At 49.2% G+C, this 115,343-nt stretch carries 107 protein-coding genes and 3 riboswitches (1 of these 110 only partly in view); of the genes, 78 read left to right on the top strand and 29 right to left on the bottom strand.

Features of this window, described 5'->3' with window-relative positions; genetic code table 11:
• Positions 1–47 precede the first annotated feature (47 nt).
• The 9 genes from PIL01S_RS20305 (at position 48) to PIL01S_RS20345 (ending at position 10,319) form a co-directional block, all read left to right on the top strand.
• A complete protein-coding gene (locus tag PIL01S_RS20305) occupies positions 48–1,442 on the top strand; it encodes a helix-turn-helix transcriptional regulator (protein ID WP_127539101.1) in 1,395 nt (464 codons plus the stop codon).
• A 468-nt stretch (positions 1,443–1,910) separates the two neighbouring features.
• Positions 1,911–2,102, top strand: coding sequence for an aspartyl-phosphate phosphatase Spo0E family protein (locus PIL01S_RS20310; protein WP_127539102.1), 192 nt, complete (start codon positions 1,911–1,913; stop codon positions 2,100–2,102).
• 298 nt (positions 2,103–2,400) lie between these two features.
• Positions 2,401–4,233: a cache domain-containing sensor histidine kinase gene (locus PIL01S_RS20315; RefSeq protein WP_127539103.1), complete on the top strand. Its 1,833-nt coding sequence runs from the start codon at positions 2,401–2,403 to the stop codon at positions 4,231–4,233.
• Entirely contained in the window at positions 4,226–5,002 is a 777-nt protein-coding gene (locus PIL01S_RS20320) for a response regulator transcription factor (RefSeq protein WP_127539104.1), read from the top strand. Before PIL01S_RS20315 ends, PIL01S_RS20320 begins: the two co-directional genes overlap by 8 nt.
• A 128-nt stretch (positions 5,003–5,130) precedes the next feature.
• Complete coding sequence (locus PIL01S_RS20325; protein ID WP_127539105.1) at positions 5,131–6,423, top strand: ABC transporter substrate-binding protein; 1,293 nt, start codon at positions 5,131–5,133, stop codon at positions 6,421–6,423.
• 32 nt (positions 6,424–6,455) lie between these two features.
• Positions 6,456–7,148 carry a beta/alpha barrel domain-containing protein gene (locus PIL01S_RS20330; protein ID WP_127539106.1) on the top strand — a complete coding sequence of 231 codons (693 nt, stop codon included), beginning with the start codon at positions 6,456–6,458 and terminating at the stop codon, positions 7,146–7,148.
• 32 nt (positions 7,149–7,180) lie between these two features.
• Positions 7,181–8,095, top strand: a complete 915-nt coding sequence (locus PIL01S_RS20335; protein ID WP_127539107.1) for a carbohydrate ABC transporter permease — start codon at positions 7,181–7,183, stop codon at positions 8,093–8,095.
• Complete coding sequence (locus PIL01S_RS20340) at positions 8,079–8,933, top strand: carbohydrate ABC transporter permease (RefSeq protein WP_127539108.1); 855 nt, start codon at positions 8,079–8,081, stop codon at positions 8,931–8,933. Before PIL01S_RS20335 ends, PIL01S_RS20340 begins: the two co-directional genes overlap by 17 nt.
• Before the next feature lie 30 nt (positions 8,934–8,963).
• Positions 8,964–10,319 (top strand): FAD-dependent oxidoreductase, encoded by a 1,356-nt coding sequence (locus PIL01S_RS20345; RefSeq protein ID WP_127539109.1) that lies wholly within the window; start codon positions 8,964–8,966, stop codon positions 10,317–10,319.
• Positions 10,320–10,424: 105 nt separating this feature from the next.
• On the opposite strand, the gene PIL01S_RS20350 is transcribed toward PIL01S_RS20345, so the two are convergent.
• From PIL01S_RS20350 to PIL01S_RS20365, 4 genes are all read right to left on the bottom strand, one after another.
• Complete coding sequence (locus tag PIL01S_RS20350) at positions 10,425–11,075, bottom strand: amino acid ABC transporter permease (RefSeq protein WP_095291616.1); 651 nt, start codon at positions 11,073–11,075, stop codon at positions 10,425–10,427.
• Positions 11,076–11,131: 56 nt separating this feature from the next.
• Complete coding sequence (locus PIL01S_RS20355) at positions 11,132–11,854, bottom strand: amino acid ABC transporter permease (RefSeq protein WP_127539110.1); 723 nt, start codon at positions 11,852–11,854, stop codon at positions 11,132–11,134.
• A 104-nt stretch (positions 11,855–11,958) separates the two neighbouring features.
• Positions 11,959–12,801 carry an ABC transporter substrate-binding protein gene (locus tag PIL01S_RS20360; RefSeq protein ID WP_127539111.1) on the bottom strand — a complete coding sequence of 281 codons (843 nt, stop codon included), beginning with the start codon at positions 12,799–12,801 and terminating at the stop codon, positions 11,959–11,961.
• Between the two features lie 39 nt (positions 12,802–12,840).
• The gene (locus PIL01S_RS20365) at positions 12,841–13,569 is read right to left on the bottom strand and encodes an amino acid ABC transporter ATP-binding protein (protein ID WP_110756680.1); all 729 of its coding nucleotides are present in this window, start codon (positions 13,567–13,569) and stop codon (positions 12,841–12,843) included.
• Between the two features lie 460 nt (positions 13,570–14,029).
• On the opposite strand from PIL01S_RS20365, the gene PIL01S_RS20370 reads away from it, so the two are divergent.
• Positions 14,030–15,643: a glycoside hydrolase family 28 protein gene (locus PIL01S_RS20370; RefSeq protein WP_127539112.1), complete on the top strand. Its 1,614-nt coding sequence runs from the start codon at positions 14,030–14,032 to the stop codon at positions 15,641–15,643.
• A gap of 168 nt (positions 15,644–15,811) precedes the next feature.
• Here the strand turns inward: PIL01S_RS20370 and PIL01S_RS20375 are convergent, their stop codons facing one another.
• Positions 15,812–16,663, bottom strand: a complete 852-nt coding sequence (locus tag PIL01S_RS20375) for a helix-turn-helix transcriptional regulator (protein ID WP_127539113.1) — start codon at positions 16,661–16,663, stop codon at positions 15,812–15,814.
• Positions 16,664–16,875: 212 nt separating this feature from the next.
• Here PIL01S_RS20375 and PIL01S_RS20380 point away from each other — a divergent pair, with 212 nt between their 5' ends.
• Positions 16,876–17,334: a cupin domain-containing protein gene (locus PIL01S_RS20380; protein WP_095361613.1), complete on the top strand. Its 459-nt coding sequence runs from the start codon at positions 16,876–16,878 to the stop codon at positions 17,332–17,334.
• Between the two features lie 107 nt (positions 17,335–17,441).
• On the opposite strand, the gene PIL01S_RS20385 is transcribed toward PIL01S_RS20380, so the two are convergent.
• Entirely contained in the window at positions 17,442–18,269 is an 828-nt protein-coding gene (locus tag PIL01S_RS20385; protein WP_127539114.1) for an aldo/keto reductase, read from the bottom strand.
• Between the two features lie 357 nt (positions 18,270–18,626).
• Here PIL01S_RS20385 and PIL01S_RS20390 point away from each other — a divergent pair, with 357 nt between their 5' ends.
• The 4 genes from PIL01S_RS20390 to PIL01S_RS20405 all read left to right on the top strand — a co-directional run bounded on the left by PIL01S_RS20390 (position 18,627) and on the right by PIL01S_RS20405 (position 22,156).
• Positions 18,627–19,883 carry a DUF445 domain-containing protein gene (locus tag PIL01S_RS20390; RefSeq protein ID WP_127539115.1) on the top strand — a complete coding sequence of 419 codons (1,257 nt, stop codon included), beginning with the start codon at positions 18,627–18,629 and terminating at the stop codon, positions 19,881–19,883.
• A gap of 336 nt (positions 19,884–20,219) precedes the next feature.
• On the top strand, positions 20,220–20,501 hold the full coding sequence (locus PIL01S_RS20395; RefSeq protein ID WP_127539116.1) for a hypothetical protein: 282 nt from the start codon (positions 20,220–20,222) through the stop codon (positions 20,499–20,501).
• 33 nt (positions 20,502–20,534) lie between these two features.
• Entirely contained in the window at positions 20,535–21,827 is a 1,293-nt protein-coding gene (locus PIL01S_RS20400) for a lipase family protein (RefSeq protein WP_174818717.1), read from the top strand.
• A gap of 56 nt (positions 21,828–21,883) precedes the next feature.
• Complete coding sequence (locus tag PIL01S_RS20405; protein WP_095291629.1) at positions 21,884–22,156, top strand: hypothetical protein; 273 nt, start codon at positions 21,884–21,886, stop codon at positions 22,154–22,156.
• 107 nt (positions 22,157–22,263) lie between these two features.
• Here PIL01S_RS20405 and PIL01S_RS20410 read toward each other — a convergent pair whose 3' ends face one another.
• From PIL01S_RS20410 to PIL01S_RS20425, 4 genes are all read right to left on the bottom strand, one after another.
• The gene (locus PIL01S_RS20410) at positions 22,264–23,046 is read right to left on the bottom strand and encodes a YcnI family copper-binding membrane protein (RefSeq protein WP_246058500.1); all 783 of its coding nucleotides are present in this window, start codon (positions 23,044–23,046) and stop codon (positions 22,264–22,266) included.
• A gap of 31 nt (positions 23,047–23,077) precedes the next feature.
• Entirely contained in the window at positions 23,078–24,772 is a 1,695-nt protein-coding gene (locus PIL01S_RS20415) for a copper resistance CopC/CopD family protein (RefSeq protein WP_127539117.1), read from the bottom strand.
• A 179-nt stretch (positions 24,773–24,951) separates the two neighbouring features.
• Positions 24,952–25,608 carry a response regulator gene (locus PIL01S_RS20420; protein WP_095291633.1) on the bottom strand — a complete coding sequence of 219 codons (657 nt, stop codon included), beginning with the start codon at positions 25,606–25,608 and terminating at the stop codon, positions 24,952–24,954.
• A 1-nt stretch (position 25,609) separates the two neighbouring features.
• Complete coding sequence (locus PIL01S_RS20425) at positions 25,610–26,440, bottom strand: sensor histidine kinase (RefSeq protein WP_127539118.1); 831 nt, start codon at positions 26,438–26,440, stop codon at positions 25,610–25,612.
• A 287-nt stretch (positions 26,441–26,727) separates the two neighbouring features.
• On the opposite strand from PIL01S_RS20425, the gene PIL01S_RS29565 reads away from it, so the two are divergent.
• Complete coding sequence (locus tag PIL01S_RS29565) at positions 26,728–26,895, top strand: hypothetical protein (protein WP_164764296.1); 168 nt, start codon at positions 26,728–26,730, stop codon at positions 26,893–26,895.
• A gap of 142 nt (positions 26,896–27,037) precedes the next feature.
• Here PIL01S_RS29565 and PIL01S_RS20430 read toward each other — a convergent pair whose 3' ends face one another.
• The 3 genes from PIL01S_RS20430 to PIL01S_RS20440 all read right to left on the bottom strand — a co-directional run bounded on the left by PIL01S_RS20430 (position 27,038) and on the right by PIL01S_RS20440 (position 31,436).
• On the bottom strand, positions 27,038–28,870 hold the full coding sequence (locus tag PIL01S_RS20430) for a bifunctional diguanylate cyclase/phosphohydrolase (RefSeq protein WP_127539119.1): 1,833 nt from the start codon (positions 28,868–28,870) through the stop codon (positions 27,038–27,040).
• Between the two features lie 251 nt (positions 28,871–29,121).
• A complete protein-coding gene (locus PIL01S_RS20435) occupies positions 29,122–29,754 on the bottom strand; it encodes a DUF5317 domain-containing protein (RefSeq protein ID WP_164764297.1) in 633 nt (210 codons plus the stop codon).
• A 239-nt stretch (positions 29,755–29,993) separates the two neighbouring features.
• A complete protein-coding gene (locus PIL01S_RS20440; RefSeq protein ID WP_127539120.1) occupies positions 29,994–31,436 on the bottom strand; it encodes a hypothetical protein in 1,443 nt (480 codons plus the stop codon).
• A gap of 278 nt (positions 31,437–31,714) precedes the next feature.
• Between PIL01S_RS20440 and PIL01S_RS20445 the strand changes: the two genes are divergently transcribed.
• From PIL01S_RS20445 to PIL01S_RS20470, 6 genes are all read left to right on the top strand, one after another.
• Positions 31,715–32,746: a BMP family lipoprotein gene (locus PIL01S_RS20445; protein ID WP_095291638.1), complete on the top strand. Its 1,032-nt coding sequence runs from the start codon at positions 31,715–31,717 to the stop codon at positions 32,744–32,746.
• A gap of 103 nt (positions 32,747–32,849) precedes the next feature.
• The gene (locus PIL01S_RS20450) at positions 32,850–34,349 is read left to right on the top strand and encodes an ABC transporter ATP-binding protein (protein WP_127539121.1); all 1,500 of its coding nucleotides are present in this window, start codon (positions 32,850–32,852) and stop codon (positions 34,347–34,349) included.
• Positions 34,346–35,413, top strand: coding sequence for an ABC transporter permease (locus PIL01S_RS20455; RefSeq protein WP_127539122.1), 1,068 nt, complete (start codon positions 34,346–34,348; stop codon positions 35,411–35,413). Before PIL01S_RS20450 ends, PIL01S_RS20455 begins: the two co-directional genes overlap by 4 nt.
• Positions 35,397–36,320, top strand: coding sequence for an ABC transporter permease (locus tag PIL01S_RS20460; RefSeq protein WP_095291641.1), 924 nt, complete (start codon positions 35,397–35,399; stop codon positions 36,318–36,320). Before PIL01S_RS20455 ends, PIL01S_RS20460 begins: the two co-directional genes overlap by 17 nt.
• 23 nt (positions 36,321–36,343) lie before the next feature.
• A complete protein-coding gene (locus PIL01S_RS20465; RefSeq protein ID WP_127539123.1) occupies positions 36,344–37,015 on the top strand; it encodes a sulfite oxidase-like oxidoreductase in 672 nt (223 codons plus the stop codon).
• A gap of 2 nt (positions 37,016–37,017) precedes the next feature.
• Positions 37,018–37,779 (top strand): nucleoside phosphorylase, encoded by a 762-nt coding sequence (locus tag PIL01S_RS20470; RefSeq protein WP_127539124.1) that lies wholly within the window; start codon positions 37,018–37,020, stop codon positions 37,777–37,779.
• 103 nt (positions 37,780–37,882) lie between these two features.
• On the opposite strand, the gene PIL01S_RS20475 is transcribed toward PIL01S_RS20470, so the two are convergent.
• On the bottom strand, positions 37,883–38,773 hold the full coding sequence (locus PIL01S_RS20475; protein ID WP_127539125.1) for a LysR family transcriptional regulator: 891 nt from the start codon (positions 38,771–38,773) through the stop codon (positions 37,883–37,885).
• Positions 38,774–38,972: 199 nt separating this feature from the next.
• On the opposite strand from PIL01S_RS20475, the gene PIL01S_RS20480 reads away from it, so the two are divergent.
• The 10 genes from PIL01S_RS20480 (at position 38,973) to nfsA (ending at position 47,974) form a co-directional block, all read left to right on the top strand.
• Positions 38,973–39,863, top strand: a complete 891-nt coding sequence (locus PIL01S_RS20480; RefSeq protein ID WP_127539126.1) for a DMT family transporter — start codon at positions 38,973–38,975, stop codon at positions 39,861–39,863.
• Between the two features lie 196 nt (positions 39,864–40,059).
• Positions 40,060–40,677, top strand: a complete 618-nt coding sequence (locus PIL01S_RS20485) for a hypothetical protein (RefSeq protein ID WP_127539127.1) — start codon at positions 40,060–40,062, stop codon at positions 40,675–40,677.
• Positions 40,678–40,763: 86 nt separating this feature from the next.
• Positions 40,764–40,946 (top strand): hypothetical protein, encoded by a 183-nt coding sequence (locus tag PIL01S_RS20490; RefSeq protein ID WP_127539128.1) that lies wholly within the window; start codon positions 40,764–40,766, stop codon positions 40,944–40,946.
• A 110-nt stretch (positions 40,947–41,056) separates the two neighbouring features.
• Positions 41,057–41,539: a GNAT family N-acetyltransferase gene (locus PIL01S_RS20495; protein ID WP_127539129.1), complete on the top strand. Its 483-nt coding sequence runs from the start codon at positions 41,057–41,059 to the stop codon at positions 41,537–41,539.
• Positions 41,540–41,676: 137 nt separating this feature from the next.
• Entirely contained in the window at positions 41,677–42,072 is a 396-nt protein-coding gene (locus PIL01S_RS30060) for a metal-sensitive transcriptional regulator (RefSeq protein WP_127539246.1), read from the top strand.
• Between the two features lie 51 nt (positions 42,073–42,123).
• Complete coding sequence (locus tag PIL01S_RS20505; protein ID WP_095361595.1) at positions 42,124–42,324, top strand: copper ion binding protein; 201 nt, start codon at positions 42,124–42,126, stop codon at positions 42,322–42,324.
• A gap of 159 nt (positions 42,325–42,483) precedes the next feature.
• Complete coding sequence (locus PIL01S_RS20510; RefSeq protein ID WP_127539130.1) at positions 42,484–45,009, top strand: heavy metal translocating P-type ATPase; 2,526 nt, start codon at positions 42,484–42,486, stop codon at positions 45,007–45,009.
• 255 nt (positions 45,010–45,264) lie between these two features.
• The gene (locus PIL01S_RS20515; RefSeq protein ID WP_127539131.1) at positions 45,265–46,425 is read left to right on the top strand and encodes a YhgE/Pip domain-containing protein; all 1,161 of its coding nucleotides are present in this window, start codon (positions 45,265–45,267) and stop codon (positions 46,423–46,425) included.
• Between the two features lie 216 nt (positions 46,426–46,641).
• Positions 46,642–47,238, top strand: a complete 597-nt coding sequence (locus PIL01S_RS20520; protein WP_095361592.1) for a TetR family transcriptional regulator — start codon at positions 46,642–46,644, stop codon at positions 47,236–47,238.
• On the top strand, positions 47,231–47,974 hold the full coding sequence (nfsA, locus tag PIL01S_RS20525) for an oxygen-insensitive NADPH nitroreductase (protein WP_127539132.1): 744 nt from the start codon (positions 47,231–47,233) through the stop codon (positions 47,972–47,974). Before PIL01S_RS20520 ends, nfsA begins: the two co-directional genes overlap by 8 nt.
• A 68-nt stretch (positions 47,975–48,042) precedes the next feature.
• Here the strand turns inward: nfsA and PIL01S_RS20530 are convergent, their stop codons facing one another.
• The 6 genes from PIL01S_RS20530 to PIL01S_RS20555 form a co-directional block, all read right to left on the bottom strand.
• Positions 48,043–48,849, bottom strand: a complete 807-nt coding sequence (locus PIL01S_RS20530) for a TatD family hydrolase (RefSeq protein ID WP_127539133.1) — start codon at positions 48,847–48,849, stop codon at positions 48,043–48,045.
• Between the two features lie 100 nt (positions 48,850–48,949).
• Positions 48,950–49,858 (bottom strand): ABC transporter ATP-binding protein, encoded by a 909-nt coding sequence (locus tag PIL01S_RS20535; protein ID WP_246058501.1) that lies wholly within the window; start codon positions 49,856–49,858, stop codon positions 48,950–48,952.
• Positions 49,859–49,902: 44 nt separating this feature from the next.
• Positions 49,903–50,661: an ABC transporter permease gene (locus tag PIL01S_RS20540; protein ID WP_127539134.1), complete on the bottom strand. Its 759-nt coding sequence runs from the start codon at positions 50,659–50,661 to the stop codon at positions 49,903–49,905.
• On the bottom strand, positions 50,661–50,951 hold the full coding sequence (locus PIL01S_RS20545; protein ID WP_095291668.1) for an MTH1187 family thiamine-binding protein: 291 nt from the start codon (positions 50,949–50,951) through the stop codon (positions 50,661–50,663). Before PIL01S_RS20545 ends, PIL01S_RS20540 begins: the two co-directional genes overlap by 1 nt.
• 29 nt (positions 50,952–50,980) lie before the next feature.
• On the bottom strand, positions 50,981–52,021 hold the full coding sequence (locus tag PIL01S_RS20550; protein WP_127539247.1) for an ABC transporter substrate-binding protein: 1,041 nt from the start codon (positions 52,019–52,021) through the stop codon (positions 50,981–50,983).
• 209 nt (positions 52,022–52,230) lie between these two features.
• Positions 52,231–52,343: riboswitch (TPP riboswitch) on the bottom strand.
• A gap of 202 nt (positions 52,344–52,545) precedes the next feature.
• Positions 52,546–52,932, bottom strand: a complete 387-nt coding sequence (locus PIL01S_RS20555; protein WP_127539135.1) for a VOC family protein — start codon at positions 52,930–52,932, stop codon at positions 52,546–52,548.
• A gap of 172 nt (positions 52,933–53,104) precedes the next feature.
• Between PIL01S_RS20555 and PIL01S_RS20560 the strand changes: the two genes are divergently transcribed.
• Positions 53,105–53,605 carry a hypothetical protein gene (locus PIL01S_RS20560; protein ID WP_127539136.1) on the top strand — a complete coding sequence of 167 codons (501 nt, stop codon included), beginning with the start codon at positions 53,105–53,107 and terminating at the stop codon, positions 53,603–53,605.
• Between the two features lie 230 nt (positions 53,606–53,835).
• On the opposite strand, the gene PIL01S_RS20565 is transcribed toward PIL01S_RS20560, so the two are convergent.
• Complete coding sequence (locus PIL01S_RS20565) at positions 53,836–55,068, bottom strand: MFS transporter (RefSeq protein ID WP_127539137.1); 1,233 nt, start codon at positions 55,066–55,068, stop codon at positions 53,836–53,838.
• Between the two features lie 376 nt (positions 55,069–55,444).
• Here PIL01S_RS20565 and serS point away from each other — a divergent pair, with 376 nt between their 5' ends.
• The 29 genes from serS (at position 55,445) to sdaAA (ending at position 87,287) form a co-directional block, all read left to right on the top strand.
• Positions 55,445–56,740, top strand: coding sequence for a serine--tRNA ligase (gene serS / locus PIL01S_RS20570; protein WP_127539138.1), 1,296 nt, complete (start codon positions 55,445–55,447; stop codon positions 56,738–56,740).
• Positions 56,741–56,981: 241 nt separating this feature from the next.
• Positions 56,982–58,088, top strand: coding sequence for an Ig-like domain-containing protein (locus PIL01S_RS20575; RefSeq protein WP_127539139.1), 1,107 nt, complete (start codon positions 56,982–56,984; stop codon positions 58,086–58,088).
• Positions 58,089–58,379: 291 nt separating this feature from the next.
• On the top strand, positions 58,380–58,784 hold the full coding sequence (locus tag PIL01S_RS20580) for a ribosomal maturation YjgA family protein (RefSeq protein ID WP_127539140.1): 405 nt from the start codon (positions 58,380–58,382) through the stop codon (positions 58,782–58,784).
• Positions 58,774–59,331, top strand: a complete 558-nt coding sequence (locus PIL01S_RS20585; RefSeq protein ID WP_127539141.1) for a GNAT family N-acetyltransferase — start codon at positions 58,774–58,776, stop codon at positions 59,329–59,331. The genes PIL01S_RS20580 and PIL01S_RS20585 overlap by 11 nt, the downstream gene beginning before the upstream one ends.
• Before the next feature lie 52 nt (positions 59,332–59,383).
• A complete protein-coding gene (locus tag PIL01S_RS20590) occupies positions 59,384–59,713 on the top strand; it encodes a DUF952 domain-containing protein (protein WP_127539142.1) in 330 nt (109 codons plus the stop codon).
• Positions 59,714–59,765: 52 nt separating this feature from the next.
• Positions 59,766–60,353 carry a DUF1572 family protein gene (locus PIL01S_RS20595; protein ID WP_127539248.1) on the top strand — a complete coding sequence of 196 codons (588 nt, stop codon included), beginning with the start codon at positions 59,766–59,768 and terminating at the stop codon, positions 60,351–60,353.
• A gap of 29 nt (positions 60,354–60,382) precedes the next feature.
• Positions 60,383–60,964, top strand: a complete 582-nt coding sequence (locus PIL01S_RS20600) for a histidine phosphatase family protein (protein ID WP_127539143.1) — start codon at positions 60,383–60,385, stop codon at positions 60,962–60,964.
• 73 nt (positions 60,965–61,037) lie between these two features.
• Entirely contained in the window at positions 61,038–61,763 is a 726-nt protein-coding gene (pxpB, locus tag PIL01S_RS20605; RefSeq protein WP_127539249.1) for a 5-oxoprolinase subunit PxpB, read from the top strand.
• Positions 61,760–62,788 carry a 5-oxoprolinase subunit C family protein gene (locus PIL01S_RS20610; RefSeq protein WP_127539144.1) on the top strand — a complete coding sequence of 343 codons (1,029 nt, stop codon included), beginning with the start codon at positions 61,760–61,762 and terminating at the stop codon, positions 62,786–62,788. The genes pxpB and PIL01S_RS20610 overlap by 4 nt, the downstream gene beginning before the upstream one ends.
• On the top strand, positions 62,785–63,549 hold the full coding sequence (locus tag PIL01S_RS20615) for a 5-oxoprolinase subunit PxpA (protein WP_127539145.1): 765 nt from the start codon (positions 62,785–62,787) through the stop codon (positions 63,547–63,549). The genes PIL01S_RS20610 and PIL01S_RS20615 overlap by 4 nt, the downstream gene beginning before the upstream one ends.
• 64 nt (positions 63,550–63,613) lie before the next feature.
• Positions 63,614–64,072, top strand: a complete 459-nt coding sequence (locus tag PIL01S_RS20620) for an NUDIX domain-containing protein (RefSeq protein ID WP_127539146.1) — start codon at positions 63,614–63,616, stop codon at positions 64,070–64,072.
• A 319-nt stretch (positions 64,073–64,391) separates the two neighbouring features.
• Positions 64,392–64,808 (top strand): pyridoxamine 5'-phosphate oxidase family protein, encoded by a 417-nt coding sequence (locus PIL01S_RS20625; RefSeq protein WP_095291705.1) that lies wholly within the window; start codon positions 64,392–64,394, stop codon positions 64,806–64,808.
• 473 nt (positions 64,809–65,281) lie between these two features.
• Positions 65,282–67,534 carry a bifunctional 2',3'-cyclic-nucleotide 2'-phosphodiesterase/3'-nucleotidase gene (locus tag PIL01S_RS20630; protein ID WP_127539147.1) on the top strand — a complete coding sequence of 751 codons (2,253 nt, stop codon included), beginning with the start codon at positions 65,282–65,284 and terminating at the stop codon, positions 67,532–67,534.
• A 211-nt stretch (positions 67,535–67,745) separates the two neighbouring features.
• A complete protein-coding gene (locus PIL01S_RS20635; RefSeq protein ID WP_127539148.1) occupies positions 67,746–68,789 on the top strand; it encodes an EAL domain-containing protein in 1,044 nt (347 codons plus the stop codon).
• Between the two features lie 228 nt (positions 68,790–69,017).
• Positions 69,018–71,111, top strand: a complete 2,094-nt coding sequence (locus PIL01S_RS20640; protein ID WP_127539149.1) for a methyl-accepting chemotaxis protein — start codon at positions 69,018–69,020, stop codon at positions 71,109–71,111.
• 140 nt (positions 71,112–71,251) lie between these two features.
• Entirely contained in the window at positions 71,252–72,544 is a 1,293-nt protein-coding gene (locus tag PIL01S_RS20645) for an arsenic transporter (RefSeq protein WP_127539150.1), read from the top strand.
• Positions 72,545–73,172: 628 nt separating this feature from the next.
• On the top strand, positions 73,173–74,102 hold the full coding sequence (locus tag PIL01S_RS20650) for a phosphate ABC transporter substrate-binding protein PstS family protein (RefSeq protein WP_127539151.1): 930 nt from the start codon (positions 73,173–73,175) through the stop codon (positions 74,100–74,102).
• Between the two features lie 114 nt (positions 74,103–74,216).
• On the top strand, positions 74,217–75,152 hold the full coding sequence (pstC, locus tag PIL01S_RS20655) for a phosphate ABC transporter permease subunit PstC (RefSeq protein WP_236146679.1): 936 nt from the start codon (positions 74,217–74,219) through the stop codon (positions 75,150–75,152).
• Positions 75,153–75,154: 2 nt separating this feature from the next.
• On the top strand, positions 75,155–76,042 hold the full coding sequence (pstA, locus tag PIL01S_RS20660; RefSeq protein ID WP_095291810.1) for a phosphate ABC transporter permease PstA: 888 nt from the start codon (positions 75,155–75,157) through the stop codon (positions 76,040–76,042).
• A gap of 12 nt (positions 76,043–76,054) precedes the next feature.
• Positions 76,055–76,810, top strand: coding sequence for a phosphate ABC transporter ATP-binding protein PstB (gene pstB, locus PIL01S_RS20665; RefSeq protein ID WP_095291715.1), 756 nt, complete (start codon positions 76,055–76,057; stop codon positions 76,808–76,810).
• Between the two features lie 241 nt (positions 76,811–77,051).
• Positions 77,052–78,107 carry a phosphotransferase enzyme family protein gene (locus PIL01S_RS20670; protein WP_164764298.1) on the top strand — a complete coding sequence of 352 codons (1,056 nt, stop codon included), beginning with the start codon at positions 77,052–77,054 and terminating at the stop codon, positions 78,105–78,107.
• 197 nt (positions 78,108–78,304) lie between these two features.
• Positions 78,305–79,015 (top strand): response regulator transcription factor, encoded by a 711-nt coding sequence (locus PIL01S_RS20675; protein ID WP_127539153.1) that lies wholly within the window; start codon positions 78,305–78,307, stop codon positions 79,013–79,015.
• Positions 79,012–80,475: a sensor histidine kinase gene (locus PIL01S_RS20680; RefSeq protein ID WP_127539154.1), complete on the top strand. Its 1,464-nt coding sequence runs from the start codon at positions 79,012–79,014 to the stop codon at positions 80,473–80,475. The genes PIL01S_RS20675 and PIL01S_RS20680 overlap by 4 nt, the downstream gene beginning before the upstream one ends.
• A gap of 33 nt (positions 80,476–80,508) precedes the next feature.
• Positions 80,509–81,600 (top strand): LolA family protein, encoded by a 1,092-nt coding sequence (locus tag PIL01S_RS20685; RefSeq protein ID WP_127539155.1) that lies wholly within the window; start codon positions 80,509–80,511, stop codon positions 81,598–81,600.
• A 31-nt stretch (positions 81,601–81,631) separates the two neighbouring features.
• The gene (locus PIL01S_RS20690) at positions 81,632–82,126 is read left to right on the top strand and encodes a PH domain-containing protein (protein WP_127539156.1); all 495 of its coding nucleotides are present in this window, start codon (positions 81,632–81,634) and stop codon (positions 82,124–82,126) included.
• Positions 82,119–83,639, top strand: a complete 1,521-nt coding sequence (locus PIL01S_RS20695; protein WP_127539157.1) for a PH domain-containing protein — start codon at positions 82,119–82,121, stop codon at positions 83,637–83,639. The genes PIL01S_RS20690 and PIL01S_RS20695 overlap by 8 nt, the downstream gene beginning before the upstream one ends.
• 212 nt (positions 83,640–83,851) lie before the next feature.
• Positions 83,852–85,129, top strand: coding sequence for an MFS transporter (locus PIL01S_RS20700; RefSeq protein ID WP_127539158.1), 1,278 nt, complete (start codon positions 83,852–83,854; stop codon positions 85,127–85,129).
• Positions 85,130–85,322: 193 nt separating this feature from the next.
• A riboswitch (glycine riboswitch) is annotated at positions 85,323–85,448 on the top strand.
• 4 nt (positions 85,449–85,452) lie between these two features.
• A riboswitch (glycine riboswitch) is annotated at positions 85,453–85,554 on the top strand.
• 106 nt (positions 85,555–85,660) lie between these two features.
• Positions 85,661–86,350, top strand: coding sequence for an L-serine ammonia-lyase, iron-sulfur-dependent subunit beta (gene sdaAB, locus PIL01S_RS20705; RefSeq protein ID WP_127539159.1), 690 nt, complete (start codon positions 85,661–85,663; stop codon positions 86,348–86,350).
• Entirely contained in the window at positions 86,340–87,287 is a 948-nt protein-coding gene (gene sdaAA, locus PIL01S_RS20710; RefSeq protein ID WP_127539160.1) for an L-serine ammonia-lyase, iron-sulfur-dependent, subunit alpha, read from the top strand. Before sdaAB ends, sdaAA begins: the two co-directional genes overlap by 11 nt.
• 183 nt (positions 87,288–87,470) lie before the next feature.
• On the opposite strand, the gene PIL01S_RS20715 is transcribed toward sdaAA, so the two are convergent.
• Entirely contained in the window at positions 87,471–89,231 is a 1,761-nt protein-coding gene (locus tag PIL01S_RS20715) for an alpha-glycosidase (RefSeq protein WP_127539161.1), read from the bottom strand.
• A 206-nt stretch (positions 89,232–89,437) separates the two neighbouring features.
• Between PIL01S_RS20715 and PIL01S_RS20720 the strand changes: the two genes are divergently transcribed.
• The 5 genes from PIL01S_RS20720 to PIL01S_RS20740 all read left to right on the top strand — a co-directional run bounded on the left by PIL01S_RS20720 (position 89,438) and on the right by PIL01S_RS20740 (position 94,099).
• On the top strand, positions 89,438–90,121 hold the full coding sequence (locus PIL01S_RS20720) for a response regulator transcription factor (protein WP_095291732.1): 684 nt from the start codon (positions 89,438–89,440) through the stop codon (positions 90,119–90,121).
• Positions 90,118–91,632 (top strand): HAMP domain-containing sensor histidine kinase, encoded by a 1,515-nt coding sequence (locus PIL01S_RS20725; protein WP_127539162.1) that lies wholly within the window; start codon positions 90,118–90,120, stop codon positions 91,630–91,632. The genes PIL01S_RS20720 and PIL01S_RS20725 overlap by 4 nt, the downstream gene beginning before the upstream one ends.
• Before the next feature lie 103 nt (positions 91,633–91,735).
• The gene (locus tag PIL01S_RS20730) at positions 91,736–92,650 is read left to right on the top strand and encodes an ABC transporter ATP-binding protein (RefSeq protein ID WP_127539163.1); all 915 of its coding nucleotides are present in this window, start codon (positions 91,736–91,738) and stop codon (positions 92,648–92,650) included.
• Complete coding sequence (locus PIL01S_RS20735) at positions 92,647–93,363, top strand: ABC transporter permease (RefSeq protein WP_127539164.1); 717 nt, start codon at positions 92,647–92,649, stop codon at positions 93,361–93,363. Before PIL01S_RS20730 ends, PIL01S_RS20735 begins: the two co-directional genes overlap by 4 nt.
• A gap of 1 nt (position 93,364) precedes the next feature.
• The gene (locus PIL01S_RS20740) at positions 93,365–94,099 is read left to right on the top strand and encodes an ABC transporter permease (protein ID WP_127539165.1); all 735 of its coding nucleotides are present in this window, start codon (positions 93,365–93,367) and stop codon (positions 94,097–94,099) included.
• A gap of 96 nt (positions 94,100–94,195) precedes the next feature.
• Here the strand turns inward: PIL01S_RS20740 and PIL01S_RS20745 are convergent, their stop codons facing one another.
• Positions 94,196–94,753: an acyltransferase gene (locus PIL01S_RS20745; RefSeq protein ID WP_127539166.1), complete on the bottom strand. Its 558-nt coding sequence runs from the start codon at positions 94,751–94,753 to the stop codon at positions 94,196–94,198.
• A 409-nt stretch (positions 94,754–95,162) separates the two neighbouring features.
• On the opposite strand from PIL01S_RS20745, the gene PIL01S_RS20750 reads away from it, so the two are divergent.
• Positions 95,163–97,871, top strand: coding sequence for a PAS domain-containing hybrid sensor histidine kinase/response regulator (locus PIL01S_RS20750; RefSeq protein ID WP_127539167.1), 2,709 nt, complete (start codon positions 95,163–95,165; stop codon positions 97,869–97,871).
• A gap of 120 nt (positions 97,872–97,991) precedes the next feature.
• On the opposite strand, the gene PIL01S_RS20755 is transcribed toward PIL01S_RS20750, so the two are convergent.
• Positions 97,992–98,945 (bottom strand): L-lactate dehydrogenase, encoded by a 954-nt coding sequence (locus PIL01S_RS20755; RefSeq protein ID WP_127539168.1) that lies wholly within the window; start codon positions 98,943–98,945, stop codon positions 97,992–97,994.
• Between the two features lie 496 nt (positions 98,946–99,441).
• On the opposite strand from PIL01S_RS20755, the gene PIL01S_RS20760 reads away from it, so the two are divergent.
• From PIL01S_RS20760 to PIL01S_RS20780, 4 genes are all read left to right on the top strand, one after another.
• Positions 99,442–100,095 (top strand): MerR family transcriptional regulator, encoded by a 654-nt coding sequence (locus PIL01S_RS20760; protein ID WP_127539169.1) that lies wholly within the window; start codon positions 99,442–99,444, stop codon positions 100,093–100,095.
• Positions 100,096–100,239: 144 nt separating this feature from the next.
• Entirely contained in the window at positions 100,240–101,058 is an 819-nt protein-coding gene (locus PIL01S_RS20765) for a serine/threonine protein kinase (protein ID WP_246058502.1), read from the top strand.
• A 518-nt stretch (positions 101,059–101,576) separates the two neighbouring features.
• Entirely contained in the window at positions 101,577–102,326 is a 750-nt protein-coding gene (gene map, locus PIL01S_RS20775) for a type I methionyl aminopeptidase (protein ID WP_127539171.1), read from the top strand.
• A 257-nt stretch (positions 102,327–102,583) separates the two neighbouring features.
• Positions 102,584–103,603, top strand: coding sequence for an NADP-dependent oxidoreductase (locus tag PIL01S_RS20780; RefSeq protein WP_127539172.1), 1,020 nt, complete (start codon positions 102,584–102,586; stop codon positions 103,601–103,603).
• Positions 103,604–103,718: 115 nt separating this feature from the next.
• On the opposite strand, the gene PIL01S_RS20785 is transcribed toward PIL01S_RS20780, so the two are convergent.
• Complete coding sequence (locus PIL01S_RS20785) at positions 103,719–104,204, bottom strand: CcdC family protein (protein WP_174818718.1); 486 nt, start codon at positions 104,202–104,204, stop codon at positions 103,719–103,721.
• A gap of 301 nt (positions 104,205–104,505) precedes the next feature.
• Between PIL01S_RS20785 and PIL01S_RS20790 the strand changes: the two genes are divergently transcribed.
• Positions 104,506–105,639, top strand: coding sequence for a hypothetical protein (locus PIL01S_RS20790; RefSeq protein ID WP_127539173.1), 1,134 nt, complete (start codon positions 104,506–104,508; stop codon positions 105,637–105,639).
• Between the two features lie 86 nt (positions 105,640–105,725).
• Here PIL01S_RS20790 and PIL01S_RS20795 read toward each other — a convergent pair whose 3' ends face one another.
• Entirely contained in the window at positions 105,726–106,298 is a 573-nt protein-coding gene (locus tag PIL01S_RS20795; protein WP_127539174.1) for a TetR/AcrR family transcriptional regulator, read from the bottom strand.
• The gene (locus PIL01S_RS20800) at positions 106,295–107,020 is read right to left on the bottom strand and encodes an MBL fold metallo-hydrolase (RefSeq protein WP_127539175.1); all 726 of its coding nucleotides are present in this window, start codon (positions 107,018–107,020) and stop codon (positions 106,295–106,297) included. Before PIL01S_RS20800 ends, PIL01S_RS20795 begins: the two co-directional genes overlap by 4 nt.
• 418 nt (positions 107,021–107,438) lie before the next feature.
• Between PIL01S_RS20800 and PIL01S_RS20805 the strand changes: the two genes are divergently transcribed.
• Together PIL01S_RS20805 and PIL01S_RS20810 are read left to right on the top strand one after the other, a co-directional pair.
• Entirely contained in the window at positions 107,439–107,897 is a 459-nt protein-coding gene (locus PIL01S_RS20805; RefSeq protein ID WP_127539176.1) for an Rrf2 family transcriptional regulator, read from the top strand.
• 214 nt (positions 107,898–108,111) lie between these two features.
• Positions 108,112–108,738 (top strand): nitroreductase family protein, encoded by a 627-nt coding sequence (locus tag PIL01S_RS20810; RefSeq protein ID WP_127539177.1) that lies wholly within the window; start codon positions 108,112–108,114, stop codon positions 108,736–108,738.
• Positions 108,739–108,859: 121 nt separating this feature from the next.
• Here the strand turns inward: PIL01S_RS20810 and PIL01S_RS20815 are convergent, their stop codons facing one another.
• The gene (locus PIL01S_RS20815) at positions 108,860–109,543 is read right to left on the bottom strand and encodes an S-layer homology domain-containing protein (RefSeq protein ID WP_127539178.1); all 684 of its coding nucleotides are present in this window, start codon (positions 109,541–109,543) and stop codon (positions 108,860–108,862) included.
• A 139-nt stretch (positions 109,544–109,682) separates the two neighbouring features.
• Positions 109,683–110,534, bottom strand: coding sequence for an AraC family transcriptional regulator (locus tag PIL01S_RS20820; RefSeq protein WP_164764299.1), 852 nt, complete (start codon positions 110,532–110,534; stop codon positions 109,683–109,685).
• 271 nt (positions 110,535–110,805) lie between these two features.
• Here PIL01S_RS20820 and PIL01S_RS20825 point away from each other — a divergent pair, with 271 nt between their 5' ends.
• The 3 genes from PIL01S_RS20825 to PIL01S_RS20835 all read left to right on the top strand — a co-directional run.
• A complete protein-coding gene (locus PIL01S_RS20825) occupies positions 110,806–111,861 on the top strand; it encodes a lactonase family protein (protein WP_127539180.1) in 1,056 nt (351 codons plus the stop codon).
• A gap of 348 nt (positions 111,862–112,209) precedes the next feature.
• On the top strand, positions 112,210–114,018 hold the full coding sequence (locus PIL01S_RS20830) for a rhamnogalacturonan lyase (RefSeq protein ID WP_218029844.1): 1,809 nt from the start codon (positions 112,210–112,212) through the stop codon (positions 114,016–114,018).
• A gap of 475 nt (positions 114,019–114,493) precedes the next feature.
• A protein-coding gene (locus PIL01S_RS20835) for a sulfate ABC transporter substrate-binding protein (RefSeq protein ID WP_127539182.1) crosses the window boundary here: on the top strand, positions 114,494–115,343 show its 5' portion. Its footprint extends 230 nt past the window's final position; 850 of the gene's 1,080 nt are visible here — the first part of the coding sequence; its start codon is at positions 114,494–114,496; its stop codon lies beyond the right edge, outside the window.

Consider the following 115,343-nt stretch of genomic DNA (forward strand, 5'->3'; position numbering starts at 1 on the left):
ATCATAGAAATTCAAATTTCTGGATTTTCATTGTGGAGGTGGGAGACATGGAACCTACAACTACGATACGCTCAAATATTGAGGATTACATCAGGAAACAGGGGTATACCCTTCAATACTTTGCTGATATATCGGGGGTTAACGCCGGGACGTTAAGTGCAATTATCAAAGGTACACGGCCGATCGCCATGGCTCAATTGGACCTCATCACCCAGGGCATGAAGCTGGAAGAGGGACACTTCTACGAAATATATGGTGCTGAATGTTTTGTGGAGTCCGCACCGCACTGGAGAAGGCTGGAGCCGTTCCTGCAACGCTGCGCTGAGTTGGACAAGCTGGACTGCATACAGAGGGTAATTCAGCAAGTGACGGATGACCGCTCCTATGTGTCCGAATTGTTCGAGCTGGCCGAGTATATGCTTGAACGTGATCAGAAGAAGGCTGCGCGAATGCTGTACGAATGTGTCGCCGAGTGTGAGAAGTACCAGCACTCCGAACGTCTGGCACTATGCCATTATCGCATCTTCACCTTGTCTCTTGGCCAGGACCAGCATGAGAATCTCAGGGCCGCAGTTCACTTCGAGCCGTATATTAACCGGCTGGATGAAGAGCGACAGCTGGACGCAATCAGGGAATTGGCTAATACATATAGTGGATTGCGCCACTGGGATAAGGTATTTCAATTAGCTGGTGAACTAGAGCAGCGAGTTGGATTTATGGAACAATATCAAACGAAGAAAAAAGGTTTAGATAACCATAGAGTTTCCAAGCACCCTCTATTCACCTATAGATCTTATGCGCACTTATTGATGTCTAATGTGTGGGGCGAGCGGGGAAATTACGAAAAGGCTTTGAATCTTACAACGCTGTACTCCAATGTTGTTGTTGATGACCCTACAGCAGAGGATCTTATATTTATTAAAAGATTTAAGGATTGGGCGGAAGTTAATTCCTACCTTTATAAACTGATGTTGGGTGATTACGAAGCCTTAAATTCCTATTTGGATTTTATCGATGAAGACGAAAATGAAACACTTCTTGGGTTGGTTAAGGTTATGGAAGCTGCAAATCTATACAATTTGAATGTAGACCACGCCCTCAGGAGGTTTGATCTATATATTCATCTTTTATTTGAGGAAGGCAATCACGAAACGAGCTATGTTGTTCAAGTCAAAGATGATAGGTACACCAAATTTTGGGCAGAATTAGCGTTCTATCAGCTATCTAAGGAAAGATATGAAGAAGGATTTAGGAGTCTAATGACTTGTTTGGCATCAGCTCATAAAATCAAAGATGACTCTACAATCATTTACTGTGTAGGTTTATTCGAAGAATACAGGCATCAAGCGATTGAATCTGTGAAGCTAAATTATTCAAATCTTATCAAGGAGGTTTATGGTCGATATGCTAAAAAAAGCCACGTTAGTATTAATGCTGTTTAGTTCAATCCTTTTGATTACGGGTATGATTAACCCTATGGATTCCATGAGAAGTTCTGTATCCAGTCACGGTACAGGTGGATATTAAAAAGCCTTTGGTTCGTGTATAGATGTTGTTAAATGTGGACGAGCGTTCTTTCCGAATTTAGGAAATGGACGCTCTTTTGTGAATGTATTCTAATATGAATCAATATAGGAATTGAGAGATGTTAATAGTTATCTTCCGGTAAGAGTCCGTTAATAGAAATCCATAAGTGAAAATAATCGTTTAATTCTATACAAGATGTGGAATGTGAATGCGGTTAAACACCTAATGTTGGTTAGTCTTTAGTCTATATCTTGAATTGTTGCAAAATGCTTGGTAATGAATGAATACCCTCTGCAAATAAACTTTTTGATTTGCAAAGGAATAAAATATGAATTTTTTGGCAAACTATCCTAAAATGGTCTATAAAGAAGGGGGTGCATGCTATGAAAGGACCAAGTCAGGTTGTAGACCAGATTGAACGGAACAGGCAAGAATTAAGTCGTTTGGCGGAGCATCATGGCATGCAAGACAACAAAGTCCTTCAACAATCCATGGTACTGGACGAACTGATCAATGAATATAACCGTTTCAAATATAGAAAACAACAATATATGAACAGACAGCCGATTGCATAATGCAGTCGGTTTTTTAGTCTGAAAAAAAGACGAAAGGCTATACCATCCACTGGACATTTAATGGAAACTGACTGCCCGTCTTATTGAGTGGATTCATTCATAGAAATAGTCGACTGTAGAGCAATACAGTCGGCTTTTTTTGTTTTCTTTAAAGTGAGGATTTCATCTTGAAATTCCATACCAATCCCGATGTTGGCAGGATAGTCAGCCATCGTTGAAACTGGATATGATAAACGCCAATTATATCTAGCAATTTCGAAGATGATTCTCAAATGACAGGAGTGGGAGGGATCCGTGAATGGTCAAAGTACAAGGTTGTTTAAAAAGAAACTTGAACCTGCGCACCAAGCTGCTGGTATTGTTTTTGGTTCTCACTTTGCTTCCGCTGAGTTTGCAGGGGTTGGTCAACTATTACCATTTCTCACAGACAATTGACCGCAAAACGGAGCAGTTCACCATTGATATCATCCGCCAGATTAACACGAATCTGAATCGGCTGTTGAAGGACTTCGAGCGTATATCGCTCCTGCCGCTCTATGATCAGACCGTGCTGGGTATTCTGGGGAAATACAACGCGCCAATGGGAACAGCCACCTGGGCAAGATCCGACGATTACTTGAAGATGAAGCTCTATACATCGGGTCAAGCCTATGATCGCCCGGAGATTCGCGGCATCCACCTGATCTCGAACAGTGGCATCCTGTTCTCCAATCTGGATTCATTGGCGGTGAAGCCGGTATGGGACAGTAGGCAGGATGATTGGTTTGCAGAGCTTGGCGGCTCAGAGGGGGAGTGGCGACTGCTCCCTCCGCATCATCCAAGTTATTACACAGGCAAGAATGAAGAAGCCTATATCTCCGTTGCCCGAGAGATTCGTGATCCAGGCACCCTCAAACGGCTTGGATATATTCTGATTGATATCCGGCTGGATGCCTTCCGCCAGCTGTTATCCAATCTGAATTTTGAGGAAAATGCGAGTCTCATGATTGTGGACAGCAAGCAGCGTCTTGTGTTTGAGCGAACTTCACTTGGTGGACGATCCGCGTACAATCAACTGTTACAGCATGAGCAGCTTCAAGGCTATGCCGGAAATCAAAAGGTGGTAATGGACGGGAGTCCCTATCTGTATGTACGGCACCACTCGAATTATTCCGGGCTATCGGTCATTAGTCTTACACCCATTTCTGTCATTCAAAAGGAATCAGGTGAGATGCTTACGTTCACGTTTGGGTTCGCTGTTCTGTGCATGGCGGGTGTAGCCATTCTGGCGGCTCTTATATCCTATCGTGTAACAAGGCCTTTAATCAGCCTGAAGCAAAATATGATTCGCGTGGAGCAGGGTGACTTTACCCAGCGTGTGGCAAGCTTCGGCAGTGATGAATTCGGGCAGATCAGCCGGGGGTTTAACCGGATGATGGATGAGATTCACCGCTTGTTTAACGAAGTGTTTCTACTCGGTATTCGAGAGCGGGAAGCAGAGCTGTCAGCGCTGCAAAGTCAGATCCATCCTCATTTTATATACAATACGCTGGAGTCCATTAATATGATGGCTATCCGCAGGAAGCATACAGAAGTGTCCAACATGGTGACGGCGCTGGGCAAGCTGCTGCGTTACACAATTGATAAGGTGGATCGGATCGTACTCCTTCAGGAGGAGTTGGCTTTTGTAGAATCTTATGTACGCATTCAACAGGTGCGTTATAACGGAAGGCTGCAGGTGATTTTTGAAGTTGAAGAAGAGGTTCAGGAGTGTTTGATTCCCAAGCTGATTTTGCAACCGCTCGTGGAGAACGCAGTATACCATGGATTGGAAGGGCAGGAGGACGGGGGAATGATTTGGATATCGGCCTTGAAGTTCGATCAAGAGTTACTGCTTACCGTTCGCGATAATGGTAAAGGTCTACGCCAAGAAGAGATTGACGATTGGAACGAGTCATTCTCCCAGCTTCCCTCAAGTGAATTCCTGCGCTGTAACGCTGATGGTCAATTAGGGCTTACCAATATAGCACAGCGACTCCACCTTATTTATGGTCAAGGCGCCAGTCTGACCGTTGACGGAAGCCCCGGGCAGGGACTAGCCGCCACGATTACTATACCGCTGCAGGGGAAAGGGGATAACGTGCATGTATAAAGTTTTGCTTGTGGAAGATGAGAGGGTCATCCTCGAAGGGCTGCGGGAGTTAATTATTCGGACAGCTCCCGAGTTTCGCGTTATGGGTGAAGCTTCTGGAGGAAGAGAGGCTCTTGAATTTTTGAGAAGTGATGTGCCTGATGTGCTAATTACAGATATTCGCATGCGGGAAATGGATGGATTGACTCTGATATCCAAAGCAAGGGAAATGTATCCCGAACTGCTGATGATCATCATTAGCGGCTATGGCGAGTTTGAGTATGCACGCAGAGCAATGGAGTATGGTGTACAGAACTACCTGCTGAAGCCGGTGGAACTCCAAGAGTGGGTGACCGCCATTCAGAAAATTCAGCTGCTGCTGGACCGAAGATACGGCGTTTCGTCAAGCCAAACACTGGATACAACGGGGGAACCCGAGTGCAGCAGTGGAGATACGCGAAAGATCATTCGGGATGTAAAGGAATATATCAGGCTTCACCCTGATGGAGATCTGCGCCTGCAGACCATAGCGGCACTTGTCCATCTGAACCCGACCTATCTAAGCCAGCTCTTCAAAAATGAAACGGGGACAACCTATTCGGAATACATCGCTGAGGCGCGCATGGAGCGGGCCAAATGGCTATTGGTTAACACCCAACTGAAAATCTATGATGTAGCGAGGTTGTCCGGTCATCAGAGTCCCAAACACTTCATGCTGGTATTCAAACAGCAGGTGGGTTGGACGGCAGGGGAATATCGGAACCGATTCGGTACGGATGAGCAGCTGTAGCAGGTGACCTTCATCTAAGTCCTTGAAAAACCGTACCATTTCTATAGCTGGCGTGATTTATGAACCATTGATTCCTTCGCTATACTTTGGTTGCACGTGAACATCACTAAGCGACGAGGGGGATTTCCATGAAAAAAGCAGGACTGATGTTTATGCTCGTATTCATCATTGTTGCATTAATTGGCTGTGCAGGCTCCAATTCCAGCAGTGATCCTGAAAATGCATCCGCAGGAGATGAAGAGATTGAACTGAAGTTCATGATGTGGGGAAATCAGGCGCACATGGACGTGTATAACAAGTTGATTGATAGCTTCACACAGGAAAATCCGGGCATCAAGGTGACAATGGAATCCGTACCCTTTGCGGAATATCAGCAAAAAATCTCTGTACTTGCAGCTGGCGGCTCGCTACCGGATATCGCCTGGGTCTCCGAGCGGATGATTCCACAATTCAAATCCAATCACATTCTCGCAGACGTATCCGAATTCAAGGATGATGCAGAGTTCAAATTGGATGATTATATTCCAAGTACGCTGGATCTGTTTCGGGATGGTGATCAACTGCTTGGCTTGCCGTTCTCAACCCCTCCAGTCGTCATGTTCTACAACAAATCGCTATTCGACAAGGCTGGACTTACAGACCCTAACACGCTCGCCGCTCACGGGCAATGGACGTGGGAACGATTTGAAGAGACAGCCAAAACGATTGCCAGCAAGGATGCGACAAACCGAATCTACGGTGCCAACTTTTTTCGCGATTGGAAGACGTGGGCTGTTCTTTCCTCCTATTCCTGGTCTAATGGCAGCGGGCCATTCGATGAGGGCATGACACAGTTCACCTGGAATGATCCTTATGGTGTGCAAACCTTGGAATTGCTTGAACGGATGATGTTTACCGATGAGTCCCACCCGAAGGCGGGTGAGCAGGTGAGCTTCGATGCCGGGAATGTGGGGATGTTCTTCGACAACTACAGCTATGTGTCCAAAGCAAGAGAGATTATGGACTTCGAATGGAGTATTGCCCCGATGCCTTCAGGATCTCAGGGCAGTGTGCCCATGCTGGGTCAGGCTGGATATGCCATGTTTAATGACAGCAAACATCCCGAAGTAGCAAAGAAACTGCTGAAGTTTTTTGCTAGTGAGCAGGGAATTCAGGCCACGGCAACTTATTTTGTCCCTCCGCGGACCTCTGTACTGAATTCGGATGTTTTCATTAATCAGCCGAATAATCCTAGCAAGGAACATATTGTTCAGGCAGTGATTGATGAAATGCCTAAAGCACGCTTGATACCGGGCCATATTCGCTGGCAGGATATCGACAATGCAGTGCTGCAGGGCTTCGATCGTTTATTCGCCCGCTCAGCCACACCTCAGGATAATCTGAAGCAGATGCAGGAAGAGATTCAAGGCCTGCTGCAATAATAAATAACGGCATATCGACAGGAGGCAGGGGTATGGGCAAATTGGAGGAAGCGCTGAATGGACAACACATGCTGCTTGTGGTCAGCCTGCCCGCTAATGATGCAGTACTGGCCCGGGCAGCAATTGAAGAAGGGGCTGACGCGCTAAAAGTACATTACAATGTCGGACACCGCGCCAGTGGAAATCATTTTGGTCCGCTGGATGAATACATTGAAAACTTCCGTGAAATCCGATCCCAATTTAACGGTCCGCTTGGAGTGGTCCCGTCGGGTACCCTTGATGGGACGCAACAGGAGGATGTGGCGAGGCTTTCCGGATTGGGTTTTGATTTCTATTCCATATATGCTCACCATTTACCATCCTTCATGCTGGGTGAGCTCGGTCTGGATAAAACATTTGCCATCAATGAACACTACGACCCTTCCCTGGTTAAGGAGGCCAAACATTATGGTTTTACCGCGTTGGAGGCATCGATTGTCCCTGGAGAAGAGTATGGGACATCGCTAAGCTTCTCGGATGTCCTCAGGTATCGCCGGTTAGTTATGCAAGCAGAGCTTCCGGTGTTGGTCCCTTCCCAGAGGAGACTGGTGCAGGAAGATGTGCAAGTGCTGCACGATACCGGGGTTAAGGCGATTATGCTCGGAGCAGTCGTAACAGGTAAAACGGAGGAACAGCTGCGAAAAGCCGTAAACGGGTTTCGCAATGCCATGGACAAACTGAAGTAGAAGGAAGACGGGTGAGGAGAGGAGGGCCAGAGTTGACCCATTCACGCAAGCGTTCAGGAAGAGGACCGCTCGCAAGAGAGGCCCAGATTGCAGGATGGCTTTTCGTATCTCCAATGGTTCTTGGTTTTACTCTGCTGCTGCTCTTTCCAATGGGCCTCGCATTATACATGAGTTTGACCGATTGGCCATTGCTTGGAGATCATCACTTTATTGGGCTGGATAACTACCGCGAGATCATGATAGACAAGATGTTCTGGACAGTACTGGGAAACACGGTATATTTCACAGCCGGACTTGTTCCGCTGAATATTGTGCTGGCGCTGCTACTCGCTTTACTGTTATCCAAAAGTCTGCGTGGGATCGGAATATTCCGTACAGCCATCTTCGTTCCGGTCATGACTTCACTTATTGTGTGGGCAATTGTATGGAAGCTTATGTATGCGACAGAGTCGGGATTGATTAATCAGCTTCTGTTGATGATGGGCATCAAAGGACCAGCCTGGCTCTACAATCAGGATTTGGCGATGCCTGCGGTAATTGTCACCAGTGTGCTGAAAAATGTTGGCCTTAATATGGTACTATTCATAGCCGCAATTCAGCAGGTACCGAGATCACTGTACGAAGCAGCCAAACTGGACGGTGCAGGCAGGCAGAAGACTTTTTTTCACGTGACGCTTCCCATGATTACGCCTACTGTTTTTTTGACCGTGGTGATGACGGTCATCGGCTCGCTCAAAGTGTTCGGACAGATTTATGTCATGACACAGGGGGGGCCGAGCAATAGCACCAAGGTGCTGGTCTACTATATATGGGAAAAAGCGTTCAAGCTGTTTCAGTTTGGCTATGCCTCCGCACTGGCATACGTGCTCTTTGCTATCGTACTGATCCTGACGCTGCTGCAATGGCAGCTTCGAAAGAGGTGGGTATTCAATGAAGGCGATGCCTAAACCGTCTGTTCGTACAGCAGGGGGTGCAATCGGTACGTATTTGTTGCTGACCCTGATTTCGCTGATTATGATTGTACCGTTTATCTGGATGATATCCACGTCTTTCAAGGAGCCCCAGAGCATATTCACGTATCCACCGCAGTGGATACCGGAAACGTTCCGATTTCAGAATTATGTCGATGTTTTTCGATTGATTCCGTTTCATCGGTTCTATTTGAATAGTGTGTATATTGCTGTTGTGGTCGTGCTGGGTACGGTGTTCTTTGCATCCCTTGCCGGATATGCATTTGCAAAAATACCATTCAAGGGCCGCAATGTGGTATTTCTCACCCTCCTGAGTGCCATGATGATTCCCCACGAGGTGACGGCAATTCCGATGTTCCTGTTCATGCGGCAGCTGGGCTGGATTGATACACATCTCCCGCTGATTTTGCTTCCGATCTTTGGGGCAGGCGGTGTATTCGGCATCTTTGTCATGCGGCAGTTCTTCATCACGGTCCCTACCGAGCTGGAGGAAGCGGCGATGATTGATGGCTGCAACAGGTTCCGGATATATGCGCGGATTATGCTGCCCATTGCCAAACCCGGCATGGCGACGCTGACGATCTTCACCTTTGTGACCATCTGGAATGAGTTTTTTGATCCGCTGATTTTCATTAACTCGCGCGAGCTAATGACATTGCCGCTAGGGCTGTCCCTGTTCACGGATGAAGTGGGTACGGCCTGGCAATATCTGATGAGCGCCACAGTCATGGCAACCGTACCACTGCTGATTGTCTTTTTCATGGCTCAACGGCGATTCATTGAGGGTGTTGCGATGACAGGACTGAAAGAATAGTCGGCTAATCAATGAAAGGAGGAGTGAAAAATGAGTGAACGGATGAGCATGAAGACAGAACAAGCCGATGTTGTTATTGTAGGGGGTGGCCCTGCGGGCATAGCGGCGGCCATTGCTGCCGGACGACAGGGCGTTCGTACTGTGCTGGTTGAGCGATATGGGTTCGTTGGCGGCATGTCGACTGCCGCTATGGTTTATCCTTGGATGACTTTTCACACGGAGAGCGGTGAACAGGTGATCAGGGGCATTGCTCAGGAGATCGTTGACCGACTGAAAGCGCGAGGGGGCTCTCCAGGGCATCTCCGGGATACAGTTGGTTTCGTGCATACCGTTACACCATACCATCCGGCCATTTATCAAGTGATAGCGGCCGATATGCTGCAGGAGGCAGGTGTTCGGCTGCTGTTGCACAGCTTCGTGGATGAAGTGATTGTTCAGGATAATCGAGTAGAGGCGGTTCGATTGACAAACAAGTCGGGCCGATTGGAGCTTAAGGCCAAGATTTTTGTCGATACCAGTGGGGATGCGGATGCAGCTTATCTTGCCGGTGCTGCTGTCGCGAAGGGACGGGATGAAGATCATCAGTCCCAGCCCATGACCATGAAATTTCGGATGCGCGGCGTAAACCTTGAGCGAGTTAAGCAGTATATTCTGGAGCATCCGGAAGATTTCTATGCCAAGACACCTTTCGCAGAGCTGGATCGTATTCCGCTCACCGGAGTGAGTGGTTTTTATTCGCAATGGCAGAAGTCGGGCATTCCGATTAACCGCGATCAGGTGTTGTTTTTTACCGGGCCGGCCGAAGATGAAGTACTGATTAACTGTACCCGGGTCCAGGGACTGGATGCTACCAATGCAGAGGATCTCACCACTGCTGAGCAGGAAGGCAGAAAGCAGGTACTCATGATTGCCGAATTTTTGCAGCGCGATGTGCCTGGTTTCGAGCGGGCTTCAATATCCGCAGTTGCTCCCCAGATTGGCATACGTGAATCCAGACGGATTATTGGACATTATTCTTTGACGAGGGAAGACGTAATTACGGGGCGAAAGTTTGACGATGTCATTGCCCGAAGTGGTTATCCCATTGATATACATGATCCTTCAGGTCAAGGCGTAGTGGCGGCATTTATTGAAGGAGATGGGGCATACGACATTCCATATCGCTGCCTGATCTCCAGCAATATCCGAAACCTGCTGGCAGCAGGACGCTGCATCTCCACCACACATGAGGCCCATGCTACAACCAGGTTGACTCCCAGCTGCATGGCTACGGGGGAGGCTGCCGGAACATCCGCTGCATTGGCAGTGCAGCTGCAGCTTGATCCGCTGTCACTCCCGGTTGCGTTGCTGCAGAAAGAATTACGGCAAAATGGAGTGGCGATATGAAATCGGAATCAATACGCAAATAATAAAGAGTCCAGTTAGACACAGATATGTGTTTAGCTGGACTCTTATGTGCATACACAATGCCTCTCGATAGATCTAACCGAATCAATTCATTCTTGCCTCAAGGCGCCGGGCCACGATGGAAAGGGCGTAGTTGATGACAAAATACAATACCGCTGCGAGCAGAAGCGCCGGGATAACGTAATCGAAGCTCTGACCACCCAGAATCTGCACGTTGTGCATGAGCTCCGGCAAGGAGATGATAATGGCCAAGGACGTATCCTTTAGCAGGGAGATGAACTGACTGACCATCGGCGGCGACATGCGGCGCAGTGCCTGAGGCATAATGATGCTGCCCAGGGTCTGCATATAGCTGAGACCGGAGGAACGGGCGGCTTCCACCTGTCCGCGCTCAACCGATTTGAGACCGCTACGAACGATTTCGGCGATCATGGCGCCTTCAAACAGGCTAAGCCCAACGACGGTGGACCAGAAGACGGACATCTTAATCCCCAGCTGGGGCAGGACAATATGAATGAAGAAGATGATCAGCAGCAGCGGCAGGTTTCGAATCGTATCCACAATAACGGCGATAATCTGTGACAGGACCGGAATACGGGTATACCGGATGGTACCCAGCACGGTGCCGAGAACAAAGCTGAAGACGATTGACAGTCCTGCAACCTGCAGGGTAATCAAGAATCCATGCAGCAGGAAACGAAGGTTGGGCCAGGCATAAGCCCCGCTAAAGTCCATTGTACATCGACCTCCTTCTGTGAGTGGAGCTTAGGCTGAGTAGTGGTATGGCTAAATCACATGGTAACCTGACCGGCCGGCTTGTTTTTCTTCGGCTTGCCCTTGAGGCCTCGTGCTTCGGCGTCGCTCTGTCCAAACCTGCGCTCCATATAATGAACCAGAAAACTGAGCGGCAGCGTTAGTACGAGGTAGAAGAGTGCAACAATGGTATACACGCTCAGCGGCTGGAACGTATCCGAATTGACCAGATCGGCAAAATACATTAGGTCCATGCCGGCAACAACTGCAAGAATGGAGGAGTTTTTGACCAGGTTGATAAATTGATTGCCGATGGATGGAAGCACGATCTTGATTGCCTGCGGCAAAATGATCAGGTTCATGGCCTGTACGTAGGACAAACCTGAAGATCTAGCGGCCTCCAGCTGTCCCCGGGGGACGGTCTGAATGCCTGCCCGGATGGCTTCTGCAATAAAAGCTGCTGTGTAGATGGTAAGACCTAGCGTACCGGAGACAAACCCGTCCAGTGAAATGCCAAGGGAGGGCAGTCCAAGGTAAAAGAAGAACACGACCAGCAGAAGCGGAATATTTCGAATGAATTCCACAAAAGCCGTACCGATCCAATTGAGTGGCTTGATGGGGGATATCCGGAAGATTGCCATGATTGCTCCAAGGATAAAACTGCCGATCAAAGCCATGATGCTTACTTGAATCGTATTGAGGAATCCCTCCAGGAAACGATCGGAATGCTTGAACAATACATCAAAATCCAATTTGCCCATGTAGGCGAAGCCTCCGTTCTCCAGATGTGAAGCGGCGACTCATGCTGTACGGGTGATTTAGTCCCTACAGATGAAAACCGCCGCTCGTTCATCGTTAATCGAGGTTACTCGGGCTTGCTGCCCAGCCATTTTTCATGTAACGTATCGTATTCACCACTGTCTTTCATGCTCTTGAGCAGGCTGTTTACTTCTTCTACAAAAGCAGAGTCGCCTTTGCGGATGGCCATTCCATATGGCTCACTTGTGAAGTTGCCACCAACCAGCTTGTAGTTGTTGTCCGTTTGCTGCATGCCGATGAGGATGATATTGTCCGTCGTCAGTGCCTCACCTTTGCCCGCTTTGAGCGCAGTGAAGGCATCCTGATAGTTGTCGAATTCCAGTACTTCAGCATCCGGAGCTTTTTCACGAATATTCTGCGCAGAGGTTGAACCTTTAACTGCGAGCACCTTCACGCCTCCAAGGCTCTCCAGTCCAGTGATGGCACTATCATTTTTTACAAGAAGGGACTGCCCTGCCTCGAAGTAAACGTCACTGAAATCCACCTGCTCCTTCCGCTCGTCCGTGATCGTCATAGTAGCGATGATGATATCGATGTCACCGTTCTGGAGCATGGGAATCCGGGTTTTGGATGTGACCTCTTTCAACTCAACCTTGGTTTCGTCTCCAAGGATCTGTTTGGCAAGTGCCTTGGCGATATCGATATCGAATCCTTCGACCTCACCGCTTGCCGGGTCCTTCAAGCCAAAGAGCTTCGTATCATATTTGACCCCGGCAATCAGCTTGCCGCGCTCCTTAATCTGTTCAATGGTTCCTTTGGCTGCAGTATTCTCATCACCGCCACCACCACCGCTGCTGTTGGTAGCTTCCTCTCCCGTACTACAGCCGGCCAATGCCAGCGAGAGAACCAAAACAAGGACGAACGACGGCCACTTCAGCAAATTCTTCATGAGTAAAGACCCCTTTCAAAATGTAATATTCTATAATTCTCAATGATGAATTAGACGACTTAGGAACTGCTGTGCCCGCTCTTCCCGCGGGTTATCGAAAAATTCTGTGGCAGAAGCCTCTTCCACGATCCGGCCTTCGTCCATGAAGATGACACGGTCTGCCACTTCACGAGCAAAGCCCATTTCGTGGGTAACGACAACCATGGTCATGCCGTTATGTGCGAGAGAGCGCATGACATCCAGTACTTCCCCGATCATTTCAGGGTCGAGCGCAGAGGTGGGCTCGTCAAAGAGCATGATTTTGGGCTCCATGGCGAGTCCCCGCGCAATAGCGACCCGCTGCTGCTGTCCACCCGACAACTGGGAGGGATAGCTGTCAGCCTTGTCGGCAATGCCAACACGGGTTAAATATTTCATTGCCGTAGCAGCTGCCTCAGCTTTGGGCTGTTTACGTACCTTTACTGGGGCAAGTGTAATGTTATCGATGACTTTTTTGTGAGGATAGAGATTGAAGTGTTGAAATACCATGCCAATGTCGCGACGGAAGAGGTTGATGTCCACCTTTTTCTGATGTAAAGGGACACCGCTGACGACGAGTTCGCCTTCCGTAATGGTCTCCAGACGGTTGATGCAGCGGAGCAGTGTACTTTTGCCGGAGCCGGAAGGGCCAATAATGACAACGACCTCTCCTTCTTCAATGTGGAGATGGATATCTTTGAGGACATGAAAATGACCAAAGTGCTTCTGCACACCCCTAAATTCAATCAAGAGTAACCCATCCTTTCTGCAACGTTGGTTTGAAAAAGGAATAATAAGGAATAAATTGAAACTAGTTATTTAATCATACATAGTCATCCTTCTTCTGGCAATTGGTTTGTAATAAAACATGACATAAGTATGAGGTTTAATAGGGCTGTAGGCCAAAAATACGTTATATATTTGTTAAGTTGGTGAGTTCTTTGTGACGAATCCTGACAGAAAAATGAATCGAATCTCCTAGAGTTTTTACAACCTTTGGAATAGATGTATAGAGTATACTGGTGTTGATACCTATCCTATGTCCAGGGTAACGGAACAAATAACCTCAAATTCTAACGCTACATGGCAAAAAAACACAACCTTGGTCCAGATCCCGTTGATATGATGGGTGATAATACTCATTCCTGAAAGCTATGCTATGTCGATCACAGTCCAATCCCAATACAGAGAAGAGAGGATGTTCTGAACGATGAATACATACTACTCCCCATTAAGTGCAAGAGAAGGTATCCAAGCGAATACGAAAGCCTATGAGGCTGCTCTACCTGACATTCCCGCTCGGGATTTCTGCATCACGGACTACGGAGCAAAAGGAGACGGCGTGACGGACAATACGGAGGTGTTCAGGCTTGCTATAGCGGCGTGTGCTGAAGCAGGTGGCGGACGAATCGTTATTCCGGCAGGAGTCTGGCTGACAGGTCCGATTGTGCTTCGCAGTCGCATTGAGCTGCACACAGAGGCGGGAGCTTTGGTTACGTTCAGTCGTGAGTTTGATCATTATCCTCTGATTGCTTCGAGCTTCGAGGGGTGGCAGGTGGTGAGATGCCAATCTCCAATTGACGGAGAATCGTTGGAGGATATCGCGATTACAGGTGAGGGAATATGGGATGGCAGCGGAGAAGCGTGGCGTCCAGTCAAACGGTCCAAGATGACCGCTTCACAATGGAGTCGATTGGTTGCTTCCGGTGGTGTTGTAGAGCATTCGGGTGAAAATGAAGAAATCTGGTGGCCTTCGGCCTCGGCCCTCGAAGGTGGCGCCATCGCCAACCGGCTTCATATGGAGCAGGAGCGTGAATTGTCCGCTTATGAGGATGCCAGAGACTTTTTACGTCCGAACATGGTCAGTTTGCGTCGGTGCAAGCGGGTGCTGCTGGATGGTCCAACATTCCAGAACTCACCTGCATGGAACCTGCATCCGTGGGCATCGGAGCATGTTACCATACGTAACGTGAGTGTACGAAACCCGTGGTTTTCTCAGAATGGCGATGGGCTGGATATTGAATCATGCCGTCATGTTGTCGTGGAGCACAGTGTGTTCGATGTGGGGGATGATGCCATCTGCCTGAAATCCGGCAAGGACGCGGAAGGCCGAGAGCTCGGTTTGCCATCTGAATATATTACAATTCGGGACTGTACCGTATATCATGGTCATGGCGGATTCGTTATTGGCAGTGAGATGTCAGGTGGTGTACGGCATGTGCGGGTATCGGATTGTACGTTTATTGGGACGGATATTGGACTAAGGTTCAAAAGCGCCCGCGGGCGCGGTGGAGTCGTTGAAGATATTGAAATTCAGCGTATCTATATGAAAGATATCATCATGGAAGCCATCTCGTTTTCCTTTTTCTATGCGAATATGGAGGGATCAGCCCGCGGAAGCGATCTGTTTCAGGACATTAGTGAAGAGACCCCGGTGTTCCGCGATATTCGCATATCGGATGTTATCTGTGCAGGTGCAGAGATGGCTTTATTCGTAAGCGGGCTGCCCGAAATGCCTCTGGACGGTGTAGTGGTTGAAGGATATGACGTCACTGCTCGGAACGGTATACATTGTGCTCATGCGAAGCATTTGAGAATTGCCAATCTGAGAGCCCGGATTTCCGAAGGATCATTGATCCATTTACACCAGTGCAAGGGAGCTGAAATAGAGGGAATTCAGGGAAAAGGGCCTGACGGCCGGCTTCTGATTGTAACAGGACACGAGTCTGCCGGAATTGTGTGCCGGGAGGACGATGCAGATGAGGAAGGACGCCAGATTTCCATGGGTCCTGAGGTAAGAAGCGGTGTGCTCATCCGCAGATAAGAGTCCTTGATACGAAAGAATAGCAAGTCGTTCGTTAATTCACCTTCAGCCGCAGTGGTGTAGCGTGTGTCTCCAGATATCATCCTGATTTTTGTGATATAGAGACACATTCATCCGGGTAGGGCTACCCACTCGGCTTCTATCTTCAACTTCCCAAGATTCCCCATACTAGCGATGCTCTTTTCGATAGCGCAAAGGGGTGGTTCCGGTCACCTGTTTGAATGTTTTGTTGAAATGAGCCGTGTGCTCAAACCCGACCTTCTCCGCGATCAACTGCACCCGCTCCTGGGTGGACAATAGGCGCCGCTGCGCTTCCCGCACCCGCACGACCCGTAAGTACTCACTGAAGCGAAAACCGGTAAACCGACTGAACATCCGGCTCAGATAGGATGGGCTGATATAGAAACGGGCTGCCGCATCCTCCAAGGTAAGCGGTTCGTTGTAATGTCTGTTCACGTAAGCGGCAATCTCGCCGATTTTATCCTGCATCGGGTGAATTGGGCCGGGTGACATCAGGCGGCTATTTTCTTCTACCCGATAGATATGGATCAGAAGCTGAGCGAGCAGGCTTCTGACAACCATCTCATAGTGAGGGCGGCGCTCCTTGCATTCGCGCAGCATCTGCCATAGCATGCGTTCCATCTCCTGCTGCTCTGATTCTGGGAGGTGAAGAAGCCTTGATCGTTCGAAAGGGAGCAGACCGCACACACCGAGTTCCATCCCGGTGGCAAACGAAGGAGAGAAACCGATAAGAATTCGTTCGAATCCGGGCCTGTTTCCTCTGGACGTTGTATGCACATCATGCGGATTAATGAGGATCAGATCACCTTTTCTCGCGGTCAGGAGCTGGCCGTTCATGGAATACACCCGTTCTCCTTCAAGCAGGTAATACAGCTCGTAAAATGAATGAGCGTGAGGCTGCGGCATGGCATTGCCTTCATGTCTGCGCATGTATTCAATGGTGAATGAATTTTCCCCAATGCGATATTTGGGTCCAATTCGATCCTCAATCATACTCATGATCAGGCTCCCTTCTACTTCGTCTGATTTACGTTTGTATCCATATCATAACGGAAAATCCAGTTTGTTGTAAACGCTATCAAAAGTTTCGTTTAAATGGAATGGACGGGTTCTAAGGGTGACAAACGAACAGCGATGTTTTACAGTAGGGAGAGTGAGGCCAAACTCTGGAAGAGGGTCTCCAATATGATTTGGAAGGAAGGAAACAGGTTATGACAACACATGAATTATCGCCTCTGGTTGCTGCACTGGATATGCAGCCCCACGTTGAAGGCGGTTGGTATAAAGAAGTATGGAAGGCTTCTTATCAAATCCCGCAATCCGTTCTGCCGGAAGCTTATTCGGGCCCAAGATTCTCTGCAAGCTCGACATACTTCCTGCTGCACCCGCATGAAATTTCCGAGTGGCACACCGTACTGTCCGATGAGCTGTGGTTGTGGCACAGCGGAAGTCCAATTGAATTGAAACTGGGCGGCAAAGGGGAAAACCCTGAGAATGAGGAAGTGCTTGTGCTTGGCATGGATCTTGCTGCAGGGCAATCGCCGCAGGTGCTTGTTCCAGCTGGGGTATGGCAAACGGCACGTCCCCTGGGAGATGAGCCTGTGCTCGTAACGTGTGTGGTTGCGCCAGGTTTCCACTATGATGATTTCAAGCTGGTTTCCAAAGGCTGATCGGTTAAAACGTTTGAACGGCAAAATCCCGATTCGGATGCAGTTGCATTCGAATCGGGATTTTTTGGTTTTCCTCTATTTCATGAAGCTTGTCTAACTGACTGAGCTTAAAAGTTAAAGTTATCCGGATCCGAACCGAAGCGTTTATTTTCGTTCAGTCCATTAATCTGTTCAACCTCATCCCCAGTCAGTTCAAAATCATATAGATCAGCATTCTCTCGAATACGCTGTGGCGTAACGGATTTGGGTATGGTCACGATGCCGTTTTGAAGATCCCAGCGCAAAATGACCTGTGCGGGGGATTTGCCGTACTTCGCTGCAATATCCTGAAGAAGCGGGTGCTCCAGCAGATTGCCTTGGCCGAGTGGAGACCAGGCCTCAATCTGGATCTGGTGTTTATTGCAGTAGTCCCGGAGCTCCGATTGAATCAGCAGCGGGTGAAGCTCGACCTGATTCACAGCAGGTTTGATGGTGGCATCCGTCATCAGATCCTCCAGATGGTGAATCTGGAAGTTGCTTACGCCTATAGCGCGGATGCGTCCTTCCCGGTGCAGTTTCTCCAGTGCTCTCCATGTATCCTTGTATTTGCCCTTGACTGGCCAGTGAATCAAATAGAGATCAAGATATTCAAGTTCGAGTCGTTCCATGCTGGCTTCGAAAGCGGCCAATGTCGATTCATAACCTTGGTCGCTGTTCCATACTTTGGTGGTAATGAACAGATCCTCGCGGGCAACTCCGGATTCACGAATACCTTGGGCTACACCGGTCTCGTTATTGTAGGCTTTGGCTGTATCGATGCTGCGATAACCTGCCTGAATGGCCGTTTTGACGGCTTCAACCACTTCTTCTCCATCTTTCACTTTGAATACGCCAAAACCCAGCCAAGGCATTTTGACTCCGTTATAGAGTGTCGTTGTGTCCTGCACGTTTTTCATGATCCGAATTTCCTCCCCTGTTCCTTCAATTATCCCAATATGTAATTACCCTGCTGTAAGGCAGCCAATCGTATATGATAGGCTATCTTTCCTGATTATACTAAAAGCTCTTGGGGAATGGAAAAAGGTAGGCAGCAATTTTACGGAAAATCAATCTCTTTTACTCTTTTTTGGCAGCTGGAGGTTTGGTTTTGGTGCTTGCGGGTGATAAGATGAAGTATACGCGATGTGGAAGCGAGAATAATGAAAAGTGCTGGTTACGGCCTTGGAATACTCACATTCGAAGAAGAACGGAATATGCACGGATGGGTCCTAGTTGCGATCAGACGTGCGATTAATGATAAAGGAGCAAGAATGATGGCAAAACCTAAACAAACTAAAAAGGCAGCAGCCTGGTCACTTGTCGTAATGGGGGCAGGCTTTGCCGCTTCATTGCCGTTTCAGGGCAGTGTTGTAGGCAAGCTGCTGGTGGGTTCATTTGAAGCGGGATTGGTAGGTGGGCTTGCTGACTGGTTCGCTGTAACGGCATTGTTCCGCCATCCGCTCGGCATTCCGATTCCGCATACGGCCTTGCTGCCAAAGAACCGGGATAAGATGACGGAGGGCCTTGTTTCTGCGGTGGAGAACAATCTGCTGAACAAAGACAGCATTACCGAGAAGATTGCCGGTTTCAAGGCAGCGGAAACGGTACTCGACATCATGTCACGTGAACTTCACAATGATGGCGTCAAAACGATGATCGACACGCTGTGCAAACGTATTCTGGCTGGCCTGCCGCTGGAGCAGATTGCGCCGCTGGTTGCAAGCGAGATCAAATCACAAGCCGGGGCTTTCGACCTTGGACCGATCCTGGAACGGGCTTCTATTCAATTGAGTGAACGTGGATATGACACGAAGGCATTGGACTACGGGTTGAAGCAGGCGGAAGAGTGGTTGGTGAAGCCGGAGACCATCACGTTTCTGGGTGAGAGCGGCATGAAGGCGATTAGTGGCATTCAGATGAATGGCCTTATGCAATTTGCCATGAATGCCTTCCTTGGCTATATGAATGAGGAGAAGCTTGGCAGCATCCTGCAGGGATATTTGTTTGACCAGGTAGAGGATATGAAGCGTGAGGGAAGTGCCCTCCGGTATAAGGTGTTAGGTCTGGTTCGAACTCAAGCGGTGCGTCTTGCCTTGAACGAGAGTGTGCGTGGCGGATTGAACGGCTGGAAAGACAGCCTGCTGGACAGCTGGAACGCGGAAGAAACCGTGCTGAACAAGCTTACCGAACTGAGGGACAGAGCACTCGCCGCTATGGAAGATGGAAAGTATGTGGAGACGTATGCGCTCCCTGCCATTGAGCGGGTATTGTCCGATCTGCGCTCAGACAGTGCATTGCTGGATGGCATGAATGCCAAGATTATCGAAGGCGTGACAACACTGCTGGAAAAGAACCATTCCAAGATCGGTAATCTGGTCCGTGAAAATGTTGATAAAATGGATAATGCTTCATTGATCTCGTTGATCGAGGACAAGGTTGGTCAGGATCTTCAATGGATTCGGATCAACGGTGCCGTGACCGGATTCGTTATTGGTATTGCGCTTACTGCCTTAAGGATGGTGCTGGAATAAAAAGATCATATACGTAGCAAGTTGGAGGGCCGCTCTTTCATGAGCAGGCTCTCTTTTGCGTGTCTGCGCAAATGCTGCAAATTTGTTGCAAAAATCAGGAAGTTGGGTAATGTAACCCGAATACTTTAATGGAACCATTTAGGAGGAAAGTTACATAAAAACGATGCGGTGAGCCGATGTAGTCATGTTGATTTTGTACTATGATGCACTTAACAACAATAAATTGAATTATTGAAAATCAAAGAGAAGGTGATCATCGTGCGGTGGATACGCCAATTATCATGGTTATGCTTATTAACCATATTATCTGCTTTTATTTTGGGAGGGTGTCAGAATATGAAGGAAAGTGAAAAACAAGCCTATTTTACTGAGGCGGAGACGGAAGCAATAAAGTATTTTAAAGATAAGTTTGAGTTGAACGTCGTTATTACAAATAAGGAACTGCTACCTGAGATGGCGCTGGATTCCATCGCGCTGGAGGGACATGTGGCCGAGCATGAGGATCAGGAATTTACAATTTCATATGACTATAACGAGAAAAAGATGAAAAATTTTGGCATGAGTCCTGCCATCAAGGAAGCAATTATAGCTAAAGGCTATGATCCTTTTGAAAAATAGAAGTCCAATGATTCTTTTTGGAGGTGAAGCAGCGTGGGGGACGCGCAAAGAATTGATGATGAAACATACCGTTTAATGTCCGAATTGGCTTATGAAAATGCAAAAGCGGGCACGGAGTATGCGAATCTGCCTGGCTGGCAGGTTCTCGAAGATACGCATGGCAATTCTTATTCCGGTTTCGATGCCGTGACCTTTTATAACCCGGAAACCGAACAGGCGGTTATTGCCTATCGGGGCACAGAGGGAAGTGCCGGATGGGATCGAAAAGGCCGTGACTTTTACGCCGATGGACAGATTGCCATTCCTGAGCTGGGAAGAAAGATTGAGCAGAGCACGGACTTCACACCCGACTGGTTATCTAGTGGAATCCAGAAAGTCAGGGATGTGACAGGTATAACCACCGTGGAGAATGCTGTGGGGGAACTGGATAAGAAGCTGGATAAGACATTCAGCATAGGTCCCAACCAAATGTATGAAGCCGAAGACTATGCCAAAGACATGCAGAATAAATATAAAAATTTGGATTTCACATTGACGGGACATTCACTCGGAGGAGGAAATGCACAATATGCTGCTGCATATACGGGGCTTCCGGCAGTTACTTTCAGTGCACCTTCCGTGATCTCAAGCCTCACGCCAGAGATGAAACGAAAGGCGGAAGAAGGTGGATTTGATAATCAGATTATTAACTATGGGCATCCAGGAGATTTTGTAGCGAGTGGTTTTTTCGGAGGGTATGATCGTCATGTTGGGTCCATGTATTACATCAATTCCAACTATAAAGACATGAATGACAGCATGAGTATGATGGATAAGATCAACAATACATTTGGTGGAAAAGAGTACCATGACCTGAAACAATATCAGTTCGAAAATGGTTATATCTCCAATGATTTGTACGACCCGGTCACAGGTGAGAAGATAGGATATTCTCCCCGTCAGCCGTCGAATGCTTTGTTGGATCTCGCTGCCTTCATGCGAAATATGGGGGCGCAAGCAAGTAACTTGGCAAGAAACATGGCTGCAATGGGGGCCGCTTCCGGTCTGATTCAGGTAACGCCGGAAGAACTGAAGAGCGTCGCTTCCCGCTGGAAGCAAAATGCACAGCAGTGCAACGCTGAGCTCAATCAGGTGCGCAGCCGTATGGCTCAATATCTGCATACCAGCCGCAGTCGCAGACTGGAGCCCATTGTAACCCAGCTTGATGCGTCCATTAACGAATTAAGTACATGGCATATGAAGCATACGAGTCAATTCCTCGACTTCATTGATCAGAAGGCAGATGCCTTCCGCCAGGCTGATGAGAGTCCGGTTCATTTTAATTAAACACCGGAGCTGCCAGGAGATCGATAGCGATATGTACATAAGGGGAGGGGATAGGCATGAGCGGACAATTGCTGGTGGAACTGAATGACCTTCGAATTGCGGAGAAGGAGCTTACACGGCTGCTGGCCCGCCTGCAGGCAGATGAGCAGGAAGCCAGAGCCCTGTATGCACGGCTGAATGACTGGAAGGGTCAGTCGGCTGACTACACCAGGCAGCAGATTGAAGGATTCTTCGCCGGGCTGTCCAGTCGAATCCATTCAATTGAACAGCAGAAGCGGAGCTTGCTGCAATATATTGAGATCATGATTCAGACGGATCAGGAGCGCTAATCGTAAATGCTGAAACTACGGATGGGAAATCTCATCTAACAAGAAAGAGCCTTGGCATCTGCCAAGGCTCTTTTGTTACGTTTAACCGGTATTTTGAAGACTGCGTGTTATCTCTTTTTGCGGCGTGTTGCGAGTGCAATGCCCAGGAAGGACATAATCAATGCCAGAATCGATACGATCAGTGTTGCCTGCTGCAGCTTCAATGTACCCGGATCTGAATCCGTATTATTCGGCTCACCTGTAACCGTGTCGTTCAATGCATCGCCGAGCGTGGTATCATCGTCAGCCTTGGTATCGTCTGCAGCATTGTTATCTCCAGCGGCTGCTTCGTCATCGCTTGCATTGCCAGTTGTACCTGCGCTGTCATGGCCACCTGTTGCGGCTTGATTGCCTGCAGTTGCGGGATCTTCGCTAATAGCCGTAATACTGTGAGGTGTGCTGTCACTAGGTTGTCCTGTCCATTCTACGATACTGCCATCGCTATAGTATTGGAACGCGTCCCATGCTACTTCTGTTGCTGTATCCGGATTTTGTGCGACAAAGTTAAATTGCTGGAATTGTCCGGCGAGGATCCCCTCGTTATCTCCATCCACTTCCCAGGTAATCGATGTGACTTCGTTCGAGCTGTTTTTCTCCGTGGTGATTTTCCATCCAGCCAGTGGCTGATATTGCTTGAAGGCTACACCTTCCGGAACCTTCATCGTGATCTTGGTTGTTGGCAGATCCTTCTCGGAAGGGATTTTGATCGTGTACGTCTGCCATGCTCCGGTCTGTGCAGCCGCCGGGCTGACAGTAACGTGAGCACTCGCAAAGCCGGCGAACAGCATGAGCGCTGCAGCACCTGCCGCTATAGTGGATGTAAGTTTGGAAGTCCAGGATGTTCTTTTCAAAATAAATTACCCCTCTCTTTTTCTAGAAAAATTATGGATTCGCTGTGTCGATCTCGAACTCGGTATCCAGTGAATCGAGGGATCGAGTCAACAGGTGAACCTTGATGCTCCATCGTCCAGGCATGGAGATGTATTCTTCCGCTTGGTACACGCCTGTATCATTTTTTGGAATGGTGATTTCATAAATTCCCATATCCATATCCAGGTGGGTCAGCGTTAAGGTGATCTGCTCCAGATCATTTACTACGCTGCCGTCAGGTGCTTTTACACCAACCTCGAACTGATTCTCACCGGTAACATTGGGGCTGACCTGAAGTGTGATCGCTGAGCCATCCTCTGTGGTTTGTACTCCCTTGAATGGACCAGCGGCTTCAGGCTGGCCGGGGGACAGATGGGTGAGTACAGCAGCCAGAGCCAGCACAACGGCACCTATAGCGAGCTCTGCTTTAAGACTGCCTGCCAGTCGGTTACCCTTGCCCTGTCTGGCCGTTCGGGCATGACGCCATGCGAATGCGATCATCACCAGCAGCAAAACGATCTTCGCGAGCAGCACGTAACCATAAGTGGTGGTGAATAGGGATGTCAGTACAGGTTCGGGTAAAATGACCAAACTGCTATAGATCCCTGTAGCAACCAGAGCGGCTACAGCACCAATGCCCCAAGCTGCAAAACGGCGGATAGCTCCCCAATATACCTCTCCTCGTACCTTCGGAGGAAGCTTGTCTGCCAGTGGAGGCAGACAAACCGCCATGGCCGTCAGGGCACCAATCCAGAATGCTGCTGCAATCAGGTGGACATAGTCCATGGTTATGGCAAGTCCACGCTGCTCGGCTGCGGCAGGATGACCTGTCATAGCATGCGTGAGCAGCCATCCCAGTACAAGTACCAGTGAACCGTAAGATGACCAGATGCGGATTTTCAAAGAGCGATCCCGGTCATATCCTGACAGAATTGTGACTGCAAGCAGCATCAGAATGAGCATTTGTGCCATCCAAATGAGGCCAAACGACGTTAGCTTCAAGGCACTGCCCATCAGTGCCCAGCTGAATTCATGGATAGCTACCCCTGACTCGTAAATCGTATTCAGCGGCAAACTGATGATTGCGGCTACAGAAGCTGCCGCATAGCTGATCCATAACAGCTTATAGCTGCCTGGCACCTCCATGGGCTCTCTTGCCATGGATGACGGAGCAATCCGGAAGAGCAGGAAGGCGAGCGTGCCCAGGATGACAGACAATGCAAGATATTGAATCCAATCGGTCAGCGACAGTATCCATTTGATTGGACCGCCCGTTTGACCAGTTCCTGAGGTCAGATCCGCCAGACCCGCAGGGGCACCTGACGGTTCCCCGATATGGAATACATAGGCTCCCTGAATGGGATGGCCATCAGCCGACACGGCTTTCCAGCTGACGGCATATGTACCGTTGCCAAGTCCGCTGCGCAGCCCCGTTTCAAGCACGTGAGGACGCTCGGCGTCTATCTGCACGTTGCCGTCATCCGCTTGTGTACCGTCAGGTGCGGTAATTTTAATAGCATAGAAGGCCGTTTGCAGCGATTCATTGAATTCCAGTGTCAAGCGCTCTGGAGCAGTGGCTACCAGCTCGTCCTCCCCTGGCGAGGCCTGAACAATATAAGCATGGGCTGAAGCCCATTGCGGCATAACCAGACAACACATGAGCAGCAGGGAAAGCATTACGGCCCAGTGCCGTTTATCCCATCTCATCGTAAAACGTCCTAAACTCAAAAAAACATCACCCTCAGGTTATAGAATTGTAGTTATTCTTCGGATGCCGATAACAATCTATACCATTATAACTTTGTCCAAAATAACGGCGTATGACTACATCGGGCTATAAAAAAACGATTATATTCCAAGAATTGTGACAAAAACATGAATGCTAGCTACTTGCGCAGTTTTCGTCCGGCAAGGCCGCTTTCAAGTGCGTAGCGGGTCAGTTGAACACGGTTTTCGAGCTGCAGCTTCTGCAAAATATTTTTGAGATGATTCTTCACCGTTTGATCGGAAATGCCGAGCTGGTCTGCTATTTCGCGGTTCGTATACCCGGCGGATACCCACTGCAGAATCTCGAGCTCCCGTGTGGTAAGCGGGTTGTCCGGCACATCTTCACTTCGGGGCGCAGGGAACTCCTGCAAAATCCGGTACGCCAGCTCCTTGCTGAGCGGTGCATCGTCCGATACGATCGCTCGCAGATATTCCAGCCAGGTGGAGGGGGCCAGGTTTTTGAGCAAGTAACCCTGGGCACCCTGTTTCAGTGCTTCGAACAGATACGTTACATCGTCGGAGACCGTCACCATAACGATGATCACGTAAGGATAGCGGAGCTTGATCAGCCGGGTGGCTTCGAGACCATCCATATCAGGCATCTGTACGTCCATCAGAATAAGATCTGGCATCCACTGTTCGGTAAGTTCCAGTGCTTCCTGTCCATTTGATGCCGTACCAATGACTTCAAATAGGCTGTCTTCCGATAAAATACTGCATATCGCTTCGCGTGCATGGGCGTGGTCATCCACAATCAGTACACGTACATGTTCCATATTAAGTATCCCCCTTACCTATCGTCATTCGTGTTAGGCCCGGTTTGGAATCCAGGGAAAAGGACCAGCCCATCTGAATGGCACGTTCCTTCGTAATCCGCAGTCCATATCGGTCCTTGAGGTGCAGTGGATCGCCGCTGACACCTACGCCGTCATCCTGAATGCGAACAGACCAGGACAGGGGATTTCCCTTTGCTTCCACCTGTACATCGGAGGCCTGAGCGTGTTTGCGTACGTTAATCAGAGCTTCCCGAATGCAGGCGAGGAGCTCAACTTGTTCTTTTGGCGTAAAGAAATGACTGTCCAGTTCCCAATGAACCTGGGCTCCAGGTATCGTTTCCTGCGTTAGGGATTCGACCTGTCCCTGAAGTGAAACTCCTGTAGGCACAGCTGTAGTGCCAGGCACATATCGCAGCTGGGCGATGGCTTGCCGGACATAGGCATTTACTTCGTGTACGGTCTTGCGGATTTCCTGAATTTCATGTTCGTGACCAGTGCCGGCCATACCACGCTCGGCTTTGTCAGTTTTGACAGACAAGAGAAAAAGGGATTGCGCGATCCCGTCATGAAGTTCGCGGGCCAGCTGGTCCCTGGCCTCAAGGGCGGCCTTGGAGGCACGTTCCTGTTCCAGCGCCGCTCTTGCGCCTTCCAGCATCTTGAACAGACGGCTCAGCAAAGTTACGCTGACAAGGTATACGATAACGGGAGTGAGCCAATTCCCAGCATCCATGGAGAGGTAGGGCATTAAAAATTGATGACGTATGTATTCCCAGAGACCAACGGTTAATGTGGGAATCAGCAGGATCATCCACTTGATTTGTTTGTAGGACATGCATCCAGAACTCCTTTAATATCGACTCTTTGTACGAATCTATGCCCCATTATAACCCAACCTGTCTCTGGCACCTAGTCTGTTGGTCTCGGAGGATGTATAGGTGGATACGGGAGTATATAGAAGGATATCTAAGAACGACATGTCGTGACAGAATGTCATGGAGTGTGAGGCTGGATGTATACGGGAGAGGGGAGCTGTGCCTGTTTTCCCTGAGGCGGAAGGTTCTTTATACTTATATAGAACGTGAATTCATGACAAACCATGTTAAGGAGTGACGCAACAACATGAATCAAGAGGTATTGGAACGTCGTAGTGAGTTGCTCAAGAAGAATATTCATCAGATGCTTCTTCAAGACAATCAGCACGGAATCAGTCGCCAGGATAACATGTTTTTGCAGCAGATGATCAAAGAGCTGCATCAAACTTCACATGAGCTGAGCACCACCCGTTAATTGGAATTGGTTCGTTAAGAGCTGTCCTGAATTCCAAGATTGACTCATTGATGAAAATGAAAATGGCGCTATCCCCAATGGACCGGGGGTAGCGCTTTGGCATTATATAGGGATTTTGTGGACAGCTGTACGTTAGCGTGCGTTAGGATAACAGCTGCTGTGCTGTCTTCTTCTGAATGTAACGGATGAAAAGCTCCGCCAACTCAGGATCGAATTGGGAGCCCGCACACGCCCGCAGTTCGTTGATCGCTTCATCCACCGTTTTGGTTTTCTGATACGGTCGTTCGGTGGTCATCGCGTCGAATGAATCAATGACAGTCAGCATTCGGCACAAGCGGGGAATTTCACGGTCTCTTAAACCGTAGGGATATCCTTTGCCGTCAAACCGCTCATGATGCAATTCAATATACGGGATCAGATCGTTGAAACGTTCGTTGGTCATCACCATTTTTTTGCCCCAGGTGACATGTCCTTTAATCGTCTCCCATTCCTCTGCGGTAAGCTTTTCCTTTTTGTTCAGGATGGACCACGGAATCTCCAGTTTACCGATATCATGAATCAAAGCACCCAGTACAAACTGCCGTTTCTCCGCATTGTCGAGTTCCAGCAGCTCACTGAGATCCAGGGCGTATTTATATACTCTTTTGGAGTGTTTGAATGTGTCGATATCCTTGTACCTGAACAGGTTCAGCTGCTGCTCGATATCCCGCACATCCTGTACCAGGTCAATTTCATGTTCCATGCCGTCATTGCTGCCATAACGATGGACATTGTTTTTGCCCTGTTTTTTGGCATAGTAGAGCGCCTTGTCAGCTTGGTCCACAAGCTGTGATTTATTGTACATATCTACCTGGTATCGTGCGACCCCGGCGGAGAAGGAGAGACAGCCGTGCGGAAACACCTCGACTCCTTCAAAAGGAGTATCATTCAGCTGCTTGCGCAGTTTGTTCATAAAGGTATAAGCCTCGTCCAGCTCCATGCCTGGCATGAGCAGCGTGAATTCTTCCCCGCCGTACCGAAAAGCAGTGACCTCGGTACCCTCCGTCTTGCGGTTTAGAAAATCTCCTAGCAAAGCAAGTAGACTGTCACCCTGCAAGTGACCGAAGCGATCATTATACTTTTTGAAGTCATCAATATCGATTAGCCCCAAGGAGAGCGGGGTTCCTGCCGCACGGGCAGATGCCAGCTCATTTTCCAGCATGTTTTCGAAGTGGCTGTGGTTAAAGAGACCGGTTCGTTGATCGGTATTTGCCTTTTCTTCAATGTTCTGGTACATCAGGAACAGCTGTTTGAACGCGTGAGATAACAGAATGCTGAGACTCAAGTAGAGCAGCAAGCCCAAAATGCCATTATGAATGACCAGTATGGTGAGCACGAGCGCCAGAATCAGTGTACATAGATAGACGAGCAGCGACTCGGTCACGAACGCACGTTTCATCTGCTGCAGAGCATCTTTGGTGGAGAAATGAAAGAATAAGCCCAGCGTGATCGTATTAATGATAAAGTATGCGGCAAGTGCTGCAAAGTAAGGAAACAGATTATACCCGTCCAGCGTTCCTGGAACACCGCCTGTCCATGTAAATATGGAAGCTGCTCCCGCAATCATAAGGCTGTAAATGCTGAAATTAACAATGTGTTTCCACCAGGCAAGCTTGCGATCCTTGATTAATAAAATGAGGGAAACGGGCAGGAGCACAGACAGGCTGAACGCACCGCCGAACATGAAGATACAGGCAAGATACACGGAAGAGTCCATGGATTGCTGATTACCCTTGGGTGGGATCTGAAAGGTGAAGTAATCCAGAATCAGCGCGGCACCCAGCATGGTATAGACCATAACCCATTCCTCAGTGGAGAGGTGCAGATAAGACAACTTGTTCATATACAGAAAAATACCGATGCCTGCACAGCACAGCAAAACAACATACATGCTGCTTCGGTCTGCTTTATGGATAAGATTACGAATAAAGTTCATACAAATTCTCCTGCTTGGTTTAGTCGGCTCTTGATGTATAGAAATCGGTTCATACGATATAGATGTATAACATAACAAGTTACCTGGTAAAAATCCAGAAAGAAAAAACAGGCCGCTGGCAGCCTGTTTGTCTTGGTTGGCGAGTAAGTACTAGCCGCCCAGCTTGTATCCCGAAGTCAACGCGACAACGACAGAAGCTACGATGATTGCATTGATAACGATGCGGGAATATTTAATGCCTTCGAATTTTTTCATGGAAAAGACCTCCCTTCCTTGGAGTCTGTCCTAATCTCTTCAGGCCGGATGGATGTCGCTGGCGTTGCAGCCTTGCCGGAACGATTCACCATCATGTACTGGATAAACAGGAATATACCAATGTTCATGACCACATCGCCGATGCTGATCACCTGGGTCCGCGGATAAGGACTGGAGAGCGGGATGATATCACCCAGGAAGGAAAGGTGGGTAGATGCATCCATCATATAGTGTTTCGAGACCGCTCCACCTTCACGAAGCATATCCACATAGTAAGGTCCGAGTACAGCGGAAGCCTCCACCGAGACAGGCATGCGTCCACCATTCACCGCCATAACGATGAAATTGAGGAACACGCCAATCCAGATCAGCGTAAATCCCCGGTGATGCCGGTTCAGCCACAGAAATGCAAGGCCTGTGACGTAAACCGCCGCAAAGAGGTACCCATTAATGGATGCAACCCAATCCAGTCTTCCCTGTAAGAAAAAGATAAGGAACTGGGCAAGCAGCAACAGTGGGAATATCCACCCGCCGCGAAGTTGAAGTGTTGCAAACTGGTGGAGACCATACCGGTACCCGCCCCGGAACAGTCCAACGATCAAACCGAGCAGAATGCCGTCATATACCATGATTAACTCCTGTCATTCAGATATGTGTCATTGCGGTTTCTTTTTGTGTACATATGTTATTCGACCTTTTACTGGTAAATCCTTCAAAGGAGAAATGATTTTGAAGAAGAATTTTGCAAAAAAATAAATGAAAAGCCGTCTTTACGGAACCATGGATTCAATCCATCGCACGGTTCGCGAAAAACGGCTGTTTGTGTGACAAATTACGAGATTAATTCTAACAGGTAACGAATATTTGTTTACTCCGATTCCCCGTTCAGATAATTGAAGAAAGGCTGATCTACCCAGAAGTTGTAGCTTGTAATGTCCGCATCTGGAGCAAGCTTCCGGAATCCTTCCTGAATACCTCTCGCATTCTCCTTCAATGAGAAGGATTGAGCGTAGTAATTGCCGAGTGAAATCTTGTTGTTGGCAATGACAGGATAGTCCTGAACAGCTGTCGGTGAATAATACAGTGGTTGCCACCAGGAAGCATAAATGAGGGCAGAGTCATCATCGCTGTTCTTTTTGGCATATTCCAGAATAATGTCATTGAAGCGGGCCTTGTCCGCCGTGTTGTTGAATTCGAACTGAATATCATATTCCTTGGCATATGCAATATAATTACCATTTTCAATTTGGGTCACTTTGTAATCCGGCGTTTCCTTGGGCTCGCCCCATTCCTTCAAATAGATGAAGGCAGAGGTTTTCGGCTGGAATTGCACATCGGCATCAATGCCCTCGCTGCGAAGCAGGCCAATCAGCTGCACGGCATGTTTGATATCGTCATGTCCATAAGTCAACGTCAGTTCATCGATAAAATTGGAATCGAAGCGGCTATCCTTCAGGTTGTAGCCTGTAACGAGGTCATCCCGTAATGCCTGATCCACAATCTCTCTTAATTCGGGTGCTTCAATCAGATCCGCTGTGCGATACGCGGCATACAGTTTGGAGTAGATGTCGGCATCGCCAGAGCGTCCGATCTCATGCTTGTATTTTCCCTGACTGGTCAATACCCGGCCAAGCAAGATGTTGGCAAAATCAGTACTCGCCGCTCCGCCCTTACGCAGAGCAGGATAGAGGCTTTCCGGAACCAGACCGGTATCGATGGCAGCGGCGAGCTCCTGAGCCGCCTGACCCTGAACGCGATTCGGGCTGATGCCAAGCTTGGTGAGCGCTTGTTTTGTTTTCTCTTCCGGATATGTATACGCAAGTTCCTTGAATCCAGCTGCCTTGACGGCAATGAATACCGCAGCATAAGTGCTAAGGGTGTCACCGGCACGAACTTCTGTACCAGACAGGATGCCATTATTATGTAGGGTGATGGCTGCATCATAAGATGAATCTCCCGAGCTCAGATCGGTAAAAGCAGGAGTCTGGGTCTGACTTCCGTTGGCTTCTTCCGTAGAGTCCGCTGCTGAATCTGCTCCAATAATAGCTGCTATGGCCTGAATGAATTCACCCTTGGTCAGCTGCTGTGGCAGCTGGATGCCGTATTTGGCCTGCAGGAACTGAGCATAATCGGCTGCACTCTCCGTATACACGGATGGAGTCTGGGATGGGGTTGCTTTTGCGGTTTGCGATGCGGATGGCGCGACGGGCGAAGCAGATGCAGCGGAAACCGAAGCGGGCAAGCTGAGGCTGCCGATCGTGACTGGCGCGGCGAGCAGAGCCGCCAGTGTGAACTGGGTGATTTTTTTCATATGAATAGCCTCCTTAAGATATGGTTGGAAAATGAAACAGTTTGCGCTATAATTCTGACAAAACCGATGTGAATTTAATAATTGGATTGACTTTAGCACGGCGAAGCCACCCATGTCAACGGAAAAAAGCCATTCTGGAGCGCTTCCCAAAGTATCTTCTTAGGTGATGAAATAATTATATTTAATTTGAATGTTTATGCACAAAGATTTATTGACAAGGATCGACAGTATCCGCTAGGATTATTAAAAAAAGAATGTGGAAAAGGGGAATCTTCAAAATGAAAAGAGGCTTATCGTTCGTCTTATCGATCATCATGTTGGCAGTTTTGCTCGCGGCTTGTGGAACTTCGGCTTCCAAAGACGAACAATCGGCCCAAGGTGGCGACAGTGAGAAATCACTGCGCATGGCACTCGTACTTCCTGAAAAAATCGGGGTAAACCCGTTCTTTGTACAAATGGATGAAGGTTTCAAAAAAGCAGGCGAAGAGTTTAAAGTGGATACCAAAACGATCGAATCCACAGACCCAGCAGCATTCGAGCAAAATCTGCGTGCTGCGGTTGCGGAGAACTATGATCTGATTATTACGGCGACATTCCAGGCAGAAGATGCACTGAAAAAGGTGGCTGCCGAGAATCCGGACAAGTCGTTTGCCATTGTGGATACAACGGTTGATCTGCCTAACGTACGTAGCGTTGGTTTCCGTGAATACGAAGGAGCATATCTGCTTGGTGCAGCTGCCGGACTATCCACCAAAACGGATAAAGTCGGCATGATCGCAGCAGTGGACGTTCCATTGATCAAGAAATATACCGAAGGTTTCAAAGCGGGTCTGGAATCCGTTAACCCGGATGCGGAATTCCTCGTGAACTACGTTGGTGGCTTCAATGACCCGGCCAAGGCAAAAGAACTGGCATTGGTACAATTCGGCAAAGGCGCTGACTTCATTGCTGGTGCATCTGCAGTAGGTGACCTTGGCGTATTCGAAGCAGCGAAGGAAAAAGGCTTCTATACATCCGGTCAGGATACCGATCGCACGGTTGAAGATCCAGAGCACATCGTATTGTCCCAATTGAAATCCACAGATACGGTTGCTTATGAGACGGTGAAGGATTTCGTAGAAGGAAACTTCAAAGCAGGTGCTGTAAACTATGGCCTGAAAGAGGACGGTGTCGGTCTGACTTTCGTTACACGTGATAGCGAATCCGCACTGAGTGATTTTGTTGGACAGGAAGTTATCGACAAGGTAAAAGCAATTAATGAAGATATCGTATCCGGCAAAATCGTTGTGAAGGATCCATTGCAGCAATAGTTTTGATTGTTTGATGGAATTGTATTGATCAGCCGGCTGCCCGATCAGGCAGCCGGTTTTGCTGCTATTAAATGCCCGAGACCGAAAGGAGCGAACGCGAGATATGCTGTTGGAGATGGATCAGATTACGAAGAAATACGGCGGCTTCACCGCCAATCGGGATATCCGTTTTAATTTGCGTGAGGGAGAGATCCACGCCCTCGTTGGTGAGAATGGAGCGGGCAAAACAACCCTGATGCGCATGCTGTACGGAATGGAGCAGCCCACGTCAGGTACGATCAAAGTCCGGGGGCGCGAGGTAAGCTTCGCCACTCCGTCTCAAGCCATGGCAAGCGGTATTGGCATGGTGCATCAGCATTTTATGCTGTTTCCTTCCTTTACGGTGGCCGAGAACATTGTCATTGGCCGCGAGCCGGCTGCAGCTGGGGTATTTGACCGCAAGCAGGCAGCCGCTCAAGTGAATGACCTGGGCCAAAAATACGGCATGCCTGTTGACCCTTGGAAAAAAGTATCCGAATGTCCTCTCGGCATGCAGCAGCGTGTAGAGATCCTCAAAGTGCTGCATCAGGGGGCGGATATTATCATCCTGGACGAGCCTTCAGCGGTACTGACACCACTGGAAGTCAAGGAATTGCTGGCGAATATGAAATCTCTTGCGGCGCTGGGCAAGACCTTCGTATTGATTACCCACAAACTGCAGGAAGTCATGGACGTGGCTGACCGGATTACAGTTCTTCGCGATGGTCAGGTGACGGGCACATTGGAGGCAAAGGACACCAATGTGGAGGAATTATCCCGGTTAATGGTTGGGCGTGAATTGGTACGTCTCGACAAGCAGCCATCCGTGCCTGCAGAAGCCGTACTCCAGGTGGAGGGCGTGAGCTTGTCCGGAGCGAAGGATCGCTCGGCGCTGAAGGATATCCATATGGAAGTTCGAAAAGGAGAAGTCGTTGGCATCGCAGGCATCTCGGGTAACGGTCAGTCCGAACTGATCCAGGTTATTGCCGGACTGCGCACTGCAGACAGCGGCCGTGTCCTGCTATCGGGGCAGGACACAACGAATTGGCCTGTTCGCCGCATTCGGGAGCATGGACTTGCTCACATTCCCGAGGATCGGTATATGTGGGGAGCAGCCAAGGATGCAAGTGTGCGTGAGAATGGACTCATGGGACATCATCACCGGCTTCAGACACGAGGCGTTATTAAATCCAAAGCTGCACGGGCTATGGTGGAGGGCTGGATCAAACAGTTCAGCATCAAGACCGGTTCGGCAGAGACGAAGGCACAGTTTCTGTCAGGAGGTAATCTGCAGAAGCTGATTGCTGCACGTGAATTTGCGCAGGATGCTCCGTTCCTGATTGCAGCTGAACCGACACGTGGCGTCGATATCGGAGCCATGGAGACGATTCATGCCGAGCTGCTTCGCAAACGCAACGAAGGTGCTGGGGTGCTGCTCGTTTCTTCCGAGCTGTCCGAGATTTTGCAATTATCCGATCGAATTATTGTGATGTATGAAGGCGAGATTGCCGGGGAACTGAAGGCAGATGAAGCCACGGAAGAACAGATTAGCTTATTGATGGCAGGAGGGAAAGAGCGGGTATGAATCGGGTAAAAGAAACACTTCGCGGACTCGTACAGCCGCTGCTTGCCATAGTAATCGGTTTGCTTGCAGGAGCTGTGGCAATTCTGGTTGTTGGCGGGAATGTCTTCGAAACATATGCAGAGATGTGGAAGGGAGCCTTCGGGAACTTCTACTTCTTCACGAACACACTGGCTCGTTCGACACCCATTATCCTAGCTGGACTGGGTGTAGCACTCGCGTTCCGTGCGGGATTCTTCAACATGGGAGCCGAAGGACAGATGATTCTCGGGGGGCTCAGTGCTGCGCTCACGGCGCTCTATCTGCCAGGCCCGGGCTGGCTTGTCTGTATTGCGGCCATTGTGGCAGGAATCCTGGCCGGAGGAATCTGGTCCGTATTTGCCGGCTGGCTGGATGCCAGGTTTGGTATGAACCTGTTGATTACAACACTGCTTCTCAACTATATTGCCATCTATTTTGGCGGGTACATGGTATCTTATCCGTTCAAGGATCGCACCGGGTCCGCAGCGATGGCGCAGACGCCGATGATTGATCAGGGAGTCTGGCTGCCGAAGCTTTTTCAGGGCATGGGACTGCATGCCGGTTTCATCATTGCCATTGTAGCTGCAATCCTGATCTACTGGTTTACGCACAAAACGGTAACCGGTTATGAGATTCGCATGCTCGGAAGCAATCCGTCGTTCGCGACATATGGCGGGGTACGCCGGATTCGGATGATGATGCTGTCCATGGTAATTAGCGGTGGACTGGCAGGTCTGGCGGGGGCAGGCGAAGTGCTGGGAACACAGTACCGTTTTTTGGATGGCTCGCTGTCATCTGCAAGTTACGCATGGAGCGGTATCATGGCGACACTACTCGCCCGCTCGCACCCACTCGGTACGGCTGTAGCGGCCATTTTGCTTGCTGCCCTGCAGACAGGTGCAATGGGGATGGAACGAAATACGGATGTGCCGCTTGAAGTCGGCAGTGTAATCCAGGCCGTGCTTACGTTATTTGTATCAGCCCAGATCGGGTATTCATTCCTGAAGCGGAGAAAGGAGAAAAAATCCAATGCAGCAACTGTTTGATGCAGCCATGTTCGGCTCGACCTTGCGGATTATGACTCCAATCCTGCTTGCAGCGCTCGGCGGGGCATTGTGCTCCCGTGTTGGCCTTTTCAACGTGGGTCTCGAGGGACTCGTGCTGATCGGTGCTTTCTCCGCGATTGTTGGAAACTATTTGTTTGGCAACGTACTTCTGGCCGTTATCTTCTCTATTATTATTGTGATGTTGTTCTCGGCACTGTTTGCCTTTATTAGTATCAATCTCAAGGCGAATGCCATCGTGGTCGGGATATCACTCAATTTCCTGGCGACAGGTCTGACGACATTTGCACTACGGGCGATTTTTGATGTAAAAGGTGCATACTACGACAAGGACATGGTGGGACTTCCCAAATGGGATATTCCACTGATTAAGGACATTCCTTGGGTTGGCAGCGTATTTTCCGGGCACAGCCCGCTCGTGTACCTCGGAATCATACTCGTTATTGCATTACAATTTTATTTGTTCAAAAGTGTATCAGGTTTCCGTCTGCGTTCCGTCGGCGAGAATCCCATTGCAGCGCAAAGCATCGGGATTAAGGTACGCGGCATTCAGTATGGCGCGGTTCTGATGTGTGGTATCCTGTGTGCTCTGGCTGGCGCTCAGTTGTCACTCGGTCAGGTGACGATGTTTACGGAGGGCATGACCGCAGGTCGCGGCTTCATCGCCTTGGTAGCAACCATGCTGGGCCAAGCGAATCCGCTGGGCGTCATGGGTTCCAGTGTACTGTTCGGCTTCATGGAAGCACTCAGCATTCGACTGCAGGGCTTCTCCCTGCCAACGCACTTCACCCTGATGCTTCCATATATTGTGACGCTGGTGGCCATGTTCTTTTTCAAAGACCGCACGTATGCACAAGATGCACTGAAAGCGGGCGGAAGCTCGCGCTAATGTAAAAAGAAGGAGGGTTATCATTGCATAACAAGGCTGAACGTCTGAAGAAAACCAAAACTCCTGCGCCCAAAGTGGGTGCTGAGCATGGAGATCGGCTGCCGCCGGGACAGATGCTAACCGAGAAATTCCCGATTTTGCATGAAGGAGAAGTGCCTGAATACGACCTGTCCACATGGGATCTGAAAGTGTTCGGGGAAGTAGAGGAAGAGAAAGTGTTCTCCTTTGCCGAGCTTCAGGCCATGCCGCAGGTCAATACGGTGAGCGATATTCACTGCGTGACCCGCTGGTCCAAGTTCGATACCCCATGGGAAGGCATTCGCTTCTCGGATTTTATTAAGCTTTTGGGCGTTAAACCTGAAGCCAAATATGTCATGATCCATGCTGATCATGATTATGAGACGAATGTTCCGCTCGAGGAATTGATGCATGACGACGTCTTGCTTGCCTTCAAATATAACGGCGAGCCGCTTACAGCGAAGCATGGCTATCCGCTGCGCCTGGTGGTGCCGCAGCTGTACTTCTGGAAAAGTGCAAAGTGGATACGCGGTCTGGAGTTTATGACCGAAGATCGCAACGGATTCTGGGAGAGCAACGGGTTTCATCACTTTGCCGATCCGTTCAAGGAACAGCGCTTCTCGGGCGAAGATCTGCCGATCCCCGAAGATGAATGGACGAAGAAGGAGTTTGATTGACGATGTTAATGCCTATTTTGCAGATTCATTCAGAGGATATGCCTGCTTATGCGATTGTCTGTGGTGATCCCGCTCGTGCGGAGAAGATCTCCCGGAAGCTGGAGCAGGCGAGAGAACTGGCGTTCAGCCGGGAATATCGTACATTCGTTGGGCTGTATGAAGGGGTGCAGATGGCTGTTGTCAGCCATGGTGTAGGTTCTCCCGGAGCGGCCGTCTGCTTCGAGGAACTGATTCGGGCAGGTGTGACAACCCTGATTCGAGTCGGAACAGCCGGCTCCTATACGGCAGATTATCCTGCGGGCAGTATCATTGTCAGCACGGCAGCAGTCCGTTCGGACGGATTGACCCGTCAGCTCGTGCCGGATGGTTTCCCTGCAGTTGCGGACATTGGAGTCACCCAGGCACTCATTGAAGCTGCACAGGAGAAAGGGAACACTGCTGACCAGGCAATGAATGCAGGTAAAGTCGGTGTAGGCATTACCGTTACACTGGATGCATTCTTCACAGGGGTGGAGGAGATCCCTCACCGCAAGTATAAACAGGCCGGCGCACTAGCGGCCGAGATGGAAATTGCAGCACTGTACATCGTCAGCACGCTGCGAGGTGCGCGTGCCGGTGCGATTGTGGCCATCGACGGCTTCGCCGACAGCGATCTGGCTGCCGAATACGATCCGCATACAGATGCGGTAGCACATGCGGTTGAGCGCGAGATTAACGCGGCTCTGCGTGCACTTGCTGCGCTCGCTCGGCAGGATCAGGCGTAAGCAGCATATACTGGAGTGCAACAATAGGGCAATAACCTGAAATGATATAAAAAGACGTTCACTTGGTCACGGTAAATGTGACTAGTGAACGTCTTTTTTTCGTTTAGTTCTGCTGCCCGAACAATTGCTGCGCCGTCTCGATGAACAAACGGGAGGCCGGGGAAGCTTCTGCCAGGGAAGGGACCGCAATTTCAATATGGCGATAAGCCTTCGGTTCGGTAGGAAGTGCTTTTACACCAGGAGGGAGCCAAGAGAGAGAAATGGCAGGCAGCAAGGCGGTTCCGAGTCCCTGTTCAATCATGTTAAGGCATGTATTAATGTTATGGACGATAAACCCAAAGTTGAGTTCCGTTTCCGCACGTTTAAACAGATCCACGATCGGCACTTCATATCCACCGTTGCATACAATCATGGGATGTTGATTCAGCATCTTCACGGGCAGGATCTCCTGATTGGCAAACGGTTCATCCTCCCGGAATACAGCCAGCATTTCTTCGTTGTAGAGCGGCATTGTTTCATAAGCCTTCTCTACCGGCTCCTGCTCCGTCACAATAATGAGAGCAACATCAATCGCGCGTGAGTTAAGCCATTCCTGAATTTCATGAATGTTTCCCTCATGCAGTTCAAATTCGATGTTAGGGTAGCGATCACGAATGGATCGGATAATCTTGGGCAGCAGATGAGCTGATGACATGGGAAAAGAACCGATGCGAATCGTACCGATTTCAAGTCCCTTCTCGGCTGCAACGACCTGCTGCACTTTATCATATTGCTGTAGAATCCGGCGGAAAATGACAAGTATTCGTTGTCCTACATCGGTAAGCACAATGCCGTTCCGCCGGTCCCGTATGATCAGGGTAACGTCCAATTCGTTTTCCAGCGATGAGATAGCCCGGCTAACTGCGGGCTGCGTCATGTTCAGTTCCTGTCCGGCACGAGTGAAGCTTCCGGTCTCGGCAATTTTGACGAATAACTGTAATTGTGAATTGTTCATAACAAATATGCTATGCTCCTTATGATTAACATGCATTTCAATTATTACGCTCGTTATTGTATCATGGAGAAACAGAACGATCAACGGAAGGACATGGGCCTGTTCGAATCTGAATATAGATGGGCTGAGACAGTGGCATGAATCTGGTGCCTGATTGTGGATCGGCTCTGAAGCTGTGCAAGATAGGAGAGGTTAATTTATGGCTTTATCACGTGCAAAAGCAGGCTGGGTCCTGGCTTTTCTAGTACTCATGTGGGGAGTAAATTGGCCCCTGACCAAATACGCTTTAAACTATGCACCGCCGCTTTTATTTGCAGGCATGCGCCTGTTGATTGGCGGACTGGTGCTCGGTATCTATGCTTTTCCAAGGTACAAAACGCTGCGGCTTCGGGAAACCTGGCATATCTATGCGATCTCGGCGGTGCTGAATATCATTTTCTTCTACGGATTTCAGACTGTAGGTCTGACGGAAGTACCCGCAGGTTTATTTTCCTCCATCGTATTCCTGCAGCCTGTGCTGCTCGGTATTGGGGCTTGGCTGTGGCTGGGCGAGTCGATGTATGGGCTGAAAATTGCCGGACTGGTCCTCGGTTTTGCAGGGGTGGCAACGATCAGTATCGGCGGCATGACTGGCAAAGTATCACCTGAAGGGGTTATGCTCGGACTGTTTAGTGCCATCAGTTGGGCAATCGGAACCGTATATATGAAGAAAACATCGACGAAGGTGGATGGAATCTGGATGACGGCCATTCCTATTCTGATTGGCGGGGTTGTCTTGACATTGACGGGTACAGCGACAGAGAGCTGGGCTGAAGTGCAATGGGTACTTCCATTTATATTGGATATGCTGTTCATTTCGGTCTTCGTCATTGCGCTCGGATGGCTCGCATTCTTCAAACTGGTCAGCTCAGGAGAAGCGAGTAAAGTGGGGTCCTTCACATTTCTGATTCCGCTGATTGCACTGTTCTGCAGTGTATTGTTCCTTGGGGAGTCCGTGACGGTTAATCTGATTGCCGGCTTGGTTATGATTATCGCCAGCATTCTGCTCGTAAACATGAAGATGAAGGGCAGCAAAGTGGCTAAAATATAAAACCATGTGGCGAACCTCTTCGTACCCGGCTATCTTAGCCGGACGAGAGGCTCGTCATTTTTTTGTTTTACAATAGAGTTAATTGCAATCTATGGAGAGGGAGCGAACGTAGAGTAGCGAATAGTTTCTATTAGATTACTTAGCCAATGGATACCTAAGTCAGTGGTGAACTTCGAAATGGGGAGGAGATTAAAATATGAGTTCAGGTTGGAGTGAATTTCGTGCCATCCCTTTTGAGTACAATGATCAGGTACGGCAGATTGATGAACAGCTGCTTCGACTGGTCGCTGAGAGGAAGCAAATAACAGGAGCGGTTCAGTACCATCCACCTCAGGAAGTAATAGATGAATGGACAGCGTCTCTGGATTTGAAGGAGGAAGACATCCGTTATGTCCTGCGCAGTGTACAACCATTGCCTCAGAGGCAGTTTTTCCCGCCTGAAGAGCTCCCATTGATGGGTGTCGTTCCGATTATGAAGAGAACGATCCAGGATTCCTGCGAATATCTCATCACGCATTCGATGCAATATGAGACGGAAAGTATTATTCATTTGGAGATTCATTATAAAGGAAGTGAAACGGACCGTGTACACGTGGTGCCTCATTTGGCGTTAGAAGTGATTAGTGAACAGAACCATATGTCGATGAGACATAGCAGTCGTGGAGGAGGCGGCGAAACACACATAAGTTTTCGGGTTGTGCCCGCGCTGCCTTCCTCTCTCGAACAGGTTCAATTTTCACTGGTTCCTTCAATTCCGGAACTGGAACATAAGATGGAAGAAGTTATTTTGGATAAACAGGTGGATTTCGTATAGCTACATCGCGAATGGGAATGAAATAATTGGGTAAGTTATATAAAGGAACATCATTATGATGATGAAATATAAAGGAGGACTCTAAGATGACACAGAATAATCAACCTCAAGATGAGGCGGAAATTCGCAACAAGCTGGACGAAGACGGGGATTCCTTGATGGAGAAAAAGAAAATCATGAACGGTGTAGATATCGAGCCACAAGCGGACGATTGGGCAGCCAAGCCATCACCGGTTGCATTTAATGAGAGCAAATCCTCCAAAGAATAAGACGAAACGAATGAGTCGTTTCTGACGAAGCAGATACCGCTGAGGTATCTGCTTTTATTATATTTTGTTGTATAATAATGTAAATTAAAGAAAAGGAAGGTGTGATTCAAGTGGATCGAATCCAGATTAGAAAGGCAGCGGCCCCCGACTATCCCGGTGTTTCCCTCCTGATGGATGAGCTGCATCAAATGCATGTTGAGGCTCGGCCTGATGTGTATCGAGCATTGCAACCCAGAATGGAGAAGCAGGAGTTTGTATCATTGCTGGAGACGGATAAGCGTTATCTGTATGTTGCTGAATCGGTAGGCACGGGGGATATTCTGGGGTACGGTAGTGCGCAGCTCAGTTTGATTCAGGGAGTTGAACTGCTGTTGGATCGCAAGATGCTGTATATTAATGAATTGATCGTCGGAAGTGATGGGCGGGGTCAAGGAACGGGTAAGAAATTGATGCATGCTCTAATTGAACTGGGCAGGGAGCTTCAGGCAGATAGCGTAGAATTAACAGTATCCACATTTAACACGGGTGCGCAGGCCTTTTATGAACAAATGGGTCTGTCTGTCCGAAGCAGCAGGATGGAATACATACTGTAATGATGACTTGCGCAATTTATAATATGCAGAATTTTAAAGAGATCTGTATGGCTATAAAGAAGACATTAATTTTATTCTTGAATACCCCCATGGGGTATGTTACACTGTGAAAAGAACGAAGAAAAGAGGTGTTCATGATGGATCATCAGAGCCATCCCAAGGAACCCTTGGAACCATCTGTAACGCCGTCCGATGACAATGCAACCGGTCAACAAGCAGCGGCATGCCATACCGAAGGCAGTGACGGGAAGCATGTGCGCAAGAGCCATCACTCGCAGGAGATGAAGAGCAACCTGATATCTCGTTTGAACCGGGTCGAAGGCCAGATTCGCGGGATCAAGGGATTGATCGAGAAGGACACGTATTGTGATGATGTGCTTACCCAGATTGCAGCTGCGCAGTCTGCACTAAATTCAGTGGGCAAGCTGCTGCTTGAAGGCCACATGAAGAGTTGTATTGTTGAACGGATTCAGGCAGGGGAACATGAGGTAGTGGATGAACTGCTCGTAACGGTAAGAAAGTTGATGAAGTAATTGTTAAAAGAATAAAGCAATCATTTATATATCCCAAGGAGGAATTGAATCATGTCTAACGTTACGCTTAATGTTACTGGAATGTCGTGCAACCACTGTGTAAAATCGGTTGAAGAAGCGGTGAAAAACGTCGGTGCTAAGGGTCAGGTTGATCTGGCAGCGGGAACCGTTGCGGTGGAATATGATGAGCAGCAGGTCAATGTGGAGCAGATCAAGGCTGCCATTGAAGATCAAGGGTACGATGTAGTCTAATCCATGTTGGCTTAAACGGATTTCTTATTGTCTATGCGCTGAACCAAGATGCCGATATACATCAGACAAGAGGGATCGTCGTTTAAGCCTGATTTTTTGCCTAAATTATACCCTATAGGGGTATGTGAATAGAAAGTTCATATGAAAGGAGACGCCATCATGGATAAAGCATCATCAAGGGATCATGTACCTGCAGCCGGATCGCAACCGGATGGAACCCAGACCACGCTGCAGATAACGGGAATGACGTGCGCTGCCTGCTCCACACGAATCGAGAAGGGGCTATCCCGTATGGAGGGCGTTCAGCAGGCCAGCGTTAATCTGGCCATAGAACAAGCGAGTGTAACCTATGATCCGAAGACGGTAAGTGTCAACGCGTTACGGGATAAGGTGGAGGCACTCGGATACGGTACAGTAACGGAGTCGGTTGATTTGGATATTACAGGCATGACGTGTGCTGCGTGCTCTGCCCGGATTGAGAAGGGGCTTTCCCGCCTGCCGGGTGTATCGCGAGCGAATGTAAACCTGGCACTGGAGACGGGACACGTTGAATTTGCAGCGGGAGCACTGAAACCTTCCGATATTACAGCCAAAATCAAACAGCTGGGATATGGTGCCGAGCTGCAGCAGACGCAGGAAGAAACCTCATCCGTACGCGAACGTGAGCTGCAGCGCAAAAAATGGAAATGGATGATCTCCGCCTTATTATCCATACCGCTGCTGTGGGCCATGGTAGGCCACTTCTCATTTACATCATGGATTTGGGTGCCGGATCTGTTCATGGATCCATGGTTCCAGCTGGTACTGGCAGCACCGGTGCAGTTCGTTATTGGGTGGCAATTTTATGTCGGGGCTTACAAGGCGCTGCGTAACGGAAGTGCCAATATGGACGTACTGGTCGCTCTGGGTACAAGCGCGGCATTCTTCTACAGTCTGTATCTGACACTCACGAGTGGAATGGTACCTTCAACGGCTGCTATGGATCATGGCGGGATGGGCACGAGTGCGGGTGCCACGATGCCTTCGGTTGAACTGTATTACGAGACTAGTGCGGTTTTGATTACGTTGATTTTGCTTGGAAAATGGTTTGAAGCCGTAGCGAAAGGTCGCTCGTCCCAGGCGATCAAAAGCCTGATCGAACTGGCCCCTCGTGAAGCCCGGGTCATCCGGGATGGCCAGGAGGTGGTTGTGCCTGCAGCGTATGTAGCCGTAGGTGACATTGTGTTGGTGCGACCGGGGGACAGTATCCCAGTGGATGGTGTTGTGGAAGAAGGGCAATCCTCGGTCGATGAATCCATGCTCAGCGGCGAAAGCTTGCCTGTCGATAAAAGGCCGGGGGATGCCGTTACGGGTGCTACACTGAATAAAAACGGTGCATTAAGGCTGCGCGCAACACGAGTCGGCTCGGATACCGCATTATCTCAGATCATTAAAGTAGTTGAACAGGCACAGGGGTCCAAAGCACCCATTCAGCGGATTGCGGATGTTATTTCGGGGATCTTTGTCCCAATTGTGGTTGGCATTGCTGCACTGACATTCTTGATCTGGTATCTGTTTGCCAGTCCCGGTGACTTCGCAGGATCTTTGGAAAAAGCGATTGCCGTACTGGTCATTGCCTGCCCATGCGCCTTGGGTTTAGCAACACCAACATCTGTCATGGCTGGATCAGGACGGGCGGCTGAGTATGGCATCCTGTTCAAAGGCGGAGAACATCTGGAATCGGCACAGCAGATTCAGACGGTTGTTCTGGACAAAACAGGGACAGTCACTCAAGGTAAACCGGTGCTGACGGATGTGATCATAGCACAAGATTGGACAGAAGCAGAACTGTTGAAATGGGTTGGAGCTGCAGAACAAAGCTCTGAACATCCGCTAGCGGAAGCTATCGTAGCAGGAATCCGCGACAAAGGGATAGTATTGTCCCAATCAGAGCAGTTTGAGAACATACCAGGATATGGCGTTCGGGCCAGAGTACAAGGACAGGAAATTCTGGTTGGAACACGGCGGCTGCTTGCAGATGCTCATGTGGAGATATCGGAGGCAACCGCTCGCCAGATGAATGAACTGGAGGAGCTCGGCCGCACAGCGATGCTGATAGCAGTCGATGGCCGCTGGGCAGGTATTGTTGCTGTGGCAGATACAATTAAGGATACATCACGCGAAGCCATTCAACGGCTGCAGGCGATGAACATTGATGTCATCATGATTACGGGAGACAATGAGCGTACGGCACGTGCCGTGGCGGAGCAAGCAGGTATCCATCATGTCCTGGCAGAAGTCCTGCCTGAGGGTAAAGCAGCCGAAGTGAAGAAGCTGCAGGATAGCGGGCTGAAAGTAGCAATGGTTGGTGACGGCATCAATGACGCACCTGCCCTGGCTACAGCAGATATCGGTATGGCCATCGGGACTGGAACAGACGTAGCGATGGAAGCGGCAGATATCACGCTGATGCGTGGTGATCTGAACAGTATAGCGGATGCGATCGAGATGAGCCGGCGCACCATGGGCAATATCAAGCAAAACTTGTTCTGGGCGCTTGGCTATAACGTCATTGGTATTCCAATCGCTGCAGTAGGTTTCCTGGCCCCTTGGCTGGCTGGTGCGGCCATGGCATTCAGTTCCGTATCGGTGGTATTGAATTCGCTGCGTTTGCAACGTTTGAAGCTGGAACGCAATCCAAAGTAGATTGCAGGCGATATAGGCGTGCTATTACCTTCAGCCTAGCCTGAAATGGAGCGCGGTTCGCTGCGGTGAACCGTGCTTTTTCTTGTCTTTTTATGAAAAAAGGAAATGGACTTTATGAAACGAGAATGATGTTTCTGAACATTTCAGAAATAAGTTGACAATAATGACATATGCCATTAAAATTTAAACAATTGTTTGATTCAAACGATCGTTTAAATCAAATGTGAACTAATCTATATTGGAGGACCTTATTCTATGCTACAGGCATTACGCATTTTATTGAAAAAACCGCCAGTGATTGTGGGGATCGTAACAGCACTTATGTTCCAAGTGATCTTCAGTGTCATCTGGATGACTGCATACTCCGGCGTGAACGACCGCACGACTGAATTGACAGTAGCCATTGTGAACGAAGATGGCGAGATGTCCCAAGGTATTGCGGATAGTTTGACTAAGACGCTGCCTTTCCATACGGTATCGGATCTCAGTTCCGCTGAGGCATTGGATCAGCTGAATCACCACCAAGTTCACATGGTGCTGAACATTCCGGCTGGCTTTAACGAGCTTCTTCAGACTGCAGGTTCCACAGCTGAGATCAAGTACACCATTAACGAAGCTAACCCGGTGACGATCAAAAGCATGATGCAGGGCGTCTCCCAAAGTGTGACGAACACAATCAATAAGCAAGCGACTGCGCAAGGCGTGCAGACCGTACTGACAGCTGCAGGGGCATCTGCGGATCAGGCGGCCGATGCTGCTGCCAATCTGGCTACCCGGGTTGAAGGCACAACAACTTCGATTAATCCGGTGAACGGCATGAATAATCAAATGGTACCGATGATGATGGTACTGGCTTCTTATGTCGGCGCCATGATCATGGGTATGAATCTGCAAACGGCTATGGGAATGCTGTCAGCAACCCACTCCCGCTTGACCCTGTTTGGTGCGAGAATAGTGATTAATATCGCATCTGCTCTGGTCGTATCGCTTCTTGGCTCATCGCTGATTGTTGCGCTCGGAGGACAGATTGCTCAAGGATTCATCGCGTTCTGGTTGTTCCAGGCTCTGTTCCTCTGCACGTTCATGTTCTTCTCGCAGTTCTTCCTGATCTGCTTCGGACCTGCAGGAAGCCTGTTCAACATCATCTCACTGTCCCTGCAATTGGTATCTTCCGGTGCAATGGTACCCCGTGAGCTGCTTAACGGTTTCTACAGCGGTATCGGACAGTACTTGCCTGCAACGTACGCAGTTCAAGGTATTCTGAGCGTTCAGCTTGGTGGACCGGGCGTTCAGTCGGCAGCCGGATCTGTTGCGATTGTTCTGGTCATCGCGGTTGCCCTCTCCCTGGTAGTGACCTTGCTCAAAAAACGGCGCATGCCGGCAGGTGCACCAAGCCCGGCTCAAGTGAACAGCTAATATTACAGATGTAAATGAATCTATAGTATTGGAGCAGGCACCCCGGTGGATCTCAACCGGGGTGCCTGCTGTGTATCAAGGACCAGTTAGAGCTCTGACATGATATGGTCATACCTTGCGCTTTGAAAGTTAAACTTTCATAATAAATAGATGAAACAGCTGGCTGCAGCCCCGGAAGCTGGAGCAAGATAAGAACGGACAAGAGGAGCGAACGGAATGACGGAACCGGAATTGGATATCAAAACGAGGATTTTGCTCGCAGCCAAAAAACTTTTTGCGCAGCAGGGGTATGACGGGACAAGCGTTCGTCAAATCTGTGATGAGGCGGGTGCCAATGTGTCACTGGTCTCGTACCATTTTGGCGGCAAAGAAAAGGTGTTTGAAGCGATATTTGAGCACTTCTTTCCTGATCACATGCTGACTGATTTGGCTGCGGAGTCCATGTCCCCTGTGGAGGGTATCAGCAAAATTGTAGGTGAAGTCGTGAAGTTCACGATGACGGACTGGGAGATGAGCGACATTGTACAGCTTGAAATTACACTGAACACTCATCGCACGGCCACCGTATTTCGGTTCCTGGACCCTGTCTGGACTAAAGTGAATGATTTGCTGCAGGAAGGTAAAGACCAGGGTGTATTCCAAATCGACTCCGTATCTTATGCAATGCTTCAGGTGATGGGTGTGGCTCTGGCACACAAACGTGCCAAAAACTCACGGTTTACGTTTAACTATGAGGATATGGATACAGATAAGCTGGCTGAACAGACGATTGAGTTCGTACTACGAGGATTGGGAGTGAACAGACATGAATGAAACCATTGAATTGATGATGAAACACCGCTCAGTGCGGAAATTCAAGCCGGATCCGGTAAGCGAGGAGCAGCTTGCGACAATCGTGGCTGCCGGGCAGATGGCTTCCTCTTCCAGCAGTGTACAGGCATATAGCGTCGTTGCCGTGACGGAACCAGAACTAAAATCGAAGCTCGCTGCACTCGCAGGCAACCAGGCTTATGTGGAAGAATGCCCTGTTTTCCTCGTGTGGTGTGCAGACCTGTATCGTCTGAGTGATGCGGCGAAGCGCCACCAGCCGGAGAAGGAGTCGTATGCCGATTCCACAGAGAATTTTATGGTAGCAACGATCGATGTGGCTCTTGCCTCCCAGAATGCCGCTCTGGCGGCTGAGTCGCTCGGTTTCGGGATTGTATATATCGGCGGTCTGCGTAACAAGATTGAAGAAGTGACTGAACTGCTGGGACTGCCGGAAGGCGTATACCCTGTATTCGGCATGTGTGTCGGTATAGCCGACCAGGAAACCGGCATCCGTCCGCGTCTGCCGCTGAATGCTGTTCTTCATCGTAATCGCTATGATGCCGAAGAGACGCTCCGAGGCGTGGAAAGTTATGACGAAACCACTACAGCCTATATGAGAGCCCGCACGAATGGTGAACGTACGACGCCGTGGTCCGAATTGATGGCCAAACGCCTTACCGAGCCTGCACGTCTGCAGATGAAATCGTATCTCGAAGGCAGAGGGTTTATGAAACGTTAATTAAGGTCAACGAAAAGGGTCATCCGGGAAGTCCGGCTGACCCTTTTGTCGTCTATCTGTGCTGTACATTAAGGTAAACGGTAGAACCGCTTCGAGTTCTGGTAAAAGAGGCGTGCTGCCCGCTCGGTTCCCATGCCCGTGATCTCGCTCCAGGCCTGAATCACCTGTCTCGTCATGGCGGGATGTGTCATTCTTCCCTGAAACGGCCCTTCGAAAGGCCAGGGCCCGTCCGTCTCTGCCATAACCTGTTCAGATGGATATTGTCTTGCCAGCTCACGAATCTCCTCTTCATACTGAATGTCTGGCGTAAAGGAGATGAAGTACCCGTTATCCGCCATCCGCCGCACGGTTTGACGGGAACCCTTGAACCAGTGGAAATGGGCGCGTCTGACCTGATATTGTTCCAGCAAGTCGCATACGATGTCGGCATCTTCGTAAACGGCATGAAGCACGATGGGTTTGTTATGCCGCTTGGCGAGTTGAATAAAGCGTTCGAGCAGCTCAATATATCCACTCTGCTCAAAAGCAAGTCCTGCCTGTTCTGCTTCCTGGCGATTGTAGTAGGGCAGTCCAACTTCCCCGATGGCTACAGCTTGTTCGATATGCTTTTCAATCCAGTCGAAGAACAGGTTCTGATCCTGCGCTGATGGCAAGGGCTGTTCCGGATGGAAGCCAAAAGCCGGATAGATGAATCGGGGATTCTGTCTCGCCAGCTCCAGATTATCCTGTGCCGAGGTGATATTCATGGAAACGGCGATGACAGCCTCAACCTGTTGATCCGGGAAAGATTGCAGCATATGCTGCTGTTCCTCCACGGTATATTTGTCAAAATGGATATGAGCATCAATCAGTGGTGCAAAAGCTTGGGAATGCATGAAGTAGGCCCTCCTAGTCATCTATTATCTTTTGAAGGTTGATACGTGAATATGATGAATGCGGATCACTGTTTTGGAAAAATATAACGAAAAACCCGTGCTATGGAGTTAGCCGGGCTTTTTTCTGTTCTTCTTTCATCCACTCCGAAATCTGCCGTTTACGTTCGAGGAAAGCCTTCTCTTCCGTTATTTCTTCACGTCTTGGACGATCAAAAGGGACATGTACCTCATGCAGCACGGTCGCAGGTCGGTTGGATAACACATAGATTCGATCCGCAAGCAGCAGTGCCTCTTCGATATTGTGGGTGATAAACAGTACGGATCGGCGGTTTTGTTCCCATATATCGAGCAGCCATCGCTGCATGTCACTGCGTGTCAACGCATCGAGGGCGCTGAAGGGCTCATCCAGCAGCATCAGTTCCTGCGGACTGAGCAGGGCACGTAAAAAGGCTACCCGCTGCTGCATACCGCCCGATAACATGTGCGGATACGCCTGTTCAAACCCGCCCAAACCGACGCTGGAAAGCCACTTCCGTGCTTCCGCAAGCGCTTCTGCCTTGGGTGGCGTATGTGCTGACACTTCCCCGGCAAGCAGCACGTTGTCTTCAATGGTACGCCAAGGAAAGAGAGCGGGCTGCTGCGGCATATAGCTGATTTTGCCCCGCTGCCCGGTAACATTCTGTCCGTTCATGAGAACCTGGCCTGTTTGGGGTTTCAACAACCCGCCAATGATATGGAACAACGTACTCTTGCCGCATCCGGAAGGCCCAACGATCGCTACGAATTCGCCCTGCTCTACGGTCAGGGATAATCCGTTCAGGACTGACAGCTTGTTCCGTCGTTCCCGGAAGGAAGCATGGACGTCCTGTACTTCCAGTGCAGGCAGGCTCTGCTTACCCGAATCGGAGGTAGCGGTAGAAGCAGCAGTGCGGAGTGATTCTTCTCGAGTTGAAATTCCGGCGCTTCCGCCTGGTGCAGGTGGTGCCTGTTCGTTATATTTGAGTGTCATCTCACATTCACTTCCTAACCTTGTATAGTGCTTCTGCCGCGATTTCAGCGCTTCTGTGGTCGCCAGCGAACGAGCAGCTTCTCCAGCAGGGCAATGAACAGGAAGAGCAGCAGGCTGAGCGCGACAATAATCATGATTGCAACGAATAAACGATCTGTCCGGTAAGCGGACTTCTGAAGCATCATGTAATATCCGATCCCTTTGTCGGCTCCGATCCATTCGGCAATAATGGCACCCATGACGCTGTAAGTCGCGGCAATCTTGACGCCGGAGAAGATGGAAGGCAGTGCGTGCGGGAGCTCCAGCTTCCAGAAAATTGGGCCGCGTCTTGCTCCCGCCATGCGCATGTAATTCATCATGGCAGCATCCGTACGTGTCAGGCCGTCCATGGCAGCGACGGCAACGGGGAAGAAGCAGACCAGGATGATGGTAATCAGTTTGGGCAGCAGTCCGAATCCGAACCAGATCAGCAGGAGCGGAGCGAGCGCAATCGTCGGTATATTTTGACTAAGAATAAGTAAAGGATACAGGGCAGATTTCAGAAAAGGAATCAGATGCAGCACCATCGCGATCAGCAGCCCAACCAGCGTGCCGGCGGCGAAGCCAACTAATGTAAGTTGAATGGTCGCCCAGGCATGCATGCCCAGGCGTTCTGCTTGGGAAGCGGCTTCGTGCGCGATGTCCGAAGGTGCGGGCAGCATCCATTTCTCAATATGAAACAGGGACACGGCGCCCTGCCATATGGCTATAAAGAGAATAACCGCCACAATGGGCGGCCATACACTTTTGAAGTACGTATGCATTAGCGATATTTCTCCGTCAGGGTATCCATGCTGAAGCCGTTCGGGCTGTGGGCGATTTTGATCTGGGAGATGATGCTTGGACTGCCAGCCTCCACGAGCACCTCATGCATTTTACGGACAACTTCCAGCAGTTCCTCCAGCTCACCCTCCATTGTAGTGTCGAGCGGATTGACCTGATATTTCAAGCCGGATTGCTGAATCACTTCGATGGCCCGATCTACATAAGGATACGAATTTTCGCCATTCGGCGTTTTGGGAATCACTTGAATGCTAAGCAGTGTACTTGCCATGAGAGATCACGGCTCCTTTCGATTCAACTTTATTGGGGTAGAAATTCGTTCGTATAGGCTTCGGATACATCGATCTGCTCATCAAGCAGTTTTTTGCTGAACATCCAGTCCGTGTAGTTCTGCCACACTTCCTGTTTTTGCTCACCCCAGCGTGGAGCATCATCCTTGTATTTCGGGCTCAGCCATTTCTGACTTGCCACCACAAGGTCCTTATCGAGATCAGGTACAGCCTTGATTAAAATGTCTGCCGCTTCTTCGGGATGATCAATCGCATATTGATACCCTTCGGAAGTAGCCTTCATAAACGACTTTACCAGCTCCGGGTCATTCTGAATGGTCTGCTCGTTCGTCACGAGTACAGGCGTGTAATAGTCCAGCGCATCGGAATAATCCTTCACATACAGCATGTCGAGGGGTTCACCGCGCAGTTCGGCTTCAATGCCGGTCCATGCATAGAAAATCCATGCAAAATCAATGTCCCGTTTCACTGCGGTAAAAAAGTCAGCGTCGCCCATATTGATATTTTTTACTTTGGACACATCGGCGCCTTCGCCTTCCATAATGGATTGCATAACCGCTTCTTCAACGGGTGATCCCCAGCCGCCATAGGATTTGCCTTCGAAATCCTTGGGTGATTTAATGTTTCGATCCACCGGAGCGGCGAATCCAGATGTATTATGCTGAATGACAGCTGCAATGGAGACGAGCGGAACGTCCTGTGTACGGGCCTGCGTTACGCTCTCCTGATAACTTACCCCAAAAGGAACTTCGTTTGAGGCTACCATCGTATCCGCACCGCCGGCTCCCGGCTGCACAATCTCGACATTCAAGCCTTCTGCTTGGTAAAACCCTTGATCCACGGCGGCATAAAGCCCGGTATGATTCGTATTGGGTGTCCAGTCGAGCACGACCTTAACATCCTTCAATGCTGCGCTGTCACCTTCGCTGCTGTTTTCAGTGGTGCTGCTGCCGTTCTGTCCTGCAGGCGCTGCTTCCTTGCTGCCGCATGCAGCGACGGTGACCAGTGTCACACACAAGAGCAGGAGTCCGATCATTTTACGCCATCTCATCTTGTTTTTCTCTCCTTCATATGGTCCGGCCAGTGGCGCGGGGTACTCCTTGGCTTCATATCCAAGCATGGTGCATAAATCCTTTGATTTATACCAGCTATGATCCGGATGACGTACTTTTTGTGTCAAAAAGATACCATCAAAAAAAGCGCCCCGTAATCCGGGACGCGTGCAGGCGTTAGAGAGGTGGCTGCAGCACATGGCTGGGCCAATTCGATATACTCCGATTCCTACGCTGGCATGATCCAGATCAGGTCTAAGGGTTAGTATCTTGATGGGATACACTCTCAGCCGGCCAATTCCGACTCCCCTGGGAAACTATGAAGTTACGGGCATTACTAGGTGTAATTATAGGCCAGAGGCCGGGATGTGTCCAGTCAAGAACTGGTGGAATAGCCAAGGGGGATTGCTTTGGGGAATGTATCGAATATCCGGAAGGATATGCGGATCGGAATCGATCTTTGTTTGAAGGCAGACGGGTACATGTTATTTCTGGTATGGAATATTCCTTAAGCAATATATGTTTAGCGCTGGAAAAACTCAATCCATTCCTTTTCTGGTCCATAGATGAAGAAATATCGATAGCCGTTGGGCAGCGTAATGATCTCCCCGTCGATAAACTCGGCCTCCGTCGCCTGGATACGCTTATATTCCGCATCAAGGTCCTCCACGTGGATAGCGAAATGGTGCACCGTTCCTTCGGAAGGCAGTTTATCGCTGTATCCCTGAATCAATTCAATCTCCGTTTCATCACTACCATGGAAGCCAAGGAAAGCGAGCTGAATAACACCATTCGTGTGGGTTACCCGATCTTTCAATTCCAGTCCTACAATCTCCGTATAGAAACGCAGTGTTGTCTCCAGATCACGTACAGCAATGCCGATGTGGTCAATACGTTTTTGAAAACCCATCATGAAAACCTCCCAAGTTCAGAAAATCGTTTCTTACATATTAAGGGATATGATAGATTCCCAATTCCGAGTTGTCAAATGTGATTTTATTTAAATTCACAGAATGTTCACTTATGTGGAGATATTCGCGATCTTTATAATTGGCAGAGTAAACAGAGAGGATGAGAGATAGTTGCCAACCACGAAGAAAGAACATATTTATTTTGGCTTGATGATGTGTACAGGAATGGTCATCGTGATGATGTCCTTCAACCTGATTTACAACGGATTAATCGGTAGATTATCCCCACTTGAATTACTGTTTCAGTTTGTTTTGTGTTTTGCTATTGCTTTCCTGGTGGAATCCTTTGTTGTCGGTCCGGTAGCCCAGAAAGTTGCTTTTTCACTGCCGTTTGACAAGTCCAACAAGCTTCTCGGTATTGTGGCCATGTCTTGCTGCATGGTTGTTGGCATGGTTTTGATCATGTCCTTGTATGGTATGGTCACGTCTTATTTTGCGAATCAGTTGGTGGGTAAACCGCTCCTCGAAACCTATCTTCACACCATCGCTCGTAACTTTAGCCTGGCCCTTCCGCTGCAGCTTCTCATTATTGGGCCCCTTGTTCGATATGTATTCCGTACATTTATTAAAGGGAAAGAAGTGGTAGCTCCCTTGATCAACAATGAAGCTTAGTAAACCTGCTGAATGTAATTCATAAATTAATGCTAATATTTTTTTACTACAGAAATGAAATAACCTGCCGCATACTATTTCCTGGGCAATCATGATGTAGACCATTGAATGGCACGAGTTTCACTCTACAGTGCGATAATTGAAGCAAAAAGGGCTCCGAAGCATGCGCTGCGGAACCTCTTTACATTATAGCTTAACTGGTGAATTTAATACGATTCGCAAGACGGTAATCAAAGGGAAGCTGCATGTTGTCTGCTCTGCCACTGATAAGCAACCAAGCTGATTACAAGCAGACCTGCAGAAAATAGCGCAAGCATCCATGTGGATTGATTAACGTCCAGATGATCCAGACTCCAACCGGTAAGCAGAGGCAGAATGGCGCCGCCGACTCCGCCAGATGCAATCAGGATACTGGGTGTAGACTCTTCTGTTCCTGGCAGCATTTTGCTGGCAAAAACGAGAGCAATGGAGAAAACCCCTGAAAACGCCAGCCCAAGCAGGAGAATAATTAGAAAAGCAGACCAGATCTGGTTGGTAAACGGAAAAATGGCCATTAGCAGCACAGCTGCCAGACAGCTGTACAAAATGTACACGCGATACTGGAACTTTTCAGCGATATATCCGGCGAAGAGTCTTCCAACAGACATCGCGATCCAAAAGCAGGTAACACTAAGTGCTGCTCCAGCTTCCTTCATGTTCATTTTTTCAATCAGAATGGCAGGCATGAAGTTGGCAAGACTCATCTCCGTGCCGACATAGAGAAAGAAAAATACAACGAATAAGATCATCAGGGCCAGATTACGGCCTCGATAGATTGAACTGGTAGTGTCACGGTCTGAAGGAGACACACCATCAGAAGCTTCCACCGCATGGATGTGTCCAGCAGCGGCATCTGGCTGGCGCCTGCTGAGTGCATGATCCAGCTCCCCGAATGACATTCTGGCCCAGAAGAGGAATGTCAGTGCTGAACAGACGGCAACGACGAGGAAGGACATGCGCCAGTACCCTGCCGAGATCAGACCGCTGGCGATCAGCGGCATGACCATGGCTCCGATTCCGAATAATACTTCAAGCTTGCTCATCGCAACTGCGGTATTTTCTTTGATGGCGGCAATGATGATCGTACCGATTACGGCTTCAATCATGCCGAATCCGAAACCGGCTGCGGGTGCAATGATGAACATGAGACCCCATGGAGGCAGCAGCATATAGGATAACTCTGCAATGCATAGCAGAGCTGCAGCGATAAGTAACCCGCCGCGTTTGCCAAAGCGACGATTTAACGGAGGGGATAACAGTACACCGCCCAGGAATCCGGCAAATTGGGCAAAGATCAGTGTTCCTCCCTGACTGTAATCTTTGCCATAATGTTCTAGTGCGACAGGCAGAATGGAACCGAGGACCACGTGTGCAAGTCCGATAAGAAAATAGGACAGGCAGCCGATCCATAACAATTTTTTCATGGAGAACTCCTTCTATACCTATGTACAATTTAAGGTCAGCTTACTTTGGCTCATACGTCCGAGTGCAAACAAGTCTATCATAACAGCATGTGTAAGGATTTGGTAGGACTTGCAAAGTGGTTCATGGTTCGTATATACTGAGACACAACAATTACAGATCGGAACCATGCCGTTGAAGAGCATCCAACTCGGAGGCGTTATCGCCAGGGGAGCGAATCCATCCCCAAGTTAACCGGAACCGCCCGTTATCGCGGACCAAGAGGCTGGAACAGGTTATCCTGATTCGGCAAGTTGGGTGGCACCGCGAGCAGAGCGCTCCTCGTCCCAAGGGATGAGGGCGCTCTTTGCATTTTTTTAGCCAAAGGAGACGGTGACCATGTTGGACATGAAGTGGATTCGGGCCCATGCAGATGAAGTGCAGGCGGCGGCAGACGGGAAGAAAATCAATATTAGCATTCGTGCATTGCTGGAGCGGGATGAGGAGCGCAGAGCGCTTTTGCAGGAAACAGAAGAAGGACGCAGAATGCGGAACACCTTATCAGCGGATATCGGAAAATTGATGCAATCCGGGGACCGTGAACAGGCCGAAGGATTAAGAACTCAGGTGAAACAGCTGAATGAGAAGCTGGAACAGGTCGAAGCGAAGCTGGCGGACGTGCAGGAGGAAGTGACCCGGCTGCAATGGCTGGTGCCTAATGTCGTTTCACCAGATACGCCGTTTGGAGCATCGGACGAGGATAATGTGGAGCTGCGACGTGTAGGAGAAGCACCAACATTCGCTTACACAGCCAAGGACCATGTGGAACTCGGGGAGCTCCACGATCTGATTGATATTCCGCGCGGGGTGAAGATTGGCGGAACACGAAGCTATGTGCTGAAAGGGGCAGGGCTGCTTCTGCACCGGGCTGTTCAGCAGCTTGCACTTGATTTGCTGCTGGGGCATGGGTTCACCCCTATGGAAGTGCCTCTCATGGTCAGGGAGGATGCACTTGTGAACACGGGATTTTTCCCAACAGGACGTGATCAGGTCTATGAGCTGGCAGGGGAGGACAAGTGGCTGGTCGGAACCTCGGAGGTACCACTCGTATCGTATTATGCCGATGAGATTGTGGATGTACAGAAGCCGATCAAGCTGGCTGGTATATCGACGTGTTTCCGCAGTGAGGTCGGGTCAGGCGGCCGTGATGTGCGAGGACTGTACAGAGTGCATCAGTTTGCCAAAGTCGAACAGGTCATTCTCTGTGCACCGGATGCAGAGGAATCAGAGCGTATGCTGCAGGAAATTACCGGACATGCTGAAGAGCTGCTGCAGTTGCTGGAACTGCCTTATCGTGTGGTGGCGGTGTGTACTGGAGACATGTCGCAGAAAACGTATAAACAATACGATATTGAGACATGGATGCCGAGCCGGGGCGCTTACGGGGAAACCCATTCGTCGTCAAACCTGCAAGATTTTCAGGCTCGCCGTTCGAACATTCGCTGCCGCAATGCCGAAGGTCAGCTAGCGTACTGCCATACGCTCAACAATACGGCCGTGGCATCGCCGCGGATCCTCATTCCACTATTGGAGAATCATCAACAGGAGGATGGAAGCATTCGTATTCCGGCAGCTCTCCAGCCTTATATGGGTGGTGTTGAATATTTGACTTTGCCGCTTCCAGATGAAGAGTAACCGCCTGAACTATAAGTTAAGTTGGCAGCAAGACAGAAACGGAGCCCTTTATGGGTTCTGTTTTTTATTTTCTTGAATGTAAACGGCGTAGAGCTTTAATTCGTAGAAAGGTTGATTGGAAAATTGTCGAATCCCACTTCTTTAGACCATCCTAGCACTGCAAAATTCATTATTATGCATTCAATCTCCGATATAATATAATAGAAGTAAAATATTGGGTTATGGGAGATGGGAGATAGCAATGAAAAGAGTAAAACGAACACTTCGAGGAATGCTTGCACTGATCATGGTATGTGCCATCTTGGCTCCATCACACATTCTGGCGGCTACAGGTGACGTGACCTCCATTGAAATTACCAACAGCAGCCCGCAGAAGTTAAGTGTGTCACAGACGGTTGCGCTGAAGGTGATGGCAGAAGTTGAAGGGTTTGATAACAAGCAGGATGTGACTGCAGGGGTTACGTGGTCTACGAGTAATGCAGCAGTTGCAACCATTGTGAAAGGTAAAGTAAAGGCAGTAGCAGCGGGTGAGGCAACGATTCATGCTGAGGTCGATGGGGCAAAGGCGCAGCTCGTTGTCCAGGTTTCCGAGAAAATCAAAAGCATCAAGGCTTCGCCCAAATCCTATAGTTTTGTCAAAGGCAGTGAAAGTGCACTGCCAAAAGTCAGCATTGTACGTGCGAGCGGCAAGGAAGAAGATGTCACCTCCGAGATCGTGTGGAGCGTTTCGAATGCAGCAGCTGTCGTGGAAAACGGCAAGATCAAGGGCAATACCCCTGGCCGGGTGCTTTTGCAAGGCAAATACGGCTCGGAAACAGTTAAAGTGCCTGTAGCCATTACTGACATTATTACCAAAGTGGAAGTTACCCCTACTGCAATGCAGTTGAACATCAAGAAATCCAAAGCACTGAAGGTCATTGGTACATATGCCAACGGAAAAACAATTAATCTGTCGAAACAGGTGACCTGGACTTCGTCGAATAATGCAGTGGCAACCGTTAAAAATGGGACGGTCAAAACGCTAACCGAAGGAAATGCAACCTTGACAGGAACCTACCAAGATCAGACAATAAAGACAGAAGTTACAGTTGTTCCATTGCTCAAAAAGTTGCTTACAGGTCAGAAGAAGCTGGTGTTATCCCCGCAGGGAAGCACAACGCTAACCGTTATGGCGCAGTATGATACAGGCAAGACAACGGTGGTTACCAACAATGCAGTCTGGAGCAGTACGAAACCGAGCGTAGCTACCGTAACCAATGGCAAAGTGGTGGCTGTAAGTAAAGGCAAAACGAGCATAACCGCCAAGTGGAACAACAAGAAAGTGACGATACCGGTAACGGTAAAATAAAGCTTATTTCAATCCAGCGTGTGACCATAGCTTTTTACATCATAGAGACAGGCAGCAGAGGGGCGTAGAATATACGTCCCTTTTTAGATACAAAAATACAAAGTCACCGCAATAAGAGGCTTACCCGCCCGGGTCCAGAAACAAAAACGGAGAGGACGTGACCCGCATGAAAGCTACAATTATAAGTTCAAATGGGGATCTGAAAGATTGAACTTACTTTAGGCAGAGAATTGCTGTACAAAAAGGCAACTGCGGTTTAGGGCCGATGGATCGTAAGCATTGGAGAAGGTGATGTTGATCAGAGAAAGACGAATTTATTTTATTGCGGTAGTCATTACCATGGCAGCCGGGCTGGCATCCCGTCGTTACGGGGATATGCTGCCTGTTTTCTTACATGACCATGCTGGAGATGCCTTGTGGGCAGGCATGATCTATTTCGGATTTCGTATGGTTTGGATCAGGCGAAGTAAGGCTTGGGCTTTCCTTTTGAGCTTCGTGTTTAGCTGGGTAATAGAATTCTCGCAAATGATTCAGATGCCATGGCTCAATGAGGTGCGTTCAACCATGTTGGGTGCACTGATTTTGGGACACGGTTTTCTTGTCATAGATCTCATCAGATATACGGCTGGGATCCTGTTTGCGTTCGTGATAGACCATTATTTCCTAAGCAATAGGAGGAGTTTGTATGAACGTTGAAAAGTTATTCGCGGAGTCGCCAGAATTTGAAACAGAACGGCTGCTGCTTAGACGTCTTACATTAGACGATACGGAGGATTACTATGCATTTGCCTCCGACCCAAGAGTGAGCGAGCAGAGTCTGTGGAACTGCCATGAGATGGTGGATGACTCCGTTCAATACATTCAACGGGCCTTGGACAATTATGAGAATAAATTGGTGTATCTATGGGGATTTGTTCGCAAAGACACGGGGCGCCTGATTGGCCGCGGGGGGATCTTTCATTTCAATGAACTTATGCAGAGTGCTTCTTTGGGATATGCCATTGCAAGCAAGGAGTGGAATAAAGGGCTTGCTGCTGAAGCGATGCAGCCCATCGTTCATTACTGCTTTCAAGAACTGGACTGCAACCGGCTGGAGGGCAGATGCAATGCTGGCAACATCGGTTCGGCACGGGTCATGGAGAAACTGGGCATGTCGTATGAAGGCCTGCTTCGCAAGCAATTGAAGATCAAAGGCGTGTTCACGGATCAAAAATTGTACTCCCGTATCCGGGATGATCTATAATACTTGCAATGATACACAGGATACATAGAAGAAATAATAAGGAGGCGGAGCAATGATCTACAGCATTATTTCTCAATCAGTATGGGAACAGGTATCCAAGGAGAGCGTGTACGCACCGGATAGTCTGGAAACGGATGGATTCATTCACTGTTCTACCAAAGAGCAGATTCCATGGGTAGCTGCACAATATTACGCAGGGCGGACGGATCTGCTGCTGCTGGGTATTGATGAAAAAACGTTGAAGCCAGAACTCGTATATGAAGACCTGTATGAGTTAAATGAACTTTTTCCTCATATTTATGGAGAGCTTAATCTGGATGCGGTGAAGAAAGTGATTCCTTTTCCGCCGAATGAAGAAGGCGTACTGGTATTTCCCGAATAAAGCAAACCTTGCACTCACTATGGATATAGAAAGGTGTTGGCCTATTGTGGATATGAATATGAATCAGACATTTCTGGAGACAGCCGAGAAGCAATTTCTGTATTATAAGCAGCTTGGAGAGAAGGCCATGGAGCAGCTGGAGACCGAGCAATTATTTCAGGCATGGCATGAGGAAACCAACAGCATTGCCGTCATTGTGAAGCATCTGTGGGGCAATATGTTATCCCGCTGGACGGATGTGCTCACAAGCGATGGAGAAAAGCCTTGGCGAGAACGGGATGCGGAATTCGTCAATGACATTTCCACACGAGATGAACTGCTGGGCAAGTGGGAAGAAGGCTGGAACTGCTTGCTGAGTGCCATTCGTTCCTTTGCACCGGAACAACTCTCACAGATCATATACATTCGCAATGAAGGTCATACCGTCATGGAGGCTATTACACGGCAATTGGCGCATTATCCGTATCATGTGGGACAAATTATTTACGCAGCCAAAATGCTGAAAGAAACACCATGGACCAGCCTTTCCATACCAAGAAATGGGTCAGCAGTATACAACGGCAGCAAGTTTGCCAAACCAAAAGAACGCAGACATTTTACCGCGGATGAGTTAGACACGGATGATCAGCGGCATGATTAACCTTACTATAGAACAAAGAGAGGGACACTATGACACAGTTTGCATTAATACGTCACGGAAGCACAGCTTGGAATAAGGAGAAACGGTCTCAGGGACAGACGGATAATCCGCTGGATCAGGAAGGGAGAGAACAGGCGGTTTTGCTTGCGGAAAGGCTGAGTTCGGAATCGTGGGATGCCATCTATGCCAGCGATCTGGGGCGTGCACATGAGACGGCGAAGATTATCAGTGAACGGCTGGGTATTCGTGAGATTCATCTGGACCCAAGGCTGCGTGAGATGGGCGGCGGTCAGGTGGAAGGAACAACGGAGGCGGAACGTATAGCCAAATGGGGCCCGGACTGGAGCACTCTGGAGCTGGGACGGGAAGCTGCAGAATCCGGGACGATGCGTGGCAGCGCTGCAATTGAGGATATATGCAAAGAGCATCCTGATGGGAAAGTGATTGTGGTCAGTCATGGGGCCATTCTGCGTAATACCCTCCGAGGATTGGTGCCTGCGCTTGATGTCAGCACGAAGTTGTCCAATACCTCGATTACCCGGCTTGAAAAGAAAGCTGGATCCTGGGCGTGCGAATTATACAATTGCAGTGTCCATCTGAATCCGAAATAGAACATGATCAATCCTAAACTTACCAACAGGGGGAGATGGCGTGAGCAAAATCAAGTATGTATGGACAGAAGAGATGCTGTCTCCACTGGGTGAGGCTGGAGTGATGATTCGTTGCGGAGATGTAATATCGGATGAAGTTCACCGCAGAGTGATCTCGGTCTGTGCTTGGCTGGAGGGAAATTCCTTTCGGGGCATGGTGGAGTTGGTTCCATCATTCGCGTCGATTGCACTGTTTTATGATCCAATGGATGTTGCAGAATCCGCTCGATCGGCTTCAGGGAAAGGAGCAAGTGAATCTTCTCCATATCAACAGGTGTGCAGGATGTTATTGTCCCGGTTAGAGATGCTTGAAGAATCCGTACATAATCAATTCAGAACCATTGTGATTCCAGTGTGCTACGGAGGTCCATTCGGGCCTGATCTGGAGTATGTCGCGAGTGAAAACGAACTGACCCCAGATGAGGTTGTTGCGATTCATACATCCGGGGAATACCTGGTCCATATGATTGGATTTGCACCGGGATTCCCCTACCTTGGCGGATTACCCAAGCGGATTGCTACACCCCGAAGAGCAACTCCGAGGCTGAGAGTGGAAGCCGGGACCGTCGGAATCGGCGGCGAGCAAACCGGAATATACCCGGTAGCCACTCCTGGTGGTTGGCACTGCATCGGACGAACACCTCTGAAGCTGTTTCGTCCTGAACATGATCTGCCGAGCCTACTTCAGGCAGGGGATCGGGTCCGGTTTGAAGCGATAACCGAGCAGGAATACATAGAGTGGAAGGAGGGCGAAGGATGAGAATGGAGGTCATTCGCCCAGGCCTGTTGTCCACAGTTCAGGATGAGGGAAGGTACGGATATCGACGGCATGGGGTACATCCGGGTGGAGTCATGGATACATTTGCAGCAGGAACAGCCAATATGCTGGTGCATAATCGCCGTAATGCAGCTGTGATGGAAATAACCATGACGGGCCCTGAGCTTCGATTTCATGAAAATAGCTTCATCGCTCTATGTGGTGCAGATCTGTCGGCAACCGTGGATGATCAGCCCGTTCCCCTGTGGCGTCCGGTCGCGTTAATGGCGGGAAGTGTATTGAAATTTGGGCGATGTCGATCCGGATTGAGAGCATATCTGTCCATTGCTGGTGGGATAGAGGTAAATGAGGTCATGGGGAGCCGAAGTACGGATCTGAAAACAGGCATTGGTGGCTTGGAAGGCAGAGCTTTGCGGGCAGGAGATATTTTATCTGCTGCGGAGGCATCTTGGGAAGCACGAGCCATGCTCCATCAATTGCTGGAACAAGCGAAGTTGGAGAAAACACAAATGAAGGGGCCGATATGGCACCTATCCAGCAGAGAATGGCCTTTCTATCAGAGGGATCCAGTAATCCGTGTGATGGCGGGAACAGATACCTCCAAGTTTACCAGGGAAAGCCTGGAACGATTGTATAATGAACAATATGTGATTGCTCCTCAGTCGGATCGGATGGGATATCGATTGGAGGGTTCAAGGCTGGAGCTTGAACAACCCATGAGCCGGTTATCAGAAGCCGTAACCTATGGCACAGTTCAGGTCCCAGCAGATGGTCAGCCCATCATCCTGATGGCAGATCATCAGACCATTGGAGGATACCCAGTGATTGCACAGGTAGCCAGGGTGGATTTACCGGTATTGGCACAGGCAAGGCCCGGGACACGGGTTGCTTTTCAGCCAATTACACATGAAGAAGCGCAGCAGTTGTTCCTGGAGCAGGAACGGGGATTACAGCTGTGCGCTGCATTCATCCGCAGAAGATTGACCGAAACGGGGGATCGCCAATGAAGACGGTAGATATCAATTGTGATCTGGGCGAAAGTTATGGTATATACCGAATGCCGTGGGATGAAGCGGTTTTGCCGCTGATCACTTCGGCCAACATTGCTTGCGGATTTCATGCAGGGGATCCGGCCACGATGCGATCCACGGTGGAAAAGGCGATGGAGCATCAGATTGCGATTGGAGCACATCCGGGATTGCCGGATATGCAGGGTTTTGGCAGGAGAAGCATGGATATAACTCCGCAAGAAGCCTATGACATGGTCGTTTACCAAATCGGGGCACTGGATGCCTTCGTAAGAGCATCCGGTGGATGCATGCATCATGTGAAACCGCACGGCGCATTATACAATATGGCTGCGGAGAATATGATGCTTGCTGAAGCTATTGCTCAGGCAGTTTACAACGTAAGGCCAGAACTATACCTCTATGGTCTTGCGGGCAGCGCGCTCATTGAGGCGGCGGATCGTACCGGTCTGCGCAGCGTAAGTGAAGTGTTTGCAGATCGGACTTACGGTGCGGACGGTAAATTGACGCCCCGCAGTCATGCAGGAGCAGTCATTGGACAGCCAGAACAAGCACTGGCTCAAGTGCTGCGCATGGTGAATGAAGGTATCGTAGTGTCCACGGAAGGCATAGCGGTTCCCCTCAAAGCGGAGACCATATGCATACATGGTGATGGGGAGCATGCCCTCTCTTTTGTAAGAGAAATCCGCAGAGTACTTGAAGCTGAAGGGGTAATTCTATCGGCTGCAGGTCATGCTTGAGAATGGGTCGGTACCGGAACCCTCCGAGATAGATACATATGAATGAATTGGAGTCGATGAACAAATGAAACCGATACGAAATTCCGCAAAGGCGGTCATTGTACAGAATGGAAGGCTGCTCGTCATCCGTTTGGAGGATCAATATGGTACAGCTTATGTTTTCCCGGGTGGAGGCCAGGAGAAGGGCGAAGAATTGAAGGATGCGGTTGCCCGCGAATGTCTGGAAGAGATTGGACAGGCCGTGAACGTAGGCGAATTGCTTCATATCCGGGAATACATCGGGAAGAATCATGAGTTTGCCGAATGGGATGCAGACATCCACCAGGTTGAATTTTATTTCGAATGCAGCCTGAAGGATACGGATGCCACAGTATTTGAAGGCTCCAACCCGGATGACCATCAGGTTGCGGTGGAATGGATTGCGCTTGAAGATCTGCCTTCCGTCCGTTTGTATCCCCAAACGATTGGCGAATTGCTGCTGAAACGTGAACCATTACGGATTTATCTTGGGGATATCAACTAATAACCTTTCCAATATTGTCACGTTTACGAACGGATTCATGGATTCACCATAGGTGGGGTGGGTACACTATAAGTACAGGCTTTTATGTCACAACAAACTTAATAGAAGTGGAACATAGAATTACACGATAACGGAACGGACAGAAGAAACCTGAAGAAGCGAAGCGGTCGCCTTTATCACTGGATTTTTCCTTTGCGAAAAGGGAATAAAAAAAATCTGGGGATAACAGCGATCGGAAGGTTGTTCTGTCAGTGGAGTGCTTACGTGTAATCACAGTAAGTTCTGCTTATATATCCCCAAACCGGAAGGAGCATGTCCCATGAATAAGACGGAACTAGAACAAAACATTGTAAAGGCATTGGAAAACAACCCTTTTTGCAGCTTCTCAACCGTGGAAAATGGTAAACCGAAATCCCGCTATATGGCGCTTTTCAATGATGGTATGAATATTCACTTGGCGACGAACCGCCGCACACATAAGGTAGAGGAGCTTGAGAACAACCCTAATGTTAGTCTTTTGCTCGGCTATGAGGCGGGTGGCTCCAAAGAAGTGGTTGAGATCGAAGGAACCTGTGAAGTAACCAAAAATGAAAACCTGCGTGAAGAAGTGTGGAATGATGAACTGAAAGCATGGTTTGACGGACCGAACGATCCGAATTATGTCATTTTGGATATTACACCAGTACGCATTGAATATACAGGCAAGGACCATGAGCATCAGGTGTGGGAACAATAAAGCAACCGAATGAAGTGCTCTTTGGGAGCGCTGAATAATCGGATATATCTTGATGGACATATAAACCGTGAGGCCGCAGAGCTTCGCGGTTTTTTGCTGGCTGATGAGCAGGCTGAAATGGATACATATGTAAGTCCTATGTAATATACGTATTTAACACGGTTAGTAAACTATATATTAACAAAAAAAGAGAGAATAATGTCGAAATCCCGCATGATTATGTAAAGTTGGATTCTTATGTGCGGATAATGTAAAAAATAATGCTTTTCAACCACGCCTCATTGCGTTATGATTTGGAATGTAAACGATACGCACAGATATGAATAGATGTTCATGTGAGATAAACTAACCTGAATTCAGCTGGTGAAGACCATGATTTCAGCACGCACAACCCATGAAATCTATGCTATTTCTGCGCCTATTCGTTTGCACACTATGGCATGATTCAATGTACATAACCGGGAGGGGTTATTTTGAAAAAGAACAAAAAAGTATTATCAAGCCTGACTGCCGCTTTAGTTGCATTAAACGTGCTTGCAGTATTTCCGGTACCTGTATCGGCTGCAGATGCTGCCAAAGTAAAATTGCGGATCATGGAAACAACGGACATTCATGACAATCTGCTTAACTACGACTACTACTCCGATAAAGAGACCGATCAATATGGACTCGCCAAAACAGCTACGCTGATCAAAAAAGCCCGTGAAGAAGCGAAAAACAGCCTGTTGTTCGACAATGGTGACCTGATTCAGGGTAACCCGCTCGGAGACTATGTAGCCAAAATCGATCCACTTCAAAAGGGTGAGACTCACCCTGTATATAAAGCAATGAACCTGCTCGATTATGATGCCGGTAACATCGGAAACCACGAGTTTAACTATGGTCTGGATTTCCTGGACATGACGCTGGAGGGCGCCAACTTCCCTTATATTAATGCGAATGTCTATGTAGATGACGGCGATGACGATGAAACGAACGACAAGAATTACTTCACTCCCTATGAAATTCTGGACAAAAAAGTAACGGATGAGAGCGGTAAAGAGCACACGATCAAAGTGGGTGTTATTGGATTCGTACCGCCACAAATTATGCAGTGGGACAGTGCTAATCTGGAAGGCAAAGTCATTGCCAAGGATATTATTGCTACAGCCAAGAAATTCATTCCACAAATGAAGGCTGAAGGTGCAGACATTATCGTTGCCATTCCTCACTCCGGTTTTGAAGATATCCCTCAAACGGATCTGATGGAAAACTCGGTGCTGTACCTGAGCCAGGTAGAGGGGATTAATGCGATTCTGTTTGGACATGCCCACAAGGTATTTCCAAGTGCTGATTTTGAAGGCAAAAAGGGAGTAGATCTTGAAAAAGGCACCATCAATGGCGTTCCAGCGGTGGAGCCAGGCTTCTGGGGTGATCATCTCGGAATCATTGATCTTGATCTGGAGCTGGTGGATGGCAAGTGGAAAGTGGTAGATTCCGCGACAGAAGCACGTCCAATCTATGACACTGCGAACAAAAAGCCATTGGTTGATGCAGATCAGGAGATCATCGATGCGGTTCATGAAGAGCACGAAGGTACGCTTGAGTATGTACGTGGTCCGGTCGGAGAGACAACGGCTCCAATCAACAGCTTCTTCGCTTTGGTACAGGACGATCCATCCATTCAGATCGTGACGAATGCTCAGAAATGGTACGTGGAGAAACACATGCAAGGAACCGAGTATGAAGATATCCCGGTATTGTCTGCAGGAGCTCCATTTAAAGCGGGCGGTCGTTCAGGTGCTTCGTACTATACGAATATCCCTGCAGGCACCATCGCGATCAAAAACGTAGCTGATCTGTACGTATATCCGAATACGGTACATGCCGTTCTGGTTAACGGTGCTGAAATCAAGGAATGGCTGGAATGGTCTGCGGGCCAGTTCAATCAGATCGACCCGGCTAAGGGTGGACAGCAGCAGCTGATCAATATGGATTTCCCGACGTACAACTTTGATGTTATCGATGGTGTAACGTATCAAATCGATGTGACTCAGCCTGCCAAATACGATTCCAAAGCAACCGTGGTGAATGCATCGGCAAGCCGGATCAAGGACCTGAGCTTCAATGGCAAACCGATTGATCCGGAGCAAAAGTTTATCGTGGCAACGAATAACTATCGTGCTTCTTCGTCCAAACTGGCCAATCCGGATGGTAAACGTATCGTTTTGGCAGCTCCGGATGAGAACCGTCAAGTCATCATTGACTACATCCGTGATAACAAAACAATCAATCCGGCAGCGGATGGCAACTGGTCACTGGCACCAATTAAGCCTTCTGCAAGTGTAACTGCAGCAGCGCTGAACGATCTTGAAGTGGTGTTTGCGTCTTCTCCGGATGCCAAAGCGCTGGTTGAAGCTAACCCGGCAATGTCGTTCATTGGTACGGATGACGAAGGTTTTGCCGAGTATGGCTTGAAATTGACTGGAGAAGCCGCGGTGACTCCCGAACCGGGAACGAAGCCTGCTCCAGCACCAACACCTGCTCCAGCACCAACACCAAAACCAGAACCGCAACCTGAGAAACCAGCAAGCGGCAAAGTGGTATATGTGGTGAAAAAAGGGGACAACCTGTACCGCATCGGCTTGAAATATGGTGTGGACTGGCGCAAGCTTGCCACAGCCAACAAAATTTCAAATGTACATCAATTGAAAGTTGGACAGAAAATCGTAATTCCCGCTTCTTAATATAAAGCGGATGATGAAGGCCGACAGTCAACAGACTGGCGGTCTTTTTTTCTGCAAAAATGTTTAAGACTGTAGCAAAAACGTTCATACCGGAAGTCATCAAAACACTAGAGATTAATTTTATGACCCATGCTATAATATTTACAAACTTTGGGTATATACCATTTAACATTAATTGAAATAGAAACATAAACCGGCAAGGGGGTTCTACATGAATTGCAGTGGCTGCAGTCCAATCTATCCAATTGAGGATCAAGGTACTCTGTATCTGCGTCCCGTTTTCCCCGTTTTGCTGGAATTGCTGAGAACGTTGGGTGTGCATGTTGAACATTCGGATGAAGCGATATGGATGACCTATACGAATGCTGAATCTGTACAAAACTGGCTGGAAGCGATACAGAAGCTCGAAGCCATCCGCCCGGAATCGATTACAGTACAGGTAACTTCAATGCATGAACAGGCGGATCAAGCAGGCTGGATTAGTCTTCAGATGATGAAATCTCGATTCAAGCATGCTGATCTGGTATCGATTATTTTGAACAACCAATTCAGCAGTCATATGCAGCCTATTGTTGATGCAAATGAACAGATTGTCGGATTCGAGTTTTTGCTTCGACCTTCCGAAAATGGCACGCCATTTAGCCCGTATAACTTGTTTGAGGTTGCCCGGGACACGGGTTTACATTCCTTTTTGGATCGGACCGCAAGAATCACAGCAATCGAAACAAGTGCAGCCTTTTTGCCTCATGGTGTTAAGCGCTTTGTGAATTTCCTGCCCTCCTCTATATACAATCCTGAGTTTTGCCTGATCCATACGTTTGAAGCGATTGAGCGCTTGGAACTGGACCCCAAGGATTTTGTGTTTGAAGTTGTGGAAACGGAACAGATCCAGCATATGTCCACTCTCCAGCATATTTTTTCGGTGTATCGTTCCCATGGAATGTCGGTTGCACTGGATGATGTCGGGGCAGGGTATTCGACCATTGAATTGATGAATCGGCTGGAGCCTGATTTTGTCAAAATTGATCGTAGTCTGATTGATCAGTGTGATCGTGACCCGGTGAAACAACAGCAAATTATCGATATTGTGGAGATGTCACGCCGATTCGGGGGACGTGTGCTTGCTGAAGGCATCGAACGCATGGAGGAATTTGATTTTTGCCGTTCCATAGGGATCGAGCTGGCTCAGGGATATTACTTTGGCAAACCGTCGGCCAAGCCGCCACAGGGTCCATACCGGCAAACATCTGCCTAGATAAATGCCTTTTTAATGTGTACATATAAACAAGTCACTTCCAATTAGCGGAGTGGCTTGTTTGACATGCCATGTAAATTTTTGTAATCAAATAAATTTGGACTTAAGCCGATATATAAGATAGCCCTATCGATAGGATTTGGTGTGAAGAGAAGGGTTGAGGTAGACATGGAGAGGGTCCTACATACAAACAAAGAAGGATTGAACTTTCTAGAGGGGGAATAGCAGATGGGGGAGAATCTGGACCAAGGGCATGCGAAAAAAGCTGCCAAACCAGTCAAACAGAAAGAAAATAAAGCAAAAAAGAAGAACAAGAAAAAGGGCTTTGTCTGGAGTATACGAAATAAATTGCTGGTATCTTTTCTGGCCGTATTGCTGGTGCCCAGTTTGATCATTGGAATGATCACATTGTTGATTGCCGATCGCACGGTGGAAGGTCAACTGATGGATAGTGCCAAACAAAGTGTAAGCACGACGAATTCAATTATTGAAACCCATATCAATGCGAAGATTCACGATATCAATTATTTTGCCGATTCCATTCGGACGGACATGCTTAGCGGGGATAGTGGCCTTTCTGAATTGGAAGTGAAATTACAGCAGTATGTCGGATTGCATCCTGATGCGTTGAATATATTTGTAGGAACTGAAGATGGGACCATGGTTAGGGGGAAAGAAAAAACCGGCAGTGCACAAGGGTCCAACTATGATCCAAGGGAGCGGGAATGGTACAAGCTGGCGATGGCCAACCCGGGCAATCCCGCTGTGTCAGCCGTGTCCAAGAATACGGATGGAGTAACGGTTGTGTTTATCTCCAAAACACTGGAAGATCAATCTGGTGTAGTAGGTCTGTCTTTGGATCTAACGGAACTTAGCGAACAGGCTTCCATTAAGGTGGGCAAGGAAGGGTACGTTATTATCATGGATCCGGAGAGAAATTATATCTCCTCACCTGTGGTGGAATCTGGCACGCACGAAACGTCAGAGGCTTTGGAGCCCATGTTTGCAGAACAAGAGGGGTCGTTCGATTACACCTACAATGGTGATTCCAGAATGATGATCTTCTCCACTAATGAAGCTACGGGCTGGAAGATTGGCGGAACGATGTTCCAAAGTGAATTGTCCCATGCCAGTAAAGACATTCGTATGGCAACCTTAATCGTCATTCTGGCTGCGACCTTCCTCACGCTAATATTCATTATCTGGTTTACACGCTCCATGCTGCGCCCAATCCGGCGTCTCCAGGAGTCTGCTCGTGCGGTAAGCAAAGGGGATCTGACGGTCAAGATGGAAACCGGACGAAAAGATGAAGTCGGTGATCTCGCCAAGTATTTTGAGCGGATGGTAGATAACCTTCGAATGATGATTCTGGGTGTACAGGAGACGACGGAGCAGGTATCGGCTTCCTCTCAGGAATTGTCGGCGAGTGCGGAGCAAACGACCAAAGCCATTGAGCACTCGACACTTTCCATTCAGGAACTTGCGGAAGGTGCAGAGCAGCAGGTGAAGAGCGTGACCGACGGATCGGGGCAGATGAGTCGTATGGCCGAAGATGTCCGCATGATGTCTGAACGTGTGCAATCCATTACGCAGAACATGCGGAATACATCCGGAGCAGCTTATTCCGGTAATGAAGCTGCGGGACAGGCCATGGATCAGATGAGCAGCATTCAGGAGACGGTGGAACAGCTGGCAGTGGTGGTTCAGTCCTTGAATGCGCGGTCCACAGAAATTGGAAACATGGTTAATGTCATCGCCACCATTTCCAAACAGACCAACCTGCTTGCACTGAACGCATCTATTGAAGCGGCGAGAGCGGGGGATGCTGGTCGAGGATTTGCAGTGGTAGCAGGTGAGGTTCGGAAACTGGCGGAAGAATCCGGCAGCTCTGCGGCACAAATCGGTGAACTTGTTCATAATATCCGTCTGGATATGGATGCCGCCATGGATGCCATGACGGCTGCCCAGACCCGGGTAGAGGATGGCATTCAGGCCGTAAATACTTCAGGACAGTCATTCGCACAGATTCGTGTGGCCGTTGAAGATGCAGCCCATACGCTCGATGATCTGTCTCAAACAACGAAGCAGCTGGAAGAAGGAGCGGCTCGTGTTGCCCAAGCCATGAATGATATTTCTGTCGTAACCCAGGAGAGTGCTGCGAATACGGAATCCGTATCGGCTTCCTCTGAGGAACAGCTGGCATCTGTAGAAGAGATTGCGTCGTCATCAGCACATCTGAATAGTATGGCGGAACAATTACAAGGCCTGCTGGGCATGTTTAAAATGGTGGAAGATACGCCGAAGAACAAGGACCAGGCATAACCTGGTGATAATACTTGTTCATAGAATAAAATAAAGATAGACAATCCTCCTGTTGCCCTGTATAACTATATCGTTGGTTTTTCTCTTAGATTGCGGTGTATTTATAATAGTAGTAATAGGGTGAAGGTACAGGAGGATTTATGACATACGTAGCTATACTAATCTTTGTATTAACCGTTGCGCTGGTGATCTGGCAGCCTCGTGGACTGGGTATTGGCTGGTCTGCTTCAGGTGGAGCCGTGCTCGCCTTGCTATGTGGTGTCGTCAGTCTGAATGATGCCTCCGATGTGGCATCCATCGTATGGAATGCAACACTGGCATTTGTCGGCATCATTATGATTTCACTGATTCTGGATGAGACCGGGTTCTTCGAATGGGCTGCACTTCATATGGCGAGACTCGCTGGAGGGAATGGACGCAGACTATTCATCTATTCCATATTGCTCGGAGCAGCAGTGTCTGCTTTATTTGCCAACGATGGTGCGGCGCTTATTCTGACTCCGATTGTTCTCGCCATGGTGCGTGCGCTGAAATTCGATGAACGCATGGTACTTGCATTTGTCATGGCAAGCGGGTTTATTGCCGATACCACGTCACTGCCGCTGATTGTCAGCAACCTGGTGAATATTGTGTCAGCCGATTATTTTGGAATTACGTTTGTCGAGTATGCTGTGCGGATGATTGTTCCCAATATCTTTTCCATGGTAGCGAGTACAGGAATGCTGTATCTGTTTTATCGTAAAAGTATCCCTCATCGCTACGACATCTCCGCCGCTCGCGATCCCAAGGAAGCCATTCGCGATCCGCGGATGTTCCGTATTGCCTGGTATATGCTTGCGCTGCTTCTGATAGCTTACATCTCCAGTGAGTTTCTGCCGATCCCGGTATCGGTTATCGTGGGCGCCGTCGCTCTGCTATTCGCCATATTGGCACGCAAGAGTGAAGCGGTTGACCTGAAACGTGTTGTCAAGGAAGCGCCTTGGTCCATTGTGGTCTTCTCGGTAGGCATGTACATCGTTGTATACGGACTGCGTAATGCCGGGTTAACAGATTATCTGAGCCGCTGGCTGGATACCATAGCAGAGCATGGCCTGCTGGCTGCATCGGTGGGCATGGGATTGATCGCAGCAGTATTATCATCGGTGATGAACAATCTGCCAACCGTGTTGATTAACGCACTGGCGATCCAGGATGCGCATACAGAAGGCATTGTTCGAGAAGCGTTGATCTATGCCAACGTGATTGGATCTGATCTGGGTCCCAAAATGACGCCGATCGGTTCACTGGCCACATTGTTGTGGCTGCATGTGTTGTCGCGAAAGGGTGTAAAGATTACGTGGGGATATTATTTCAAAGCAGGTGTTATCCTGACGATCCCGACATTGTTGATTACCTTGGCTGGACTGGCCCTGTGGCTGTGGATTTTGAATTAGTAGAAAGGCTGCTTTTGCTCTGGTGCCATGCACTTGAGAGGAGGCAGTTTTTATTTTCTTTCTATATATGAAGTTTAAATATTATTAACAAAAAGTATTTACATTAGACCAGCCTTTTATTGGCTGGTCCTTTTTATTTTCTCACCTCTCCCAGGCGATGGATTGAAACGTCTGGAAGCGACCAAACAACACCGAAGCAGTGGAGGGGACGGAATCGATTCTGAAGAAGCGAAGCATTCGCCTGCTATTACATTGGAACGGAGAGGACAGCAATAATCTGTAGAAGCGAAGCGCTCGCCTTTATCACCGGATTTTTACCAAAGGGAAAAATTAATGAAATCCGGGGATAACAGCGATCGGAAGATTGTTCTGTCAGCGTAGTGGCACTATGTAATTTCCGTGAGGCCGAGCCAATACAGCGTTCGGAAGAACGATCCGGAACCGGAACGGTCGCTTACGGTGTTGTTTTGCCTTCCATTTATTTCAAAACACCGCCCATAATTTTAACATTGCGTTTACAAAACATTGATTTTGAGATGACATACCGAAACTACAATGATAAAAGAGTTGATGGTGAACAAACAAATTCACAAAACGCCATCACTACATTGGGGGAGGAAAACAAAACATGTTTAAAAAGTTGCCGTTTATTTTGATGACCTTAACGTTCGTACTGGTACTCGCAGCATGCGGATCCAAAAATGATGCTGGTACAGAGGGCGCCGCAAGCAATGGTTCAGGATCAGGCGAAGCTGCTGAGCTTAGCGGAAACATCCTGGCTGTTGGTTCAACAGCACTGCAACCTCTGGTAGAGCAAGCTGGACAAAAATTTATGGCAGTTGATGAATATAAAAATGTAACAGTGCAAGTGCAAGGCGGCGGTAGTGGTACGGGTTTGACACAAGTATCCGACGGACAAGCCACAATCGGTAACTCCGACGTATTTGCAGAAGAGAAGCTGGAAGACGAAGCAAAAGCAAAAGAACTGGTTGATCACCAAGTAGCAGTAGTAGCTATTGCACCAGTAAGCAACAAAGATGCAGGTGTTGAAGACCTGACGAAGCAACAACTGATCGATATCTTCTCCGGTAAAATCACGAACTGGAAAGATGTTGGCGGTGCAGATCAAGCCATCGTTATCGTTAACCGTCCTAGCAGCTCCGGTACTCGTGCAACATTCGAGAACTTCGCTCTGGGAACGAAAGTTGAAGATATTCAAGGATCCATCCAAGAAGATTCCTCCGGTACAGTGAAGAAGCTCGTATCCGAGACTCCAGGAGCAATTGGTTACCTGGCCTTGTCTTACCTGGATGACAGCTTGCAAGTACTGAAGTACGAAGGCGTTGAAGCAACAGTTGAGAACGTAGAAGCTGGAACATATCCAGTATGGGCTTACCAGCACATGTACACAAAAGGTGAGCCGGATGCAGCTACAAAAGCATTCCTCGACTACATGCTGAGTGACGAAATTCAACAAACAGACGTAACGGAACTGGGTTACATTCCGGTATCCGGCATGAAAGTAAAACGCGATGCAGCAGGTAACTTGACTCAATAATCTTTGAACTTGCTCATACAGCGAGAGAGGCGGACTAAGGTCCTGCCTCTTTGCGCGGTTTGAACTGAAATAATCCCATATTTTACATTACTCTATTATAGAAGGATGGTTGTTATGGAACAGACCGAAGGGGGAACGGTAATGAACAGCAAGATCAAGTCACGCCGACCCTTGAGAGAGAAACATTTCTGGGAAGAATGGACTGGACGGATCTATACGTCGATTTGTGTCGTATTGTTGATCGTTGTCATGTTTTCCATCGTTTATTTTGTGGCGTCCAAGGGTCTCTCCACCTTTTTTAAGGATGGTGTGAGCCTGAGTGAATTCCTGTTCGGCAAAACGTGGAGTCCATCATCAGAACCAGCAGCCTATGGAGCATTACCGTTCATCACCGGTTCCTTCACAACCACCCTGCTGGCCGCTTTGATTGCAAGCCCGCTCAGTTTGTGTGCAGCACTCTTTATGACGGAGATCGTGCCGGGTAAAGGGAAAAAGATATTGCAGCCTGCCATTGAATTGTTGTCCGGTATTCCGTCTGTCGTTTACGGTTTTATCGGTCTGAGTGTTATAGTGCCTCTATTGCGCAGCATTTTCGGCGGAGCCGGCATCGGGATTGCAGCCGGATGTCTGGTTCTATCCGTAATGATTCTGCCTACCGTAACAAGCATTATGGCGGATGCTCTGTCTGCTCTGCCCAAAGGCTTGCGTGAATCGTCCTATGCTCTGGGCGCTACGCGCTGGCAGACGATCTATCGCGTGATTATTCCAACGGTTCTGCCAGCCTTGCTGACAGGGATCGTTCTGGGTATGGCTCGTGCCTTCGGTGAAGCACTCGCTGTACAAATGGTTATCGGTAATGCACCGCATGTACCGACATCCTTGCTTGAATCAGCTTCTACATTAACAAGTGTAATCACCCTGAGTATGGGTAACACCACAATGGGTTCGGTTCATAATAATGCACTCTGGAGTATGGCGCTTGTCCTGCTTGTGATGACGTTTGTATTCGTCATTCTGGTTCGTTTGCTCGAAAGGAGAAACCGGGTATGAAAATGAAGGCGAAAACGGTCGATAAAATTGCTACATCCGTCATAGTTGTTTTAGCCTTGTTCATCGTGGTATTGCTGCTCGGTTTGCTGGGATTCATCCTGTTCCGGGGAGTAGGGCAAATCAACTGGCACTTCCTGACGAGTGCGCCGCAGCTGCTCAAAGGGGGCGGCGGGATTGGACCGCAGCTCTTTAACTCCATCTTCCTGTTGATCTTAACGCTCATTATCACCATTCCGCTCGGTTGGGGCGGAGGAATCTATATGGCGGAGTATGCGAAGCCAGGCAAGATTACAAGTTTTATCCGATTGGTTGTTGAGGTATTGTCCTCCTTCCCGTCGATCGTTATCGGTTTGTTTGGTCTCTTGTTGATTGTAAATACGTTCGGCCTCGGCTTCTCCCTGATCTCGGGTGCCATGGCGCTCGCGATATTCAACCTGCCGCTCATGGTACGTACAACGGAGCAGGCGTTCCGGGCCGTTCCGAAGGAACAGAAGGAAGCGGGCCTGGCACTGGGTCTGTCCAAATGGAAAATCATCACGTCCATCTTGCTGCCTGTGGCGCTGCCAAGCTTGATTACAGGTACAATCCTGGCTTCCGGCCGGATCTTCGGTGAAGCGGCAGCCCTGATGTTTACTGCAGGGATGAGCAGTCCGCCGCTGGACTTCACGGATTGGAATCCGACAAGCCCAAGATCGCCGCTTAACCCATTCCGTCCGGCAGAGACACTTGCCGTTCATATCTGGAAAGTCAACAGTGAAGGCATTGGGCCAGATTCCAAGGAAGTAGCAGCCGGAGCATCTGCGGTGCTTGTTATCCTTGTACTGGCGTTCAATCTGAGTGCGCGCTGGATCGGCCGGGTTGTATACCGCCGCATGACAGCTTCGAAATAAGGAGGAACCAACATGGCCATACCTTTTGGTACGGAACAGTTAAGCATATATTATGGACATTTCCAGGCAGTCAAGCAGATCAGCCTCGCGTTTCCTGAAGCCAGCGTTACAGCGCTGATCGGACCTTCCGGTTGCGGTAAATCCACGTTTTTGCGGTCCCTCAACCGCATGAACGATGAGATTTCCGGTTCCCGCACAGAGGGGCACATCTGGATGGATGGTAAAGACCTGAACGAGCCAGGCACCGACGTGATCAAATTGCGCCAGAAAATCGGCATGGTGTGGCAGAAGCCAAACCCATTTCATAAGTCCATCTATAACAATATCGCGTTTGGCCCCCGCTACCGCGGTATCAAAGGCAAGAAGGCACTGGATGAAATCGTGGAGAAAAGCTTGCGCCGCGCCGCGCTATGGGATGAAGTGAAGGACCGACTGAATGAATCGGCCCTGTCTCTCTCTGGTGGACAACAACAGCGTCTGTGTATTGCACGTGCCTTGTCGGTTGATCCTCAGATTTTGCTGCTCGATGAGCCGGCATCAGCGCTGGACCCGGTATCGACGGGTAAAGTAGAGGAACTCATTTCCGAGCTTAAGAAGGATCTCCGAATCGTAATCGTAACCCATAATATGCAGCAGGCAGCACGCATCTCGGATTATACAGCGTATTTTTATCTGGGAAGCATGATTGAGCACGGGGATACAGAACATATCTTCACCAACCCCGATAACCGTTTGACACAAGAGTACATTATGGGACGTTTCGGTTAAGGAAATTGCATGACATTGGATGGAGTATAATATAAAGCAATAAACAGAGAAGAAAGCATAACTCCCGAACAACAAAGTTTGGGGGTTATGCTTTTTATATTTTAGTAATGGTAGAGTTTGCCATAACAAAAACAATCATGCTACGATAACCAGAGTTACAAGATAGTTAGTGCACAGATCTATGTTTCTGAAGGTAGAGATGATGACAAGTTGGATATCTAGGACTCTGAAGGAGATGTTGATGATAACAACGGACCGCGAACGATTCATGGACAGCTTGGTAGCGGATGCGATAACACGCTATCCCTTAAGGAGGCCCTCGGCCTGCTTTATCCGTCACAATGAGAATCTGACCTATCATATTATGGACGAAGCAAGTGGACAGAAGTATCTGCTGCGTATACATAAAGCTGCTTATGCAAGCATGACCGGTATTCAACATACACGTCCGGCACTGGAAGCGGAGATGAATCTCCTTCATGAAATAAAATCATCTACCGGATTACGCGTGCAGAATCCTGTTCGTAATCTGTCGGGAGATTGGGTTACTGTCTGCTTCCTGGAAAGTGGGGAGGAAATCTGCTGCACCATGCTGGAATGGATTGAAGGCAGGGACATTCAGCAAGGGGAGCAGCTGACAAGAGAGCAGATTCATGACTTGGGGATACAGATGCAGACACTTCACCACTATGGTCGCATGAAGGATAGACCTGATACAACCAGCACCGGACCAGAAGCGAAGGATGGCTGGATAGGCCAGACTGAAGTCCGTCCATCATATGGCAGTATCAAGGAAAATCTGAACATGCTTGGGCAGCTTGAGGAAGGCGTCAGATTGGACATATTTACACCTGAGGATTTTGCCTTGATACGTGAGACGTTTGGGAATATCAACAACCAGCTGGAAGCATATCCTATTGGCCCAGAGACATGGGGAGTGATTCATGGTGACATTACCCGGGGGAATCTGCTGGTGACGGAACAGGGAATCTCCATGATCGACTTTTGCTTATATGGTTATGGCTATTATCTTTTCGATGCTGCAGGTGCAGCCTTGATCTTCAATGGGGAAGAACGGGATATCTTCCTATCGGGTTATACCAAACAAACAGCTCCGCTCACCAAACAAGAGATCAGGCTGATGGAAGGATTCATGCTTATTTTTACGTTCGGTTACTATGCCTTCCAGATGGCCAACGAGTCCAGACATGAATGGATGAAGGATCGGATGCCGAAGCTCTGCAGCAAATATTGCAGACCCTACGTCGAGAACCACAGTATTTTCTATGAATTATAAGATCGTTATTTAATATAGTAAGCACGACATTACGACCACATGCTTGAGCCAATATAATTGGGGCGTCCTGAACTCAGGGGGCTCTTTTTGTATACTCTTAGCTTTTTTGCTTCAAGAACCATTTATGAAGAAAGTATAAACTCTGCGGAGAAAAAGTTGTATTTCGTTACAATACAGTCATGGGAGGATGAGCAGCGATGAGAGACAACGTGAACATATTGCTGGTGGAGGATGATCCGGAAATTGCCCGCATTTTGATGGACCATCTTCGGCGTGAGGGATATGGGGTGACCTGGGCTTCGAGCGGCCTGGAGAGCTGGGAAGATTTCAGGAAGGGGACCTATCAGCTGGTCCTGCTCGACCTGATGCTGCCGGAGATGGATGGGTTCACGGTATGTAAAAATATTCGGCTGATCAGCGACGTTCCGCTGCTCATGATGAGTGCACGCATCGAAGAGGAGAGCAAGGTGAGAGGTCTTGGTCTGGGCGCTGACGATTATATTACCAAGCCGTTCAGCCTGGCGGAGCTTACAGCACGCATTGAAGCCCACCTGAGCAGATATCGCAGATATCAGGGCATCAAGCCGGAAGCGACCCATCAAGCGTACAACGACGGCTTGTCAATCAACCCATTGAAACAACAGGTGCAGGTTCACGGGGAAGATGTCATGCTGACGAACAAGGAATGGGCCCTGCTCACGCTGCTCGCCTCTCATCCGGGCCGTGCATTCACCAAAGCGGAGCTGTATGAACATGTGTGGAACCAGCCAGTAGCAGGAAGCTCAGGTACGGTTACCGTGCATGTAAAAAGCCTGCGGGCCAAGCTGGGCGACGAACCACATCAACCACGCTGGATTCAGACCGTGTGGGGCAGCGGATACCGATTTATAGGAGATATAGCAGAATGAAGCTGAAGTACTGGCTGATGGTTGCTTTTCTCATTGTGATGCTGCTTCCTGTCGCTGCAGGTTGGGCACTTTTCTCCCTGTACAACTACTATAACGACCAGCGCTCCGTAGCGGAATATGTAGAGTTAGCCGGACGGCTGGCTCCTATTGAAAAGAGGTTGTCCGATCCGGACTTGTACCGTCTGCAATCTTCGGATGCCTATGCTTCGCTCTCCGGGCTGGCTAGTGATCAAGTGAACGTTGACCTCTATCTGCCTTCAGGGATCCGGGTGTATACATCCGGCGGGGATACCTGGGCTGCCGGAGCTTATACAGTCAGGGGTTCGGAGCTATATCGTGATCTGTACGACATGCAGATTCGTCATCGCACGTTTACGCTGAAAAAGCCGGTATGGGAAAAGGGTGAACTGATTGGCATTTACGAGATTACCATGCTTCGCGGAGAGTGGCTGGAGGGCATCTCGGTTCGGACAGCCTGGGTCGTTGGGTTCGCTGGTGTTTTCTTTATCCTGTTATATGGCACCGTGCTCTGGCTTCTATCCAGAAAGCTCTTCCGTCCGATGAGACATCTGATGGGCAGAATGCATGCATTTGCACGGGGGCAGGTTCCCGTGGATAACGTACCGGTACGTCGGGATGAAATGGGCATGCTGCTGGAGCAATTTGATGCAATGCAGGAGAAAGTCAAGCAGACTCAGGCAGAGGTGGAGAAGGAGCAAAAAGAGAAAGAGCTCATGGTTGCTTCGCTGTCTCATGATCTGAAGACGCCATTAATGTCCATCAGTGCCTACGCAGAGGCACTCAGTGTTGATGCTCCGCTGGAACCGTCAGAGAGACGGGACTACCGGAATGTGTTGCTTGGTAATGTGGAACGGATGAAACACATGATTGGTGAACTTGAAATGTATTCGGCGCTGGGTTCCAGTGAATTGGAGATGGCCATGGTTGAGGTGGAAGGAGAAGAGTTTTTCGATATGCTGCTTGGAAGTTACGGGGGACTAACTGAGCGTGGACAGGTTGAGGTAAGAACGGTTGTCCGCACAGACCGCCTTTACCGGCTTCATCCCGAACAACTGATGCGTCTGACAGATAATTTGATCAACAATGCACTGCGTCATACAAGCAAGAACGGTTTGATGGGTCTGGGTGTTATTGCTTCAGATCAGCCGCTGCCGGAATGGGTTATTCCAACACTGGCGTTGGAGCTGGATAAGTACAGAACGGGATCAACATTAATTCTGGTGCAAAATGAAGGGACTGCTATTCCCGAAGAACAGCTGGATCGTATTTTCGAACCCTATGTTCAACATCAGAATCAGGAAGAGAAGGCATATGCGGGCAGTTCAGGTCTCGGATTAAGCATAGCCAAACGGATTGCCATCAAGCATGGAGGTGAGATGCGCATGTGGTCGGCTGAAGGATACGGCACGCTGGCTGTATGTCGATTGCCCGAGTTGTAATGCCCTTAAACGAATGAGAGAGGATGAACGATAATGATGAAAAAAGGATGGATGATGCTCGGTACAGCGCTACTTGCGGGGTCACTGCTCGGAGGCTGCGCTGAGAAGGATCTGGTTGGCCTGTCAGGAGATGAGATGATCGAGAAGGTTGTCACTGCAGAAACGAAACCCGCTTCGTACTATGCTGAAGGTGTAATGAAAGTGTGGTCGGATGACAAATTGAGTCACACCATGCACATTAAGGAATGGGTCGACGGAGAGACCGGGCGTAAGCGCACCGAAACCGAGGAGAATGGCAATATCAGCTACGCGGTCAATAACGGAACAGACATCACCATTTACGAAAAAGAGACCGGAACGGCCTATTCGATGAACGTATCTGACACGGGACAACAGCCAGAACAGACTCAAAAACAGATGCTGGTGGATCAGCTGGAACGGTTGCGGGATTCCCATGATGTGGATATGATGGGACAGGAAGAGCTTCACGGACAGGAAGTCATTCACATCAAGCTGATGCCGAAAGAGGATGGTACCTTATCCCTTTCTTCCGAATATTGGGTTGACCCCAAAACGTGGATGATTGTTAAAGTCATTAGCACATATGGTGATGAAAAGTCAGAAATGATCTATGATCCGATTCAATATGATCCTGAATTTTCGGAGGATACGTTCGTAATCGACATTCCCGAAGAAGTGGAAGTGAAAGATCTGAACGATCTGAGCCAGAGTTCGGAAGTGAGTCTGGAAGAAGCCGAACAAGCGTTGGGCCAACCCTTTTTACAGGATATGAGCGGTGAGCTTGAGCTGTCTCGAATGGAGATGTTTTCATCAAGCGGAGAGTTCGGCAGGGATGAAGTGACCTTGTATTACGTCAACAACGACAAGGTTGAAGTGAGTCTGTCCATATTCAAGGCGCCGGATGAAAATGTGGATGATACACTGCTGCCTGATGAGTCCAAGGTGGAGGTTCGGGATACCGAGGGTTCGTATATGAAGAGCATACGGAACATATCATGGACTGAAAATGGGCTGCGTTACTCCATCATGGGTGAGAACGAGGAATGGACGAAGGAGAAGCTTCAGGCTTGGGCGAAGAATCTGAAGCTTCCTAATCAGCCTTAATTTTGAATGGTAGGAGAGTGTGAGTCACGCAATGGATTACACAGAGGTTAACAACGGAGAACTGCGACGTCTCCACCCCAAAGCCAAACAAGCTACAGCCCTGACGGCCCTTATGGTCAATGGGCTGTTGACTCTTTTGGCTGCTGGATATCTGATGATCGCATGGGTTAGAGACTGGGTGCTGTGGCCGGGCTGGATTGGATTAGGGCTTTTTATCATTTCACTGATCTGGTACACCTGGATTCTGCCGGGATTGCGACACCGACACTTTAGTTTTCGGGTGGCTGAGGATGAAGTGGAGATCCATTCCGGCTGGTTATGGCATACGGATACGATTGTGCCGATGACGCGTGTACAGCAGGTGGAACTGGAGAGCGGTCCGCTGCTGCGAAAGTATGGACTTGCCAAGGTCAGCATCGTTACTGCGGCAGCCACACTCCATATCGCCGGACTGGAAAGAGAGGAAGCAGAGCAATTGAAGCGTAATATCGGACATCTGGCGAAGGTGGAAGATCCCGATGAATGAACCAAAGCATCTACATAAGCTGTACATGTTATTTCCCTTTTTTAGCGTAATGAAGTCCATCATTCCCATCCTCGTTCTACTCGTCATCAAAGGCGTGAACTGGAGCAAGTTTCCCTGGTATGGTTATGCTGCTGCCATTGTTCTATTTACGCTTCCTTTTATTTTGTACGGGTGGTTTAAATGGCGTAAATTCAGCTACACGCTTCAGGATGATCGGATTGTGCTGCGTCAGGGCATATTTGTCAGGGAGGAGAAATCGATCTATTTCAGCCGTATTCACTCCATCCAGACACAGCAGCCTCTGATTCAGCGCTTGCTCCGGCTGGCACAGCTCAAGATTGAGACGCCAGGCGGCAGTAAAGAGGCCGATGGTGTATTACCCGCTCTTGCCGTTGCGGAGGCCGAGCGGGTAGAGCAGTGGTTATATCAGAAGCGGAATGAGGCTGTGAAGAAAGCGGAAGCACCTCTCTCAGCTGAACATGCTGAAGATCTTAACTCAGATGAAGAGGGAGAATCTCCTGAGCAAAAGGAGAAACACATCAAGGCATCGGCTCCGCTTATTCAGCCGGAACGGGAGGTTCTGCTGCGGCTGTCAGCCGGAAGACTGTTTGCCGGAGCGCTGACCACGATGAATCTGCCGCTCGTTGTCGTATTCGGTACTGGGGTTTATTCCTTCGCGGATGACCTGCTCCCTGCGCACTTCTACAGCAGCTTGGTTGAGCGGGCTGGACAGCTGCCAGCGATCTGGTGGCTCGGACTGGTTCCTGTCATGTTTTTGCTGGCTTGGATCTTGTCTGCTGTCCTGTTCACGATAAAGTATGCCGGATTCACGGTGGAGCAGGAAGGCGGTAATATTACGATTGTTTCCGGATTGCTCGACCGAAAGAAGCATGTGTTCTCACCAGGGAAGGTCCAGGCGGTGGAGATCAGGGAGGGACTGCTGCGACAGCCGTTTGGTTATGCCGAGGTGGAGATTTTCGTTTTGACTTCAGAGACGGAGAAAAAAATGATGCTTCATCCGCTGCTGCCGCTCCGCGATGTCAATGAGCTGCTTGCCCGAATTGTACCGCAATTCGTCATGCAGCCACCTGCTAACAGACCCCCGGACCGAGCTCGCTGGTTATTCCTGCGCTGGAAACTGCTTGGTGCAGCCCTGCTGGGAACAGCGGGGACGGTGTTTCTGGGCCCGATGGGTGCATTTCTATTTCTCCTTATTCCCTTATGTGCCGTTTGGGGATACGGGTGCTTCAAGGATGAAGGGCTGAGCATTCAGGGCAAGCTGTTAACCCTTCGCCACCGGGCCATCTCCCGCAGAACAGCGCTGATGCGCCGGCCTCATGTGGTCACAGTGGATACTGTGGCTACCCGAAGACAGCGAAGCAAGTCCTTGTTATCCGTTCGGGCGAGGCTGATGGTGAATCGGGGCGGCTTCAAAGCCATATTCATGGAATATGGCCAGGCTAATGCCGTAAAGGAATGGTTTCGGCAGGCTTCGAATTTGACCCAAAAATGATATAGAAAAGCAACTTGGATTAAACCGACTTGAGACTGCCCGATTAACGGCAGTCTTTTTGGTACGGGAAGCCTTGCGAAACATGATGATCGACGCCGGGCATCGTCCATTTTTTTACTGCGAAAAAGGATCAAATAGGAGATAATACAATTATTGGGTTTTAATTCAGTGCTTCTTAAAATTCATGAATGAACCTGGGAGGGATCTGATGGATGAGCAATGATCGAGATCAGGAGAAAGGGAAGGGCACCCAGTCAGGGGGATGGAAACATGCTGGTTTGCTCCTGGGCGGAGTAGGCATATCCAACCTGGGGGATTTCATCTACATTGTAGCCATTAATTTGATGGTGCTTAACATGACACAGTCCCCGGCGGCAGTTGCAGGCTTGTGGATTATCTCGCCGATTGCCTCGGTATGCACCAAGTTCTGGTCAGGCAGTCTGATTGACCGCTACGACCAGCGGCAGCTGATGATTGGGGCGGATGTGGTGAGAGCTGTGCTCGTGGCATTGCTTCCGCTGATGCCCAGTCTATGGATGATGTACGGCATCATTTTTCTTGTCAGCATGTCCTCATCCATATTCGTACCTTCTTCGCAGGTGTACATCACCCGGCTGGTTCCTGCTGAGCGGCGCAAGCGATTCAATTCCCTGCAGGCAATGATCAGTTCTGGTGCTTTTATTACAGGCCCAGCCATAGCCGGAGTCATGTTGATTTATCTGTCACCTGCAGCGGCGATCTATGCCAATGCAGCTTCCTTTGTGGTGTCGGCGCTCATCCTGATGTTACTGCCAAGGCTGGGCACTGGAGAGCAGAGCAGCGGTAGGACAAGGCTAACCCCTCGCCTGATTGCCCAGGATTGGCGAGCCGTAATGCTATTCAGTCGCCAAGCAGGATATGTGGTGGGCATCTATGCCTTGTTCCAGATTATTCTTGTTATTGGCATGTCGCTGGATGCACAGGAAGTGGTGTTTATCCGTCAAGTCATGAACCTGTCCGAGTCACAGTATGGTGCGTTGATGAGTGTTACTGGAGCTGGATACATGGCGGGTTCTCTGCTGGTTTGGTTGTTCGCCAAACACTTGTCCATCCGTCACATGATGGGCGGAGGCGTGCTCTTGGTTGCGCTTGGTTATTTCTTGTTCGCTCGTTCGTTTTCGTTCGAACTTGCCGCATTCGCCTTTATTCTGCTTGGGTTGTGTTCGGCGCCGGCAAACACGGGACTGGTCACCTTTTATCAGAATAATATACCGGTAGACTTGATGGGGCGAATGAGCAGCGTACTTGGACTCATGCTGAGTGCATTGCAGGTCATTTCGATTTTGGTCATGGGTGTAGTTGCCGAAGTGATCTCTCTTCGAACGGTATATACGGTCGTTTCGGCAGTTCTGATGCTGGGTTCCCTTCTGTTATGGCTTACGAGCTGGCTTCCTTCAAGACAGTCATATTATAAGGATCACAGCTCTTCCTCAAAATCTCTACATAGCTAGTCTATATCCTATTGAAAACTGAACGATTCCGTGGAAAGCTGCATATAATATTAGAGGAATTTTGCCAAGATGATAATGATGCGTTACTTTTGTTGACATTACGTGTGTTGCATATTAATCTGTTATATGAATGATCAATCTCACAAGGACAACGTTTGATATGTGTTCATGCGAATATATACGATACAGCGGATGAGAACGAGCGGGAGAGACCTGGGCAGGCCATTGGTTTCAGTAGGCTGCCAGGCACCGAAGGAGCAAGCCGCTGCGCACCCGGCGCAGGTGGTTAATCTCTCAGGTAAATGTACCATCGTTGGACGCAACTCTGGAGAGTGCGCGAATGCGCCACCCAAGGGGTATATGATGAGAAGGGTACCCCATGGGGCGGCCTCTGATCATGAAACTCTCAGGTAACGAGGACAGAGAGAGGGCCTAAGGCCTTCTACTGTCCTTTTTTGATGTCATCATTCAGTAATGAAGGAACATTATGGTGCGTGTCTGGATGGATATGACGATATGGAGGGGTGCAGGATGCGATTTAAAGATGTTTTTTCAATTATTGGTCCGTCGATGACGGGCCCTTCAAGTTCACATACAGCTGGGGCAGCGAGATTGGGAAGAATTGCAAGGCAGTGGCTGGGGTGTACGCCTGAACGTGCCAGGCTGACACTGTACGGCTCATTTGCCGATACGTATCAAGGTCACGGTACAGATCTGGCGTTAATTGGTGGTTTGCTTGACTATGTCACGGATGATCCGCGGATACCGGACGCCGAGGCGTATGCCGAACAAGCGGGTATGGAGGTTGAGTTCTATACAAGTGGACTGCCTGCTCCGCATCCGAATACGGTCAAGATCGAGCTGTGGCACGGTGAGCGTCAATGTTCACTCGTTGGTGCTTCGATTGGCGGCGGCAGTGTGTCGGTGCATGCGCTCAATGATTTCCGGGTACAGATCAGCGGGGAATTCCCTACACTCGTTCTGCGCCATGCGGACAAGGCAGGGGTGCTTGCTTCCGTGACGTCTACGATCAGCTCCTCAGGGGTTAACATCGGTTATATGCAGGTAGACCGAAAAGCCCGGGATGGCGAAGCACTAACAGCGATGGAAATGGACGGAGCACCAAGTGCCGAGATGTTGGAACGGTTGCGGTCACTGGATCATGTGCTAGATATTCGCGTCATTGATTTGAAGAGAGGGGTTGATCCGGATGCGGTTTAAGCACTTGCATGAGCTGAATACGATCTGTACGGCTGAATCCAAAACCATTGCCCGGCTAATGATCGAGGAGCAGGTCCAGGAGACCAATACGCCGGAAGCGGACGTTGTGCGGCAGATGTCGGAATATTATCAGGTGATGAAAGAGGCTGTACGCAAAGGACTGACGGAGGACACCACTTCGCGCAGTGGCTTGACCGGCGGAGACGGCAAAAAGATGGCCGAATATATTCGCCAGGGCGAAACCTGCTCGGGGGACGCTTCCGCACTGGCAATGGCCTATGCGCTGTGTGTATCTGAAGTCAACGCATCCATGGGCCGGATTGTGGCTACGCCGACAGCGGGTTCTTGCGGGATTATCCCCGGTGTATTCATCAGCTCCCAGGAGCGATTCGGATGGAGTGATGAGCATCTGGTGAACGGCTTATTCTGTGCAGGTGCAATTGGATATGTCATCGCCAATAACTCGTTTATTTCTGGTGCAGAGGGTGGCTGTCAGGCAGAAGTCGGTTCGGCGATCGGCATGGCTGCCGGTGCAATGGTGGAGCTGCGTGGGGGGACGCCGGAGCAGGTCGTTCATGCCGTAGGTCTCGCGTTAAAAAATACACTGGGCCTCATCTGCGATCCGGTCGCAGGGCTTGTTGAAATTCCATGCATCGTCCGCAACGGACTCGGTGCGGTAACGGCACTGGCTGCAGCCGATATGGCGCTGGCCGGGGTAAGAAGTGCTATTCCATCGGATGAAGTCATTGATGTCATGCTGGAAGTGGGAAGTGCGATGCCGAGCAGACACCGCGAGACAGCGCAGGGCGGGTTGGCCCAGACGCCAACGGGCCGGAAAATGATGGAGAAGCTGGCGAAACCCAAAGCGAAGCGTGCGGAACCTGAAGCTGAGTCCGAACCACAGAGCACAACCGATATTTCGAAAGAGCAGGCATAGAACGAAGCCCATAGGACAGGATTAATTATACAGGAGACAAAATGGAGAAAAGCGTCCACTGGCCTTTACAGGTCATGCTGGACGCCTTTTTTTTATTTGATGAGAAAGAGCCTCAGCCTAACTCCGGGCTTTACAGGAGAAAGCTCTTGTAATCTACGACGATGAGAAATAAATATTTACCGTTTATCCCTGACTGATATCTGTACTTAACACAGCATAACCGTATGCTGGCAGTTCAACAGCGAGAACATCGCCGTCCTTAGCTGTGCGGTGGTTACCGTCCAACAATTCGGTCCATTCGCCCGCGCCACCCTCGAATTCAATGATCGCCGTTTCCTCCGAACGATTGAACAGAACGAGAATGCGTTCATCCTCACTCTGCCGTTCGAGAACGAGCTGGCTGCCTTCAGGACGGGCTTGCAGGAATCGAACATGACCTTCTGCACGTAGAGCGGGATGGGCATGGCGAAGGGCGATAAGCTGCTGATAAAAGGTGAACAACTCACGGTCCTGCTTCGCCTCGTCCCATTCCATGCATTTCCGGCAGCCCGGATCATGGTCGCCATCCAGCCCGATCTCGTCTCCGTAATAGATGCACGGCGTGCCCAGATAGGTGAACTGGAACAATGCTGCCAGTTTCATCTTGCGCTGATCGCCTTCACACAGTGTCAGCAGCCTTGGCGTATCATGGCTATCCAGCAGGTTGAATGCCACTTCGCTGGCTTGCAGCGGATAACGTGACAGCTGCCGTCCAATGGAATTCGCGAATGTCTCGGCATTCATTTTATTTTTGACAAAGAAACTATTCACGGCATCGGTAAACGGATAGTTCATGGAAGCATCGAACTGATCACCTTGCAGCCAGGCCGAGGATTCGTTCCAGATTTCTCCGAGAATATACGCCTCTGGATTCGCAGCCTTGACCACCCGGCGGAAATCGCGCCAGAACGCATCATCCACTTCGTCCGCAACGTCCAGCCGCCAGCCGTCCATGCCCACTTCCTTGATCCAATACTCGGCTACCTTCAGCAGGTAGTCCTTCACCTCCGGATTTTCCGTGTTCAGCTTCGGCATGTGAGGCTCAAATCCAAAGGTCTCATACGTAGGTATGCCATCCTTCACATCCAGCGGGAATTCATGAACATGGAACCAATCCTTGTATTTGGACTTCTCCCCGTTTTCCTGTACGTCTACAAATGGGGCAAACGTCTTCCCGGAATGATTGAACACCGCATCGAGAAGCACCCGAATACCGCGTTCATGACACAGTTTGACCAATCGTTTCACGGTGTCTGCATCACCGAAATGCCGATCTACCCGGAGGTAATCCTCGGTATCATATTTATGATTGGTGGTTGCTTCGAAGATGGGGGTAAAATAAATGGCATTAATGCCTAGCTCACTGAGGTAGTCCAGATGATCCATTACACCCTGGAGGTCGCCTCCAAAGAAGTTGGACGGTGTAGGCTCACCGCCCCATGGCTCAACATTCTCTGGATTCAGATCCGGATTGCCGTTGGCAAACCGCTCGGGGAAGATCTGATAGAAAACTGCATCCTTGACCCACTCAGGCGGCGTAAAGACCGCACCCGAATGAATATAGGGGAACTGAAACATCTGCCCCGGATCGTCCGGTTCGTCTTCATGGAAACCCGTTTCCGACATCCAGATCTGCTCGTCTCCGCTTTTGAGCAAAAAGGAGTATTTCAGACGATGGTACGGAGGCTTTATTTCACCCTCATAGTAGTCGAACATGGAGTCTGAGGTGAACTTGGTTAAAGAGATCTGCTTTTTGGTATTTTCCCATGCGTATTTGTCGCCAGTCATGGCGTATACCTCGGTGAGATCATTCTTTTTGGCACGCAGGCGCAGGCGAACAGTATCCTTATCGTAGGCATATGCCCAGTTCCGTTTGGGTTGATGATAGATGGCTTCCAGCAGCATGTTAAAACTCCTCCCGTCTATTCACTTCATATGTACTTCATGGACATCAGGCATGGCATTTCTGTAGCTGAAGATTAAGGTATAATAACTAATGAAAGTAACGGAGTAGTCCCTTTAGATGGTGCTTCGTTCATACATACAGCTTACTCCAATATGTTCAGATATATAATTAACCCAAAGGGTGCAGAAAGGAAACGAATTTACGCATGAAAACAAAACTGCTATACATTGAGGACGATACAGAAATCGCGACATGGGTCAGAGCGGATCTGGAGGAGCGTGGCTATGAGGTCATATGGCTGGGAAGCGGAGAGGGTGCAGCTGAAGCTGCCGGGGGCTGCTCGCTGATTATTTTGGATGTCATGCTGCCGGGACTGGATGGATTTACGGTAGGACAGCGGCTGAAAAAGGAACATCCTTCTGTGCCCATCGTCATGCTCTCGGCCAGAACATCCATCGATGACAAGCTGCATGGGCTTGATTTTGCCGATGATTATGTAACCAAGCCGTTTCACCCCGATGAGCTCGCTGCACGTATTGAAGTACAGCTGCGCAAGGCAGGGACCACCGTTTCCTCCGATGCTGCCTTGAAGCTGGATCACCTGTCCATCTATGAGAAGGACAATCGGATCGTCAATGAGGAGACGGGGGAGGAGATTATTTTATCGGGAAAACAATTTCACATCTTCGCGTACCTGCTCAGGCATATGGGCATGATCCGTACGAAAGAACAGATTTATGAGGCTGTCTGGAATGAGCCTTATCTGGACGGGGATAAGACATTAATGGTACATATTCGCCATCTGCGCGAGAAGCTTGAACGGGATCCGGCCAATCCGTCGGTCATTCAAACCGTACGCGGGGTTGGATACCGTGTGAAGAAACCATGATCAGACGGTTCAGAAAGCAAGAGAAACCGAAAGATCAGAGCGAAGGGGAAAATACCGGGAAACGTAAGTTTCGATTTGGCCAATCACTCATGTCCCGTTATATGATTCTGATCTTGTGTGCCGTTTTATTTGTTCCCGTCGTACTTCCCATCACCTCCATCGTATATGTGGTGATTGTGAATAACATGGGTAAGAGCAGTAATACTGCTCCTTATGGTGACGTTACGCACATAAGCAATCTCTGGTCCAATGAATCGAAGAAGCTGGGTCAGGCAACGCCTGCTATGATAGACAATCGCATGAAGCAGTTGCATGCGCGGTATCCCAAATCTTCAGTGTACAGAGTGGATGAGAATGGGAAAACTGCTTTTATACTTGGAGGTGAAGGCGTAGAAGTAGTTGAAACTCCGGCAAATGGCTCAACCCTGACTACTCTGAAATGGCCGCTGGATGATCAGAAAAAGGTCGAAACCCGCATTCCCGCAGTATGGGATGCATCCTACACGCTGGCATTCATGAAGGAAGCCGTCTATCGTGACCCGTTAACCGTCGTTTCATTTATAGGTGGAGGCAATGAGGACAAGGGAAAAGGCTTCATGGTCATTGAAGTGCCGAGATATCTGCTGCAAAAATCCCAGAGCAACTGGCCGATGGAGCTCCTGTATCTTGGTTTGCTGATGACGATTATTTTTCTGTTCTTCATTGTGATGTCGATTCTGTTCTTCGCGCGGATTCGTAAACGGTTGATCCGTCTGCAGACAGCCATGATTACGCCAGGTAAGGAAGGCATACCGCTTCCAGTTGATATTCGCAGATCGGACGAGATCGGTCAGCTGGAAGACTCCTTCAATCAGATGGTGTATCAGTTGACCGAAAGCCGTCACAGGGAACGTGAGGAGGAACAATTCCGCAAACGTCTCATTGCAGGACTCTCTCATGATTTGCGGACGCCACTAACGGTCATTCGTGGGCATATGCATACTCTTCACAAGGAAGCACTCAGCGATAAGGGCATCAGTTCATTGTCACGCATGGAGTCCAAGATGGATGATCTAAGTGGACTTATTGATAACATGTTATCGTACAATCTGCTTGCGAGTGGTAAGTACACGCTGAAGCTCGAAGAGAAAGATGTTTTCCGGATCGTCAGGGAAACGGCTGCCGCATGGTATCCTGTATGGGAGAAAGAGCAGTTCGACATCGATATTGACCTGCCGGATGAGCCGCTGATCTGGCTCGTAGATGAACAGGGCATGCGACGTATTCTGGATAACCTGTTTCAGAACGTGGTTCGGTATGCAGGAGACGGAAAATACATTGGCATATCCACTGAACGAATTCACGACAGAACAGCTCTGGTTATTCGGGATAAGGGGCCTGGGATGCAGCATGAAATAGGAGCAAAAGGTACAGGTCTCGGGCTGTCCATTGTGGATCTGCTCGTTCGCGAGATGGGTCTGCGCAAGAAGGTGGACAGCTCGCCGGAGGGCGTAAGAATATTTATCTACTGACTTGAATTGGTGGGGTAGAACCCCGATTTAAACTAATCTTAAACTTCAGATCACTTTAGATTTAACCTTGGGCGGTTACGATGATATCCGAGGTGATCAAACAGTGAGTGATAACATTATTCAAACGGCTAACTTATGGAAAACATATCGCAATCGTGCGGCGGTTCGCGAATTGGATCTGCATATTAAGAAAGGGGATATCTACGGTTTCCTGGGGCCTAACGGTGCGGGTAAAACAACAACCATCCGCATGCTGCTGGGCTTGATCAAACCGACAAAAGGCGTCATTCGTGTCTTCGACAAAGACATTCGGAAGGATCGCATGGATATCCTGAGCCGTGTAGGGTCGCTCGTGGAGTACCCATCCTACTACGGCCATCTGAATGCGGTGGAGAATCTGGAGGCATTGCGCCGGATCCTGAACGTGCCCAAATCGAGAATTGCCGAGGTCCTGTCCATTGTCGACCTGACGAGGGATGCGAAACGCTCGGTTAAAGGATATTCGCTTGGAATGAAGCAGAGGCTCGGAATAGCAAGTGCCTTGCTGGGCCAGCCGGAACTGCTGATATTGGATGAACCTACGAATGGGCTGGATCCGGCCGGTATTCAGGAGATCCGGGAGTTAATTAAGCGCATGCCGCTGGAACACGGGATTACGGTATTGGTATCAAGTCACTTGCTCAGTGAAGTGGAGCAGATGGCCAGCCGGGTTGGGATTATTCGCGAAGGCAAAATGGTCCTTCAGGATACCATTGCGAATTTGCACAGCCAGACAGGCAGCTCCATCCGATTGACCGTCTCCGAGCCGGAGGAAGCGATGAAGCTGGCGAGAGAACAAGGTCAATTCGGTCAGCGTCAAGGGTCTGAGCTTACATTCCCATACATGGACAACAGTGCGATTGCGCTGCTGGTGCGCAGACTGGTTGAGCAAGATCACGCCATTTACCGGGTGGAGGAGCACCGTCAGTCGCTCGAAGACCTTTTCATGCGGGTCATTGGTGAGGGGGCAATGGTATGACGGGACGTGCACTATCGTCAGACTGGCTCAAAATTCGTGGCAAAGGGATCTGGTTTCTTGTTTTTCTTGCACCCATTGGACTTACGTTAATGCAGGCGCTGAATTTCGGATTGCGTCTGGATTATCTAAAAGGAGTATTTGGCGATGACATGTGGAACGGGCTTTTGGAAAATGTGGTTGTTTTTGTGCCGCTTGCATTGATGCTGGGTGCAACAATCCTGAGCTCCATGATCGCCAATGTTGAGCATGAGCAAGGTTCCTGGAAGCAGCTTCTGGCCATGCCGATTCCGAGGCCGGCGGTGTATCTGGCCAAATTCCTTTTGGCGTGTGTGCTGCTTATCATCTCTTGTCTGCTCCTAACAGCCGGAATCGTCATTCTGGGTCTGGTGTTCGGCTTTGGCGCGGGAGAAATCCCGTGGGGGCAGGCAATCAAGCTGGGACTGCTTCCACTGGCTGGGGCACTTCCCGTGTTGTCAATTGAGCTGTGGCTCACCATGATCGCCAAAAATCAGGCGCTTCCGGTTACCCTTGGTATTGTGCTTGCCATCACAGGCATGTTCTCCCTTAGTATCTCACCAAGCTTCCCGCTTGCATGGGCGCAGATGGCATGGAATGGACCGAATCCATTCATGTACGCAGGGATGGGATTGGCTGTGGGACTCCTGATTATGCTGCTTGGCATGATGCATTTCAGCAGGAAGGATGTGGCCTAGGATGAACTTTGCTACGACCTATTTCCGGATTCTGTCCGCCGAGCGGCTGAAGATGGGCAAGTCTCCCATATGGCTTCTGATTCTGCTGAGTCCATTGATAGCTCTGCTTATCGGGCTGCTCAGCGAGCCATCCGGTCAGTGGGAAACCCTTATGAGCACGATGGTCTTTTTGCACGGAATGCTGCTCATGCCGATCCTGACAGGGGTATTCACCTCGTTTGTCTGCCGCTTTGAACATGCTGGCGGGGGATGGAAGCAAATGCTGGTGCTGCCGCTTACCCGGACAGGCGTTTATGCAGGCAAGCTGACGATCGTCATTTTACTGCTGCTTTGCACCCAAGTGTTACTGCTGGGATCCATTCTGCTGGCCGGATTTATTCAGGGTCTAACCGAGCCCATACCCTGGGCATGGATTGGGGGCAAATTGCTGCTGGGCCTGTTCGCCTGCCTGCCCCTTGCCGGTTTGCAAATGTTGGTTTCCCTGATCTGGAGCAGCTTCGCAGCACCACTCGCTCTGAATTTCGCCTTGACTGTACCGAACATCTTGATTGTGAACTCGGCGACATTCGGTCCATTCTATCCTTGGGCTCAGCCGATGCTGCTGATGACAGAGGCGGAAGGCGGAGGATTCGGAGCCTACAATGTACCGCTGGGTACGCTCCTTGCAGTAGTTGGAGGGAGTGCAGTGCTGTTTATTTTGATCGGAGTTTTGTATTTTAGAAAAAAAGAAATCTAGGATTGCACGATGTTAAAAACAGATCTTCATTAAAACAAGATCCCCCAAGACCGTCCACTGAGCAAGGATGATGCGCGGACATGGGGGATCTTTTCTTTATCTCAACCAACCTTCGTGTATGGTAAGTTCACGAACCACCTTTGCCGGTGTTCCGGCAACCAATGTATTGTCGGGTACATCCTTGGTGACCGTACTCCCCGCGGCAACGACAGCATTTTTTCCTATAGTTACTCCGGGAAGGACCAATGCGCCGGTTCCGATCCAGGCGTTGTCTTTAATGATGATTTTTTTGGCCATGCTGCTCCCGTCATCAAGAGAGTCAATTCGGTGGTAGGCACTATCGAATATGCTTGTCCTTGGTCCAATCATGACATTATTGCCAATGGAGATCTCGATATTGGCAGCAATCCCCACTCCGGCGTTAATCATGACGTCATCCCCGATGGTTAACCTTGCCCCTTTGACAACAGTCAGCTGTGTCCCCCAAGGCTTTCCAATGATATTGAGTCGTTTGCCCACATGGAGATCACCAAACTTATTCAGATATACCTTGCCTCTTATTCGTGGCAGCAGCTTAAGTGACGGCTGAATTCTTCCAAATAAGGCCATTCCTCTTACCTTCCCATAAGCAACTTTAACTCGATTGGGCAGCATAATCTCCATCCTCTCCAAAAACTAGCCGCGTCCTGTTGCGTCGATCATGAATTAAGTAATGTTGATACAGGACAGGCATGCTCTATGTGTATCGATTATAGCTGAAATGATACATAATGTATCTAAGACATTGTAACTAATATCCAGATTTTCAAAGCCGATTTTGGACTTCCGGAACAATCATTTGATTTTGATTTTGAAATAAAGAATGGAAGGTTCCATCTTTTTCAAGTTGGGATATTACAAATTTAAACGAGATTGCAAGCAAAATCAGACTGGAATCTGGTAAAATAAAAAAAGCTGTTTCTAGGCAGCTTTACATGGTTATTCGAGGGTAGACACTTATTACTAAAAATGGCTTTTTAGAATGTTTAGAAAAAGATACAGGCTGAGAAAAGAGGGGTAAGCCTTGGATACTAATAAAACGGAAACCCTGAAGCGGATTATTTCTGAGGGAAGTTCTTACCAATCATTGTTTTTTAATCACCCGGATGCCATATATGTGATGGACATCCATGGAAATTATATCGATGCCAATCCATCAGTAGAGCGAATATCAGGCTATACTCTTGACGAGCTGATGCGTATGAATCCAGGTCAGGTCTGTCCACCAGACAGTGAACAGTCGAGGCAGGAATATATTAACGAGGTCATTACTGGCCGTTCAGTCAGTAACAGCATAACGTTTTATCATAAAAATGGATCTGTAAGACAAGCTGAAATTACCTACGTGCCCATAACAGCGGGAGAAGAGGTTGTAGGCATCTACGGTATTGCCAAAGATGTGACGGACATTGTTGAAGTGGAACGGAAACTCCAGGAGACACAAGAAAAGTATCAGGTGCTTGCTGAGCACGCCCAGGATCTGATTACGACAAGTGCGCTGGATGGCAAACTGCTTTACGTTTCCCCATCCGTATTTTCTCTGCTAGGATATCGACCGGAAGAAGTGACTGGCAAGTCCTTCAAGGATTATTGCTATCCCGGAGATTTCCCGGATCCGATGGAGTTGTCTGAGATTGGCAACGGCTGCAAAATGCGTGTGCGGCACAAGAAAGGGCACTATATCTGGATGGAAACTCTCGCTAAGCCAGTAGCTGGAGAGAAGGGAAGAGGCATTCAGATCGTAAGCATAAGCCGTGATATTACCCAGCACAAGGATGCGGATAGACGTCTGAGAGAGAGTCGTCAGCGGTATAAATCCTTGTTCGAGCACAATCCGGCTGCGGTGTATTCATTGAATCTTGAAGGTAAGTATAGTGCGGTGAATCGTAATCTGGTCAAAATGCTCAATATTCCTCGCAGCAAGCTGATCGGACAATCGTTTCTGTCCAATCTCGATCCATGTGAGGTAGGGCGCGGCAAATCCTACTTTGAGCTGGTGAAGCAGGGCAAACCGCAGCATTATGAAACGCGTATTGTGAATTCCACGGGGAAGACGTTCGATGCATCCATTATCAATGTGCCCATTATCGTCGATCAGGAACTGGTTGGAGTGTACGGAATATTGTCTGATATTACCGAACGCAAGGAGTATATAGATCGTATTCAGGAACTCAGCAAACAGCATGCGCTGATTCTGAATTCCGTTACAGAAGGCATATATGGTCTGGATGCAGAAGGAACCACCATGTTTATGAACCCGGCGGCGGCTTCCATGTTTGGGTATGAAGTGGAAGAGTTTATCGGCAAAAGCGCCCATCCGATCATCCATCACTCCCGTGCGGATGGAAGTTATTTTCCAAAAGAAGAATGTCCAATTCACATGACCGTCATGGATGGACAAAGACGCTCGGTCAAGGAAGATGTATTCTGGCGCAAGGATGGCAGCAGCTTCCTGGTGGAATACCAGGTTACACCGATTATTGATCAGGAACAGATCCAGGGCGTAGTCATTGTGTTCAATGATGTAACCGGAGAGCGTGAAATTGTGCGCGCCAAGGAGACGGCTGAGCTTGCAGCGCAGGCCAAGTCAGAGTTCCTGTCGATGGTAAGTCATGAGATTCGTACGCCCATGAACGGAATCGTCGGCATGACCGAACTGCTGATTGGAACCGATTTATCGGAAGAGCAGCGGGAATATGCACAGATCATTCAAGAGAGCGGGGATGCGCTGCTGAATATTCTGAATGATATTCTGGATTTCAGCAAACTGGAGTCGGGTAAGATGGCTCTTGCATATGAACCATTCTCTCTACGCAAAATGCTGGAGCAGGTGGCAGAGCTGTTTAAAATTCGGGCAGACGAAAAACAGCTGCAGCTCAGGTATCGTCTGAATCCAAGCATTCCAGAATTCATGGTGGGTGATGCCATGCGTATCCGTCAAATTCTGGTCAATCTGGTCAGTAACGCACTGAAATTCACGGACAAGGGCAGTATTGATGTCAACGTGGATATTGTAAAGGGCAGAAAGCCTGAAGATAGTGTACTTGATTTTGCAGTGAAAGATACCGGAATTGGTATTCCTGCGGACAAGCTGGATCAGCTGTTCCAGTCTTTCTCCCAGCTGCATCCGGTCATTAATCGCAAGTATGGAGGTACAGGCCTAGGCCTTGTCATCTCGAAACGACTTGTGGAGATTATGGGCGGCAGTATCGGTGTGGAGAGTGAGGAAGGAAAAGGATCGACCTTCCGTTTTGCGGTACCTGCCACAAGTGTAGATTATGCGTCAGAAGACACAGCACGTCAATTCAGTCATGATCGTACACGTCAAGGTGACAAGGTAGCGATGCGTATCCTGGTGGCTGAGGATCACCCGGTGAACCGGAAAATTTTGACCGAGTATCTTGAAAAGCTTGGCTATGAAACGGATGTATGTACCAATGGAGTCGAAGCCATTGAGGCCATCTCGCAGAATTCGTATGATATTGTGCTGATGGATATTCACATGCCTGTCATGGACGGGCTCAAGGCAACCGATCTTGTACACCGGTTGATTCCACAGGATCGTATCCCTGCGATTATTGCCGTAACAGGCAATGCGAAACGGGAAGACAAGGAAGCGTGTCTCGAGATTGGCATGCGGGATTTCATCAGTAAACCGGTCATGCTCAGTGAACTGAAACGGGTGCTTCAGCAATGGGGCCCGACAGATCAGCCTCAGCTGGCACCGAATTGAATATAACCCTGAGATGTTAATCCAAACAGGCCAGCGATTTCTCCTAGCAGGAGGTCGCTGGCCTGTTTGATTGTTCCTGCTTTTCAATTCTGGAATGAGTCTGTAAGGCTGATGGAACAATTAGGCCAAGGTCAGGCGATTAATATTGCCCGCTAAAATCTCACAGGAACGCTCGAATTTTTCACGCTCGGATGGGTCCAGATTCAATTCGATGACTTCCTGAATCCCGTTTCCTCCAATAATGGCCGGAACGCCTGCACAGACGCCCTTCTGACCATATTCTCCCTCCAGAATGGCCGATACGGCAATGATTTTGTGTTCATCATTAAGGATGGAACGTGTAATATGAGCCAGTGCATTGCCAATCCCGAATTGGGTGGAACCTTTGCGGGTGAAGATTTCCCAACCGGCATCTTTGGTTTTGCGGGCAATATCATCGAGATCCAGGTGTTTGAAGCGTTCCTTATGCTGTTCCATGATGTGCATGATCGGTTTGCCTCCAATCGTCACGTGGGACCAGGCTACGAATTGGGACTCCCCGTGCTCTCCGAGAGCATATCCGTGCACACTGCGCGGATCGATTGAAAACACTTCGGATAGCAGCGTTTTGAGCCGGGAGGAATCAATGGAAGTCCCTGTACCAATGACATGCTCACGTGGAAGGCCGGACAATTTCCATACCATATAAGTTACTATGTCAACCGGATTGGCTGCGACGACAAAGATACCGTTGAATCCGCTATCCATGATGGGGAGGACGATGTCTTTTGCAATCGATTCGGCCTCCTCCAGAATATCCAGACGTGTCTGGCCTGCTTTTGGATTGGCTCCTGCAGTCAGAACAATGACATCCATGTTTCCACAATCTGCATATGTCCCGGCATATACTTTGGTACGATTATGTGTAAAATCCATACAATGCGAGAAATCCAGCGCCTGGGCAACAGCACGGTCATACGTCCGATCCACCATCATGATTTCCCTGCATATCGACTGATTAATCATGGAATATGCACAACTTGAGCCTACAAGACCCGCCCCGATAACCGCCACTTTACCTGATTTGCCTAACACTGCCGTTCAACCCCCATATCCTAATCATGTAATTGTCCTGACTTTAAGCCATATGTTAAGTATAGTCCTTTAATTTATGCCGAAATCCGTTTCTACGTTACATAAGATAACACATGGAAAAGCAGTGCAGCAATGATATCCTCTGTCGCGGGAGCGTATTGGAGTAGTGGGGTTAACAAAATTGACATGAATATCCTGTTTTCATAAACCGACGGCGTCTGCACCAGCATAATTCGATTGTGACAGCATTCCTCCTCCATGTCGGAATAAGAGAGATTTTTACGAATAACAGACGTGACAAAACTTCTTATGAATCCCCAGAAACAGAACAAAACCGCCAAAGGGATCGAGCCAGACGTTGACGAATACCTATGGCAAGCTAAACAAAAGCCATTTGTTCATGAGACAGGTTGACCCGATCCGATGACAGTTCCAGAAGGGAACGCTGAAGCCACCATTTCGAATTCAAAAGACTTCATTCCGGGAGGGAATAATGATGATTGAAGAAGCAGGAGCAACGACGGAAACGGCCAAGAGCCTGGGCATAGGAGCCAGTACTCTTCGTAAATATGCGGCAGCACTTGAGGAACAGGGATATCGATTCGAGCGTTCCGCCAACAAGTCCAGATTGTTCAGATCGGACGATATTCAGTGCATTGAACGATTAATGACGGAGCTGAGGGAACATAACCTGCCGCTTGCAGATGCCGTGGTGACGGTCCTGTCTCCGAATGTGCCAGAGAGCACAGTAGAGATGACTTCTGAGAAGGAATGTGCAGCAGCCGTGCTGCCTGCTGTATTCTCTGAAGAAACGGAGCCGAATGGCCATCTCCGGTCCTATGAAGGTCTGGGTCAGCTTGTGAATGAAGTGACCTTCGGGATGATCGAGCCACAGGATGATCGTGTGCAAATGCTCCAGCAGCGGGTGGATGAGCTGGAGTTAACGCTGAAGCAGCTTGCTGATACGCATACGGCTCTCCAGGATCAGATGGAGAAGCAGCGTCTATGGATGAATGAGAAGCTGGAAGAAGAACGGGATCGTGAACTGGTCACCAATCTGCGCAGCTTCCAGGGCCGTAAACGCAAACCGAAAGGAACTTCGCTGCGTATGCTCTTTGGCTTGCTGCCCAAGAAACACAAGGAAGCGTGACGGCAGAGGGGCTGCCGTGATTTCGTGCAGGCAGCCTGATATAATAGGCTCCATAGTACAACAGGAAAACTGGCTGTTACGACTGCTCGAATGTGCCTGTGAAGGGTCGCGTGAAGTTCAGAAGTCGCCAGTGTGGGAGGACAAGTGGAGCTGCAACGAAGCTGGCAAAGATTTGTGGGTCTGTGGACAGACCGTCCTCGGCGAGAAGGTTCTCTGATCTCGGGACGTTACCGAATTCAGGAGCTGCTTGGTATGGGGAGTTATGGACTCACCTATTTGTGTATCGACGAACTGAATGGCAAGGAAGTGGCGTTAAAGGAATCGAAGCCCAGCAAAGGCAGACTTTCTGCCCGGTTGCTGGAACGGGAAGCGGACGTGATGAGCCGGATGGATCACCCGGCCATCCCGAGGCTGCTGCATGCATTTATATATAAGAGGAGAAGCTACATTTCCACAGAGTATATCCGGGGAGAGACACTGGAACAGTGTATATTTGAACAGGGCCGAAAGTATACAGAGCAGGAATGCTTGGCACTGGCTTTCCAACTGCTGGAGCCTGTGATCCATGTTCACGAGCGGGGATATATCCATGGGGATGTGCGGATACCCAACGTTATTTTGCGTGATGAGCGCGTACATTTGATTGACTTCGGTCTGGCACGGCGTATGGGGGAGCCGTTGCTGCCTGAGCTGAAGCGAAGAATGCGGGAACTGCCCATGCCGGAGGATGAGCAGGCTGCACCTGATCAGGATCTGCAGGATCTGGGACACTTTCTTCTGTTTATGCTGTACTCGGCATATGAGCCGGAGAAGGGCAAGGCACCTGCAAGCTGGCAGGAAGAGCTGAAGCTTACGCCTGGTTTGCACCACATGCTGGAGAGACTGCTGGGGCTTCGCCCGGGATACACAGAAGGAGCACCTGAATTACAGGCCGAGATAGAACGCCTGCTGGATTCTTATTAAAAGTGAATCGGAAACGCCAATAGGGGATGTTCTGCTACCGTGAGATACGGCTGGCTGAACATCCCCTATTGGCGTATATCATCATTGCAGCACCATATTAGCTGGAGCTGTACTTTCTGCTTTTGTAATAACCGGAGCCATGGCGGTTATCCCTGTATTTCATATCCGACGATGAATATCGTTTATAGCTTCGTTTGCCTGAGGAGCTGCTGTAGCGTTTATAGGAGCGTCTGTCCGAGGAGCTATAGCGCCTTCGGTGTGATGAAGATTTCGAATCAAGGAGTTTGCCAATAATTTTTTTGAACATGCAAGATCATCCTTTCGTCTTCCGTTTTAAGCATATACGCAGCCTTTGGGGGGAGGGTTTCGTGTTTTTTATGGAATGTGGTATTCATTGCACACGAGGTTGGCGTATAATAGGATGTTGGTGCTTTACAGATTGTACGAATTTTTTATTTTGTGCGTTTCGCGTTACAATAGAAGACAGGATAAGATCTTAACGGACAGGAGAAGTTGTAATGATTACGTTAAAAAGCAAAGAGCAAATACAGAATATGAAAAAGGCGGGCGAAATTCTCGCCGCGTGCCATAAAGAAATCGCGAAAATGATTCGTCCAGGGATCACCACCCAGGAGATTGACCAGTTCGCAGAAGCTTTTATGAAGAAAAATGGCGCAACACCGGAGCAAAAAGGGTACAACGGGTACCAATATGCGACATGCGCGTCTGTAAATGACGTGATTTGTCATGGCTTTCCGGGAAAATACGTACTGCAAGAAGGCGATATCGTTACGATTGATATGGTCGTGAATCTGAATGGCTGGCTGGCCGATTCTGCGTGGTCTTATGCAGTGGGTCAAGTGACACCGGAAGCCCAGCATCTGCTGGATGTCACCAAAACGTCCCTCTACAAAGGCATTGAGCTTGCCGTAGTTGGCAACCGGATCGGTGATATCTCCCATGCCATTCAGACGTATGCTGAAGGGGAGGGCTTGTCTGTCGTACGTGAGTTTATCGGTCATGGTATTGGCGAGAAAATGCATGAAGAACCACAGGTGCCTCACTATGGTCCACCGCATCGTGGTCCCCGCCTCAAAGAAGGCATGGTCATTACCATTGAGCCCATGCTGAACATCGGAACGTACCGCAGCAAGCTGGATGCGGATGGCTGGACAGCCCGTACGCAGGACGGAAGCCTGTCTGCTCAATACGAGCACACCATTGCCATCACAGCAGATGGTCCTGTAATTTTGACTGCGCAGGAATAGTGAATCAATTATGGCAATAGAATTAGATTTGATGTTTTCAAGGCGGCCCACGTTTGTGATCCGCCTGTTTCGGTTTAAACTATTAAGAGTCAGTATTTGGCATATGGGATACAGAAAGCATCATGGGGATTCTGAATTGCTAACGGTGGCTTCCAGATCAGCTATGTCCAAATGCTCGAAAAGATAACATATAGTGCTGGTGGTATAACATATACGATGATAAGGGTTATACGCAGGCCACTGGCAACAAGGAGGTCATGAAGTTGTCTCAAAATGAACAGATCGTACTAGCATCCCGTCCGGAAGGTGCACCATCCAGGGATAATTTCAAATTCATTCATACGCCGCTCCCTGAACCGGAAGCAGGACAGGTTCTGGTGCGTACATTATATTTGTCGGTTGACCCTTATATGCGGGGCCGTATGAAGGATACGAAGTCTTACGCACCTCCATACGCGCTGAATGAAGTGATCAAAGGTGGGGCCATCGGACAAGTGGTGGACTCGTCAGAACCCAATTTGCGCAAAGGTGACTTCGTCTCCGGCATGTGGGGCTGGCAGCGGTATGCAGCTGTCAACACGGGAGATCTCTCGCTGATCGATACGGAGGAAGCGCCGCTTACAGCCTATCTTGGTGCCCTCGGCCTTACGGGCCTGACGGCTTATTTTGGCATGGAGGATATCGGCAAACCGAAGGATGGCGAAACGGTGGTGGTATCCGGCGCAGCGGGAGCCGTCGGTATGATCGCCGGTCAGATCGGCAAGATTGTCGGAGCAAGAGTGGTTGGAATCGCAGGTTCTGACGAAAAATGCGCATATCTGAAAGAAAAGCTCGGGTTTGATGTGGTCCTCAACTACAAGCGGGAGAATGACATGTCCGCAGCGATCGAACGGGTATGTCCAGATGGGGTAGACGTCTACTTCGACAATGTTGGCGGTGACATTTCGGATGCGGTACTCAGACATATCAACCGAAATGCACGTATTCCGCTGTGTGGGCAGATTTCGTCATACAATTTGGAGAAGCCGGACATCGGCATGAGACCGCAGACGCTGCTATTGACCAACACGGCGCTGATGAAAGGATTTCTGCTCGGGGACTATGCCAAATCCTTCAAAGAAGGACGCGCCAAATTGGCAAAATGGATGAAGGAAGGTCTCATTCAGTATGAGGAGAACATTGTAGAGGGATTTGAACAAACACCTGAAGCCTTCATGGGGCTGTTCTCGGGAGATAATCTGGGTAAACAGCTGGTGAAAGTTGCAGATCCCGAGTAAGATCGTGCGCTACTCTATGTGCCATGGAATCAAGGCCAGATAAACAACAAAAAGACACGTTCCGCATGCCTACATGCCGAGAACGTGTCTTTTTTGACGTCGTCGCTAATTAGGCTCAAGCCGATGCAGCGACAACTTCTTTGTAGTGTTTGTACATATATACCCGCCAGCGCACAATCATGCCGAAGGCCAGAAGGAAGAATAATCCGCCTGTTTGCGGAATGGTAACGTACTGCTGAATGACTTCATGCAGGATCAGACGTACCGCCAGCAAAGCAAGCAGAATGAAGGCAAAGCTGCGGGAACGGGTCGCGAATATCTCCTCGTTTACCTTTTCAAACCGGGTACTGCGAATGAGAGGATAGGAGAAGATGAACCAGCCAACCAAAAATGCAATGACAGCCCACCATAGTGGAATATGCGTTTCCGGGACAACAAACATCAAAAATCCGGTACTCATGCCCAGCGGGGGAATCAGAATTTTGCGTATGGTCACCGGCCTGTGACTGGCTTTCAACCGAATGAAAATGGCAAGCAATGCCATGATGAGCATACCCAGGGTTGCACCGATCTGAAGGTAAGACGGACTGATTTGAGCCACGAAAATATCCCTCTTTCTGGAATAATATATGTTCCGTACATCCGGATCATCAAACAAATCATAGAATTTAATGTTTCTATATATAGATTCTATTATATCACAAACCAAGAAAGCCGATAGAATGCTTAGTGCATCATTTGCCCGAATACGGTATAACGAGATTAACACAGTTTGGCATTGAAAATTTGTATTATTTTGTCCAATGCAGGTGCATTTATGCGAACAAGGGCAAAACAGGTAATCAAGCACGATATCGATGCACAAAGTGAGCAAGCAAGACACCCTGGGAGGAAGACACAGCATGAAAAGAAACCACAGGCCGCTAACCTTATGGTTGCTGGCTTGTCTGACAGTGATATCGGTCGGTCTGGTTGTCCCCTGGATCTGGTGGCAATCTCAAGCACCAGTGCTGCTGAACATCATGATAATAGACAAAACAAATGCTAATGCACCTTCTCCGGGATATAAGGGCCTGGTTTGGCTGTTAAATCAACAAAAGATTGTACAGAAGACTGGAGAACGATACGTTTATGACGAAAACGAGGATGAGGTTAACCTCCTAGAGCATGCTTCTCCAATAACGAAAAAACTTCCGGACGAAGTCACTGAAACCGATCTGATCTATCTGGCTTTATCGAAAACAAACGCTGCGCCTCCTGTTAGTTTCAGAACGAAGAAAGCCGAAGAGGACGCAGGATTAACGGTTTATGATGTCCTTAAAATTCGCGAAGCAGCCAGCAGAGGGGTCGCAGTCGTTGCAGAGTATAATACACAATCCTTATGGACGTCGGATAACGTCAGGGAGCAGCTGCAACCCATTTTGGGCTTGAAGAGCAGCGGGTGGCGGGGAAAATATATATCCAATCTGCAGAGCCGAATTCAAGTGCCTGAACAGGTACGTATGGATTATGAGCGTATTGCTGGGCAGGCTTGGCCATACTCCGGAAAGGGTATTCTCCTGGTGCATGAAGATGGCCGGGTCATCGTGCTGCGTGGCGGCAAGGATGTCGGGGCAGCGGAGATCAAGCTGTCCTTTACGGAGAAAGGCAGGCAGTGGAGCGGCATTCAGCAGGAGTTCCAATATACCAGCTGGTTCGATGTTGTCGTGCCGGATTCGCCAGAATCGATACTGGCAAGATATAAAACGAGCCTGACTCAAGAAGGACGACAGAAGCTGGTTAATGCCGGTATTCCGGGTGATTTTCCGGCAATCCTTCGTAATGATGGAGATTATCAGTCGTATTATATGACAGGTTCATTCGGAGAGATGGAGCATTACTCATTCTGGCGCAGGATCAAGGGATGGGATGTCATCAGAGACTGGCTTACACCGAATCGAAAAGAAATACCGGATATGTTTTACTGGAAGGTGTACGTGCCTGTCATGAAACAGATTCTGAAGGAAGTTCAAGCCGAAGAGCGTGTGTGGCCATAGGGAAAGACCGTTCGGAGAGAAAAGCCGAAGGTAAAAAGGGATGCAGTGTAGTGCTGCATCCCTTTTCAGATATTTACGGTGTAGAGTCAGTTCTGATGCAAATGCTGCAGCCCGTTAAGGAAGGCCTGGACAGTCAGGTGCAGGCTCTCATTGGAATCGAAATCCATGTTAAACCCGCCCTGGGCTTCAATGGATGCGAAGCCATGGCACAGGCTCCTTAATCCGCGCACCGCATGCAGCGCTTCGGCTTCGGTGAGCGGGTAGGGCTGCAATGCATGCAGCAGAATGTCCAGCGTAGCTGCACTGGCTTCGGCAAGCTCCGGTTCATGGATATCCGGAGCGTGGAACGAGGCTTCGTACAGCCCTGGATGCTGGCGGACAAAGCCGATATAAGCTGCGGCGATGGCCTGAATGGCCTCGTCGCCCGTGCGTTCAGCGGCAGCCGCGGCAAGTGCCTGGCTGAGCTGTAGTACAGACATCAGCGCCAGTTCCTGGCGAAGCCCGGGAAGTCCGCTGATGTGGTTGTACAGCGACGGGGAGCGCACGTCCAGCCGCTGGGCCAGTGCGGCCAGCGTCAGCGCCTGGAAGCCGTCGCTGTCGGCAAGCTGGGCCGCGGCACTTAGCAGTGTGCCGCGATCCAGCCCCTGCCGCGGGCTCACAGGTGCCCCCCGGCAGGGCGCAGCCGCTGCTCCGCATCAGCCGCAGCCGCACGCATGGCGGCCGCTGGCTGGCGCAACATCCGTCCGTGGCCCACCGCCAGCACGGACGGTTCCAGCTCGGCCAGGTGCTTCGCGCTGGCCAGAGCCAGTTCCCGGTTCCACGTCGCAAGCGCGGGGAACGGGAAGAGCGGGCGCACACGGCCGGAGACGGCGAGGCCGCCATGCAGCTGATACGCGTCGCCGGCAATGAGCACGCGGCTGCGCGTGTCCATGAAGGCCATATGCCCTGGCGTATGGCCTGGTGAAGCTATCGCGATCAGGGAGCCAATGCGATCGCCGTCTTCCAGCAGCCGGTCCGGACGGGTGCGGATGCCTTTCGGCACACTGCCGCGTACCGGGGTCTGGGGTTCTCCGGGGAGCAGGGCAGCGTCTCCGGCCAGCAGCCTGGCATCCCGGCTGGAGATAGAGACTTCCGCTGAAGGAACTGCCTCCTTGAGGCCATCCAGAGCACCGACATGGTCGCCATGGGCATGGGTCAGAATAATCCGGGTGATCGGTTTACCAAGGGACTCGGCGGTTGCAAGAATCCCCTTCAGACTAAATGGCATCCCCGCATCAATGACGGTTACACCATCTTCTTCTTCTACAAGATAGACGTTCACAGGGAAAAGACGGGGGAGAAAGGAAATTTGAATAACGTCATGTTCACGAGTTAATCTCATGCAATTGGCCTCCTAAAACTAATGGTATTAGTAATATAACTAATGGCATTAGTTTTTGCAAGATGCCCTGTAAAATAAAAAATTTTGAGGAAAATTTCCTCTTTACAAAAAAAGCGTTTTCAAATTGAGAAATACCGATTATAATGATGACGTAAGCCCTTTCATATGTCTATCTTTTTGGAGCCATTCGCGATGCGATTGGCTCACTTTTTTGTTCATTTTGTATAGAAAAGCGGTTACTTTAGTAAAATGACCTTGTTCTGTTTGAGGACCATAAATGCTGCTATAACAGGGAATCCTAGGCCTGGTTGAACGGGGGAGCAGAAGTTGACAAACATAACTGTTATTCCTATAATAACAGTTGAACTTACCTTGTGTTTTACCACATCGGTGATTGCTGCCGGGAAGGGAGTAAGTGATGAACAGTGAATTTACCATTGCCGTCCATTGTCTGGTTTTTCTGTCCATGAAGGATGAGTGCATGGCGAACAGTGAAGACCTGTCCCATAGCGTCGGTACGCACCCGGCGAGAGTACGCAAGGTTCTTAGTGTGTTGCGGAAGAATGGTTATCTGACCACCAAGGAAGGTGCTCACGGCGGATACCTGCTCAGTCGTCCGAGCGAGGAGATCAAGCTTGGGGAGTTGTACCGTCTGGTTGCCGGCGGCTCACTTGGGCCCAATTGGTGTTCCGGAGAGTCCGGTTCCAATTGCATCGTCTCCTCTAACATGCAGGATGTCATGGGGAGCATCTATGATGGCGGTGAGGATGCGCTAACTTCCTATTTCGACAGCATATCAATTGAGGATGTGAAGCATCGTATCGGAAATGGGGAAGCATGCTCTTCGTCCAAGAATGAATTGTCGTCGAACAGTTAATTGGCATGGACGTTGTCCCGGGGAAATGAGATTCATGGATGTTTCAGGAGAGTCCGGGCATAACGTGAACACAGATGGGTGCGATCCTCTGCGCTGATGTTATTTTCGGAAGGTGGGTATCTCGTAGAGATCACTTGATATGGCCTTGCGAACATAAATGAAACAACAGAAATGATAAGATATAATAAAAAAACAATTTTGGGGAGTGGAATGAATGTCCAGCATTGAAAACAATGAAACACTGCGCGTCATTAACGAACGTCATTCAGTCAAGAAATATGAAGCCGGATTTGTTATGCCAGAGGAGGATCTCACTGCCATCCTGACTGCAGCTTCTGAAGCTCCGTCTGCATGGAACCTGCAGCACTGGAAATTCCTTGTGATTGAATCCGAAGCGGATAAGGCTAAATTGCTGCCGATCGCTTATGGCCAAAGTCAAATCACAGAAAGCTCCGTTACGATCGCTGTACTCGGAGACCTCGAAGCCAATCGCAATGCAGTCATCTATGATCAGGCTGTTGAAGCGGGCTACTTGAAGCCTGAAATTCGCGACGCGTTGGTTGGTCAAATCAACGGTGCTTATCAAAGCCAGCAAACGGCTCGCGACGAAGCGATCCGCAATGCTTCTTTGGCTTCGCAAAACATTATGCTGGCTGCGCGTTCCCTTGGCTATGATACATGCCCAATGGGTGGTTACAACCCGCAGCAACTGATTGAAACATTTAACATTCCTCCTCGTTACATTCCTATCATGCTGATCACAGTAGGTAAAGCGGCACAACCGGCTCGTCCGGCAGGTCGTTTACCATTGTCTGATGTCGTAGTTAGAGGTTCGTTCTAAGATATATTCATATTAAAAATAGCCGCATGCCCTCTCAGGGAGCATGCGGCTATTTGCTGTAAGAGGCAGGAAGGATTGGGTAGCTCAGCCGCCCATCCTTTCCATCTCTTCATTGCAATTCTTATTTCTCAGGTGTTTCCGGGATTTGCGGAGCATGGAAGCTTTCCATGTATTCGATGGCATTGTACATCATAACTGCCGCTTCTGCGCGAGTAATGGTTTCCTTCGGATTGAAGTTGCCATCCGCATCAAGCGTATTGATTTTAAGAACCAGCGAGCGCTGAACGGCACCCTGATACTCTGGAGTAAGCTCCTGTTCATCTGTAATTTCTACCGGTTTGATATTAATCATCGGCAGGCCGCCTTTGGCTTCGATTCCCTTCATCAGGAACAGAGTGAATTGTTCACGTGTCATTTCTGTAGCCGGATCGATGTCCTTGGGCATCTGAATTCCATTATACTGGGCACGAACGAAGGCATCGCTGTACCATACACCGTCTTTGACGTTGCTGAAGGTGTCACTTGGGAGCGGTTGTTTGATAAAACGAATGGCATCCAGGTTCAGATCGAGACCATCGGTAATCAGCTGCACTCCTTGTGCAGTATTTAATTGCTGTTCCGGTTTGAACAAGCTGTCGCTCACTCCCTTGATCAATCCATCCTGATGCAGAGCTTCAATTTTGTCAGCACCTGCAATACCTTGAAGGTCAGTAAAATGGGCTTGAGCAGCGTTAATCGGGCCAGCACTCAGGGAGAGTGTGAGCAGTGCTCCGGCAGTAATAGTGGCTAGTATATTTTTTTTCATGTTGAAATCGCCTCACTTTTCTAGGGAGTCCCTTTGTATAAAAGCTATTTGCCCCTATAGACGACCCTTGTCTAAAAAAGGTTGCTGCATTTTTCCAACAGATGATTCGTATTATTTCAAGTAACAAGGGAATCCATAACTAGCCCTTGGATTTGTTGCGATACTCCGTGGGCGAACGTCCCATCATTTTGCTGAACAGTCGTGAGAAATAATAAGGGTCCTTGAACCCCAGCTCAGAGCTGATCTGTTTGACGGTCCAGTCCGTAAAATCAAGATAACGGCAGGAATGCTGGATTTTGAGTCGCAGGAAATAATCTATGGGTGAATGTCCGGTTGCCTGCTTGAACAGTTGTGAATAATGGGGTGCCGATAACTGGGCCTGTGCGGCGAGCTCCTTTAACGTCAATCCGCGCTCCAGGTGTTCCAGCATATACTGGATCGATTGCTCTGCCGCTCGTTTGCTGCTGATCATGCTGGCACCTGTTCCCTGACCATAGGCCAGCATACCGAGCATATAGCCTGTAATCTGCGAAGCGTATATCATGGCTTGCAGGGAGTACCCGGTTTCCAGTGCATCATAGCATTCATGGAACAGTTCCAGCCATTTGGGGGCTTTGGAAGGAGCGATGGCAGAGATTTTATTGGCCAGGAGCAGTTCAATATAGGTAGAAGCATGTTCGCCGCGCAGATGAATCCAGTAGATGCTCCAGGGTTCGGCCGCATTAGCCCCGTAAACGTGGGCCATATATGCAGGCAAAATGACCAGGTCACCTGCATGTACAACTTGTGGTTTGCTGCCATCTAATTCGTACCATCCTGTTCCTTGTACGCAATACATGAGAATATGGGAGTCACATCCTTGAGGCCGATCCCGGTAATGATGCTCCGCTTCATGGAAATATCCGATATCAGTAACGTACAGCCCTGAAGTAACGGGGTATCGTGCTGCTTCTTCGAGCAGTGGATCAGGCAGTACAACGAGTTTTTGCATAGGGAATCCAGCAGATTTGCGCAGTGTGGTTGTATGGTTGTAAGGTCTCATACTTGTATTATGGTGAGGGAGGATGGGGGAGTCAATGTCGAATATGCAAGCGTTCACAGAAATATCATGATCTTGAGAACGTTGCGTCTGTTCCGATGAAGCAGAAGCCGGTGAATTGGGTAAGTACATTATAGTGGAACCATCAATCAATCTAGAGCATGAACCGACTCATGAAGAGAGATAGACATGGAATTGGAAAAGAGAAGGAGAGATGATAAATATGGAAAGAGCAGCAGCGAATGAAACATTTTTCTATACAGGAACTTATGCATCAGCAGATCAACCAGGGATTGTGCTGTGCGCACTGGATGCAGATACAGGTGAGATGAGAATCGTCAGTCACACAGAGGGTGTGGACAACCCATCCTATCTTGCATTATGCCCAGATGCTAACTGTCTGTACGTTGCGAGTGAAACCGATGAGGGAGAGTTACTGGTATATCGCAGGGATGCGGCAACGAGTGAACTGCATCTGATGGATCGCAAGCTGACCAAAGGGGCTTCTCCTTGCTATGTGTCGGTCACCAAGGATGGCAAATGGGTGTTAACTTCGAACTACAGCAGCGGTAGTGTGAATGTATTCCCGGTAGGGGATCAAGGGACGCTTGAAGAGATGAGTGCACTGGTTGAACATACGGGCAGAGGGAAGAACGATGATCGTCAGGAAGGACCTCATGCTCATTCCATACAGCCGGACCCGTCTGGACAGTATGCGGTCGTATGTGACCTTGGGCTCGACCAGATTATTGTTTACCGTATGGAAGAAGGAAGGCTGGTCACACACCGCGAGACGAATCAGCCTCCTGGTTCAGGTCCAAGACATTTGGTTTTCCATCCGAGTGGGAAATGGGCGTATGTCATTAATGAGCTGAACAACACGGTTACCGCATTCATGTATGATGAGCGGAGAGGTGAGTTCAATACGCTGCAGCATATCTCCACGCTACCTGAAGGGCATTCGGGAGAAGGAACAGCTGCAGATATCCGTGTATCCCCTTGCGGCCGTTTCCTGTATGCTTCCAACCGCGGCGATGACAGCATCGTGCTGTATCATATTGATCAGGAATCCGGAAAATTGGAAGCCGTGGAATGGACGTCGACCATCGGTCAGACCCCTCGTAACTTCAATTTGCTGCCAGGCGGGATTCTGCTCGTGGCCAATCAGGATAGCAACAATATTGTTGCATTTCAAATGGATGGGGAAGATGGTCGTCTGACGCACAATGGATTTAAGCTCGAAGTGTCCCGTCCGGTATGCATTACGCCTGTGGTATAAGCTGCAGTGCTGCAATGAGCAGATTCAAATCTGATTAACTCAAGACCATGCATGGACCTGATCCAGCATGGTCTTTTTATTTTTTATTATTCAACGTATCCCGGGAGTTCAAGGTATTCCGAAGAATACAAAATCAAAGTGCTTACGACACGAAATTACTAATTTAGACCTATAGATGGAATTAAATGTTTAATTTAGAATGGAAATATTAAAGCGCTTACATAAAGATGACGCTAAGAAGACAACGGGCTTACCAATTCCATTTGGGGAGGCTATTATTCTATGTTGAATCGATTGTCTTGGAGAAGGACGCTGCGAATTGCCGGAATAGCCCTGCTAAGTTCAGCCATGCTGACGACTGCGTTAGGACTGGGGAACACAACGGTAACCGAGGCGGCGGGTACGCGTCAGATGGAGTTTCTGGACCGTGGGGTGGTTGCGGTAAAGACAGGTACGGGTGTATTTGTCAGCTGGCGTCTTTTGGGTACGGAAGGATCCAATGTCTCGTTCAATGTATATCGGGATGGAACCAAAGTGAACGCATCCCCCATAACCAATAGCACGAACTTTCAGGACGCCAGCGGGACAAGCAGCTCCAAATATACGGTTCGGGCTGTAGTGGGCGGAACCGAGCAGTCGGCTTCGGCTGCTGCGAGTGTATGGGGAAACACCTACCTGTCTGTGCCCCTCAGCATACCGGCGGGCGGGACAACACCGGATGGGGTGGCTTACACGTATAGTGCCAATGATGCCAGTGCAGGTGATCTTGATGGCGACGGGGAGTATGAACTAATCGTGAAGTGGGACCCGTCCAACTCCAAGGATAACTCTCAGAGTGGATATACCGGTGAAGTATTTATCGATGCCTATAAATTGAACGGGACACGCTTATGGCGAATTAGTCTCGGCAAAAATATCCGCGCAGGTGCTCATTATACCCAGTTCATGGTGTATGACCTGGATGGCGACGGCAAAGCGGAGGTAGCGATGAAAACGGCTGATGGCAGCAAGGATGGCACCGGTACAGTCATTGGCGATGCCAGCAAGGATTACCGCAATTCCAGCGGATACGTTCTATCCGGACCTGAATTCCTGACCATCTTCAATGGGCAGACTGGCAAAGCGCTCTCCACAGTGAACTACGAACCAGTACGGGGCAACGTATCCGATTGGGGAGATAATTATGGCAACCGGGTTGATCGTTTCCTTGCAGCGATTGCCTACCTGGATGGAGAACGCCCAAGTCTGGTGATGGCACGTGGATACTACACGCGTACGGTGCTTGTAGCCTACAACTGGCGGAATGGGCAGCTGACGAAGCAGTGGACATTCGATTCGAATACATCCGGCAATTCGGGGTATGCCGGGCAGGGGAATCATAATCTGAGCGTAGCGGACGTGGATGGAGACGGCAAGGATGAGATTATCTACGGTGCCATGGCGGTAAATGACAACGGAAAAGGATTGTACACAACAGGGCTTCATCATGGCGATGCCATGCATCTAAGTGACCTGGACCCCGACCGTGCCGGGCTTGAGGTATTTCAGGTTCATGAGACCCCGTCCAATGCGGGAGTTGAATTCCGTGATGCACGTACAGGGCAGCTGATCTGGGGCATACCTACAACAAAGGATATCGGACGCGGCATGGCAGCGGATATCGACCCGAGATATAAGGGGGCTGAAGTTTGGGCGGACGGTGGTCTGTATACAGCCAAAGGACAGAAAATTGGAACAACCTTGCCTTCATCCACGAATTTTGGTATCTGGTGGGATGGAGATCTGCTGCGGGAGCTGCTGGACAGCAACCGAATCGATAAGTGGGACTATGCCAACAGTAAAACGGTTAATCTGCTAACAGCTTCAGGTGTTTCCTCCAATAACGGAACGAAATCCACACCGAATCTGCAGGCTGACCTGTTCGGGGATTGGAGGGAAGAGGTGGTATGGCGGACAAGCGATAGCTCTGCGCTGCGGATCTACACCACAACTGCGGTCACGGACAAGCGGATCTATACCCTGATGCATGATCCGGTGTATCGTCTTGGTATCGCATGGCAAAATGTTGCCTATAATCAACCACCCCACACGGGTTTTTATTTGGGTGAAGGCATGAGCACGCCACCGGTACCCAATATTCATTACGCCGGGAAATAAGAGATAAGCATGAGTTGCAGCAACCAGAGCAAGATGCAATGTTAATCTGTTATTTTGCCTGATCGAAGGACAACAGGTAATCCTGTTGTCCGTTTTTCATTCCATGTCAATCGGATTGAAATCCCGAAGAAATCGGAAAAAACGTTTGACAGGCCAGAGGGCTGCCCTTATGATATGCATATAACTTACTAAACAGGTAGGAATAATAAAAATGATTGCTTTAACTATTGCGGCAGCAGTCATGACAGTCAGAGAAGAGTAACTTGAACAGAATAACGTTCTAACCGTATCGACGGAGGAACACTGCAGCACATCATTTCTGGATGAAGCATACACGGCCTTGGGTCGGCATGACTTTGTGAGGGAGAAGTGTGCGGGTGGTTCCTCCGTCTTTTGTTCTTTTTTCGGTGCGTTCCATACTGTTCAGCCTGCCTGAGGTAGTCATTGCAGAACCATTCTGGGGGGAGTGTTGTTTATGAAAAAGAGAATTCATAAGGGTATTCTGGTTGGTCTGGCATTGGTATTAACAGGGGTACTGGCAGCGTGCGGCGCGGAGAGCAGCGGTTCCAGTGCAGCAGGAACATCGGGAGAGCAGGATAGCGGCAAGGAAGCTGCCAAAGCCATCGAGCTGCTGAATGTATCCTATGATCCGACGCGGGAACTGTATGAGCAATATAACAAGGCGTTTGCGGCTTATTGGCAAAAAGAGAAAGGCCAGGAAGTGACGATCAAGCAATCACACGGCGGTTCCGGCAAACAGAGTCGTTCCGTGATCGATGGCTTGGACGCAGATATCGTTACACTGGCATTGGGATATGATATCGATGCGATCGAGGATAAAGGGCTGATTAATGCGGGCTGGCAGGATAAATACGAGCACAACAGCTCCCCATATACCTCAACCATTGTATTTTTGGTACGTAAAGGCAATCCGAAAGGCATCAAGGACTGGGATGATTTGATCAAAGGGGATACCCAGGTGATTACCCCGAACCCCAAAACCTCCGGCGGAGCGCGTTGGAACTATTTAGCAGCATGGGGATATGCGCTGAAAAAGAACAACAATGATGAAGAGAAGGCGAAGGAATTCGTAGGTGAACTCTTCAAGCATGCACCTGTACTTGATTCCGGGGCTCGTGGCTCTACGACAACATTTGTTGAACGTGGTATCGGTGATGTGCTGCTGGCCTGGGAGAACGAAGCGTTCTTATCGGTAAAAGAGCTGGGTCCGGACAAATTCGATATCGTTGTTCCTTCCGTTAGTATCTTGGCTGAACCACCTGTAGCGATCGTGGATAAAAATGCAGACAAAAAAGGCAGCCGCG

This window comes from Paenibacillus illinoisensis NBRC 15959 (assembly GCF_004000925.1).
GTDB classification, from domain to species: domain Bacteria; phylum Bacillota; class Bacilli; order Paenibacillales; family Paenibacillaceae; genus Paenibacillus; species Paenibacillus illinoisensis.

Bases quoted from the DNA above. Each gene is read 5' to 3' on its own strand.
- PIL01S_RS20510 (WP_127539130.1), top strand. From the start codon at position 42,484: ATGGATAAAGCATCATCAAGGGATCATGTACCTGCAGCCGGATCGCAA.
- PIL01S_RS20350 (WP_095291616.1), bottom strand. From the start codon at position 11,075: ATGGACTTTAGCGGGGCTTATGCCTGGCCCAACCTTCGTTTCCTGCTG.
- PIL01S_RS20815 (WP_127539178.1), bottom strand. From the start codon at position 109,543: ATGAAAAAAAATATACTAGCCACTATTACTGCCGGAGCACTGCTCACA.
- PIL01S_RS20330 (WP_127539106.1), top strand. From the start codon at position 6,456: ATGGGCAAATTGGAGGAAGCGCTGAATGGACAACACATGCTGCTTGTG.
- PIL01S_RS20650 (WP_127539151.1), top strand. From the start codon at position 73,173: ATGTTTAAAAAGTTGCCGTTTATTTTGATGACCTTAACGTTCGTACTG.
- nfsA (WP_127539132.1), top strand. From the start codon at position 47,231: ATGAATGAAACCATTGAATTGATGATGAAACACCGCTCAGTGCGGAAA.
- PIL01S_RS20745 (WP_127539166.1), bottom strand. From the start codon at position 94,753: ATGCTGCCCAATCGAGTTAAAGTTGCTTATGGGAAGGTAAGAGGAATG.
- PIL01S_RS20530 (WP_127539133.1), bottom strand. From the start codon at position 48,849: ATGCATTCCCAAGCTTTTGCACCACTGATTGATGCTCATATCCATTTT.
- PIL01S_RS20735 (WP_127539164.1), top strand. From the start codon at position 92,647: ATGACGGGACGTGCACTATCGTCAGACTGGCTCAAAATTCGTGGCAAA.
- PIL01S_RS20380 (WP_095361613.1), top strand. From the start codon at position 16,876: ATGACAACACATGAATTATCGCCTCTGGTTGCTGCACTGGATATGCAG.
- PIL01S_RS20485 (WP_127539127.1), top strand. From the start codon at position 40,060: ATGAGTTCAGGTTGGAGTGAATTTCGTGCCATCCCTTTTGAGTACAAT.
- PIL01S_RS20475 (WP_127539125.1), bottom strand. From the start codon at position 38,773: ATGAACAATTCACAATTACAGTTATTCGTCAAAATTGCCGAGACCGGA.
- serS (WP_127539138.1), top strand. From the start codon at position 55,445: ATGTTGGACATGAAGTGGATTCGGGCCCATGCAGATGAAGTGCAGGCG.
- PIL01S_RS20820 (WP_164764299.1), bottom strand. From the start codon at position 110,534: ATGCAAAAACTCGTTGTACTGCCTGATCCACTGCTCGAAGAAGCAGCA.
- PIL01S_RS20445 (WP_095291638.1), top strand. From the start codon at position 31,715: ATGAAAAGAGGCTTATCGTTCGTCTTATCGATCATCATGTTGGCAGTT.
- PIL01S_RS20675 (WP_127539153.1), top strand. From the start codon at position 78,305: ATGAGAGACAACGTGAACATATTGCTGGTGGAGGATGATCCGGAAATT.
- PIL01S_RS30060 (WP_127539246.1), top strand. From the start codon at position 41,677: ATGGATCATCAGAGCCATCCCAAGGAACCCTTGGAACCATCTGTAACG.
- PIL01S_RS20690 (WP_127539156.1), top strand. From the start codon at position 81,632: ATGGATTACACAGAGGTTAACAACGGAGAACTGCGACGTCTCCACCCC.
- PIL01S_RS20760 (WP_127539169.1), top strand. From the start codon at position 99,442: ATGATTGAAGAAGCAGGAGCAACGACGGAAACGGCCAAGAGCCTGGGC.
- PIL01S_RS20340 (WP_127539108.1), top strand. From the start codon at position 8,079: ATGAAGGCGATGCCTAAACCGTCTGTTCGTACAGCAGGGGGTGCAATC.
- PIL01S_RS20370 (WP_127539112.1), top strand. From the start codon at position 14,030: ATGAATACATACTACTCCCCATTAAGTGCAAGAGAAGGTATCCAAGCG.
- PIL01S_RS20585 (WP_127539141.1), top strand. From the start codon at position 58,774: ATGAACGTTGAAAAGTTATTCGCGGAGTCGCCAGAATTTGAAACAGAA.
- PIL01S_RS20550 (WP_127539247.1), bottom strand. From the start codon at position 52,021: ATGAGATGGCGTAAAATGATCGGACTCCTGCTCTTGTGTGTGACACTG.
- PIL01S_RS20315 (WP_127539103.1), top strand. From the start codon at position 2,401: ATGGTCAAAGTACAAGGTTGTTTAAAAAGAAACTTGAACCTGCGCACC.
- pxpB (WP_127539249.1), top strand. From the start codon at position 61,038: ATGCTGTCTCCACTGGGTGAGGCTGGAGTGATGATTCGTTGCGGAGAT.
- PIL01S_RS20610 (WP_127539144.1), top strand. From the start codon at position 61,760: ATGAGAATGGAGGTCATTCGCCCAGGCCTGTTGTCCACAGTTCAGGAT.
- PIL01S_RS20780 (WP_127539172.1), top strand. From the start codon at position 102,584: ATGAAGTTGTCTCAAAATGAACAGATCGTACTAGCATCCCGTCCGGAA.
- PIL01S_RS20635 (WP_127539148.1), top strand. From the start codon at position 67,746: ATGAATTGCAGTGGCTGCAGTCCAATCTATCCAATTGAGGATCAAGGT.
- PIL01S_RS20565 (WP_127539137.1), bottom strand. From the start codon at position 55,068: ATGAAAAAATTGTTATGGATCGGCTGCCTGTCCTATTTTCTTATCGGA.
- PIL01S_RS20670 (WP_164764298.1), top strand. From the start codon at position 77,052: ATGATAACAACGGACCGCGAACGATTCATGGACAGCTTGGTAGCGGAT.
- PIL01S_RS20390 (WP_127539115.1), top strand. From the start codon at position 18,627: ATGGCAAAACCTAAACAAACTAAAAAGGCAGCAGCCTGGTCACTTGTC.
- PIL01S_RS20345 (WP_127539109.1), top strand. From the start codon at position 8,964: ATGAGTGAACGGATGAGCATGAAGACAGAACAAGCCGATGTTGTTATT.
- PIL01S_RS20325 (WP_127539105.1), top strand. From the start codon at position 5,131: ATGAAAAAAGCAGGACTGATGTTTATGCTCGTATTCATCATTGTTGCA.
- PIL01S_RS20455 (WP_127539122.1), top strand. From the start codon at position 34,346: ATGAATCGGGTAAAAGAAACACTTCGCGGACTCGTACAGCCGCTGCTT.
- PIL01S_RS20360 (WP_127539111.1), bottom strand. From the start codon at position 12,801: ATGAAGAATTTGCTGAAGTGGCCGTCGTTCGTCCTTGTTTTGGTTCTC.
- PIL01S_RS20805 (WP_127539176.1), top strand. From the start codon at position 107,439: ATGAACAGTGAATTTACCATTGCCGTCCATTGTCTGGTTTTTCTGTCC.
- PIL01S_RS20620 (WP_127539146.1), top strand. From the start codon at position 63,614: ATGAAACCGATACGAAATTCCGCAAAGGCGGTCATTGTACAGAATGGA.
- PIL01S_RS20355 (WP_127539110.1), bottom strand. From the start codon at position 11,854: ATGGGCAAATTGGATTTTGATGTATTGTTCAAGCATTCCGATCGTTTC.
- sdaAA (WP_127539160.1), top strand. From the start codon at position 86,340: ATGCGGTTTAAGCACTTGCATGAGCTGAATACGATCTGTACGGCTGAA.
- pstB (WP_095291715.1), top strand. From the start codon at position 76,055: ATGGCCATACCTTTTGGTACGGAACAGTTAAGCATATATTATGGACAT.
- PIL01S_RS20800 (WP_127539175.1), bottom strand. From the start codon at position 107,020: ATGAGATTAACTCGTGAACATGACGTTATTCAAATTTCCTTTCTCCCC.
- PIL01S_RS20545 (WP_095291668.1), bottom strand. From the start codon at position 50,951: ATGGCAAGTACACTGCTTAGCATTCAAGTGATTCCCAAAACGCCGAAT.
- PIL01S_RS20305 (WP_127539101.1), top strand. From the start codon at position 48: ATGGAACCTACAACTACGATACGCTCAAATATTGAGGATTACATCAGG.
- PIL01S_RS20405 (WP_095291629.1), top strand. From the start codon at position 21,884: ATGAGCGGACAATTGCTGGTGGAACTGAATGACCTTCGAATTGCGGAG.
- PIL01S_RS20385 (WP_127539114.1), bottom strand. From the start codon at position 18,269: ATGAAAAACGTGCAGGACACAACGACACTCTATAACGGAGTCAAAATG.
- PIL01S_RS20715 (WP_127539161.1), bottom strand. From the start codon at position 89,231: ATGCTGCTGGAAGCCATCTATCATCAACCCAAACGGAACTGGGCATAT.
- PIL01S_RS20830 (WP_218029844.1), top strand. From the start codon at position 112,210: ATGCTGACGACTGCGTTAGGACTGGGGAACACAACGGTAACCGAGGCG.
- PIL01S_RS20515 (WP_127539131.1), top strand. From the start codon at position 45,265: ATGCTACAGGCATTACGCATTTTATTGAAAAAACCGCCAGTGATTGTG.
- PIL01S_RS20535 (WP_246058501.1), bottom strand. From the start codon at position 49,858: ATGACACTCAAATATAACGAACAGGCACCACCTGCACCAGGCGGAAGC.
- PIL01S_RS20685 (WP_127539155.1), top strand. From the start codon at position 80,509: ATGATGAAAAAAGGATGGATGATGCTCGGTACAGCGCTACTTGCGGGG.
- PIL01S_RS20810 (WP_127539177.1), top strand. From the start codon at position 108,112: ATGTCCAGCATTGAAAACAATGAAACACTGCGCGTCATTAACGAACGT.
- PIL01S_RS20420 (WP_095291633.1), bottom strand. From the start codon at position 25,608: ATGGAACATGTACGTGTACTGATTGTGGATGACCACGCCCATGCACGC.
- PIL01S_RS20395 (WP_127539116.1), top strand. From the start codon at position 20,220: ATGAAGGAAAGTGAAAAACAAGCCTATTTTACTGAGGCGGAGACGGAA.
- PIL01S_RS20415 (WP_127539117.1), bottom strand. From the start codon at position 24,772: ATGAGATGGGATAAACGGCACTGGGCCGTAATGCTTTCCCTGCTGCTC.
- PIL01S_RS20440 (WP_127539120.1), bottom strand. From the start codon at position 31,436: ATGAAAAAAATCACCCAGTTCACACTGGCGGCTCTGCTCGCCGCGCCA.
- PIL01S_RS20425 (WP_127539118.1), bottom strand. From the start codon at position 26,440: ATGTCCTACAAACAAATCAAGTGGATGATCCTGCTGATTCCCACATTA.
- PIL01S_RS20375 (WP_127539113.1), bottom strand. From the start codon at position 16,663: ATGAGTATGATTGAGGATCGAATTGGACCCAAATATCGCATTGGGGAA.
- PIL01S_RS20595 (WP_127539248.1), top strand. From the start codon at position 59,766: ATGAATATGAATCAGACATTTCTGGAGACAGCCGAGAAGCAATTTCTG.
- PIL01S_RS20310 (WP_127539102.1), top strand. From the start codon at position 1,911: ATGAAAGGACCAAGTCAGGTTGTAGACCAGATTGAACGGAACAGGCAA.
- PIL01S_RS20505 (WP_095361595.1), top strand. From the start codon at position 42,124: ATGTCTAACGTTACGCTTAATGTTACTGGAATGTCGTGCAACCACTGT.
- sdaAB (WP_127539159.1), top strand. From the start codon at position 85,661: ATGCGATTTAAAGATGTTTTTTCAATTATTGGTCCGTCGATGACGGGC.
- PIL01S_RS20680 (WP_127539154.1), top strand. From the start codon at position 79,012: ATGAAGCTGAAGTACTGGCTGATGGTTGCTTTTCTCATTGTGATGCTG.
- map (WP_127539171.1), top strand. From the start codon at position 101,577: ATGATTACGTTAAAAAGCAAAGAGCAAATACAGAATATGAAAAAGGCG.
- PIL01S_RS29565 (WP_164764296.1), top strand. From the start codon at position 26,728: ATGAATCAAGAGGTATTGGAACGTCGTAGTGAGTTGCTCAAGAAGAAT.
- PIL01S_RS20470 (WP_127539124.1), top strand. From the start codon at position 37,018: ATGTTAATGCCTATTTTGCAGATTCATTCAGAGGATATGCCTGCTTAT.
- PIL01S_RS20480 (WP_127539126.1), top strand. From the start codon at position 38,973: ATGGCTTTATCACGTGCAAAAGCAGGCTGGGTCCTGGCTTTTCTAGTA.
- pstA (WP_095291810.1), top strand. From the start codon at position 75,155: ATGAAGGCGAAAACGGTCGATAAAATTGCTACATCCGTCATAGTTGTT.
- PIL01S_RS20645 (WP_127539150.1), top strand. From the start codon at position 71,252: ATGACATACGTAGCTATACTAATCTTTGTATTAACCGTTGCGCTGGTG.
- PIL01S_RS20450 (WP_127539121.1), top strand. From the start codon at position 32,850: ATGCTGTTGGAGATGGATCAGATTACGAAGAAATACGGCGGCTTCACC.
- PIL01S_RS20575 (WP_127539139.1), top strand. From the start codon at position 56,982: ATGAAAAGAGTAAAACGAACACTTCGAGGAATGCTTGCACTGATCATG.
- PIL01S_RS20460 (WP_095291641.1), top strand. From the start codon at position 35,397: ATGCAGCAACTGTTTGATGCAGCCATGTTCGGCTCGACCTTGCGGATT.
- PIL01S_RS20725 (WP_127539162.1), top strand. From the start codon at position 90,118: ATGATCAGACGGTTCAGAAAGCAAGAGAAACCGAAAGATCAGAGCGAA.
- PIL01S_RS20720 (WP_095291732.1), top strand. From the start codon at position 89,438: ATGAAAACAAAACTGCTATACATTGAGGACGATACAGAAATCGCGACA.
- PIL01S_RS20740 (WP_127539165.1), top strand. From the start codon at position 93,365: ATGAACTTTGCTACGACCTATTTCCGGATTCTGTCCGCCGAGCGGCTG.
- PIL01S_RS20825 (WP_127539180.1), top strand. From the start codon at position 110,806: ATGGAAAGAGCAGCAGCGAATGAAACATTTTTCTATACAGGAACTTAT.
- PIL01S_RS20695 (WP_127539157.1), top strand. From the start codon at position 82,119: ATGAATGAACCAAAGCATCTACATAAGCTGTACATGTTATTTCCCTTT.
- PIL01S_RS20580 (WP_127539140.1), top strand. From the start codon at position 58,380: ATGTTGATCAGAGAAAGACGAATTTATTTTATTGCGGTAGTCATTACC.
- PIL01S_RS20490 (WP_127539128.1), top strand. From the start codon at position 40,764: ATGACACAGAATAATCAACCTCAAGATGAGGCGGAAATTCGCAACAAG.
- PIL01S_RS20435 (WP_164764297.1), bottom strand. From the start codon at position 29,754: ATGGTATATGACGGCATTCTGCTCGGTTTGATCGTTGGACTGTTCCGG.
- PIL01S_RS20430 (WP_127539119.1), bottom strand. From the start codon at position 28,870: ATGAACTTTATTCGTAATCTTATCCATAAAGCAGACCGAAGCAGCATG.
- PIL01S_RS20320 (WP_127539104.1), top strand. From the start codon at position 4,226: ATGTATAAAGTTTTGCTTGTGGAAGATGAGAGGGTCATCCTCGAAGGG.
- PIL01S_RS20590 (WP_127539142.1), top strand. From the start codon at position 59,384: ATGATCTACAGCATTATTTCTCAATCAGTATGGGAACAGGTATCCAAG.
- PIL01S_RS20625 (WP_095291705.1), top strand. From the start codon at position 64,392: ATGAATAAGACGGAACTAGAACAAAACATTGTAAAGGCATTGGAAAAC.
- PIL01S_RS20600 (WP_127539143.1), top strand. From the start codon at position 60,383: ATGACACAGTTTGCATTAATACGTCACGGAAGCACAGCTTGGAATAAG.
- PIL01S_RS20790 (WP_127539173.1), top strand. From the start codon at position 104,506: ATGAAAAGAAACCACAGGCCGCTAACCTTATGGTTGCTGGCTTGTCTG.
- PIL01S_RS20540 (WP_127539134.1), bottom strand. From the start codon at position 50,661: ATGCATACGTACTTCAAAAGTGTATGGCCGCCCATTGTGGCGGTTATT.
- PIL01S_RS20520 (WP_095361592.1), top strand. From the start codon at position 46,642: ATGACGGAACCGGAATTGGATATCAAAACGAGGATTTTGCTCGCAGCC.
- PIL01S_RS20700 (WP_127539158.1), top strand. From the start codon at position 83,852: ATGAGCAATGATCGAGATCAGGAGAAAGGGAAGGGCACCCAGTCAGGG.
- PIL01S_RS20615 (WP_127539145.1), top strand. From the start codon at position 62,785: ATGAAGACGGTAGATATCAATTGTGATCTGGGCGAAAGTTATGGTATA.
- pstC (WP_236146679.1), top strand. From the start codon at position 74,217: ATGGAACAGACCGAAGGGGGAACGGTAATGAACAGCAAGATCAAGTCA.
- PIL01S_RS20555 (WP_127539135.1), bottom strand. From the start codon at position 52,932: ATGGGTTTTCAAAAACGTATTGACCACATCGGCATTGCTGTACGTGAT.
- PIL01S_RS20640 (WP_127539149.1), top strand. From the start codon at position 69,018: ATGGGGGAGAATCTGGACCAAGGGCATGCGAAAAAAGCTGCCAAACCA.